The 115343-nt window shown below is 41.7% G+C and carries 113 protein-coding genes, 1 tRNA gene and 2 pseudogenes (1 of these 116 running past the window's edge); 88 read left to right on the top strand and 28 right to left on the bottom strand.

Annotation, left to right across the window (positions count from 1 at the left end):
• Positions 1 to 928, top strand: partial view of a competence protein CoiA gene (locus J2S25_RS08870; protein WP_052807106.1) — the 3' portion only. It extends 305 nt beyond the left edge of the window; only the last 928 of its 1233 coding nucleotides appear in the window; its start codon lies beyond the left edge, outside the window; it ends in the stop codon at positions 926 to 928.
• Positions 929 to 1051: 123 nt separating this feature from the next.
• Positions 1052 to 2869 (top strand): oligoendopeptidase F, encoded by a 1818-nt coding sequence (gene pepF, locus J2S25_RS08865; protein WP_307191719.1) that lies wholly within the window; start codon positions 1052 to 1054, stop codon positions 2867 to 2869.
• 346 nt (positions 2870 to 3215) lie between these two features.
• On the opposite strand, the gene J2S25_RS20150 is transcribed toward pepF, so the two are convergent.
• From J2S25_RS20150 to J2S25_RS08845, 5 genes are all read right to left on the bottom strand, one after another.
• Positions 3216 to 3365 (bottom strand): hypothetical protein, encoded by a 150-nt coding sequence (locus J2S25_RS20150; protein ID WP_500684434.1) that lies wholly within the window; start codon positions 3363 to 3365, stop codon positions 3216 to 3218.
• A gap of 352 nt (positions 3366 to 3717) precedes the next feature.
• Positions 3718 to 4599 (bottom strand): ClpXP adapter SpxH family protein, encoded by an 882-nt coding sequence (locus tag J2S25_RS08860; RefSeq protein WP_307191718.1) that lies wholly within the window; start codon positions 4597 to 4599, stop codon positions 3718 to 3720.
• Complete coding sequence (locus J2S25_RS08855; protein WP_307191717.1) at positions 4596 to 4997, bottom strand: globin domain-containing protein; 402 nt, start codon at positions 4995 to 4997, stop codon at positions 4596 to 4598. Before J2S25_RS08855 ends, J2S25_RS08860 begins: the two co-directional genes overlap by 4 nt.
• Before the next feature lie 213 nt (positions 4998 to 5210).
• Entirely contained in the window at positions 5211 to 5855 is a 645-nt protein-coding gene (locus J2S25_RS08850) for a lytic transglycosylase domain-containing protein (protein WP_307191716.1), read from the bottom strand.
• Between the two features lie 27 nt (positions 5856 to 5882).
• A complete protein-coding gene (locus tag J2S25_RS08845) occupies positions 5883 to 6464 on the bottom strand; it encodes a CYTH domain-containing protein (protein WP_307191715.1) in 582 nt (193 codons plus the stop codon).
• A gap of 119 nt (positions 6465 to 6583) precedes the next feature.
• Here J2S25_RS08845 and J2S25_RS08840 point away from each other — a divergent pair, with 119 nt between their 5' ends.
• The 8 genes from J2S25_RS08840 to J2S25_RS08805 all read left to right on the top strand — a co-directional run bounded on the left by J2S25_RS08840 (position 6584) and on the right by J2S25_RS08805 (position 14555).
• Positions 6584 to 6964 (top strand): UPF0738 family protein, encoded by a 381-nt coding sequence (locus tag J2S25_RS08840; protein WP_307191714.1) that lies wholly within the window; start codon positions 6584 to 6586, stop codon positions 6962 to 6964.
• A 27-nt stretch (positions 6965 to 6991) separates the two neighbouring features.
• Positions 6992 to 7636: a GTP diphosphokinase gene (yjbM, locus tag J2S25_RS08835; RefSeq protein ID WP_198528220.1), complete on the top strand. Its 645-nt coding sequence runs from the start codon at positions 6992 to 6994 to the stop codon at positions 7634 to 7636.
• A gap of 32 nt (positions 7637 to 7668) precedes the next feature.
• Positions 7669 to 8469: an NAD kinase gene (locus J2S25_RS08830; protein WP_044396509.1), complete on the top strand. Its 801-nt coding sequence runs from the start codon at positions 7669 to 7671 to the stop codon at positions 8467 to 8469.
• A gap of 68 nt (positions 8470 to 8537) precedes the next feature.
• Entirely contained in the window at positions 8538 to 9455 is a 918-nt protein-coding gene (locus J2S25_RS08825; RefSeq protein WP_307191713.1) for an RluA family pseudouridine synthase, read from the top strand.
• 5 nt (positions 9456 to 9460) lie between these two features.
• Entirely contained in the window at positions 9461 to 10840 is a 1380-nt protein-coding gene (gene mgtE / locus J2S25_RS08820; protein WP_044396513.1) for a magnesium transporter, read from the top strand.
• A 17-nt stretch (positions 10841 to 10857) separates the two neighbouring features.
• Positions 10858 to 12717 (top strand): monovalent cation:proton antiporter family protein, encoded by a 1860-nt coding sequence (locus J2S25_RS08815; RefSeq protein ID WP_044396514.1) that lies wholly within the window; start codon positions 10858 to 10860, stop codon positions 12715 to 12717.
• Between the two features lie 111 nt (positions 12718 to 12828).
• Positions 12829 to 13596 (top strand): enoyl-ACP reductase FabI, encoded by a 768-nt coding sequence (gene fabI / locus J2S25_RS08810; RefSeq protein ID WP_044396515.1) that lies wholly within the window; start codon positions 12829 to 12831, stop codon positions 13594 to 13596.
• Positions 13597 to 13757: 161 nt separating this feature from the next.
• A complete protein-coding gene (locus J2S25_RS08805; RefSeq protein WP_044396516.1) occupies positions 13758 to 14555 on the top strand; it encodes a hypothetical protein in 798 nt (265 codons plus the stop codon).
• Between the two features lie 108 nt (positions 14556 to 14663).
• Here J2S25_RS08805 and J2S25_RS08800 read toward each other — a convergent pair whose 3' ends face one another.
• A complete protein-coding gene (locus J2S25_RS08800) occupies positions 14664 to 15131 on the bottom strand; it encodes a CotY/CotZ family spore coat protein (protein ID WP_307191712.1) in 468 nt (155 codons plus the stop codon).
• 354 nt (positions 15132 to 15485) lie between these two features.
• Between J2S25_RS08800 and J2S25_RS08795 the strand changes: the two genes are divergently transcribed.
• The 14 genes from J2S25_RS08795 (at position 15486) to J2S25_RS08730 (ending at position 26083) form a co-directional block, all read left to right on the top strand.
• The gene (locus J2S25_RS08795) at positions 15486 to 15758 is read left to right on the top strand and encodes a hypothetical protein (RefSeq protein ID WP_044396519.1); all 273 of its coding nucleotides are present in this window, start codon (positions 15486 to 15488) and stop codon (positions 15756 to 15758) included.
• Between the two features lie 73 nt (positions 15759 to 15831).
• Positions 15832 to 16776, top strand: a complete 945-nt coding sequence (locus J2S25_RS08790; RefSeq protein WP_307191711.1) for a glycosyltransferase family protein — start codon at positions 15832 to 15834, stop codon at positions 16774 to 16776.
• Positions 16777 to 17092: 316 nt separating this feature from the next.
• Positions 17093 to 18184, top strand: coding sequence for a non-hydrolyzing UDP-N-acetylglucosamine 2-epimerase (gene wecB, locus J2S25_RS08785; RefSeq protein WP_307191710.1), 1092 nt, complete (start codon positions 17093 to 17095; stop codon positions 18182 to 18184).
• Complete coding sequence (locus tag J2S25_RS08780; protein ID WP_044390959.1) at positions 18177 to 19163, top strand: polysaccharide biosynthesis protein; 987 nt, start codon at positions 18177 to 18179, stop codon at positions 19161 to 19163. Before wecB ends, J2S25_RS08780 begins: the two co-directional genes overlap by 8 nt.
• Positions 19160 to 19981, top strand: a complete 822-nt coding sequence (locus J2S25_RS08775) for a dTDP-4-dehydrorhamnose reductase family protein (RefSeq protein ID WP_307191709.1) — start codon at positions 19160 to 19162, stop codon at positions 19979 to 19981. The genes J2S25_RS08780 and J2S25_RS08775 overlap by 4 nt, the downstream gene beginning before the upstream one ends.
• Positions 19974 to 20894, top strand: a complete 921-nt coding sequence (locus J2S25_RS08770) for an NAD-dependent epimerase/dehydratase family protein (protein WP_307191708.1) — start codon at positions 19974 to 19976, stop codon at positions 20892 to 20894. The genes J2S25_RS08775 and J2S25_RS08770 overlap by 8 nt, the downstream gene beginning before the upstream one ends.
• Positions 20887 to 21630: a glycosyltransferase gene (locus tag J2S25_RS08765; protein ID WP_307191707.1), complete on the top strand. Its 744-nt coding sequence runs from the start codon at positions 20887 to 20889 to the stop codon at positions 21628 to 21630. The genes J2S25_RS08770 and J2S25_RS08765 overlap by 8 nt, the downstream gene beginning before the upstream one ends.
• 185 nt (positions 21631 to 21815) lie before the next feature.
• On the top strand, positions 21816 to 22298 hold the full coding sequence (locus tag J2S25_RS08760) for a YhcN/YlaJ family sporulation lipoprotein (RefSeq protein WP_307191706.1): 483 nt from the start codon (positions 21816 to 21818) through the stop codon (positions 22296 to 22298).
• Positions 22299 to 22313: 15 nt separating this feature from the next.
• Positions 22314 to 22787 carry a stage V sporulation protein AC gene (spoVAC, locus tag J2S25_RS08755; protein ID WP_044390964.1) on the top strand — a complete coding sequence of 158 codons (474 nt, stop codon included), beginning with the start codon at positions 22314 to 22316 and terminating at the stop codon, positions 22785 to 22787.
• Positions 22788 to 23801: a stage V sporulation protein AD gene (spoVAD, locus tag J2S25_RS08750; protein WP_044390965.1), complete on the top strand. Its 1014-nt coding sequence runs from the start codon at positions 22788 to 22790 to the stop codon at positions 23799 to 23801.
• Positions 23802 to 23816: 15 nt separating this feature from the next.
• The gene (spoVAE, locus tag J2S25_RS08745; RefSeq protein ID WP_044390966.1) at positions 23817 to 24173 is read left to right on the top strand and encodes a stage V sporulation protein AE; all 357 of its coding nucleotides are present in this window, start codon (positions 23817 to 23819) and stop codon (positions 24171 to 24173) included.
• 105 nt (positions 24174 to 24278) lie between these two features.
• On the top strand, positions 24279 to 24428 hold the full coding sequence (locus J2S25_RS08740; RefSeq protein WP_307191743.1) for a YjcZ family sporulation protein: 150 nt from the start codon (positions 24279 to 24281) through the stop codon (positions 24426 to 24428).
• Positions 24429 to 24928: 500 nt separating this feature from the next.
• Positions 24929 to 25183 (top strand): sporulation-specific transcription regulator SpoVIF, encoded by a 255-nt coding sequence (spoVIF, locus tag J2S25_RS08735; RefSeq protein ID WP_044390968.1) that lies wholly within the window; start codon positions 24929 to 24931, stop codon positions 25181 to 25183.
• A gap of 300 nt (positions 25184 to 25483) precedes the next feature.
• Positions 25484 to 26083: a class I SAM-dependent methyltransferase gene (locus tag J2S25_RS08730; RefSeq protein ID WP_307191742.1), complete on the top strand. Its 600-nt coding sequence runs from the start codon at positions 25484 to 25486 to the stop codon at positions 26081 to 26083.
• Between the two features lie 32 nt (positions 26084 to 26115).
• Here J2S25_RS08730 and J2S25_RS08725 read toward each other — a convergent pair whose 3' ends face one another.
• The gene (locus J2S25_RS08725; protein ID WP_307191705.1) at positions 26116 to 27033 is read right to left on the bottom strand and encodes an aldo/keto reductase; all 918 of its coding nucleotides are present in this window, start codon (positions 27031 to 27033) and stop codon (positions 26116 to 26118) included.
• 197 nt (positions 27034 to 27230) lie between these two features.
• Here J2S25_RS08725 and J2S25_RS08720 point away from each other — a divergent pair, with 197 nt between their 5' ends.
• Positions 27231 to 27557 carry a hypothetical protein gene (locus J2S25_RS08720; RefSeq protein ID WP_307191704.1) on the top strand — a complete coding sequence of 109 codons (327 nt, stop codon included), beginning with the start codon at positions 27231 to 27233 and terminating at the stop codon, positions 27555 to 27557.
• A gap of 99 nt (positions 27558 to 27656) precedes the next feature.
• Here the strand turns inward: J2S25_RS08720 and J2S25_RS08715 are convergent, their stop codons facing one another.
• The 3 genes from J2S25_RS08715 to J2S25_RS08705 all read right to left on the bottom strand — a co-directional run bounded on the left by J2S25_RS08715 (position 27657) and on the right by J2S25_RS08705 (position 29419).
• Positions 27657 to 28082, bottom strand: coding sequence for a GNAT family N-acetyltransferase (locus J2S25_RS08715; RefSeq protein ID WP_044393589.1), 426 nt, complete (start codon positions 28080 to 28082; stop codon positions 27657 to 27659).
• Between the two features lie 6 nt (positions 28083 to 28088).
• Complete coding sequence (locus J2S25_RS08710; protein WP_044393590.1) at positions 28089 to 28598, bottom strand: YjcG family protein; 510 nt, start codon at positions 28596 to 28598, stop codon at positions 28089 to 28091.
• Between the two features lie 80 nt (positions 28599 to 28678).
• Positions 28679 to 29419 (bottom strand): alpha/beta hydrolase, encoded by a 741-nt coding sequence (locus tag J2S25_RS08705; RefSeq protein WP_307191703.1) that lies wholly within the window; start codon positions 29417 to 29419, stop codon positions 28679 to 28681.
• Between the two features lie 182 nt (positions 29420 to 29601).
• On the opposite strand from J2S25_RS08705, the gene J2S25_RS08700 reads away from it, so the two are divergent.
• From J2S25_RS08700 to J2S25_RS08685, 4 genes are all read left to right on the top strand, one after another.
• Positions 29602 to 30597 carry a TAXI family TRAP transporter solute-binding subunit gene (locus tag J2S25_RS08700; RefSeq protein WP_084221794.1) on the top strand — a complete coding sequence of 332 codons (996 nt, stop codon included), beginning with the start codon at positions 29602 to 29604 and terminating at the stop codon, positions 30595 to 30597.
• Between the two features lie 113 nt (positions 30598 to 30710).
• A complete protein-coding gene (locus J2S25_RS08695; protein ID WP_044393594.1) occupies positions 30711 to 31247 on the top strand; it encodes a DUF1850 domain-containing protein in 537 nt (178 codons plus the stop codon).
• 31 nt (positions 31248 to 31278) lie between these two features.
• Positions 31279 to 33189, top strand: coding sequence for a TRAP transporter permease (locus J2S25_RS08690; protein WP_307191741.1), 1911 nt, complete (start codon positions 31279 to 31281; stop codon positions 33187 to 33189).
• Positions 33190 to 33357: 168 nt separating this feature from the next.
• Positions 33358 to 33430, top strand: a tRNA-Val gene (locus J2S25_RS08685).
• Positions 33431 to 33485: 55 nt separating this feature from the next.
• Here the strand turns inward: J2S25_RS08685 and J2S25_RS08680 are convergent.
• Positions 33486 to 33965 carry a zinc metalloprotease gene (locus J2S25_RS08680; RefSeq protein WP_044394247.1) on the bottom strand — a complete coding sequence of 160 codons (480 nt, stop codon included), beginning with the start codon at positions 33963 to 33965 and terminating at the stop codon, positions 33486 to 33488.
• 195 nt (positions 33966 to 34160) lie between these two features.
• Between J2S25_RS08680 and J2S25_RS08675 the strand changes: the two genes are divergently transcribed.
• The 8 genes from J2S25_RS08675 to J2S25_RS08640 all read left to right on the top strand — a co-directional run bounded on the left by J2S25_RS08675 (position 34161) and on the right by J2S25_RS08640 (position 42567).
• Positions 34161 to 34406 (top strand): hypothetical protein, encoded by a 246-nt coding sequence (locus J2S25_RS08675; RefSeq protein WP_307191702.1) that lies wholly within the window; start codon positions 34161 to 34163, stop codon positions 34404 to 34406.
• Between the two features lie 492 nt (positions 34407 to 34898).
• The gene (locus J2S25_RS08670; protein ID WP_307191701.1) at positions 34899 to 35684 is read left to right on the top strand and encodes a transporter substrate-binding domain-containing protein; all 786 of its coding nucleotides are present in this window, start codon (positions 34899 to 34901) and stop codon (positions 35682 to 35684) included.
• 113 nt (positions 35685 to 35797) lie between these two features.
• Positions 35798 to 36457 carry an amino acid ABC transporter permease gene (locus tag J2S25_RS08665; RefSeq protein WP_044394242.1) on the top strand — a complete coding sequence of 220 codons (660 nt, stop codon included), beginning with the start codon at positions 35798 to 35800 and terminating at the stop codon, positions 36455 to 36457.
• Between the two features lie 28 nt (positions 36458 to 36485).
• The gene (locus J2S25_RS08660; protein WP_084221829.1) at positions 36486 to 37208 is read left to right on the top strand and encodes an amino acid ABC transporter ATP-binding protein; all 723 of its coding nucleotides are present in this window, start codon (positions 36486 to 36488) and stop codon (positions 37206 to 37208) included.
• Positions 37209 to 37469: 261 nt separating this feature from the next.
• Positions 37470 to 39032, top strand: coding sequence for a BCCT family transporter (locus J2S25_RS08655; RefSeq protein ID WP_307191740.1), 1563 nt, complete (start codon positions 37470 to 37472; stop codon positions 39030 to 39032).
• A gap of 239 nt (positions 39033 to 39271) precedes the next feature.
• Positions 39272 to 39793, top strand: a complete 522-nt coding sequence (locus tag J2S25_RS08650) for an NfeD family membrane protein (RefSeq protein ID WP_307191700.1) — start codon at positions 39272 to 39274, stop codon at positions 39791 to 39793.
• Positions 39794 to 39804: 11 nt separating this feature from the next.
• The gene (gene floT / locus J2S25_RS08645; RefSeq protein WP_307191699.1) at positions 39805 to 41352 is read left to right on the top strand and encodes a flotillin lipid rafts scaffold protein FloT; all 1548 of its coding nucleotides are present in this window, start codon (positions 39805 to 39807) and stop codon (positions 41350 to 41352) included.
• A 744-nt stretch (positions 41353 to 42096) separates the two neighbouring features.
• Positions 42097 to 42567, top strand: a complete 471-nt coding sequence (locus tag J2S25_RS08640) for a hypothetical protein (RefSeq protein ID WP_307191698.1) — start codon at positions 42097 to 42099, stop codon at positions 42565 to 42567.
• Positions 42568 to 42599: 32 nt separating this feature from the next.
• Here the strand turns inward: J2S25_RS08640 and J2S25_RS08635 are convergent, their stop codons facing one another.
• Positions 42600 to 44372 (bottom strand): methyl-accepting chemotaxis protein, encoded by a 1773-nt coding sequence (locus J2S25_RS08635; protein ID WP_307191739.1) that lies wholly within the window; start codon positions 44370 to 44372, stop codon positions 42600 to 42602.
• Between the two features lie 266 nt (positions 44373 to 44638).
• Here J2S25_RS08635 and J2S25_RS08630 point away from each other — a divergent pair, with 266 nt between their 5' ends.
• Both J2S25_RS08630 and J2S25_RS08625 read left to right on the top strand, forming a co-directional pair.
• The gene (locus J2S25_RS08630) at positions 44639 to 45943 is read left to right on the top strand and encodes a hemolysin family protein (RefSeq protein ID WP_307191697.1); all 1305 of its coding nucleotides are present in this window, start codon (positions 44639 to 44641) and stop codon (positions 45941 to 45943) included.
• A 308-nt stretch (positions 45944 to 46251) separates the two neighbouring features.
• A complete protein-coding gene (locus tag J2S25_RS08625; protein WP_307191696.1) occupies positions 46252 to 46767 on the top strand; it encodes a M15 family metallopeptidase in 516 nt (171 codons plus the stop codon).
• Positions 46768 to 46817: 50 nt separating this feature from the next.
• On the opposite strand, the gene J2S25_RS08620 is transcribed toward J2S25_RS08625, so the two are convergent.
• Both J2S25_RS08620 and J2S25_RS08615 read right to left on the bottom strand, forming a co-directional pair.
• The gene (locus J2S25_RS08620; protein ID WP_307191695.1) at positions 46818 to 48050 is read right to left on the bottom strand and encodes an NAD(P)/FAD-dependent oxidoreductase; all 1233 of its coding nucleotides are present in this window, start codon (positions 48048 to 48050) and stop codon (positions 46818 to 46820) included.
• A 243-nt stretch (positions 48051 to 48293) separates the two neighbouring features.
• A complete protein-coding gene (locus J2S25_RS08615) occupies positions 48294 to 48515 on the bottom strand; it encodes a YczO family protein (protein WP_307191694.1) in 222 nt (73 codons plus the stop codon).
• Positions 48516 to 48754: 239 nt separating this feature from the next.
• Between J2S25_RS08615 and tgl the strand changes: the two genes are divergently transcribed.
• The 16 genes from tgl (at position 48755) to J2S25_RS08535 (ending at position 65879) form a co-directional block, all read left to right on the top strand.
• A complete protein-coding gene (tgl, locus tag J2S25_RS08610) occupies positions 48755 to 49483 on the top strand; it encodes a spore coat transglutaminase TGL (protein WP_307191693.1) in 729 nt (242 codons plus the stop codon).
• Between the two features lie 247 nt (positions 49484 to 49730).
• Positions 49731 to 51203 (top strand): UDP-N-acetylmuramoyl-L-alanyl-D-glutamate--2,6-diaminopimelate ligase, encoded by a 1473-nt coding sequence (locus tag J2S25_RS08605; protein ID WP_307191692.1) that lies wholly within the window; start codon positions 49731 to 49733, stop codon positions 51201 to 51203.
• A 185-nt stretch (positions 51204 to 51388) separates the two neighbouring features.
• The gene (locus J2S25_RS08600; RefSeq protein ID WP_307191691.1) at positions 51389 to 51688 is read left to right on the top strand and encodes a metal-sulfur cluster assembly factor; all 300 of its coding nucleotides are present in this window, start codon (positions 51389 to 51391) and stop codon (positions 51686 to 51688) included.
• 160 nt (positions 51689 to 51848) lie between these two features.
• Positions 51849 to 51947 (top strand): YjcZ family sporulation protein, encoded by a 99-nt coding sequence (locus J2S25_RS08595; protein ID WP_023615168.1) that lies wholly within the window; start codon positions 51849 to 51851, stop codon positions 51945 to 51947.
• A gap of 27 nt (positions 51948 to 51974) precedes the next feature.
• Complete coding sequence (locus tag J2S25_RS08590) at positions 51975 to 52097, top strand: YjcZ family sporulation protein (RefSeq protein ID WP_084221826.1); 123 nt, start codon at positions 51975 to 51977, stop codon at positions 52095 to 52097.
• A gap of 145 nt (positions 52098 to 52242) precedes the next feature.
• The gene (locus tag J2S25_RS08585) at positions 52243 to 53535 is read left to right on the top strand and encodes an ABC transporter substrate-binding protein (protein ID WP_307191690.1); all 1293 of its coding nucleotides are present in this window, start codon (positions 52243 to 52245) and stop codon (positions 53533 to 53535) included.
• An 82-nt stretch (positions 53536 to 53617) separates the two neighbouring features.
• A complete protein-coding gene (locus J2S25_RS08580; RefSeq protein ID WP_307191689.1) occupies positions 53618 to 54613 on the top strand; it encodes a carbohydrate ABC transporter permease in 996 nt (331 codons plus the stop codon).
• Entirely contained in the window at positions 54610 to 55479 is an 870-nt protein-coding gene (locus tag J2S25_RS08575; RefSeq protein ID WP_044394225.1) for a carbohydrate ABC transporter permease, read from the top strand. Before J2S25_RS08580 ends, J2S25_RS08575 begins: the two co-directional genes overlap by 4 nt.
• 313 nt (positions 55480 to 55792) lie before the next feature.
• Entirely contained in the window at positions 55793 to 57211 is a 1419-nt protein-coding gene (gene treP, locus J2S25_RS08570) for a PTS system trehalose-specific EIIBC component (RefSeq protein WP_044394223.1), read from the top strand.
• A 33-nt stretch (positions 57212 to 57244) separates the two neighbouring features.
• Complete coding sequence (gene treC / locus J2S25_RS08565) at positions 57245 to 58930, top strand: alpha,alpha-phosphotrehalase (protein WP_307191688.1); 1686 nt, start codon at positions 57245 to 57247, stop codon at positions 58928 to 58930.
• Between the two features lie 844 nt (positions 58931 to 59774).
• Complete coding sequence (locus tag J2S25_RS08560) at positions 59775 to 60944, top strand: serine-tRNA(Ala) deacylase AlaX (RefSeq protein ID WP_044394220.1); 1170 nt, start codon at positions 59775 to 59777, stop codon at positions 60942 to 60944.
• A gap of 218 nt (positions 60945 to 61162) precedes the next feature.
• Positions 61163 to 61375, top strand: a complete 213-nt coding sequence (locus J2S25_RS08555; protein ID WP_044394218.1) for a hypothetical protein — start codon at positions 61163 to 61165, stop codon at positions 61373 to 61375.
• Between the two features lie 211 nt (positions 61376 to 61586).
• Entirely contained in the window at positions 61587 to 63164 is a 1578-nt protein-coding gene (locus J2S25_RS08550; protein ID WP_439117493.1) for a peptide chain release factor 3, read from the top strand.
• A gap of 151 nt (positions 63165 to 63315) precedes the next feature.
• On the top strand, positions 63316 to 63807 hold the full coding sequence (locus J2S25_RS08545) for a hypothetical protein (protein WP_044394216.1): 492 nt from the start codon (positions 63316 to 63318) through the stop codon (positions 63805 to 63807).
• Positions 63808 to 64062: 255 nt separating this feature from the next.
• Complete coding sequence (sigI, locus tag J2S25_RS08540; protein ID WP_307191687.1) at positions 64063 to 64809, top strand: RNA polymerase sigma factor SigI; 747 nt, start codon at positions 64063 to 64065, stop codon at positions 64807 to 64809.
• On the top strand, positions 64806 to 65879 hold the full coding sequence (locus J2S25_RS08535) for an anti-sigma factor domain-containing protein (protein WP_307191686.1): 1074 nt from the start codon (positions 64806 to 64808) through the stop codon (positions 65877 to 65879). Before sigI ends, J2S25_RS08535 begins: the two co-directional genes overlap by 4 nt.
• Positions 65880 to 65940: 61 nt before the next feature.
• On the opposite strand, the gene J2S25_RS08530 is transcribed toward J2S25_RS08535, so the two are convergent.
• Together J2S25_RS08530 and J2S25_RS08525 are read right to left on the bottom strand one after the other, a co-directional pair.
• The gene (locus tag J2S25_RS08530; protein WP_044394215.1) at positions 65941 to 66141 is read right to left on the bottom strand and encodes an alpha/beta-type small acid-soluble spore protein; all 201 of its coding nucleotides are present in this window, start codon (positions 66139 to 66141) and stop codon (positions 65941 to 65943) included.
• A 154-nt stretch (positions 66142 to 66295) separates the two neighbouring features.
• Positions 66296 to 66643, bottom strand: coding sequence for a DUF3905 domain-containing protein (locus J2S25_RS08525; protein ID WP_307191685.1), 348 nt, complete (start codon positions 66641 to 66643; stop codon positions 66296 to 66298).
• Between the two features lie 137 nt (positions 66644 to 66780).
• Here J2S25_RS08525 and ykzP point away from each other — a divergent pair, with 137 nt between their 5' ends.
• A complete protein-coding gene (ykzP, locus tag J2S25_RS08520) occupies positions 66781 to 66942 on the top strand; it encodes a protein YkzP (RefSeq protein WP_307191684.1) in 162 nt (53 codons plus the stop codon).
• Entirely contained in the window at positions 66942 to 67085 is a 144-nt protein-coding gene (ykzE, locus tag J2S25_RS08515; RefSeq protein WP_198528196.1) for a protein YkzE, read from the top strand. Before ykzP ends, ykzE begins: the two co-directional genes overlap by 1 nt.
• A gap of 39 nt (positions 67086 to 67124) precedes the next feature.
• On the opposite strand, the gene J2S25_RS08510 is transcribed toward ykzE, so the two are convergent.
• Entirely contained in the window at positions 67125 to 68897 is a 1773-nt protein-coding gene (locus J2S25_RS08510; RefSeq protein ID WP_307191683.1) for a B12-binding domain-containing radical SAM protein, read from the bottom strand.
• 143 nt (positions 68898 to 69040) lie between these two features.
• Entirely contained in the window at positions 69041 to 70084 is a 1044-nt protein-coding gene (locus tag J2S25_RS08505; protein ID WP_307191682.1) for an acyltransferase family protein, read from the bottom strand.
• Positions 70085 to 70433: 349 nt separating this feature from the next.
• On the opposite strand from J2S25_RS08505, the gene J2S25_RS08500 reads away from it, so the two are divergent.
• From J2S25_RS08500 to J2S25_RS08460, 9 genes and pseudogenes are all read left to right on the top strand, one after another.
• On the top strand, positions 70434 to 71459 hold the full coding sequence (locus J2S25_RS08500) for a 2-oxoacid:acceptor oxidoreductase family protein (protein ID WP_307191681.1): 1026 nt from the start codon (positions 70434 to 70436) through the stop codon (positions 71457 to 71459).
• Positions 71446 to 73740: a thiamine pyrophosphate-dependent enzyme gene (locus J2S25_RS08495; RefSeq protein ID WP_044394204.1), complete on the top strand. Its 2295-nt coding sequence runs from the start codon at positions 71446 to 71448 to the stop codon at positions 73738 to 73740. The genes J2S25_RS08500 and J2S25_RS08495 overlap by 14 nt, the downstream gene beginning before the upstream one ends.
• A gap of 196 nt (positions 73741 to 73936) precedes the next feature.
• Positions 73937 to 75202, top strand: coding sequence for a PAS domain-containing sensor histidine kinase (locus J2S25_RS08490; RefSeq protein ID WP_128721542.1), 1266 nt, complete (start codon positions 73937 to 73939; stop codon positions 75200 to 75202).
• A 113-nt stretch (positions 75203 to 75315) separates the two neighbouring features.
• Positions 75316 to 75579 (top strand): annotated as a pseudogene (locus tag J2S25_RS08485) (DUF2087 domain-containing protein); the annotation flags it as partial.
• A gap of 656 nt (positions 75580 to 76235) precedes the next feature.
• The gene (locus J2S25_RS08480; RefSeq protein WP_044394249.1) at positions 76236 to 76475 is read left to right on the top strand and encodes an aspartyl-phosphate phosphatase Spo0E family protein; all 240 of its coding nucleotides are present in this window, start codon (positions 76236 to 76238) and stop codon (positions 76473 to 76475) included.
• A 628-nt stretch (positions 76476 to 77103) separates the two neighbouring features.
• Entirely contained in the window at positions 77104 to 77931 is an 828-nt protein-coding gene (locus J2S25_RS08475) for an electron transfer flavoprotein subunit beta/FixA family protein (RefSeq protein ID WP_044394203.1), read from the top strand.
• 27 nt (positions 77932 to 77958) lie between these two features.
• Positions 77959 to 78987 carry an electron transfer flavoprotein subunit alpha/FixB family protein gene (locus J2S25_RS08470; protein WP_307191680.1) on the top strand — a complete coding sequence of 343 codons (1029 nt, stop codon included), beginning with the start codon at positions 77959 to 77961 and terminating at the stop codon, positions 78985 to 78987.
• The gene (locus J2S25_RS08465; RefSeq protein ID WP_044394201.1) at positions 78980 to 80275 is read left to right on the top strand and encodes an FAD-dependent oxidoreductase; all 1296 of its coding nucleotides are present in this window, start codon (positions 78980 to 78982) and stop codon (positions 80273 to 80275) included. Before J2S25_RS08470 ends, J2S25_RS08465 begins: the two co-directional genes overlap by 8 nt.
• Positions 80275 to 80559: a ferredoxin family protein gene (locus J2S25_RS08460; protein WP_044394200.1), complete on the top strand. Its 285-nt coding sequence runs from the start codon at positions 80275 to 80277 to the stop codon at positions 80557 to 80559. Before J2S25_RS08465 ends, J2S25_RS08460 begins: the two co-directional genes overlap by 1 nt.
• A gap of 1232 nt (positions 80560 to 81791) precedes the next feature.
• Here the strand turns inward: J2S25_RS08460 and J2S25_RS08455 are convergent.
• From J2S25_RS08455 to J2S25_RS08440, 4 genes are all read right to left on the bottom strand, one after another.
• On the bottom strand, positions 81792 to 82127 hold the full coding sequence (locus tag J2S25_RS08455; RefSeq protein WP_044395952.1) for a hypothetical protein: 336 nt from the start codon (positions 82125 to 82127) through the stop codon (positions 81792 to 81794).
• A gap of 491 nt (positions 82128 to 82618) precedes the next feature.
• A complete protein-coding gene (locus tag J2S25_RS08450) occupies positions 82619 to 83851 on the bottom strand; it encodes an MFS transporter (RefSeq protein ID WP_044395102.1) in 1233 nt (410 codons plus the stop codon).
• Between the two features lie 177 nt (positions 83852 to 84028).
• Positions 84029 to 84769 (bottom strand): TPM domain-containing protein, encoded by a 741-nt coding sequence (locus J2S25_RS08445; RefSeq protein ID WP_044395105.1) that lies wholly within the window; start codon positions 84767 to 84769, stop codon positions 84029 to 84031.
• Positions 84769 to 85338, bottom strand: coding sequence for a LemA family protein (locus J2S25_RS08440; RefSeq protein ID WP_044395108.1), 570 nt, complete (start codon positions 85336 to 85338; stop codon positions 84769 to 84771). Before J2S25_RS08440 ends, J2S25_RS08445 begins: the two co-directional genes overlap by 1 nt.
• A gap of 233 nt (positions 85339 to 85571) precedes the next feature.
• Between J2S25_RS08440 and J2S25_RS08435 the strand changes: the two genes are divergently transcribed.
• Entirely contained in the window at positions 85572 to 86009 is a 438-nt protein-coding gene (locus J2S25_RS08435) for a MarR family winged helix-turn-helix transcriptional regulator (protein WP_044395110.1), read from the top strand.
• A 98-nt stretch (positions 86010 to 86107) separates the two neighbouring features.
• Entirely contained in the window at positions 86108 to 87802 is a 1695-nt protein-coding gene (locus tag J2S25_RS08430; protein ID WP_307191679.1) for a M3 family oligoendopeptidase, read from the top strand.
• Between the two features lie 277 nt (positions 87803 to 88079).
• On the opposite strand, the gene J2S25_RS08425 is transcribed toward J2S25_RS08430, so the two are convergent.
• Entirely contained in the window at positions 88080 to 90230 is a 2151-nt protein-coding gene (locus J2S25_RS08425; protein WP_307191678.1) for an ATP-dependent Clp protease ATP-binding subunit, read from the bottom strand.
• Between the two features lie 276 nt (positions 90231 to 90506).
• Between J2S25_RS08425 and J2S25_RS08420 the strand changes: the two genes are divergently transcribed.
• Positions 90507 to 91556 carry a YkvI family membrane protein gene (locus tag J2S25_RS08420; RefSeq protein WP_044395117.1) on the top strand — a complete coding sequence of 350 codons (1050 nt, stop codon included), beginning with the start codon at positions 90507 to 90509 and terminating at the stop codon, positions 91554 to 91556.
• Positions 91557 to 91583: 27 nt separating this feature from the next.
• Here J2S25_RS08420 and J2S25_RS08415 read toward each other — a convergent pair whose 3' ends face one another.
• Together J2S25_RS08415 and J2S25_RS08410 are read right to left on the bottom strand one after the other, a co-directional pair.
• Positions 91584 to 92243 (bottom strand): DUF8580 domain-containing lipoprotein, encoded by a 660-nt coding sequence (locus J2S25_RS08415; RefSeq protein WP_307191677.1) that lies wholly within the window; start codon positions 92241 to 92243, stop codon positions 91584 to 91586.
• A gap of 207 nt (positions 92244 to 92450) precedes the next feature.
• A complete protein-coding gene (locus J2S25_RS08410) occupies positions 92451 to 92639 on the bottom strand; it encodes a YkvS family protein (RefSeq protein WP_044395125.1) in 189 nt (62 codons plus the stop codon).
• A 248-nt stretch (positions 92640 to 92887) separates the two neighbouring features.
• Here J2S25_RS08410 and ykzS point away from each other — a divergent pair, with 248 nt between their 5' ends.
• From ykzS to J2S25_RS08385, 5 genes are all read left to right on the top strand, one after another.
• Positions 92888 to 93082 (top strand): protein YkzS, encoded by a 195-nt coding sequence (gene ykzS / locus J2S25_RS08405; RefSeq protein ID WP_307191676.1) that lies wholly within the window; start codon positions 92888 to 92890, stop codon positions 93080 to 93082.
• A gap of 81 nt (positions 93083 to 93163) precedes the next feature.
• A complete protein-coding gene (locus tag J2S25_RS08400; protein ID WP_307191675.1) occupies positions 93164 to 93355 on the top strand; it encodes an aspartyl-phosphate phosphatase Spo0E family protein in 192 nt (63 codons plus the stop codon).
• Positions 93356 to 93648: 293 nt separating this feature from the next.
• Positions 93649 to 93915: a phosphocarrier protein HPr gene (locus J2S25_RS08395; protein ID WP_044395131.1), complete on the top strand. Its 267-nt coding sequence runs from the start codon at positions 93649 to 93651 to the stop codon at positions 93913 to 93915.
• A complete protein-coding gene (gene ptsP / locus J2S25_RS08390) occupies positions 93915 to 95630 on the top strand; it encodes a phosphoenolpyruvate--protein phosphotransferase (RefSeq protein WP_307191674.1) in 1716 nt (571 codons plus the stop codon). Before J2S25_RS08395 ends, ptsP begins: the two co-directional genes overlap by 1 nt.
• A 252-nt stretch (positions 95631 to 95882) precedes the next feature.
• Positions 95883 to 96764, top strand: coding sequence for an NAD(P)-dependent oxidoreductase (locus tag J2S25_RS08385; protein ID WP_336623592.1), 882 nt, complete (start codon positions 95883 to 95885; stop codon positions 96762 to 96764).
• A gap of 151 nt (positions 96765 to 96915) precedes the next feature.
• Here the strand turns inward: J2S25_RS08385 and J2S25_RS08380 are convergent, their stop codons facing one another.
• Complete coding sequence (locus J2S25_RS08380; RefSeq protein ID WP_307191673.1) at positions 96916 to 98067, bottom strand: aminotransferase A; 1152 nt, start codon at positions 98065 to 98067, stop codon at positions 96916 to 96918.
• 166 nt (positions 98068 to 98233) lie between these two features.
• Here J2S25_RS08380 and J2S25_RS08375 point away from each other — a divergent pair.
• Positions 98234 to 98686: pseudogene (locus J2S25_RS08375) on the top strand (chemotaxis protein CheW); the annotation flags it as partial.
• A gap of 141 nt (positions 98687 to 98827) precedes the next feature.
• Here J2S25_RS08375 and J2S25_RS08370 read toward each other — a convergent pair.
• Positions 98828 to 99298, bottom strand: coding sequence for a YkyB family protein (locus tag J2S25_RS08370; RefSeq protein ID WP_044395140.1), 471 nt, complete (start codon positions 99296 to 99298; stop codon positions 98828 to 98830).
• Positions 99299 to 99534: 236 nt separating this feature from the next.
• Here J2S25_RS08370 and J2S25_RS08365 point away from each other — a divergent pair, with 236 nt between their 5' ends.
• Entirely contained in the window at positions 99535 to 101652 is a 2118-nt protein-coding gene (locus tag J2S25_RS08365; protein WP_307191672.1) for a putative bifunctional diguanylate cyclase/phosphodiesterase, read from the top strand.
• On the opposite strand, the gene J2S25_RS08360 is transcribed toward J2S25_RS08365, so the two are convergent.
• Positions 101653 to 102537 carry a metallophosphoesterase gene (locus J2S25_RS08360; RefSeq protein WP_307191671.1) on the bottom strand — a complete coding sequence of 295 codons (885 nt, stop codon included), beginning with the start codon at positions 102535 to 102537 and terminating at the stop codon, positions 101653 to 101655.
• A 168-nt stretch (positions 102538 to 102705) separates the two neighbouring features.
• On the opposite strand from J2S25_RS08360, the gene J2S25_RS08355 reads away from it, so the two are divergent.
• From J2S25_RS08355 to J2S25_RS08300, 12 genes are all read left to right on the top strand, one after another.
• Positions 102706 to 102930, top strand: a complete 225-nt coding sequence (locus tag J2S25_RS08355) for a hypothetical protein (RefSeq protein WP_052807061.1) — start codon at positions 102706 to 102708, stop codon at positions 102928 to 102930.
• A 181-nt stretch (positions 102931 to 103111) separates the two neighbouring features.
• Positions 103112 to 104323: an EAL domain-containing protein gene (locus tag J2S25_RS08350; protein WP_044395145.1), complete on the top strand. Its 1212-nt coding sequence runs from the start codon at positions 103112 to 103114 to the stop codon at positions 104321 to 104323.
• Positions 104324 to 104395: 72 nt separating this feature from the next.
• Complete coding sequence (locus J2S25_RS08345; RefSeq protein WP_307191670.1) at positions 104396 to 104632, top strand: hypothetical protein; 237 nt, start codon at positions 104396 to 104398, stop codon at positions 104630 to 104632.
• A 211-nt stretch (positions 104633 to 104843) separates the two neighbouring features.
• Positions 104844 to 105500, top strand: coding sequence for a DUF3993 domain-containing protein (locus J2S25_RS08340; RefSeq protein WP_307191669.1), 657 nt, complete (start codon positions 104844 to 104846; stop codon positions 105498 to 105500).
• Positions 105501 to 105696: 196 nt separating this feature from the next.
• Positions 105697 to 105933 carry a YkuJ family protein gene (locus tag J2S25_RS08335; RefSeq protein WP_044395150.1) on the top strand — a complete coding sequence of 79 codons (237 nt, stop codon included), beginning with the start codon at positions 105697 to 105699 and terminating at the stop codon, positions 105931 to 105933.
• Between the two features lie 132 nt (positions 105934 to 106065).
• Positions 106066 to 106512, top strand: a complete 447-nt coding sequence (gene cbpB / locus J2S25_RS08330) for a cyclic-di-AMP-binding protein CbpB (protein ID WP_044395152.1) — start codon at positions 106066 to 106068, stop codon at positions 106510 to 106512.
• A 57-nt stretch (positions 106513 to 106569) separates the two neighbouring features.
• Positions 106570 to 108075, top strand: a complete 1506-nt coding sequence (locus J2S25_RS08325) for an MDR family MFS transporter (protein ID WP_307191668.1) — start codon at positions 106570 to 106572, stop codon at positions 108073 to 108075.
• A 72-nt stretch (positions 108076 to 108147) separates the two neighbouring features.
• A complete protein-coding gene (ccpC, locus tag J2S25_RS08320; protein ID WP_307191667.1) occupies positions 108148 to 109032 on the top strand; it encodes a transcriptional regulator CcpC in 885 nt (294 codons plus the stop codon).
• Positions 109033 to 109163: 131 nt separating this feature from the next.
• Positions 109164 to 109874, top strand: coding sequence for a 2,3,4,5-tetrahydropyridine-2,6-dicarboxylate N-acetyltransferase (gene dapD, locus J2S25_RS08315; RefSeq protein WP_307191666.1), 711 nt, complete (start codon positions 109164 to 109166; stop codon positions 109872 to 109874).
• A 60-nt stretch (positions 109875 to 109934) separates the two neighbouring features.
• Positions 109935 to 111059, top strand: coding sequence for an N-acetyldiaminopimelate deacetylase (locus tag J2S25_RS08310; protein WP_307191665.1), 1125 nt, complete (start codon positions 109935 to 109937; stop codon positions 111057 to 111059).
• 183 nt (positions 111060 to 111242) lie between these two features.
• Complete coding sequence (locus tag J2S25_RS08305; protein ID WP_307191664.1) at positions 111243 to 112991, top strand: ABC transporter ATP-binding protein; 1749 nt, start codon at positions 111243 to 111245, stop codon at positions 112989 to 112991.
• A 35-nt stretch (positions 112992 to 113026) separates the two neighbouring features.
• On the top strand, positions 113027 to 114844 hold the full coding sequence (locus J2S25_RS08300; protein WP_307191663.1) for an ABC transporter ATP-binding protein: 1818 nt from the start codon (positions 113027 to 113029) through the stop codon (positions 114842 to 114844).
• Positions 114845 to 115343: the final 499 nt, after the last annotated feature.

The raw sequence follows: 115343 nt of genomic DNA, 5'->3' as shown, positions 1-115343 counted from the left end.
ACCAGATATTGCATTTGATTGGAACGATCAAAAATATGCACTGGAGTTTCAATGTTCCGTTATTCAAGCGGATATTTTCGAAAAAAGAACAAAAACCTATCTGGAGCATAATGTGATTCCGATATGGATTGCAGCAGAAAATCTGATCAATCGTAAATCCCATATGATAGTATCTATGAATCATTTCCTCTATCTTTTTCTGCGAAGTCCCAATCTCGCATGGACCATCACTGCTTTTTGTCCTATCACAAATCAACTCATCACCCTTCATGACATCATTCCAATTTCCGCACGAAAGGCAATCGCCATTTTAGAAGGAAAAAATCTTAGTCAAGCGTCAATGGAGGATGTTCTTAGTCCAAATGGTAGGCAGTATTCTTTCATTAAACTTTGGCAAACAGAAAATCAAAAGTTGAAATCTAGCTATTTGATGAATCCCGGCGCCTGGCAAAATCGTTTTTTAAAAGAATTATACCGCAATCGTCTCAGTCTTTTCGCTCTCCCCGCTGTACTAGGATTGCCTGTTCGCTTCAGTCCATATATCGAAACACCATCCTTTATCTGGCAAACTTATTTATATCTCGATGTATTTCGTCATCATAAAGCAGGGGAATTCATTCATTATGCACGAATTCGTGCCGCCTTTGCTAACAGAGTCAAAAAAGGAGAGATCAAGCTCAGGACTCTGCCTGCTGCCGGGGAAAGAGATTCATGGTATGCTTTAGCGGATTACGTGTTTCTGTTAACAAAGGTTGGGTACCTGGAAAAAATTAATTCGGGGATGGTGAAAGTAACAAAAGAAATGAAGATTCCGGCTTCGCTTAGCTGCCAGTTGGAGGAGGAGGACAATTTTTTTGCGGAGTATGAAAATCATATTGTTCACTCTATATTCATTTCACATGAAAAAGGGAGTTCAAGAGTAAACTAAGAAAGTTAACGAAAAACTTTTCCAATCTCTTTCTTTTTTTTTGAAGGAAATAAAAGTCGATTATCGAATAGATAGGATAGAAGAATGTTTTTCGAATCCCGAAATTTTGTTAGGAGGATCCATATGGCGAATGAATCGAGCGTAACTAAATTGCCGTCAAGAGAGGAAGCAGCAACAGAGCATACGTGGAGACTGGAAGATATTTTCGCGAGTGATGATGCTTGGGAAAAAGAATTCAATGAAGTGAAGTTATTGCTTCCTTCTGTCCAGGAGTACCAGGGAAAGCTAGGGGAAAGCGCTGAACAGCTTTATGCCGTGCTCCAATTGCAGGATAAGCTGCTAGAGCGCCTTGGCAGACTATATACATATTCACACATGCGCTATGACCAGGATACAACGAATTCTTTTTATCAAGGACTAGATGATCGGATCAAGAATCTCTATTCCCAGGCAGGAAGTGCTCTGGCTTTTATAGTTCCGGAAATCCTGGCCATTGCAGAAGAAAAGATCAAAGGCTTTTTGCAGGAAAAAGAAGACCTGAAGCTATATGAGCAGGCTTTAGAAGAAATCAATCTTCAGCGTCCGCATGTCCTTTCTGCCGAAGCGGAAGCCCTGCTGGCACAAGCAGGAGAGGTAATGAGCTCGCCGTCCAATACTTTTGGCATGTTGAATAATGCGGATTTGGAGTTCCCTACCATTAAGGACGAGAACGGGGAAGAAGTGGAAATTACTCATGGCCGTTACATCCGTTTCCTTGAAAGTGAGGATCGCAGAGTACGCGAGGATGCCTTCAAAGCGGTTTTTAAAACATATGGCAGCTTCAAGAATACATTTTCTAGTACTTTGAATGGCAATATTAAAAAGGATAATTTCAATGCCCGAATCCGTAATTACCACTCTGCGAGGCATGCTGCCCTCGCTGCGAATAATATCCCTGAAAGTGTCTATGAAAACCTGGTGAACACTGTGAACGATCATCTGCATTTGCTTCACCGATATGTGAAACTTCGCAGGAAAGTTTTGGGGCTGGAAAAGCTTCATATGTATGATCTTTACACGCCGTTAGTGAAGGATGTGAAAATGGATATTCCTTATGGAGAGGCGAAAAATTATGTCTTGAAAGGCTTAGAGCCACTAGGGGAGGAATACAACAAAGTCCTTCAAGAAGGCTTTGAAAATCGCTGGGTCGATGTTTATGAGAATAAAGGGAAGCGAAGTGGTGCCTATTCGTCAGGTGCGTACGGCACAAATCCTTATATCCTGATGAACTGGCAGGACAATGTGAATAATTTGTTCACGCTTGCACATGAGTTCGGACATTCCGTCCATAGCTATTACACTAGAAAAACACAACCATATCCATATGGAAACTATTCGATTTTTGTGGCAGAAGTAGCTTCTACTTGCAATGAAGCGCTTTTGAATGATTATATGCTGAAAACGATCGATGATGAGCAGAAGCGAGTGTATCTATTGAATCACTATCTTGAAGGCTTCAGAGGAACAGTATTCAGACAGACGATGTTTGCTGAATTTGAACATATGATTCATCAGAAAGCCCAGAATAATGAAGCCTTGACAGCTGATTCTCTGACAAAGGATTATTATGAGCTCAACAAAAAATATTTCGGAGAAGAAGATATTATCATTGATGAAGAAATCGGATTAGAATGGTCGAGGATTCCGCATTTCTATTACAACTACTATGTTTACCAGTACGCGACAGGCTTCAGTGCAGCGACAGCGTTAAGCAAGCAGATTCTTACAGAAGGACAGCCGGCTGTCGAGCGCTATCTGGAATTCCTGAAATCGGGCAGCTCAGACTATCCAATTGAAGTATTAAAAAAGGCAGGAGTCGATATGACAAGCTCGAAGCCAATTGAAGAAGCTTTGAAGGTATTTGAAGAAAAGCTGAACGAAATGGAAGCTTTGCTTAATTAAAACAAAGAACCGGCTGCCCAGGTGCAGCCGGTTCTTTCTTACAGATGAGGATTTTAATGAGTTATCTGATAGAATGCCGCATAAGGATATCATTCTGCTTGAAAGATGCCCTTATAGAGGTGGAAATGCTTGCATAAGGGTATCATTCCGCCAGAGAGATGCCCTTATAGAGGTGGGAATCCTTGCATAAGGGTATCATTCCGCCAGAGAGATGCCCTTATAGAGATGGGAGTGCCTGCATAAGGGTAACATTCCGCTCGAAAGATGCCCTTTTGGCAGTTTTGTTTCCCAAATTGCTATATTATGCAACGTTTGTCGGAGCTGATCAAGGCGCCATGAGCTTTTCTTAGAATCCTCTAAACTTTTTTCGGTTATTTACATAGATCAGTAAAATAAAAATGGCGAAAAACAGAAGCGGGGAAGTCAGGTATAATGGGAGAAGATGCATCAATCCTCCGATTTGAAGACCAAAGGAAAAAAAGAGGAAGACTGCCATAAAAAAGAGAGCTATTTTGTCCAAAACCATCACTCCCTGATATGTTTTATACTTGATCTATATGCTTCTGTTCAGATGATGATGATGAGTATTTGACAATATTGTGAAATAACACACAAGTGCATTGTTATTCTTGTTTCATCTATGGTATATTTAGTGCGTGAAGTTGATCACAAGCAAACATTTACCCCTTTGTTTGACCGTGAAAAATTTCTCCCATCCCCTTTGTTCGTATAAAATAGAAAAAAGACTTTGTAGTTGGAGCTGCAAGGTCTTTTTTTTCCTGCCTAATAACCAATTGAATGTAATAAACGATAAAAAGCGACAAAAAAATGACCTAGCAATTGCAAGGTCATCCTTCTAAATATCGCCAGAACATCCCATACTTTGCTGGGATTTGTTCGACAATTTGCTTTAACATCAGTTTCTTTAGTTCCTTCTCAGCCTGGGGCACCGTCATGTCGTATACGACGGCCACTTCTTTGGAGGCAACCATTTTATACTGTTGCAGAAACTGTTCCAGGCTTGGCGGTTGGGCCGCGTCCGGTTTTTGCTGGAGCATTTCTTCAAGAATCTGGACGTATACCTCATATGGATAAAGTCCGGTAATCTTGATGCCTTCTTCTTCTACATTCGCATTGAAAAAGACAAGCGTAGGGATTTCCTGAACGCCCATTTCATTCGTGATTTTCAAATCACACTGAAATGTCTTGGCGGCTGTTTCAGAATGTATATCTGTTACGAATTCCTCTACGTCCAAACCAACGCTTCTAGCACATGATTTCAACACTTCAAAGTTCGAGACATTCTGTTTTTCAAGAAACAGTACTTCCTGGAGCTTGCGCAGGAATCGGATGCCTTTCTTTTTTCCCTGTAGTTCTGCCGATTTAATGGCGATCGACGCTAAATAAGGGGACGAAACAGGGTTTTCATACCAAAGCGAGCCATCACAGGACATGCCGGTTCTGCATGCTGTTTTTTCCCAAAGATCAGCAATTGTTTCATATCCTTTTTTCCGGTTCATATTCAAGGTGGCAAGACGGCCGCTTAATACATGCTTGATGGAAAAATACTTGCCGTATTCGATCTGCAACTTTTTGATGATTGGCTCTAAAGCCCAGCATTCCGGACAAAGCGGATCAATGAACATATAAATTTCGATAGGCTTCTTGTCTAAGCAATGGCAGTCTTCTGCCGGATCATAGCTTAAAAGATTTTCGCGGCTGAGTTTCATGTGTTCTCACCGGTTTCAGTATCTGGGGTATTGATCATATGCTGTGCGGTAAGATAGAGCCTGGCAAAAAAATCCTCCCTGACAGAACTTTCGAGACCCACTTCATCCATGGCTTCCGACATGCAACTAATCCATGCTTTCGCCCTGGTTGGTGTGATTTCGAAAGGTTGATGTCTGGCCCGAAGCATCGGATGGCCATGTTCGTTCGTATACAAAGGCGGGCCGCCTAAATATTGAGTCAAAAACTGCTTTTGTTTACGGGCAGTTTCCGTTAAGTCGTCCGGGAAGATAGGAGCAAGATCAGGATGCATTCCAACACGGCGGTAAAAAGCATCGACCAGCCGGTGAAGGGTTCCTTCGCCAATGGCTTCGAATGGTAAGGTCTTATTCTCAACCATATTGATAACTCCTTTAAAATAGATTTTAGAATCTGCATGGATATTATGCTATTAATTGTAGCAATGCTGTATTTATATCTCAAACAATCGGCTTGTGTTCAATGATAAAAGCCTTTTGTATTTCTTGAAAAGCTGTTCGCTATATTAATTTACACAAAAAAGCCGCCTGTTACCACTGACAGGCGGGCAAAAATTGATGGAAGTATTATCCTTTTAGCTGGAATAAATATCGGTTACTTGTCGTACATAGTTTTTTGTTTCCTTGAATGGTGGAATTCCACCATATTTATCAACATTGCCAGGGCCAGCATTATAGGCTGCAAGAGCGAGATCGACTTGATTTTCATACTTGTCGAGCAGCTGTTTTAGGTACTTAGCGCCTCCTTGGATATTTTCAGCAGGATCAAAAATATTTTTGACTCCAAGGTCTTTGGCGGTCGCAGGCATCAGCTGCATCAATCCGGACGCGCCAGCATGGCTTACAGCGTTTGGATTAAAATTAGATTCCTTTTGAATGACCGATTTGATCAGCTTGGCTGGTACAGAAAACATAGCAGCAGCCTGATCAATTAAACCATCAAAATTCGCATTACTATTGGTCGCGATTTTTGTAAGTTGAATAGGAGGGAGCGTTTGCGCAATGTTCTGCTTCGATAAATCAGAGGAGCCGACTGCTGCCAGAGCATCCTCGAATAGTTCATCCAGCTTTGTTGCCGTGGCACCAAGGGCAGTGCTCTGATCATTCAAAATGCTAGAAAGCATGTCCTGGAACAAACCGCTTGCCGATTGTCCTGGATTGGAATGGAAATTTTGAAGCGCCTGCAACTCAAGCATCGCTTTTAACTGATCAATATTCATTATGATTCTCCTACCTGATCTACTCTCTTATAAGAGGGGGTACTTTTTAGCATAAAAACGTTTGATCTTATTATCGGTATGTCGAACAGGTATGTTTAGATCAGTAAGTAAATTGGAAAAAATCTGCAATCCTTCTGAAGCATCTGTTACTTCATATTCTAGCTCAAAATCTTCTGTATTGAAATAAAAACTATGGTCTAGGACGAGTAATCCTTCTTTATACTTAAATTCTGCGCGCATCGTCGTCAGCGAGCCGAAATATTGTAGCTGCTCGCTATCGTGAATGAAGGAGGACACAGTGTCCTTCACCTCGCCCTCAGGCAATTTGCCTGTTATCAAGGCTTCCTTTTTCTGTGCATCCGTCAGAATTTGATTTGTTTCGAGCAATCCCTGTTGTGCAGGCTGCTTTAATGTCAGTTCAAACTCATGGTCTTTTTCCCTGATTCGCAATGCCGATCCACTATCCTTCAAGGTAAATGAAGGAGTATCAAAATAATGATTGACCTGCTTTTTAAAGTGACCAGCTTCCAGTTTGAAGTAGCTTAACAGAAAGTTGAATTCTGTCTCTGTCAGCAGGTTCTTAAATTCGATTTCAATGTTCTGGCTCATCTTTGTCCGCCTTTCCAAATAAACTATTCTTATTATCTCGCGAAATCCTGTTGGCTTCAATCTTTAGTAGAAAATGGTTCATTATGATAAAATAAAAAGGATTATGGAGGTTGAAAAAAATGAGCAAAAAGATTATTATCACCGAGGCAAAAGTAGAAAAGGATGAGCTCCTGCTCTTGACAGACATGGAGACACAAATAGCAAGCCTTCGAGCAACGGGGCAAATGCTGGTGGATTCCGATCAATTATCATTTATTTATATTGTTGAAAAGGAAGATGAATATCAATATATCACCATTCCTGAGGTGGTCTGGAGTTCAATTCAGCAAGGTCTTCAGTACGGGTTGGAAATAGTTCTTGCAAATCCAAGTGGCAAACTTAAATTGGATAGATTCCGGCTTGAACTGGAATATTTGATTGAAAACATAACGGGGAACAGCAACTATGGAGACGAAATGGTCGCGAAAGTGGAACAGCTTTTTGCTGCACCCTCAGCTTAAACTTCGTGAAAAGAACAGGATGAGGTGATGAATGTGAAACACTGGGAACAATTTTTAGAACCTTATAACCATGCAGTGGAAGAGTTGAAGGTAAAGCTTAAAGGAATTCGAAGCCAATATGAGCTTCATTCCGACCATTCGCCAATTGAATTTGTCACGGGAAGGGTAAAGCCAATCGCAAGCATACTAGATAAAGCCCATCAAAAAGGAATTTCGCTCGATAAACTTGATTCTGAAATGCAGGACATCGCCGGATTGAGAATCATGTGCCAGTTTGTTGATGATATTAAGACAGTTGTTGAACTATTAAGAATCAGAAATGATTTTGAAATAGTCGAGGAAAGAGATTATATTTCGCATAAAAAAGCAAGCGGTTATCGCTCTTACCATGTAGTCATACGCTATCCAGTTCAGACGATCAGGGGCGAACGAAAGATTCTCGCAGAAATCCAGATCAGAACGCTGGCAATGAATTTTTGGGCAACAGTGGAGCATTCATTGAATTATAAGTACAAAGGGCTGTTTCCGGAAGATATTAAAACCAGGCTGCAGCGGGCTGCCGAGGCCGCGTTCCGCCTGGATGAAGAGATGTCGACAATACGGGGAGAAATTCAAGATGCACAAGCTTTTTTTACCCGAAAAAAAGAAATGCAGCAGGATGGGAAGAAATAGTCTAAATTCGATTTGCAGGGGTGAGGGATGACATGAAATTTGCGATTACGACAAAGGGGGATACACGGTCCAATACATTGATGCAAAAAATGAGGACGTATCTTTTGGACTTTGATCTAATCTATGATGAAGACCAGCCTGATATTTGTCTTTCTGTCGGCGGCGATGGCACGCTTTTGTATGCCTTTCACCGATACAGCAGCAGGCTGGATAAAACTGCATTCATTGGAGTACATACAGGGCACCTCGGTTTTTACGCCGACTGGGTTCCTGAAGAAATTGAAAAGCTTGTCATTGCCGTAGCAAAAACGCCGTACCAGGTGATTGAGTACCCGCTGCTCGAGGTCATTATAAGGTATCAGCACGGCGGTCGGGAAACAAGGTATTTGGCACTGAATGAATCCACGGTTAAATCCGTGGAAGGTACCTTGGTCATGGATGTTGAAATTAGGGGCCAGCATTTCGAACGCTTCCGAGGGGATGGATTATGTGTATCGACGCCATCAGGAAGTACCGCTTATAATAAAGCATTAGGTGGGGCTATCCTGCACCCGTCTCTAAGGGCGATCCAGGTAGCAGAAATGGCTTCCATCAACAACCGGGTGTTCCGGACAGTTGGATCCCCGCTGATCCTTCCAGATCACCATACATGTACTTTGAAACCAGTCAACGGGCAGGATTTTCAAGTGACAGTTGACCATTTAACCCTATTGCATAAGGATGTAAAGTCCATTCAATTCAGAGTAGCAGATGAAAAAATTCGGTTCGCGCGTTTCCGCCCCTTCCCATTCTGGAAAAGGGTGCATGATTCCTTTATTTCTGATAGTGACTAGCAATCATAACTGTAAGTTACTTGTGGAACGATAAAAATAAAACAACTAAGACGACAGGAGCCGCTGACATGGCAAAAAACTTCACGTTGGATTTTGTTGCCGGGATTGCGGATGAGGGAAAAATGCTCAGAGAATTCCTTAAACAAATGGAAATCTCTAAAACGGCGCTGACTGATATTAAATATAACGGTGGCGCCATTTCCGTCAATGGCCAGGATGTAACTGTCAGGTACAGATTGAAGGCGGATGATCGAGTCAAAATTAAATTTCCTCCTGAAATTCTGTCGGAAGGGATGAAGGGAGAAAAAATCCCACTTGCTATTCTTTATGAGGATGAGTATGTATTGGTGGTTAACAAGCCTTCAGGGATGAATACCATCCCTTCTAGGGAGCATCCTGTTGGCAGCCTGGCAAATGGATTGATCGGGTATTATGAAAATAATGATATTTCTGCAACAACCCATATTGTTACACGGCTTGACAGAGATACGTCAGGGCTAGTTCTGATCGCAAAACATAGCCATGTCCATCATTTACTAGGAAAGCAGCAGCGCTCTGGCGGTGTACATCGCAGCTATGAGGCATTTGCTGAAGGCATTATTGAGCAGGATGAGGGAATGATTGAAGCTCCGATTGCAAGAAAACCTGACAGCATCATTGAACGGCAAGTCCATGCTGATGGGCAATACGCCTGTACGATTTTTAAAGTGGCTGGACGATATGGAACGTTCACTCATCTACACCTCCAACTGAAGACCGGCAGGACCCACCAAATTCGAGTACACATGAGCTTTATCGGTCATCCGCTGCTTGGGGATACTCTATATGGTGGCCAAAAAAAAATTGTAACAAGACAGGCATTGCACTGCCGCGAACTGTTTTTCATCCATCCTTTTTTCGATAAGGAAATGCACTTCACCGCAAGTCTTCCAAATGATATGCAGGAAGTGCTGGAAAAGAAACTATACCGAAAGGAAAGGAGGTAAGGCGAATGTCTGAAGACCGTCAAGAATCGGCGTCCAGGCAGCAAATTAATTCAGAGCTGTTGTTGGCAGCACTTTACTCAAATAAATTAGAAGAGTTCCGAGCGGAATTTTTAGATCTGCATCCATACGATCAGGCTGAATTTTTCAGTAAACTTGTGGACGAGGATCGTGCGAAAATATATAATTTCCTTTCACCTGAAGAGATGGCGGATCTTTTCGAGAACCTGGAAGCAGATGAAGAGAATTTTAAAGATGTATTGGCACAGATGAATCCGAACTATGCTGCTGACATGCTGTCAAATATGTATGCAGATGACGCGGTGGATGTCCTAAACGAGCTGGATAAAGACCAAGTTGCCAGTTATTTAACAATTATGAACGAGGAAGCAGCGAAGGAAATCAAAGACTTGCTGCATTATGAAGAATATACAGCAGGAAGTATTATGACGACAGAGTTTATTGCGATATCTGCCAATCAGACGGTCAGGTCAGCCATGTACATCCTGAAAAAAGAAGCACCAAGAGCAGAAACGATTTACTATATTTTTGTTGTCGATGAAGAGAAAAGGCTTGCTGGAGTCATCTCCCTGAGAGACTTGATCGTGGCTGATGATGAGACGATGATCGGTGAAGTGATGAATGACCGGGTTGTTTCCGTATCGGTAGGGGAGGATCAGGAAGAAGTAGCTCGGATGATGCGGGATTATAACTTTCTCGCCCTTCCTGTCGTTGATTTTCAAAATCATTTGCTTGGAATCATCACGGTTGATGACATCATGGACGTTATGGAGGAAGAGGCATCGGATGATTATTCAAAGCTGGCTGGTATTGCAGACTTAGACACGATTGACCGGAATCCATTTACAGCAGCTAAGAAACGACTGCCATGGCTGATCATTTTACTGTTTTTAGGGATGTTTTCAGCGAGCTTGATTGGAAGATTTGAAGAAACACTTGATAAGGTTGCAATTTTGGCAATCTTCATTCCCTTAATCGCCGGAATGGCAGGAAACACCGGTACTCAGGCACTCGCAGTGGCAGTCAGGGGAATTGCAACCGGCGATCTTGAAAAAGAAAACAAATGGAGCATTATCCTCAGGGAAGCTGGTACAGGATTGATTACCGGAGCGGTATGCGGGATTCTGGTTGCCGCTGTTGTTTATTTTTGGAAAGGCGAATTTTTTCTCGGGCTATTAGTTGGCATTTCGATCTTTATTACTCTGATCATCGCGACACTGGCTGGGTCGCTTGTTCCGCTGCTGATGCACAGATTGAAAGTGGACCCTGCAGTTGCATCAGGTCCATTTATCACTACGATCAATGATATTATCAGCATTTTGATTTACTTTGGAATGGCTAAAATATTCATGAGGTTTCTAATTTAAACAAGAGGAGGGAGCAAATGGAACAGCATGCCTCGATTACATCACTTGTAATTGTCATGGTCGTAGCATTCATCACACCTATTATTTTACATCGCTTAAAATTAACTATCATCCCTGTAGTAGTCGCTGAAATCATCATGGGTTTGCTGATCGGTAAAAGTGGCTTCAATATTGTCCATGAGGATGCATGGCTAAGCACACTGTCAACTTTAGGATTTCTGTTCCTGATGTTCTTGAGTGGGTTGGAAATTGATTTTACTGCTTTTTCAGGCAATAAAAAGCAAACGAGCAGAAGGGCCAATGAAAAAAAAGAACCAAATACATTCGTGGTCGCTTTGATCATCTTCATAGGTATTTTCATTGTCTCATTGGGTTTATCGTACTTATTCGTACTTGCTGGTTTTATCGAAAATATGTTTTTAATGACATTGATCATTTCCACGATCTCGCTCGGAGTTGTGGTGCCAACCTTAAAGGATGCCCATTTAATGAAAACGAATATTGGCCAGATAATTTTACTGGTGGCGGTAATTGCTGACTTGGCAACGATGATATTGCTCGCTGTCTTTGTTTCGATTTATGGTGGAGGAGAAGGAAACACTTGGCTGTTGCTTGTTCTGTTCGCTGCGGGAGTCTTGCTGTACTTTGTCGGCAGAACTTTCAAGAACCGAAGCTTTATCAATGCACTTTCAACAGGAACAACACAGATTGGCACGCGTGCTGTCTTTGCCTTGATCATTTTGCTGGTTGCCATCTCTGAAACAGTTGGCGCCGAAAATATTCTGGGAGCATTCCTCGCAGGTGTTCTTGTGTCCCTGCTTGCTCCGGATCAGGAAATGGTCCATAAGCTTGATTCATTTGGCTACGGATTTCTGATTCCGATTTTTTTCGTAATGGTCGGTGTGGATCTGGATGTTTGGTCCTTATTTAGTGACAAAAAGCTGTTGGTGCTAATTCCGTTATTGCTTTTGGCATTATTTTTATCAAAATTGATCCCAGTCTTTCTGCTCAAGAAATGGTACGGTACAAAGACGGTTTTGGCAGCGGGCTTCTTGCTGACTTCTACTCTGTCGCTAGTCATTGCAGCTGCAACTATTGGTGAAAGAATGGAAATGATCACTGCAGGGATGAGCGGAACACTGATTCTGGTCGCAGTTATTTCCAGTGTTTTGACACCAATTTTATTCAAAAAGTTATTTCCAGAAGAAAAGGCTGAGAATATGAAAGTCAAGGTGGCATTTATTGGTGCCAACCAGATGACACTCCCGGTTTCTAGAGCCCTTCACTCTTCATTATATGAACCGGTCATCTATCATACAAAACAAGATAAAGCGGAGAAACTAGCTGACACTGTGTTCGAAATAATGGAAATGGAGAATTATGAACTTGAAACACTTGTTAAGGTGGAAGTGTTTGATGCGGATATTATGGTGATTTCTACGGGGGACTATCATCTCAATGCGACCATCGCTGTAAGCGCGAAGGAACATGGGGTGGAACGAGTTATTGCGAGAATAGAAAGTCTGGACCTTGCCGAGCAAGCCCAGGAAGAGGGAATTGAAGTTTTCTCTGTTCTTCGTTCAACGGAGATGCTGTTGCGTGCGATGATTGAATCACCGGGTGTCCTGACAATCCTGACCCAACAGGAAAATTCGCTGCATGAAATAAGGATGCTTAATGATCATTTTGACGGCATGACATTAAGACGGTTTCCATTCACCGGGGATGTCATCTTTGTCCGCATCCTGCGGGAGAATGAATCGATCGTGCCTCATGGAGATACTGAAATGCGCCTAAAGGACCGTTTGATCGTTACAGGTTCAAAAGAATATGTTGATGAACTAAAAAGGGAACTCGAATTTTGTTTTTGGTGCTGAGTTTGTAACGATCTCCGCCTATCCGGCGGGTTATTCTTTCCAAAAAAATGAATATAGTGTAGAATTAGCACTAGGTACTAATAACTTATATTAATAAGGGGATAGGGAAAAATGACTTTTTCATTAAGTGGTAAAACGTATGTAGTAATGGGTGTAGCCAATAAACGGAGCATCGCCTGGGGGATTGCTCAATCGCTCCACAATGCCGGTGCAAATTTAATTTTCACCTATGCAGGTGAGCGTCTGGAGAAAAATGTCCGGGAACTTGCGGAATCACTGAATCAAAATTATTCCGTTTTCCCATGCGATGTGACAAGTGACGAAGATGTCGCGAAATGCTTTACAGAAATAAAAGAAGCAGCAGGCTCGATTGATGGTGTTGCCCACTGCATCGCATTCGCAAACAAAGAAGAGCTACAAGGGGACTATATGAATGTAACCCGTGATGGCTTTCTGCTTGCCCAAAATATCAGCGCATATTCCTTGACAGCTGTAGCCAAAGAAGCGAAAGAGCTAATGACAGATGGCGGAAGTATCGTGACTATGACTTATATAGGCGGGGAGCGCGCGATTCCAAATTATAATGTGATGGGAGTGGCAAAAGCCGCGCTTGATGCCAGTGTCCGTTATCTTGCTGCGGATTTAGGTAAGCATAATATTCGGGTAAACTCGATTTCAGCCGGTCCAATCCGCACCCTATCTGCTAAAGGCGTAAGTGATTTTAATTTGATTTTGAAGGAAATTGAAGAGAAAGCCCCGCTTCGACGCCATACTACTCCGGAAGAAGTTGGCGATACAGCAGTTTTCCTATTTAGCGATATGTCCAGAGGAATTACAGGAGAAAATATTCATGTAGATTCTGGATTTCATATTCTTTAATCGATTCCCTCGCTTCTATTTGAAGCGAGGGTTTTTTAACAAAGACTGTCTTTTTGTTTCTACTGGTAAAACTTTATGATGTCCATTCAACACCTGCACTCTAGCCGCATACAAATACATAGGACGGATTTAGATAATAGGTGAAAAGGAGAAGGATGGACATGTCAAAAAACACAAATACATCAAAGCCTTTGTTGTTTATCAGCCAGCCGGAATGGCAGACAGCAGAGTCTAATATGCAATCAATATTCTATATTAAATTAAAAGAAAAACAGCAAGAGCTGGCAACCATAGTTGAACTAGAAAAGGGCAGTGAACAGCCTGCAATCGTTCAAATGCAAGAGGATCAACTGGATTCCAATTCCGAAAAGGCTGCGCAACTGATGGCAGAAGGGAACGCGAGCAAGGAAAGCGAGTTGCCGGTTGAGCTGGTTCCTGAAGCGCTTGATTCTGATGAACCAGCAGATGAAGAAAATAAACAGCAAATCATTTTACCGATCGACCAAATGAGAGCGGAAATGAAGCAGATGCTGGATGGCGATCCTGCTTCAACAGGGAATCAGGAAGCCGAGACAGAAACGCAAGCAAAACCGAAAGCAGATCCTCAATTAGTTCAAATGTTCCTGAAAGATCTGATCCCGAAAGCCGATGAGGATCTGATCAAAAATATTCAAGAAGGAAACCTCGATTCACTTGAGAAAAGACTGGTCACTGTTGACAATGACAGCCAGGAAAAATTGGCAACAGACGAGGTAGATTATAAAGAACTAAAGCAAACGATTTCAAGATTGGCGCGGTATCCAAATGTAATTAAAAAGCCGTTTTGCGAAGCGAGTGTGAACGGAAAAAAAATCAAATTTCAAGTTGAGAGCAAACGCGGCGACATCGTAAGGCTCCGAATCGGTAAAAAGATCCAGGAATGCAATATTGTCGACCTCGTTGACTTTAAAATGATATAAGAAAAAGGGCGCCGATCAGGCGCCCTTTTTGCGTTCCTTTTAAGAATGATTCATGCTGTAATGATAAACAAAAAGGCTGTTTCTTCTTACGGAAACAGCCTTTTCGTTTTATAGCAAATCTTGTGGGAAAAGGCATGATACGCCGCAGAAGCAGTTGAGATCGACTGTGATGCACACTTCAGTGCGAACCAATGCAGTAGCGGTAGCTAGCCCTGATAAAGGGGTACCGCCTAATGGTGTTCCATCCTCAAGGATTTCCAGTACAGCGCAGCATGTTTCAGGATCCACTTCGACTACCCTGAAAATATAGCCGGATACGGGTGCGAATGGTGTTCCAACAACCCCAGTCCTTGCTACCCCTAGCCCTTCAAATGGAGCACATGTACCTTTACAATACAGGATGACTGGAATCGTGTCAGCAGTCCCGTTCACCACTCCGTTTAATAACTCCTGGATCGCTGTTGCACAGCTATCCGTGCAGCCTGAGCTTGGACTTACCTTTTCTTGGGCTTCAACAATCGCTAACAATGTATCACACACGCAGTTGCTTGTGTAGTATTCAGAACCACAACTCATGGTTTCTCCTCCTTATATTAATTAATATTTTCTTTAACAGAGTATGTTTTTACGGGTAAGGTGGAATAAGTAAAACGCCCAATTTGGATGAATTCATCAAATTAGCCAAGCTTGAAAGGAAAAAGTAGAGACAGCGTAATCCCGCGTTCTTAGAGTCCGACCATATCAACATTCATCCATTCCTTTTTAAGTAAAAAAAACTGTTCTTTTTTCATAACACATCAGAACGATTGTCAGAAACTGGGACACACGTATATTTTTTGTCCACTCTGGACAATTAACCACTCCAACATATTCCTTTTACATATATAAGTATAGATAGCAAAAAAGTTAAATTTGAAAGGAGAATGAATCATGCATATTGATAATTTCCCTCCGGTAGCTTTTCCTAGTGGAGTTTCCTCAACGGGTTTATGGACGGTCCTCCTCTATTACTATCAGAATGGAGCGATCATCCCAGAAGTGTATGTAAGAAATACCCAGCAGACAACGACTCTTGATTTAGTTGCTGTCAGGATCGTGACATTAGGAACAGATTTTGTCATCTTTGAACAAGTTACCTCACCTGGCGTTGGTCTTATCCTCGTCATGATCGAGGATATCATTGCAATAGACCTTCCTTCTTAAGAAACAAGCAGGGCCTTCTAACAGAGGCCCCGTTTTAATGAAATGAAAAATTTCTTATTGAGGGGGCGCGCATATGATCGAAACCCTGGAGACAAATGGGAAACTAAACATCTTGTTCTTGACGAAAAACTTTGAAAATCGGATGGAGAAAAGCAGCAAATATTTAGCGGATGAATTAAGCGAGTATGCTTTTCTTGTCCAATATGGCGAGGATGGAAACATCCATGAAATCCTTGCAAAACTTGGTTTTACCCCTGATTTTATTTTGTTAAATGATTTTAAATACGATTATTGCCCGTTTGTCTGGGGATTCGCCGATTTAGGTATTCCAGTCGGGGCGATCGTGCATGATATAAAATACAAACTAAAACACAGAAAAAATTTTTATGAAAAAGAAAATATTCGCTACTTATTCACACATTATCGTAATGCTTCGTACAACTATCTTCCTGAATTCCGAGAAAGGTTCATTTGGACTCCCCACCATGTGCCAACGGATATTTTTTATGATTATCAATTAGAAAAAGAGATCGATTTTTTAATGATCGGTGCAATCTTCCCGAAGCTTTATCCAGAAAGAGTAAAAATGCTCGAAATCATGCAAAGAGAAAAAGGTTTTGTGTACTTTGGCCATCCAGGATATAAGGATTTATCTGGGAAAGAGGCTGTACTGATTGGTGAAGCTTACGCCAAGCAATTGAATAAGGCTAAAATTTTCCTTACTTGCGATTCGGTTGAGCACTTTCCATTGATGAAATACTTTGAAGCTCTGGCTTCTAATACGCTGCTTCTTGCTAGCGCTTCTGATGAGTTAACCGAGCTTGGCTTCGTTGACGGTGAGACTTTTGTTTCGGTGACTTCAGACAACGTCAGAGAAAAGGCACTATATTTTTTGGAGAATGAACAGGAGCGGAGAGCAATTGCACAGGCTGGATTTGAAATGGTGAACAGCAGGCACACCACAGAAAAACGGGCAAAAGAGCTGTTGAAAAAAATCGAAGAGATTGTAACAAAATAATGGTCAAAATACTCCTGGAAAAAGGGAGTCTTTTATTTATAGATAAGATGAAAACGGGAAAAGAGGTCACCAATGAGCCGTATTGGTGCTAAAAAGACCTTTTCACATAAATACACCTGGCATATGATCTCCGTTCTGAATAAGTTCCGTCTCAAGCAGGAGAAGGAAACGGCGAGTAGAAAGGTGCTTGCGCTTTTTTTGTTAGGAAATGCGCACATTTATTCGTCAATGGGCATGTACTCCATGCATCATTTCTTACCGTGCATAAATTATAGTGAATTGCGCTATTTACTATACGCCATGAGAGGTGAAAGCGATGAAGATTTTAACAATTCTGGGAACACGGCCAGAAATCATTAGGCTAAGCCTGATTATCGATAAACTAGACCAATTTGCAGACAAACATTTAATAGTCCATACCGGTCAGAATTTCACTGCCTCGCTAAGCGATATTTTTTTTCGAGAGCTGCAGGTCAGGGAGCCTGACTATCATCTTTCGCTAAAAAAGACCTCACTTGGAGGTCAGCTTGGGTCGATGTTTTCAGAATTGGAAAAAATAATTGAGATAGAAAAGCCTGACAAAGTCTTGCTGCTGGGTGATACGAACAGTGCCTTAAGCGCCATTCTCGCTGAACGGATGAATATCCCGGTTTATCATATGGAAGCTGGCAACCGATGCTTTGACCTTCGTGTCCCCGAGGAAAAGAACCGGAAGATTATCGACGCGGTGTCAAGCTACAATCTTCCATACACCGAAAAGAGCAGAGAGAACCTCATCAAAGAGGGGATTCCCGTTAATCGGATCTTTGTTACTGGCAATCCTATATTAGAAGTTTTGAAGTTTTATGAGCCCTCCATTGAAAATAGCAAAATTCTTGAAACCCTTGAGTTAAAAGAAAAAGACTATTTTTTAGCAACCATTCACCGAGCGGAAAACGTCGATGATGACAAAATTTTGACAGGAATTATGGAAGGCTTGAACACGGTGGCTGGAACGTTTAAAAAAAGGATTATTTGCAGCCTTCATCCCCGCACTGCTTCTAAAATGCAGTCAGCATTCACAATCGGCTTAAGTGAATTAATAGAATTTCATGAGCCATTTGGATTATTTGACTTTATTAAACTTCAGAAAAATGCCTTCTGTGTGCTTACAGATAGCGGAACGGTTCAGGAGGAGAGTTGTCTCTTGCACGTACCGGCAGTTACTGTAAGGAACTCAACTGAAAGGCCAGAAACGGTAGAATGCGGCAGCAATATCGTAAGCGGAGTGAAGGCTGAGCAAATTCTGCAAGCGGTAAAAGTGATGGTCAGCCAAAATGCTGATTGGCCATTTCCAGCTGGATATGAAGACCTGCATGTTTCTTCAAAGGTAGTTAAATTCATATTGGGAGGGAAAGGAATTGTTTGAAAATAAAACCATTCTTGTAACCGGAGGTACTGGCTCCTGGGGACATGAACTTGTAAGGCAACTGCTGGAAAAGACTCCAAGAGAAATCAGGATCTTTTCCAGAAATGAATCAAGTCAAGTGGCGATGAAGAGACAATTTTCGGATCCGCGGCTGACGTTTATCATTGGCGATATCAAAGAGAAAGACGTCTTAATGAGAGCAACAGAAGGAACCGACTATATTTATCATCTTGCCGCTCTTAAGCATGTGCCAGTATGTGAAGATCAACCTTTGGAGGCATTGAAGACGAATGTGCTCGGAACGCAGAATGTCATTGATGTAGCAATAAAAAACAAAGTCGATAAAGTGATCTATATTTCAACGGACAAGGCGGCCAATCCATCTAATTTTTATGGCCTGACAAAGGCAATGGGAGAGCGTTTGATCATTCACGCCAATCTGTTGAAAACTACCACGAGATTTGTATGTGTTCGCGGTGGAAATGTACTGGGAACAAATGGAAGTGTCATCCATGTATTCAAAGACCAAATTTCCAAGAACAACCAGATAAGTATTACCGACATGGAAATGACTAGATTTTTCCTGACGATTGAGGATGCCATCAAACTTCTTTTCAAGGCATCCGCCGAGAGCATTGGCGGAGAAATTTTCGTCATGAAGATGCCTACATGTAAAATAACAGACCTTGCGAAGGTATTAATCGCCGCATCAGGCAAGAAAAATGTCGGGATGGCACAACTTGGAATCCGGCCAGGGGAGAAGCTGCACGAAATTTTATTCTCGGAATATGAAAGTCAAAATACCATTGCCTATGATGAAAATTACTATGTCATCCTTCCAACCATTGAAATTCCTAACCTGAAAACCCATTATCAACATTATCCTAAAGTAAAGCTGGCAAATTATAATTCAAGTGAAAAGCTGATGTCTTTAGAAGAAATCAGGACAATGCTTGTTAAAGGAAGATTTCTGCCATGAAAATTTTGATATTGGGCGGAAAAGGAATGGCTGGCCATATGGTTACTGACTATTTGAGCAGAATCGATCGCTACGAGGTCTCTTTTACCAGCAGGACAGGGGAGGGGATTCCACTCGACGCAGCTAATTTTGATGAGGTTAAGGGGCTGATATCTGATAAGCAGCCAGATGTCATCATCAACTGTATTGGTCTATTGAATGATCAAGCAGCCGCAAACCTTGTTGAAGCCATAAAGGTGAACAGCCTTCTTCCGCATGTACTGGCGGAGACCGCTAGTCTGTACGAAGGCAAGGTGATCCATATCAGTACTGACTGTGTTTTCTCAGGCGAAAAGGGATCGTATGCGGAAACCGATTTACTCGATGGAACTTCCATTTATGCAAAAACAAAAGCGCTTGGTGAAATAACACATGCGCCACACTTAACCATTCGTACTTCGATCATTGGCCCGGAACTCAAAGAATCAGGCATCGGGCTGTTCCACTGGTTTCAGCAACAAACAGGCATGGTAAACGGCTTCACAAATGTATGGTGGAATGGAGTCACGACATTGGAGCTGGCAAAAGGGATCGACCACGTTATACAGAAGAATATTACTGGACTACTTCACTTAACAGCTCCACAACCAATTTCAAAGCATGATTTGTTGATGCTTTTACAGCAATCCTTTCAAAAAAATGATGTAAAAATTATCGAAGATGGACGTCTCTCGATCGATCGGACTTTGGTTAGTACAAGAAAGGATTTTGATTACCAAGTGCCAGATTATCCGGAAATGATTTCCGCTCTGGCTAATTGGATGAAGCAGAATGGATAGAAACAGAAAAGTACTCATTACCGGGGCAAACGGATTCATAGGCAGGCATGCTTGCCAATTTTTTGCGGATTGTGGCTACGATGTGACAGGGATGGTAAGGAGCCTTCCTTCCAAGCGTTCAGACGTAAAGCTGATATACGGGGATCTAGGCTGCCAGCAAAGAATAGGGGAAGTAATAAAAGAAATCAAGCCCGAACTTATTCTCCATTTGGCAGGCTTAAATAATGTCGGGGAATCATGGGTGGTTCCAGATGAATGTATTTCCATGAATGTCATGGGGACAGTCCACTTATTGGAGGCTGTCAGAAACAGTTGTCCGAAAGCCAATATGATTGTCGTTGGCTCCATGCTCCAGGAACAGCCGGAAGAAATACCAGCCAACCCATATTCCTTATCGAAAACAATCCAATTTCAGGTGAGTAAGGCGTGGGAGCATTTATTTGAAATGAATATTCTGTTTGTCAAGCCGACCAACTTGATTGGACCAGGACCTGCAAATGGAATTTGTTCGATCCTTGCACAGAAAATTGTCCAGATGGAGAGTGGAAAACAAAGCGGGACCATCTCCCTTGATTCCTTGGATGCCTCAAGGGATTTTCTGGATGTGAGGGATGCGGTAAAGGCATTCGCCATTCTGGCAGAGCTCGGACAAAAAGGCCATGTGTATGAGCTGGGAACAGGTGTTAAGAGACCCTTGAGGGAAGTGATTGAAGAACTCAGGCAGTTATCTGTCATAGAATTTGAAGTAAACGAGCAAAAGCCGCAAAAACGAACAATAAAACAAGTAAGTGGATATTCAACATTACAAGATCTTAACAATTTGGGATGGGAACCGTCGATCAGTTTGCAAACATCCTTACGGGATATTTTAGAATATCACCGCCGAAGAATAGGGGAGAATATGGATGAATAAAAAAGTATCCATTATTATTCCATTTTATAATTGTGCGTATGTGGAAGAGGCAGTTGAGAGTGCACTGAACCAGACATATCCCCATATCGAGGTCATCGTTGTCGATGACGGATCGACTCAGCATGTGGAAAAGCTGGAAAAATACATTGACACTGGCCGGATCAAGTATTGTAAAAAAGAAAATGGCGGAACCGCGAGTGCGCTCAATCAAGGAATTAGAGCTGCTGACGGAGATTATTTTTGCTGGCTAAGTTCAGATGATATTTTTCTTCCGGATAAAGTGTTGCGGCAGGTAGAATTTATGGAGCAAACAGGGAGCATGGCTTCCTTCATGTCCTTCTATTTTATAAATGAAAATAGCCAGGTCGTCAGCGAAGCGATGGAGTATCCATTCACAAACAAGCTCCTCTTTTATAAAATGTTACGCGTCAACTGCCCGATTAATGGCTGTACTGTCATGCTGGATAGCAGAGTTTTTGACGAAATTGGTTATTTTGACGAGTCCTTGCCATATACACATGACTATGATTTCTGGCTCAGGCTGATACAAGTTTATGACTTCTTGTATATCCCGCTTGCCTTGTTATATTACAGGGTTCATGGGGAAATGGGAACAAAAAAGCATGCAACTACCATTAAACTAGAGATTGAGAAGGTGAAAAATAAACATAGTGCAGCGATGAAGAGCCTGATTAAACAGGAAATTGCTGCTATCGTGAATAAAAATTCAAATTAGCTAAAGGTCCGCTACCAATTTGCGGATCTTTTTTTGATCAAAATGTTCCTAAATAGGCAAGCAAAGTTTAGCGATGGGAATAAATGGACTCCTTGGTGAAGATAGAAAAATAAATAATTTACTGTGAACAAGTGAAAAATAGAATCAACTTAGTGTCAAAATTTCAGAATGGGATGGGTAACGAGATGAATCAGAGAAGATGGCAGTACTTTTTTATCGTGCTAATTGTTACTTTGACAGCAGCAGGTTGTTCATTCGGCAAGACTTCCCCAGACAGCAGGAAATCGATGATCCAATCGGTCAATCCAGAACCCGATACCGTGGCTCCTTATGAACAAAAGAATAAAGAGCTGGCAGAAAAAGTAGAAAAAGATATACAGACTCTTGACGCCATTTACGATGTTGCGGTAATTAAAGGAAAGGAAGAAACGTTGGTTGCCTATAAGGTAAAGCATTTAAAGCGATTTGGCATGAAGAAAATTGAAAAGGATATCAACAAGCTACTGGAAGACCATTATCCAAATGAAGATTTCGTTGTGTCGAGTGATTATAAAATTTTTATAGAGACGATCGAATTGCTGGAGAGGATGAAGGATCCATCCTTTTCAGAAAAAAAGGCGGAACAGCAATTGCAACGTGTAATCTCTTTAAAAAAAGAAATGACATAAGAAGGAGTGAACGAAATGGGGAAGAAGAAAAATTTAACGCCAGTACAACAGCAGTATCAACAGCTTGAACAAAAACATGAGATCAAACGGCCGGTATGGAAGAATTGCCTGAACGCTTTTTGGGTTGGCGGACTGATCTGCGCAGTTGGACAAGCGATCACTTATTTTTATATTTACTTCTTTGATTTTACCGAACAAACAGCAGGGAATCCGACTGTTGCAACGATGATTTTCATTTCGATGCTTTTGACTGGGTTCGGAGTGTATGACCATATCGGCCAATTTGGCGGAGCTGGCAGTGCAGTTCCAGTAACAGGGTTCGGAAACTCAGTCATTGCAGCAGCGATTGAACATCGGACGGAGGGCTTTGTCCTTGGTGTTGGGGGAAATATGTTTAAGCTTGCCGGAAGCGTCATATTATTCGGAGTCTTTGCAGCCTTTATCGTTGCGCTGATCAAAACTTTATGGACAATGATGGGGGTGCTGTAAATGTTGACTGGAAAGCAGACGTGGCAATTCAGCAATAGTCCGGTCATTGAATCCTGGGGTACATCTGGAGGACCCTTTGAGGCAGAAGGAAAACTTGCAGCAGATTTTGATGTCCTTCATGATGATCTTTGGATGGGGCAGGATTCCTATGAAAAAGCGCACCGAGTCTTGCTGGAAGAGGCAATCCATTCAGCCTTACAAAAAGGAGAATTCCAAAAAGAAGAAATCCAATTCATGCTAGCTGGGGATCTGATTAATCAAATTACCCCTACCAGCTTTGCTGCAAGGACAATGGCAATCCCTTATTTTGGATTATTTGGCGCATGCTCCACCTCAATGGAGGGTCTCGCACTTGCATCCTTTATCATTAATTATCAGGGTGCAAAAAAGGTGGTAACGGGAGCATCCAGCCACAACGCTGCAACGGAAAAACAGTTCCGATACCCGACAGAATATGGCGGTCAAAAGCCCCCCACTGCACAATGGACCGTTACAGGTGCTGGGGCGGTAGTTTTGACAGATAACCAGGATAAACAAGGGAAAATTGTCACAACATCGGCTACGATTGGGAAGGTAGTTGATTTAGGGATTTCTGATCCGTTTAATATGGGAGGAGCTATGGCCCCTGCTGCCGCTGATACGATCATTTCTCATTTACAGGATTTACATCGGCACCCGTCTTATTATGACTTAATTGTTACGGGAGATCTTGGAAGGATCGGCCAGGCTACTACATATGAACTTCTTCAGCAGGCTGGACTAGAAATTACAAGAGAACAATTTCAGGATTGCGGACTGTTAATCTATAACGAAGATCAGCCTGTCCAATCAGGAGGCAGTGGTGCAGGATGCTCGGCGTCGGTTGTATATGGCCACCTATTGAATCATATGAAAAAGGGTGTTTATAGAAAGATACTGGTAGTTGCAACCGGAGCATTGCTTTCGCCGCTTTCATTCCAACAGAAAGAAACCATCCCTTGCATCGCACATGCAGTTGCGATTGAAAGGAATTAGAAAGGAGGAATCATCATGCTGCCAATGTTTTTCTGGGCTTTTGTCATTGGAGGTTTGATTAGTGTATTCGGTCAGTTGATGTTTGATGTTGTAAAACTAACTCCGGCTCATACGATGAGCTTGCTAGTGGTGATTGGAGCAATCCTCGATGGCTTTGGACTGTACGAGCCTTTAATTGACTTTGCAGGAGCCGGCGCAACCATTCCAATCACCAGCTTCGGAAATTCCCTGGTTCACGGTGCATTACAGGAAGCCGAGCAGCATGGACTCGTAGGCGTCCTAACGGGAATGTTCGAAATTACAAGTTCCGGTATGTCGGCTGCTGTCATTTTTGGTTTTATCGGTGCACTAATTTTTAAACCTAAAGGCTAAACTAAATAGGTAAAACTCTACATTCCTCAAAAAATGATAGGAACTCGCCCATACAATTCGGAAGCACCTCTCATATATTGTTAATGAGCAATCAAAAGTGAGGTGATAAGAATGGGCTACGGTTATGGTGGCTTTTGTGGCGGCGGTTGTGGCGGCGGCTACGGCGGTGGCGGCGGCTATTACGGCTCCACATTTGTATTGATCGTCGTGTTATTCATTTTGTTGATTATTGTAGGAGCCAGCTTCTACAACTAATTGAAAACAATGGCAAAGGCTGTTCCGTGTCGGAACAGCTTTTGCTGTTTTAGGCGCCACGCGCTGTTTATAATATGCCTTCTTGACAACTTTGCGCCATTTCCTCTCAAACCTGTCAAAAAAACATGGGTATCTTGACAACTTCGCGCCATTTCCCCTCAAACCTGTCATAAAACATGGTTATCATGACAACTTTGCGCCATTTCCTCTCAAACCTGTCAAAAAAACATGGGTATCTTGACAACTTTGCGCCTTTTCCTCTCAAAGCCTGTTAGACCCCGCCAGCCAAAGTGGCGTTATTATGTAGGCAACGTTTTTCGGATTTGAACAAGGAGTCTTTCCGACGGAGTGAAATTCACGTATTTTTTTCAAAATAAATCTTTTAATACAATAAATTGGATGACAGACTTCAAAGAGTTTGCGCCTTTTCATCACTGCCTTTCACCATTTTTGTATCTCTTCATACAATAGAGTAGGGAAAGAAGGAGGCGTGATTTTATATGGATAATCATTTCTTTAAGAATATAGAAAAAAAGACGGGCGTAAATATGAAAGATGTGTTTGAGCTGGCAAATTCATTACAAAATGCAAACTTTAAAGATGAGCAAACGGTAAGAGGGGTAATTCGCCGTGTTTCACAATTGGCCAACAAGCCGGTGAACAAAGAAATGGAAGACAAGATTGTTGAATCGATTGTAAAGGATGGAAAGCAGCTTGATTTCGGCCAGATTTCCAAAATGATCAACAAGAAGTAGCTAAAATCAGGAACAACAAATCAGGACTCGAAGTTGGTCCTGATTTTGGTATTTATGTTTATCTTGGTTAACAAAAAATTCCGAAAATTTTCGTGGTGCGTCCTTTCCTATGATTCTCCGCAAATACTAGTTATGTTGAATTGTATAAGGTAAAATCATCTTATATATGAAAAAGCACTTTACCTAAATAGACGGGCTGACTAATGAATTCCGCTATGCCAAGAGCAGAAAACATTCTGGAATAATTGAAAAAGAAGGCCCAAACATCTTTGAAGTGTTAAAGAATGGAGTAGGATCATCATCATTGAAAATCAATTTGATAAATTGCTGAATATCAAAACAACTGGTGAACAAAAAGGATTCATGACTTCCATACATTACCATCGATATGAGCCCACTCCATATAGTGCGCTTGAGACATTTTTCAATGAATACAATATGAGCAGTCATGATCAAATTGTCGACTTTGGATGTGGAAAAGGGAGATTGAATTTTTATCTACACCACCATTTCAAGGCAAGTGTAGTCGGAGTTGAAATGAATGAAACATTCTACCTGGAAGCTCTAAAAAATAAACAAAGTTACTTAAACAACTATCGAAACAGAGGAGATAGGATCACTTTTTATTGCCTGCTGGCAGAGGAATACGATATTTCACCTAATGAAAACAAGTTCTATTTTTTTAACCCTTTTACGGTTCAAATCTTCATGACTGTAATAAAGAACATCATGATTTCTTTTGAAAAACATCCAAGGGAGATTGACTTGATTCTATATTATCCATCTGAAGATTATCTATTTTTTTTGGAGAATCAGACAACGTTTGAACTGGTAAAGGAAGTGAATCTGCTGGAAAATAACCCGAATGAAAGGTTTTTAGTTTATAGATTGAAAAATTAAATGCCCCGGTATATTACCGGGGCAAAAATGAACTATTTTATACTCTGAGGATGGTTATCATCGGCCAGCTGTGCTGCTTTTGCGTTCAGTTCCACTTGTTCAGGTGTCTTGCAGCCTGGGATGACGGCAGTTACTGCAGGATGTTTCAAGACCCAGGATAGTGCCCAAGTGGCCATTGGAACACCATCAGGCACTTCGTTTTGTTGAATCTCTTCTACCTGTTTGAGTAGCAGGGAAGTTTCTTCCGTGTCATGTTTTGAGCGAACATCATCCGCGCTGAAAGTCACACCTGGTTTATACTTACCGCTTAAGTAACCACTTGCCAGCGGAACTCGGGCAAGTACCCCTAGGTTTTGGTATCGGCTGGTAGGGAGGATTTTTTCTTCTGGCTTCCGGTCAAGCCGGTTGTAGACGACCTGGATGGCACCAGCGTTAACGTCAGAAGCGTGATCTGTTTGATAACTTTCTTCATTCGATCGCAGAGAGATCCCGAGGCTGCGGATTTTCCCTTTTTCCATTTGCTTATCGAGCATTGTCCATAATTCGTCGTTGTTGAATTCTTCATCCGTACATGAGTGGGCCTGATATAAATCTATGTACTCTGTACGTAGCGCTTTTAGTGAGGCATCGAGCTGTTTCAATACTTCATTTGCACTCCAGTGACGTGTTCTTTCAAAATTACCATGGAAATGATGCCCGAATTTTGTTGCCACAATCCAGTCTTCGCGTTTATTCCGGCTCAGGTAATCTCCAATTAGGCTTTCAGACAAATGGTCCCCATAGCATTCGGCTGTATCAAGGAAGTTGATGCCTTTTTCGTTTGCTTTATCTAGAATGGCATCAACCTCATTTTGTTTAAAATCCTTTCCCCATTCACCGCCGTATTGCCAGGTTCCGATTCCTATTACGGATATATTAAGGTTTGTATTACCTAATCGTCTGTACTTCATTCCATCACCCCTTAAATAATTTATACCAATCTTATCATTTCAACCTCTTGAACAAAACTATTTCGAACTACAATCCCTAAAAGGACATTTGGCATTTGTCAAGGTACTGTTATTTGAAAAAGTTTACTACGGTCATAAACAGGGAAAAGAAAGAGTAGTATATAGTGAGTATTCGTAAATTGGGGGGATATCAAACAATGGGATACATTCTTCCGGTCATAAATTATCAATATAGCCAATATGCTGAACGAGAAATAGGTTTGGATTATGACCCGTATATGATTCAGGGCATGAATCGGATTCAAAAAGAAGCTCCATTGCTGAAAGGACAAGACCAACAAGAGCAAACAGCTGCCCTTTTTCAGAAGGAGCAACAGCCCGTGTTGGATATTAAGCCAGGAGCTTTCGATATACGTATCAAAGGCAAGGAACCAATAAGTAAGAAAAAGGTACATCCATTCGTTGTCAATAAGGCTTATGCTGAAATTACAGGTAAGGGAAGATACTACAGCGAGACAATTTGACCTAGCTGCCGTGCTGTTTTCTTTATTGTAGCTGCTAGTTGGTCATATACTTTTAGAGCAAACAAACCCCCGTTCAATTTAGAATGGGGGTTTTGAGTCTTATATCGATTTTTTCATTGTTTTATGCGGGATACCGGCATCCATAAATTCCTCTGAAACTGTTTCATACCCAAGCCTGCTGTAAAAGGGAAGGGCGTGTGTTTGTGCATTTAATTTCAAGGTTGACAGGCTCTGAGACTTCGCATATTCCTCGATTTTATTCATGAGGGCGATACCTGCTCCAGATTTGCGATTTTCTTTTCGAACACAAATTCGCTCGACCTTTCCGATTCCATCAAGGATACGGAATCTTCCTGCACCCGCTGCTTTTTGGTGATCGTCATATAAGACGAAATGAACAGAGTCGGATTCGTATTGATCAATTTCTTCTTCTTCCGGAACATTCTGCTCATGAATGAAAACGGTCCTGCGCACTTCAAATGCATCTGCTAATTCTTGTTCATTCGTAACTATTTTTACTTCCACGATTTTTTATTCCTTTCTAAGCCTGAATGTTTCATAAACTGTCCACGAACCATTGTCCAATTGATACAGCAAATGGAGGCGATCAGCAGTATCTTCGAATTGGACTTTTGTCATCCTCAAAGAACCATACACGTCCGAATGCTCATCATCTGACATATTCTGTCCGATGGTGATATGCGGCACAAAATTATACTCCTGGTCTCCTTCGAATGCTGAATTTAGCTCAGAATGGAGGGAGACTAAATCTTCAGGTGATTCCACCTTCAGGTATATTACATTATTTACCGGTTTAAAAGAACCAATCTTTGTAATATTTAGAGAGACTGGATTAAAATTCCTGGCAATCGCATCGATTTTTTGGACGACATTTTTAATTTCTTCTTCAGTTGCTTCAAATGGCGATTTTAATGTAAGATGCGGCGGGATTAATGCATAATGTGGATCATACCGTCTTCTTAATGAATTTGCATAATCTTGGATTTTCTTTGATGGAAAAATGACAATACCGAATTTCATCTAAAAACCCCCGTTTCATGATAGTGTTAAGCAACCCGAAAATATGATTGTCCTTCATTATAACAAATTTTCGAAATATATTATATAGAGAAGCATTCATCAAGAAAACATGTTTTCATGGCTCGTTTGAGGTTGGGTTGCCAATAGGTCCAAGTATGGTCGCCGCTGAATTCTTCGTAAAAATAGCCAAAGCCTTTCTCCTTAAATATCCTGGAAAGCTCTCTGTTGGGAGTTAGGAAATCTTTATCCGGGGAGGATGTTCGAACCACTGTCTCCCGTTCGCCGACCGTGTGGTATATATTTAGCAACTCAGGTGTATGGAAGTTTTTAACTGCCAAAAGTACTTCCTCATTCACATAAGGAGATTGAAGCAGAACCTTACCAAAAGTATGTGGATACTGGATAGCCGCTAGCAAGGAAGCGGTTGCAGCAAGTGAGTCTCCGACTAAGGCGCGCCCCATGCCCATTTGGTAAGTTGGATATCGTTCATCCAAATATGGGATAAGCTCATGAGCCAGAAAACGAATATAGGCGTGGTGCTTTTCCCCTTGTGGATGGTATTTTTGTCGCCTGTCTTCTACTGAATGATAGGGGACTCCAATGATAAGGACTTTTTCGATTTCATTTTTGCCCAGGAGTTCATCGGCAATCCTGCCAATTCGGCCTAGTTGGAAGTAATCTCGGCCGTCCTGTGCGATCAGTAAGGAATATTTATATAATGGGGAATAATTGGCAGGCAGATATGCAAGCAAACTCAGTTCTTCCCCAAGCTCTTTGCTTTGAAAAGGTATTTCTTCCATTTTACCAATAGGAAACTCCATTTACTTACCTCCCGGTTCATCAAATTGCACTAATTGTCAGTTCGATTTTAACATAGGTAGTAGAAAAAAGCTTTTCAGGCCATAAAAGGTAGAGTTAATTTCAAATATTTTTTCTTTGACAAAAGCATGAATAATTATGTTAAGATTATATTGAATATTCTATATAATAAGGGGGAAATAATGTGGTAAAAAAGAAATTTCTTTTGTACATGGTGCTAACGTTTGTTCTTTCCATGACGCTTGCAGCATGTGGGGGCGGTTCTACCCAAACGAGCGGCGGCGAGGGACAAACACAAGAAAAACCTAAATTTATGAGCATCCTAACGGGCGGGACAGGTGGTACATACTTCCCATTGGGCGGCGCGTTTGCCAACATTGTCTCTGATGCAACTGGAATTGATACAAATGCTGAAACAACTGGAGCTTCTGCAGAAAACATGCAGAGTATTAAAGACGATAAAGGAGAAATCGCATTCACCCAAACGGACATTGCATCCTATGCTACAGAAGGGAAATTAATGTTTGAAGGAAATGCGATAGACAATATCAAAGCAATTGGCACCCTTTATCCTGAAACGATCCAGATTGTAACGACAGAAAAAACAGGAATTAAGACCGTTGAAGACCTAAAAGGTAAGAAAATCTCCATCGGTGCTCCCGGATCTGGTACAGCAGCAAATGCTGAGCAAATCCTTGAGGTGTATGGTATGTCTCTTGACGACATTCAAAAGCAAGATTTAAGCTTCGATGAATCAGTTAATGGCATCAAAGATGGAAATATTGATGCAGCGTTCGTAACTGCGGGTCATCCTACTGCGGCGGTAGAAGAATTGTCTGCTACAGACAAAGTTGTGATTGTACCAGTGGATGCTGACAAAGCAGATAAACTCATCGAGAAATATCCATATTACACTAAAGAAGAAATTGGTAGCGGAACGTATAAAATTAGTGCAGCGGTTCCGACTGTTGCAGTTCAGGCAATGCTTGTTGTAAAAGCAGGACTTTCTGATGAAGTTGTCTATGACATCACGAAAGCGATCTTTGAAAATTTGGATAAGGTTCAACATGCAAAAGCAAAACAAATTAACCCAGAAAACGCTCTGAATGGTGTAGGAATCGATGTTCATCCAGGAGCTCAGAAATATTTTGACGAAAAGGGAATCAAGGCTGCTAATTAATAAATAGACTTTGACCGGACAATAACTTTCAAGGTTCCTCTGTCCGGTCCCTTTTTTTGATTGATGTTCGTACAGTTTCGTAAATGGATAGCAGACGGGCGAGGCGGAAGAAAATGAAATTACTTAGGAAGAGATTTCTCTTCATTCTAGTGTTCCTCTTTCTCTTATTGGCGTTCAGTTTCTTTTACATACCATATAAAACAGCTCTTGTTTTTATTCAACCGGAGCGAGAGGAAATCCTGTGTTTTATCCCAATCTCAGAGGGCGATCGTTTCAAGATAAAATATACGCATTCCATCCACCTTTCAGATGTGATAGAAAGCTATCAAATTACGGAGCAAAGGGAAATTCGCCAATATGAATTAGAATACGAAGACTTTGCAATCGGAATGCCATCCCAACCAGCAGAAGGGGAAAGCTTTGAAATGAAGGATGGCAAATATTATATAAAAAATATGAACAGAAGGTTTGATAATTTCATCCTGCGTGTCGGAAAAGTTCGCGCGAATCATACTTTTGTTCAAGATAATTTATCTTTTCCGTTGTCAAAAGCAATTGAACCTGGGACAAGCGTCAAAATACAAGTGGAAAAAATAAACTTACTACAGCAATTAAGAGGAGTGAATATCCTTGAGCACAACGAACCATGATACATTAACGCTAGAACAGCAGCAAGAACTGATGGAGAAATACGATCCAGAAGCTGCTTCAAGGAAATTAAAAGGGATAATCGGGACAATTGTATTTATCTTGTTGTTAACCTTCTCGCTATTTCAGCTGTACACTTCTATATTCGGTGTATTAACAGCACAGCTTCAGCGATCGATCCATTTGGGATTTGCGCTTGCACTAATCTTTCTGTTGTTTCCTGCCCGTAAAAAAAACCTTTCGAAAAATAAAGTTACCTGGTTTGACATCCTATTAGCTTTGCTTGCAGTGGTGGTCGGTGCATATTGGCCTGTAATGATAGACGAGCTGGTAAATCGGGTTGGGAGACTTACACCAGTTGATTTTTCTATTGGGCTTGCTGCAATCGTGCTCGTTCTTGAAGCTACCAGAAGAACAGTGGGGCTGCCAATCATGGTAATCGCCGCTCTTTTCATGGCATACGCAGTATATGGACCTTATATGCCTGGATTCCTGGCACATCGTGGATTGGATTTTGACAGCTTGATTCAAACGATGTTCTTTACAACCGAGGGGATTCTTGGGACCCCGTTAGGTGTTTCGTCCACATTCATCTTTTTATTCTTATTGTTTGGATCCTTTCTAGAAAAAACAGGTGTCGGCCAATATTTTAATGATCTTGCCGTGTTTATTGCCGGAAAGAGAATTGGCGGACCAGCGAAGGTTGCGATTTTTTCTAGTGCTTTACAAGGAACAATTAGCGGAAGTTCGGTTGCAAACGTTGTTCAGTCTGGAGCTTTCACTATTCCAATGATGAAAAAATTGGGGTACGGAAAGGAATTCTCTGGTGCTGTAGAAGCTTCTGCTTCAACAGGTGGTCAGCTAATGCCTCCAATAATGGGCGCAGCTGCGTTCTTAATGGTTGAATTTATTGGCGGCGGGATCACTTATTGGGACATTGCAAAAGCGGCAACTATCCCTGCTGTTCTCTATTTTACCGGAATTTGGATCATGACCCATTTTGAAGCAAAAAGAGTAGGGCTTAGAGGCTTAACGGATGATGAAATTCCTGGACGGAGAGAAATTTTCTCCAAGCTTTATTTGCTCTTTCCGATTGTGGCTATCATGGTTTTGATGTTAACTGGCATGAGCGTTATGAGATCAGCTATTTGGAGTATTTTGATTACCGTAGTGGTAAGTGCGATTAGAAAAGAAACACGGATAGGATTCAAAGGAATAATAGCGGCTCTTGTAGATGGAGCGCGTTCGGCACTTGGTGTTGTAGCTGCAACGGCTTCAGCAGGTATTATTGTAGGTGTTGTAACGAAAACAGGTCTTGGGTTGAAGCTTGCAAATGGTCTATTGGATCTTGCTGGAGGAGCATTGATCCCAACATTGTTCTTTACTATGATTGCCTCCCTAATTCTGGGGATGGGTTCACCAACAACTGCAAATTATGTTATCACTTCTACCATTGCAGCACCGGCAATCATCTTGCTTGGAGTACCGGATTTATCAGCACATTTATTTGTTTTCTATTTTGGAATTATCGCGGATATTACGCCCCCTGTAGCACTCGCAGCATTTGCAGCAGCTGGTGTATCGGGCGGAGAACCTCTAAAAACAGGGGTAATGTCATCAAAACTGGCAATTGCTGCCTTTATCATTCCTTACATTTTTGTTTTGTCACCTCAAATGCTGATGATAGATACAACGTGGTATGAGTTGATTTGGGTAGTTTTTACTGCGTTATCAGGAATGATATTAATTGGAGCAGGCATTATCGGGCATTGGTTAAGGAGTCTATTCTGGTATGAAAGAGTTATCGCAATGATTGGCGGATTGCTGCTAATTTATCCAGAGAAAATTTCCGATATTATTGGTCTAGGTTCATTTATATTAATCATTGCCTTGCAATTACTGAGCAAGAGAAAAAATACCCCTAAGGCAAGTATAGCAAGTTAATTTTGAGAAGAAGTCCGCTTTATATGGGGCTTCTTTCTTCTCATTCTTCCGTTCTTGCATAATCGAAAAGATATTTTCAAGAACCATTCACACTATAATATTGTTGACACGATGCTGAATTCAGTTTATAGTAATAAATGTCCTCATCAAGCAGGACAAAATTATAACGATTCCTTAGCTCAGCTGGGAGAGCGCTACCTTGACAGGGTAGAGGTCGCTGGTTCGAACCCAGTAGGAATCATATTGGAATTGACGCCTGAATCCTTTGATTAACAAGGGATTCAGGCTTTTCTTCTTTACCCGGTTAATTTTGGCCATTTATGGTTTCTAAGGACGTGGTAAATGGAAAGGCCGTCACTGTAATTTTCATTTCCATAATCGACTGGTATCAACGAAAAAGCTGCCAACCAGACTGAAAAATAGGAATATTGGACAAAAAATGTTTGAGGTTCTATGATATTTTTGGAAATCAGAATGTTTAGGACCACTACGGAGCCAAGATTAAAAATTACTCCTCCGGCATGGACTAGAAAGTGGGTAAGCCTATTATTCCATTTTAACTGGCCGTATTCGCAAAAGGCATCCAAAAAATACATGCTATTCAAGATAAAGGGTCCTTTTTTAAAAACTGTTCTCCCTCGTCCAAGTGAAAAACTGAATTTGCCGCCGAACAGCCATGCAAAGAAGGAATGTCCTAATTCATGGACGAGTGAAACAATCGGATAAATGAAAAATAGGGCAAGGAGAAAACTTAAAAAATCTGAAAAACCGAACATGAAGTCAGAACCTCCTTCATAGGATTAAAAAATAGTCTGTTGAATTTTTCCCCAGGTGAATGATTATAAACGAACTCAGGAACTTAAAAATCAAGATATAACTTCCTCATTATGGAAAAAAGAGAAAAGTTATTGCCTATACCCTTTCTATGGAGAAAGAATAGAATAGTACTGAACAAAAATACTGGAGGTGAAATGATGTCAAAGGAAAAACCGGGCAAGGAAATTCATGTGGATCATCTGACAATCTACGCTAAGGAAGTAGAAATTATTCACGACGGGGAAAGAGAGCAGCAAGGAGAAAGAAGGCACCCCTTCGCTTTTTTTGGTCCGCGAAGAAGTCAGGCACTTGATACCGATGAAGAGCATGAAAGAAAAGAAGAAAGCAACTCTGATGTGGGAGAAGAAGGAGAAGAACGAAAAGGTTTTAGGTGGTTGTAAGGATCGTTATTGACTTCACCGGAGTTTGATCGCGTCCATTTTTATTGTCTACCCCTGTGAAAACTTCATAACATCTTTAGAGTAATGCCAGGCCATGCATTTAGTGGTTCTGGCTTTTTTTATATAGTGTGTTTTTTCCGCATATCTTGTCGTACAATGAAGAATCGAGCGCATCGATGAGTATAGGACGGGAATAGGGAGGCTCGCCAAGCAGAGTGAAGGAGAAGAAGTATTAGCCCCTATTTTCGTTAATTATCAGACAATTAGGATTTTGTATGAATATTACACGATTGTTACAATTATATTTATAAATATATTCTTGTCCATGAAACTCCTGTGTAAGAGGTCAAAAGAACTGTTTTGCAGAAAAAGTTTCGTTCGGAAGAAAAGAGGGTAGATGATTGCAAGGTTGAATGTTGCGGTTTTCATATAATTTTATGATGCCGATTAACAGATAAAAAGTTTATAGATTATGAGGGGGAGTTTTAAACAGTGAAGAAAATAGTTTCGTTAATTATTTCTATGGTGGCAATTTCAGGTCTACTGGCTGCTTGTGGCAGCGAGGAAACGACATCCGGTGCAGGCGGAATGAAGCTGGCTGAGAACGGAAAGTTCACTTTTGCGTCCTCGGGTGAATTCAAGCCATTCAGCGTAACGAATGGAGAGGGACAGATGACTGGTTTTGACATCGATGTCGCCGAAGCAGTCGCTAAGGAGCTCGGTCTAGAACCGAACCAACAAAAATTCAAGTTTGCAAGCATTGTGGAAGGTGTGAAAACAGGACGCTTTGATGCTGCTGTGGCAAGTCATACCATCAATGAAGAACGGTCGCAGCATGTTGATTTTTCTACTCCATACTACTATTCGGGACCGCAGATTTTTGTCAGACCTGACAGTAAGGTTGAGAAGCTTTCAGATTTAGAAGGATTGGAAATAGCTGTTGCAAAAGGGTCCACTTATGCAACATCAGCTGAAGAAGTGACAGATAATATTGTGCTTTATGACAGTGACGTAACTGCTTTAGAAGCGTTAGCCAACAACAGGCACGACGCTGTTATAACGGACTTTATTACAGGTAAGGAAGCAATTGGCGCCGGCCTTGAGATTGAAGGCAAAGAGCTTCTTGGCCGAAGCGAACAGGCAATTGCAATAGCCAAAGACAACGATGAACTGCTGAAAAAAGTCAACGAAGCCTTGGATACTTTGAGAGAAAATGGAACGTTGAAAAAAATCAGTGAAAACTATTTTGGTGAAGACATCACGGTCAAACCGGAATAATAGGTTGTTAACTTTGGCGAATGTGCGGTTATCCCGCACATTCGTTTCTGCTTAAATATCCTGTTTGATAACATGAATGAATGAATATGAGCCAATAGGGAGTTGAATGTATTTTGCCAAGCCTAACGCATGTTATAGATGTTTTTTTTGCCACGTATGATGTCTTTCTCAAAGGCATGATGCTCACGTTGCAAGTTACAGCAATTTCGATTTTAATCGCAATTTTTATTGGGCTATTTTTCGCCTTTTTAAAAATTTCAGGAGTCAAAGTATTGCAATGGATTGCGGATGCCTATATTTATCTGGTTAGAGGAACTCCATTAATTGTCCAGATTTTTATCTTCTATTTTGGAATGACGAGTTTTAATATATCGGCCTTCTGGTCAGTAGCACTTGGTCTTGCTTTCCATAACGGGGCGTATATTGCGGAAATCTTCCGAGGAACTATCCAATCCATTGACAAAGGCCAGATGGAAGCAGGTCGGTCTCTAGGAATGAGCAGATCCCTTAGCATGAGACGAATTATCCTGCCACAAGCTTTTCGCCGTGCCCTGCCTCCGCTTGGGAATCAATTCATCATCGGCCTCAAGGATTCATCACTAGCAGCCTTCATTGGAATGTATGAATTATTCAATGTCGCAACAACAATGGGATCAAACGATTTTGACAATATGACCTATTTGCTCATAGTTGCCGTTTACTATCTATTCCTTGTTTATTTGATATCTATTGTAGTTAGATTGCTTGAGAAAAAACTATCCGTAAGTGACTAAGGAGGAAATAAATTTGGACGGACGGGATATGATTGAAGTTAAGAAATTGAATAAATCATTTGGCGATCTTCATGTATTGAAGGATGTCGATATAAATGTCAAAGAAAGTGACGTGGTCTGCCTGATTGGCGCCAGCGGCTCGGGAAAAAGCACCTTGCTACGCTGCCTGAACTTTTTGGAAATCAAAGATAATGGGCAAATTATCATTGAAGGGGAGGAAATTAATGCTGATAGCCATGATTTGAATAAAGTACGCCAGAAAATCGGCATGGTTTTCCAGCACTTTAACCTATTTCCTCATAAAAACGTGATTGAGAACATTATGGAGGCACCAGTCCATGTGAAGGGTGTCAGCAAGGAACAGGCGATCAAAGAGGCAAAAGAACTGCTTGCAAAGGTTGGACTTGCTGATAAAGAAAAAGTATATCCATCCAAGCTGTCAGGTGGACAAAAGCAAAGGGTAGCTATTGCAAGAGCCCTAGCGATGAAACCTGACATCATGTTGTTTGATGAGCCAACTTCAGCTCTCGATCCTGAATTAGTTGGAGAAGTTTTAACAACGATGAAGGAGCTTGCAGAAGAAGGCATGACGATGGTCGTCGTCACACATGAAATGGGATTTGCCCGCGAGGTGGCTGATTGGGTTGTATACATGCATGGAGGCAGAATCGTCGAAGTCGGACGGCCAGAAGAGTTTTTTGAAAATCCAACAGAAGAACGCACACGTGAGTTTTTAAGCAATATTTTTTAATGTTTGAACGCTTAGGCTTCTAAGCGTTTGTTTATTGGACGGGAACAAGCGGGAAAAGTTCGTTGCGTTGAGGATATTTAAGGGAAAAAGAATGCAGAATACAAATTAACTAAAAAGAATAAGAAAGAACGACTTCTCTGGTCGGCCATCCGAGGCACAGGACGTGGCATTCTAGGCGGGCAGCGTTTGTCGGGGCTGACCAAGGCGCTTGCGCTTTTCTTTTTGCATTACGGAAAAATCATCGATCTTATGGAGGCTGACATGCTCAAAAATATTTTATCGAACTTTGTTTTTACAGTTTCAGCTGCGGTGATCTTATTGTTCGTCGTAGTTGGTGCTGCCATGCCTAAGAGATTTGGCGCGGTAGCTGGTGATTTGTTTCGATTTACGACGGTGAATTTTGGCTGGTTCTATTTGCTTGCCGTGTTCATTATTGTTTTATTCCTGATTGGACTGGCTGTTAGTAAATATGGATCCATCCGGCTTGGCGGTGAAGGAGAAAAACCTGAATTCTCCTTTTTCACCTGGATTGGCATGCTTTTTTCAGCTGGATTCGGAGCAGGGCTTGTTTTCTGGGGAATCGCAGAACCAATGAGTCATTTCTTCGCTACTCCGTTTTCAAATATAGAAGGGGAATCCCGCAGTGCAGCAAGAGTTGCGATGGGATATTCCTTTTTTCACTGGGGTGTAAGTCAGTGGTCCGTGTTTGCGATTGTTGGATTGGTAATTGGTTTCCTTCAGTTCAGGAAACAAAAAGACGGCTTGGTTTCTACAGCTCTTGAGCCGATTACAGGTACAAAGCCTGTAGTGAAAAATACGATTGACACACTCGCAGTTATTGCAACGGTGATGGGAATCGCCACATCTGTGGGGCTTGGTGTTCTGCAAATGAATGGCGGATTGAATGCTGTTTTTGATACGGAGAATTCAATCATGATTCAATTGGGGATTATTTTAGTCATTTTCATTGCCTATATGATCTCTTCTTCCACTGGGCTTAATAAAGGAATTGCGATGTTGAGCAATCTAAATCTAGGACTTGCCCTGGTTCTCTTATTGTTCGTTCTGATTGCCGGGCCTACTGTTTTTATTTTGGAAAGCTTCACACTTGCAATCGGGGATTATTTTGCCAACTTCATTCAGTACAGTCTCAGGCTGCAGCCTTACCAGGAAGGAACCTGGACAAGGGACTGGACAATCTTCTACTGGGCATGGGCTATTGCCTGGTCGCCATTTGTTGGGGCATTCGTGGCCCGGGTTTCAAAGGGCAGAACAATACGCGAATATATTTTTGGTGTCATGGTGATTCCTCCTGTGATCGCTTGTCTATGGATTGCCGCATTCGGCGGGACGGCATTATGGAATGATCTGCAGAATGACACGGGTATTGCTGCAGCAGTCGATGCTGATTTAACATCTGCTTTATTCAAGACATTTGAAGTTTTGCCAATGTCAACCATCCTATCGATTCTATCGATTATTTTGATTTTCACATTTCTGGTCACTTCAGCAGATTCAGCAACCTATATCCTTGCAAGTATGACCACATCTGGAAGCTTAAATCCTCCCATTTTTGCTAAAATTGTCTGGGGTACACTAATGGCTGCTATTTCTGCAGTCCTTCTATACGCCGGTGGACTGGAAGCTTTACAGACTGCTTCCTTAATTGCCGCACTTCCATTTACAGTCTTGCTTCTGCTGTTGATATTTTCGATCCTTAAGCTCCTGAAAAAAGAACCATTGCCAATTAGACCGGCAGATTTAAGGAGATTCAGGAGACTGGAGAAAGCGGCAAGCAATGAACAGGAGAAAAATAAAAAATAATGCCAGGAAGCCTGCAAACAGATTTAGACTGCAGAGAGGGTCGATTTCCATCGAATCTCTTTGCGGTCTTTTTTCGCTAAGCTTATTTTCGGTCAAGGACTAATTTGCATCCAGTGAAGGAGAAATGAATTATTTTAATAAAGCTTGAAACTTTTTTCCGGTCCAATCGTATTACATATCAAGAAATATATGGAATAAGGGAGGGTAGGAATTTCGATTTTAGCGAGGGGTGATTGGGCATGCCGATAGAAACAATTTACTTATACGGATTGGTGATTTCGGGTGTTATCACGATTCTTTATCTTTTTTTCGGTGACGCCCTTGAAGGACTGACAGAAGCAATTCCTTTTGTGAATCCGACATTGATTTTTTCATTTGTGACAATTTTTTCTGCAGGGGGATATTTAAGCGAAATTTTCACTAGGCTGAACAGCTTGTTGATTGCTGGAGCAGCAGCCATTATTGCTCTTATTCTTGTCACTTTAATGAATGTGTTTGTGTTACTTCCTTTATCGAAAGCTGAGGAGTCACTTGTCTACAAAGAGAGTGACTTGCGGGGAAGAATTGGTACCGTCATCACTGGGATTCCGTCAGATGGATATGGGGAAGTCTTGCTTGAGAATATAAGTGGCCGCATCTCCAAACCGGCAGTCAGCTTCACAAACACCAATATTCCTTATGGCAAAAAAGTACTCGTGATCGACATTGAAAAAGGAGTGCTGCAAGTAAAATTATATGAAGAATTAGAGACCGATTTTTAGGAGGAGAAGGTATGGATCTAATGTTTATCGTAATTGGTTTTGTGTTTTTTTTACTCATCGCATTGGTCGCCGTTTTCATCACAAAATACAAAACGGCTGGACCGGATGAAGCCTTGATTGTGACAGGAAGTTTCCTTGGCAGCCGCAATGTGCATACAGATGAATCGAATAATAAGATCAAGATCATCAGGGGCGGGGGTACATTCATCCTTCCGGTGTTTCAACAATCTCGCCCGCTCAGCCTGCTGTCCAGTAAGCTTGAAGTAACAACTCCGGAGGTCTACACAGAACAGGGAGTACCCGTGATGGCAGACGGTACTGCGATAATCAAAATTGGCGGATCCATTAGTGAAATCGCCACTGCTGCTGAACAGTTCCTTGGCAAGTCAAAAGAAGATCGGGAAAATGAAGCGAAAGAAGTATTAGAAGGGCATCTACGATCGATTTTAGGATCGATGACTGTCGAAGAAATCTATAAAAATCGTGATAAATTCTCCCAGGAAGTCCAGCGCGTTGCTTCCCAGGATCTTGCAAAAATGGGGTTAGTGATTGTTTCGTTTACGATTAAAGATGTCCGAGACAAAAATGGGTACCTTGATTCTCTAGGGAAACCTCGAATTGCCCAAGTAAAACGTGATGCAGATATCGCAACTGCCGATGCAGAAAAAGAAACACGCATCAAAAAAGCGGAAGCAGATAAAGAAGCGAAGAAAGCCGAATTTGAACGTGCGACTGAAATCGCCGAAGCTGAAAAAATCAATGGGTTGAAAAGGGCTGAGTTCCGCCGTGAACAAGACATTGCCAAGGCTCGTGCCGACCAAGCATATGACCTCGAAAATGCCCGTGCCCAGCAAGAGGTAACAGAACAGGAAATGCAGGTCAAGATCATCGAGCGCCAAAAGCAAATCGAGCTCGAGGAAAAAGAAATTCTCCGCCGTGAACGGCAATATGATTCCGAGGTCAAGAAAAAAGCCGATGCAGACCGCTACTCAGTTGAGCAATCTGCAGCCGCAGACAAAGCAAGACAAATCGCCGAAGCAGATGCAAATAAATACCGCATTGAAGCAATGGCGCGTGCCGAAGCAGAAAGAATCCGCATGGATGGACTCGCAAAGGCTGATGCCGAGCGAGCACAGGGGGAAACAGAAGCTGAAATCATCCGCCTGAAAGGAATCGCGGAAGCAGAGGCAAAAGAAAAGATTGCCGAGGCATTTGAACAGTTTGGCCAGGCAGCTATTCTCGATATGATCGTAAAAATGCTTCCTGAATACGCGAAGCAGATAGCAGCTCCTCTTGGCAACATAGATAAAATTACCGTTGTCGATACTGGTAGCAGTGGGCCCAATGGCGGAGCAAACAAAGTAACCAGCTATGCGACGAATTTAATGTCAACACTCCAGGAATCACTAAAAGCATCATCAGGTATTGATGTTAAAGAACTGATCGAGAACTTCTCAGGAAAAGCCAATGTCAAAAACAGCATCGAAGCATCTACAGATGAAATTCGGGAAAATAAGCCTAAAAATGGAATTCAAGCAGCTGTCAAGCAGGAAGAATAGAAGGAAAACCCGTCTGAAGTAACAAATTCAGGCGGGTTTTGTATGCGGGGAAAATGTTAACGAAATATTCATAAAGATGGACGACCCAGATAAATCGTTTTTTAAAAGAACTAAATGATACACCTTCTAAGTTAGGTCAGAATCATAAACTACTCGCCCAAAAATTACTTGAATTGCATCATGAGAAAAATCCGTATACCACTCTGCTAGACTATAATTATGAAAAATTGAAAAAAGGGATGTACTGCCATATTTGTGGTTCATTTAAAACGGAGATTAAAAATTTTGATTTGGTTTGCGGTAAATGTGGTGAACAGGAAAGGATTGAACAAGCTGTTCTGCGATCTATTCAAGATTTAAAAATTCTCTTTCCGGAAATTAAAATAACGACGCAGATTATCAATGAATGGTGCGATGGAAAAATCAGTAAGAAATCAATTACGAAAGTTGTGAAGAAGAACTACGTATCAACTGGTAGGACTTCTGATACTTATTATGAATAACTCTCATAGATTAATGGAATAAGTTCGGACAGGTTACGGGAAAAACAGGCAAAAGTAGTCCGAAGTAGGCCGGAGTTCGGACAGGTTTCAGGGAAAACCGGAAAAAGTAGTCCAATGGGTTCGGACTGCTTTGGTTCTGTCTGAATAAGGCTTTGACAATAATAAAGTAATTTTTTGTTATGTGTTTGCCAAATGTTATAATGAACAGAATCATAAAATCTTTCTGAATCTGGAGGCAATTATGCTGACTTTTGATCAAAAACTTTCCATTATTGAATCTTTCCAAGAGCTTGAACGAAAAAATGTTTCTATGAACCGTGTGAACTTTCATTATCCAGATAGCAGCTATGATAAGAAAATTGTTGTCTATCACTTACATCCAAACGGAAATGGGTATGTCTATGGAGAATTTTTAGATGGATATGAGTCTGATGGGAAGGGTATGGTGAATATTCGCGATTTTACTGGGGACGAGCTAAAAACGATCATTGAACTCTCCATTGAGTCACTTACAGCTAGCAATACGATTGAATCAGCTATTATCGAAGACTATAAAGACGAGCGCTGGGTCAATACAGACAATCACACGCTAATCTTAGTTCATGAAGAAGACAGTTGGAATGTATATGCCGGCCTAAATTTGGATGGCACATTTCTATCTTATAATGAAGCAAAACAGTATTTAGAAGAAGAAGGATTCAGGAAAAGATAAAAAGGATGCCACAGGCATCCTTTTTATCTTTTCTATAATTTAAACTGGGCGGTCAGTTTTTCTAACTCTAAAGCTGTTTGTTGCAGGGTTTTCGTTGTTTCATTCACATTTTCAGCGATTCGCAATTGTTCCTGAGTAGATTGATCTGTTCGGTTAGTTCCTGCTGCAATCTGCTGGGAAGCCTGTGAGACGGTGTCGAGTGAGTTTGTGATTTGTTCGATCGCAATCACCTGCTGTTCAATCGCCGAAGCAATATTGTTTGAGTTATCCTCAATCTCTAAAGTGGTTTCATATATATCCTTCAGTGTTTCTTTGGCGTGAGTGGACAGGTTTTTATTGTATTGTACTGCTTCTCTTGTCTTAAAGATGTAATCTACTGCATTGCGTGTATTTTGGACATTTTCATTTACAATGGTAATAATGGTTGCAGCTGACTTCGCACTCTCTTCAGCAAGCTTTCTGACTTCACTTGCGACCACTGCAAACCCTTTTCCGTGTTCACCAGCCCTTGCCGCTTCTATGGCTGCGTTCAATGCCAACAGGTTTGTTTGGTCCGAAATGGTGTTAATGATCTTAACGAATTGGGTGATTTTGTCTGATTGCTTTTCCAGCTCTGTAATAATATTAGCCAGATGATTTGTGTTTTCGTCAACTAATTCCAGTCCCTCCAGCATTTCATCAATCCTTTTCGTGCCTTCTTTGGAAGTGGCAGTTGAATTTTTGGCAATGAAGCTAGCCTGCTGTGCGGAAGCGTTAATTTCTTCAATTCCTGCATTGATTTCTTCCAATGTTGCTTGCATTTCCTCAATATTGGCATTCTGTTCCTGTGTACTTGCTGCCGCCTGTTGGTTCGCGGCCGTTAATTCCCTGATGGCTTCAACAGAGCTGGAAGCAACACTTGATAACCCTGTTGTTTCATTGGAAACTTCCTTCGTGCTTGCTTGCACCTGTGAAACCAAGGTGCGGAGCGATGAAGTCATTACATTGATGCTTTCTGCTAAGGCACCGATCTCATCTTTTGAACGCACCTTGATGTCATCTTGCGATAAATCACCATTTGCAATATTCGACGTCAAATTTTTAATCTTATTTAAAGGTTTAATCAGCCTTGAAACCAAGATATACATAGCTGCGCTTGAAAGGAGCAGGATAATGATCGACATGACCCAAATCCCTGCAACTTCACGATTGATTTTCTTATTGATTTGGGAAACGTCAAACTCGACCCCATATAAGGCAATTGCCTTTCCGCCCATGTCGGTAATGGGAGCAAACCCGGTCATTTTTGCCCCAGTATCTGACTTAAATATATCCGTAGTCGTTCTTTTGTTTTCCTTAAAAGCCTCCATTGCAGCTTGATCAAACGCTTTTCCGCTGGAATATTGTGAACCATAGGTGAGGTCATCCTTCATCATTGCTGAACTCATCGTCGGAACGATGAATTTATTTCCATCCTGAGTGATCAAATAGAGATTATGTATTAAGGGGTTTTCCTTAAGAATTAGATCCATTTGTTTTTGCATTGAAGTGACACCGGGATTGTTCTTAGATGGATTGCCGATGATGGTATTAGCTTTTCCAACGGATACCTGATCCGCCAATAAGCTTGAAATGGTCATGAGTTCAGCTTCCATTGACTCGAAATTACTGGACTTTATCGTATACTGGGCATATAAAGTCGTTGCCATTGCAAGGATAAGGATGGAAATGATACTCAAGGAGACGATCTTCAGCTTTAAACTCATATTCCCTTTGAGCAGGGGTCCGACTGCTTTTTTCTTTTTAACAGCGATCTTTCTTTTCATAAAACGCAATTTGTCCACTCCTTTTGATTCTGCCTAGCGAAAATATCGTTATTGTTATTTTCGGTAAAATTTAAAAATAGTTAAGCGGAAAATTCTAAATAAAGATCATGCATTCCTACTTTTAAAAGTTTCGAATACTTGGACTAAGTGAATAAAAGGTGTTAGCTGTTAAACATACGGGTATAATGTAAAGAATGATTTCAATGAAATTTTGAAGGAAATGCTCTGTAGGAGGTGAATGCCTTACAATATGTAAGGCTTGCCCGTTGATTATTACGAATTTATTGTTAGTGATTTTGTTAATTGCATTGACTGGTTTTTTCGTTGCAACTGAATTTGCAATTGTGAAAGTTAGGAGTTCACGGATTGATCAACTGATTGCAGAAGGAAGGAAAGGGGCGCAATCAGCTAAACACGTCATCACGCATCTCGATGAATATTTGTCTGCCTGTCAGCTTGGGATTACCATCACGGCTCTTGGCTTAGGCTGGTTAGGGGAACCGACAGTGGAAGCGATGCTCCATCCCGTTTTTGAAAGCTTGCATCTAAATGAGTCATTATCTGGTCTCTTATCGTTTGCTATCGCGTTTGCTTCGATTACTTTTTTGCATGTTGTAGTGGGAGAACTTGCCCCTAAGACGGTTGCTATCCAAAAAGCAGAAGCAATCAGCATGGCATTTTCAAAGCCAATTATTTTGTTTTATAAAATAATGTATCCCTTTATTTGGGCGCTGAATGGATCAGCCCGGCTTTTGGTCGGTTTATTTGGCATAAAGCCGGCCTCCGAACATGATATAGCTCATTCAGAGGAGGAGCTGCGGATTCTGTTATCGGAGAGCTTTGAAAGTGGAGAAATTAACCAGAATGAATTGAACTTTGTTAATAATATTTTTGAATTTGATGAGCGGATCGCTAAAGAAATTATGGTTCCTAGAACGGAAATTGTTACGTTTGACATTTCGGACGATGTGGAAAAAATTATTGATGTGATTCAAGAGGAGAAATACACCCGATACCCTGTAGTCGATGGGGAGAAGGATAATGTTGTTGGAATGATTAATATCAAAGAAATACTGACTGCGAAATTGACACAAAGGGAGCTCCAAAAAGAATCGATTTTGTCATCATTTATTAAGCCAGTCATTAAGGTGATTGAGAACATTCCCATACATGATTTGCTCGTGAAGATGCAGAAAGAACGCATCCATATGGCAATCTTGATCGATGAGTATGGGGGCACCTCTGGCCTCGTAACTGTGGAGGATATTTTGGAGGAAATCGTTGGGGACATCCGTGACGAATTTGATGTAGATGAAATAGCCGAAATTAGAAAGATAAAAGAAGGCCATTACCTTTTCAGCTCAAGAGTATTGATTGATGAAGTGAATGATCTGCTAGGCATCCATATTTCCGAAGAAGATGTGGACACTATTGGCGGGTGGTTCATGACCAAGAATATGGATGCGGAAATTGGTGACGAGATTGAGGAAGAAGGGTTTCTTTTCAAAATCATTGAGATCGATGAATACCACATTGCCTACTTAGAGGTTACCAAGATAAAAGAGGAGTAAAAAATAAAAAAGAAAGACGCCTAGAAGGCGTCTTTCTGCGTATTGAGGCGATTGACTGCACGCCACATCGTGCATTTCCGCGAAGGAGTGTCAATCGGCTTACACAATTCAGCTCATCGCTTGATTAATATATCATGAGCAAGATGTGTTAGCAAGAGGGAATTTTCGGAAGCATTCCTTTATTTTTCTATGAAACCCTTAATGGCTCCAATTCGTATTATAATAGACTGAAAGATTTACGGAAAGGATTTTTATCGTGAATAAAAAGCTGTTTGGGAATGCATCCTTCACTTTCTTGTTGATTTTTGATGGTGATTCTGCTATATTCCCAGTTTCTTAATAGATCGGAAGTACAGGAAGATGCTACTCTGCCAAAGGACCTCCATCCGCTTGTCTTGGAGAAAAAGGAAACGTTGGTCAAGACGGCTGCTGATTCAGGGATCAGCATCATTGTGACGGATGAATTCAGAAGTTTCCAGGAACAAGATTCTTTGTATCAAAAGGGCAGGACGACAGATGGTCAAATTGTCACCCACGCAAAAGCTGGGGATTCTTATCATAATTTTGGCCTAGCAATAGATTTTGCCTTATTGGATAAACAAGGGAAAGCATTGTGGGATACAGCCTATGACGGAAATGGGAACGGAAAATCGGATTGGATGGAGGTAGTTGCCATAGCTAAGGAACTTGGATTTCAATGGGGAGGAGATTGGGAGCACTTTAAAGATTTTCCTCATTTTGAAATGCGTTTCGGACTGACGATTGATGATTTGCAACGTGGGAAACGGCCTCCGCAAAACTCGCTGACTGCCTCAAAAAATTAATCAAAGCATCGGGCAGGATTCCTTATGGACTGCACCGATGCTTTGGTTTGTTATTTTTGATTAGAGACAGTGGAAACATCTGTATAAGGCTTTTTGATTTTAAGCAGCTGCTTAATGATGAGGCTAGGCCCACCAAGCATTAAGAGGTAGCGCGCCTCGATCACTTGCTTCATTAAAGCAGCAAATGAACCGGAGATTTTCAAACCGAACACTTTTCCTACGGCCACCTTATTTCCAATGGAAGCGACCGTGCCTTTATGATGATACATGAAAGGTTTAAGCGGTTCCCCCCTCAGGCTGGCAATCATATTGGGACCACATAGAACTGCCTGTTGTAAGGCCACTTGTGCGGTCGGAGGAAGGGCATTTTTCTCATCCTTCATGCATAATGCAGCATCCCCGATACAAAAGACATTTTCTACACCTTTTACCCGTAAAAATTCATCAACCGGAATACGGCCTCTTGAAATAGGCAAATTTAGTTTTTCTAGGAGGAAATTACCGCGAACACCAGCAGCCCAAATCAATGTTTTGGACGGAAGTACCTCTCCATTGTCCAAGTCAATTGAAGTTGGAGAACATTTTCGTATTTTAGTAGAAGTCATTAATTCAACATTGTTCTTTTTTAAATAAGTGGTTGTAAAATCAATTGCTTCTTGATCAAATCCTGGCAGAACGGTGGGACAAGCTTCAATAGTAATGATTCTTGTTTTGGAAAACGGAATATCATAGGCGCGGCAAAGATTTGGCAATGCTTCAAGGAGTTCGCCCACCATTTCAATACCGGTAAAACCTGCTCCGGCTACCGCAAAGGTAAGTCTAGATGGATCAGCATCAATTTTGTAAGCAGAGAACTGTCTGAGAATATGGTTATAAATAGCTTTTGTGCTCTGAAAGCTTTTGATTTTAAAGGCATTTTCTTCTACTCCTGGAATATCAAAGGTAGCGACATCAAAACCTAGAGAGATCAGCAAGTAGTCATACTCTATTTTATCGCCAGAATCAAGATAGACTTTCTTTTTACCGAAATCAACATTCTGAACGGTTCCTTTTTTAAAGTGAATCTTATTTGTCTTGAGCAAATTTGGAATGTGCAGCGCGATTTTATCGTCTGATGCCGTTCCGGCGCCAGTTTTATGAAGCTGGGTTGAAATATAATGGTAATCATGTTTATTGATCAACGTTACTTCTGCTTCGCCGTCACTCAGTGATTTCTCCAGTTGCCGGCTTGTAATCAAGCCGCCATACCCTGCACCGAGTATCACTATTTTGGGAGTTTTCATTGGATCTCCTTCTTTCCGATTTATCATTGTGATATATTTCACAATACCGATGAAAAAAATAAAACCTAGAATTGGTTTTTATAATCATTTTTGTGAAATAATTCACATTCTTTATACCAATAGATTACTATAATCTTCTTTTGGAATCAAGTCATCTTCTGCTGTTAATTTTAACAAAAGTTTGAACAATAATTGTTTTTTCTGTCTTTAAACTGCTTAGCCCTGGATTCCCAGGGCTAATTTTTATTGATCACTATCCATATATTTCTTTGCGCTTGAAGATGAATCCTTTGTATGATGACCGTCCTTTTCTTCTTGCTTTTCCTGATTAAGGTCTTCGATTGGAATGGGATCAACAGTTAACTCACTTTTGAATGTATCATGGAGACTTTTTTTTCGGGTACTATACTGTTCTGGATTGTCCATGTTTTGCGTGTTATCTACAGGAGTTGACTTTTTAACCATCCTTTTCACCTCTCTTTTTCATCTGGCTCCCTTTCTGTTCTAATGGAACCATGCTTTCGAGTTTTTTGTGATTATCAAACCTTTTAACAAAGAAATACCCCTTTTAAGTCTATTTAAAACATTATCGTTTCTAATGATTTCACAATTCTAATTTACCCGATGTCCAATGTCTTTTGTGCCTTAATCCTTCATACAGTTAGAATGTATGTTTAATTATTGGAATATGGAGGGGAAGCATCATGATAATTATCCGGTTTCCAGATGCGGATGGTAAGCAAAAGCTGCAAAATCTGTCTGGAAAACAGAAGGAAATATTCGAAGCTCTGGATCATAGCCTGACATTGTTTGAGTTTGATACAAACTTTCAACTCTTATTTGAAATTAGGTTAAGGGGAAATATCATTGAAGCGGCGCTGGGCCTGAAAAATGCTTCGGTAGCCTTTACCTCATTTAAATACTCTAAATTCAATCCAGTCTATTGGACAAAAGGTCCAAGCGGCTATTTACTGAATCCTAATGTGAGACCGTCAGATGCCATTTCTGACATTTTTACGAACGGGCAGGAATATGGGTTTGAATGCTCTACCGCAATGGTGATTATTTTCTACAAAGCGGTCCTCGATTCCATCAGAGTGACGGATTTTGACTACTTATTCAGGGGATTGCTTGTCTGGAACTGGAATTATGACCATGATTTGGCGATCATTACCTTAGAAGGGAGTGAATTCATTCCCGGGGATGTCGTCTATTTCATGAATCCGGATTATGAAATGCCGATTTGGAGAGGAGAAAACGCGGTTTTTCTAAGAAAGGGATTATACTATGGTCATGGAATTGGAATTGGAACAGCAGAGGAAATGATCGAGGCGCTTAACACACTCAGAAAAAAGGGATCGACCACATCAGCCTTTATGCTACAGCAACATAGCAGGCTAAACTCTAAGTATTTGGCTCAATATTCCAATTAATGAACCCAAAAAACTGGAAAAGGCTGGCAGTATTGTCGGCCTTTTATAGTGGGGCCTGGCCCCAATGTTCGATATGCTACGCTTTTCTCCTTCTGCTCCTTTCAGCTCATTTTTTTTAAAAGGGATTTCTTATACGATAGACGAGGAATAGTTTAAAAAATTAGGGGAATATAAAAGGAGATAAATTCTATCCGATTCTACGTTACGGATGGGTAATTTACAGGCGGAAAAAAGGGAGTTTTTGAAGATGCGGTTATCAGAAGTACTGGATGCCCTCGGCAACAGTTTAAAAAAATACATAAATGGTGCAGACCTTGAGTTGACAGGCATTCAAATGGATTCGCGCAAAGTGAAGCCAGGAGATTTGTTTGTTGCGATTTCTGGATTTCAAATTGATGGTCATCAGTTTATTCAAGAAGCAATGGAAAAAGGGGCTGCTGCCGTGATGGGAGAAAATGAGCATCATTTGGCTGTGCCATATATCCAGGTGTTTGACAGCAGAATGGCTCTAGGGAGAGTCGCCAGTGCTTATTTTCAACATCCATCGAGGAAGCATACGGTGATAGGCGTTACCGGTACAAACGGGAAAACGACTGTTTCCTATATGATAAAACATATTCTAGAGTATGCGGGCAAAAGCTGTTCCTTGCTTGGTACGGTGTCTTATCTGATAAACAATGAGGTGTACAAGCCCTCGAATACAACCCCAGATGCTTTGCAAATTCAGGAATTGCTGGCCAAAAGCAACGATGAGTTTGTTGTTTTAGAGGTATCATCACATGCCTTAAAGCAATATCGAATTGAAGGACTGGAACTGGATTATGGGCTGTTCACGAATCTTTCCCATGACCATCTGGATTACCATCCAACGATTGAGGATTATTTCGAAGCGAAAACACTTATGTACAATTACATGAAACCAGCAGGATCGGCAATTGTCAGCCGATTGTGCAAGTGGGGAAAAACATTAACTGATCGATTGAACGCTAAAGAGATTCCTACTTATACAATGGGCAATCTTCAAACCGATGATGTAAAAATAGAAGATATTCAGCTAAACGGGGAAACCAAATTTAAAATAAAAATGGGCGGCATCGTTTATCCATTGACTCTGCCGTCCCCTGGTCTCCATAATGCCTATAACGCCGCAATGGCCTTTCTGACAACTGTCAAAATTGGCATTCATCCTAATGCAATCACGGAGGCTTTAAAGACTTTCCCAGGTGTTCCTGGAAGATTTGAAATGATTTCACATCCAGAGGGTGCAACCTTCATTATTGATTATGCCCACACAAAGGATGCGATCGAATACTGTCTGCAGGCAGCACAAGAACATAATGCTGTTAAAATAAAGCATATATTCGGATTTCGCGGAGAGCGAGATACGACAAAGAGAGAATATATGATCAAAGCGTCTGCAGAAATGAGTGATGAATTTATTTTGACATTCGATGACTTGAATGGTGTTTCAGAAGAGGAAATGAAGAATCAGCTGCAGGAACTAAATAAACAGTATGGGATGAATAAAGGGACGGTTATCACCGATAGAACGATAGCGATCCGCGATGCATGGGAAAACGCAAGCTTAGGGGAATGGATTTTAATCACCGGTAAAGGTCCTGAGGATTATCAAACGAGATATGAACTCCCTACATCATCCGATAAAGACACACTGTTATACTTACAAAAACAGCAGGAAAAAGAAAAAATAACCGGTTGAATCTTCCGCAGGCTATCAGTACGATAGTCTGCGATTTTATGCGTTCCCTAATCGTAAAATCAGGAAAGGACACAAATTAGCCTTTTAATTTTGACAATAATATGAAAACTCGTTATGTCACTCCAAAATCGATCCGCCATCTTTTATCATATAAATAGAAAAGGGAAGGCAGGGAGGTTCGCAATATGGATAAGGAAGATATTTATAAAATGCTCGAGGAAGTAAAAGAACCAATGCTAGGAGTCGATATTGTGAACCTGGGCCTCGTCTATGAAGTCAGTGTCAAAAACGATCATGATGTGGAAATCGTAATGACCACCAGGAATGAGAATTGTATGCTTGCAGATTATATCGCCCTCTCTGCCCGGGAACATTTAACAGACCAGATGAAAGACCTTGAGCATATCGACATCAAAATGGTTTCTGCCCCTAAATGGACGAAGGATCGCATGACGAGATATGCAAAATTTTTACTGGACCTATAAATTAATTCTAAAAAAAGATTGCAACTTAAATGGCAATCTTTTTTTATTTTCCATCCGCTATCCCATACTTCGAATTGGGCTAGTATTTTTTTGTTGTTTAATTGCACAAATATCCTTGGTTGAATAGGATATAGGGACACAAAAAAAGGAGGTTGTTACGATGTCAGAAGGATGCGGCTACGGCGGAGGCTTCGCCTTGCTTGTTGTTTTGTTCATTCTTTTAATTATTATCGGAGCGTCTTGGGGTTTTGGTTACTAAGTTGAACTTCGGGTAGGAGGTTTTAGAATGTACGGATACGGTGGATATGGCGGCTGTAGTGTAGGAGGAGTTGGAAACGGCAACGGATTTGTCTTGATCGTTGTGCTGTTTATCCTGTTGATTATCGTCGGCTGCTCATGTTATCTCTAAGGATTGGAATAAGAAGATAAAAAGTGCTTGCGCCATTGGTGCAAGCACTTTTTTCATTCCATCATAAAAAGTTTAGAAAGTCAGTGAGAGTGGTAATAGTGAGGTTGTATTTATGAATTAACTTTACTTTACAGGAGGATCAGTGATGAAGAGGGGTCTAGCTTTCTTTCTAGCAGTAACAATGATTATCGGCTTGCTGGCTGGGTGCTCAGGTGAGCAAAGTGCAGAAGCTGAAAAAGCGAAAGATGGGAAGGTAGTAATTGATTTCTGGACATTCTGGGGATCAGAAACACGCAGGCCAATTATTGAAAAAATAGTGAATGATTACAATCTGTCACAGGACAAAGTCTTTGTAAAGCACACTTTTTTGCCTTGGGGCGATATTTGGACCAAGAATCTTGCGTCCGTTGCAGCCAGCAATCCAGCTGATGTAATTGTCAATGATATTAATACCGTAGCTCAGCGTGCTGAAAACAAACAGGTAGAGGATATTAGTGAGTATGTGGATGATTCATTCAAACAGCAGTTTTATCCATATTTGTGGGATACAGTCGAACAGGATGGAAAAACATACGCAGTTCCATTCAATACAGATACACGTCTCCTATTTTATAACAAAAAAGCTTTCAAAGAAGTGGGACTTGATCCAAATAAACCACCAGCAACTTGGTCTGAACTGGAGGAATATGCTCGAAAATTGGATGTGAAAAATGGCGATAAATATGATCGGATTGGGTTCTATCCTCTTTGGGGAAGTGTTGGTGCTTCCAGTTGGATGATAAATGCAGATGGTGGAAAAGGTTTTATTGCAGATGGAGAACTCGCCATTAACACCCCGAAAAAAGTGGAGGCGCTAAATTGGATTCTTGATTGGAAGGAACGGCTTGGTGAAAGGACAGTCCAAGCTTTCCAGGCTGAATTTGGCAGCGAACAGTCCAATCCGTTCATTGCAGGGAAGGTTTCCATGTGGATCGATGTAGGTACATTCTATACTCAATTACGGGATTATGGTCAGGATGTTGAGTTTGGCGTTGCGCCCATACCAGCCAAAGAAAAAGGTGCAGGAAATTGGGCTGAAGGAGGCGGTTTCGTTGTAGAAGTGCCCAAAGGCTCTAACCATCCAAAAGAAGCGATGGACTTTATCCGCTATTTGACAGATGTGAAAGCTCAGAAATACTGGGCCGTCAAAAATTATGATAATGTGGCGAATAGTGAAGCTGCGGAGGCAGCTCTAAATGAACTAAAAGGGCCGGATAAAATGGTTTATGAAGCGACAGTCAAAAATTTGAAGCAGACAAAAATGTTCCCGGTACCGATAGATTACCCAGATTATATGAGCAGATTGAATCCGCATATTGACAATGCTTTATTAGGAAAAACTGCACCTGAAAAAGCACTTAAGCAAGCGGAAGAAGATATTAAAAAAATGAAGAAATAATGCAAAAAAGAGAGAAGGCGCAACTGCCCTTCTCTTTTTGATAAGAACTAGTGTTAATGAACTTGCAAGAGGAGGTTTAGGAATGATGAAAATATCTGAAAGTACATTAGTGCACACAGAAGCTGGGCCAAAAGTGCCAACGGAAAGTAAAGATACAGAAGCAACTGTGAAAAAAGGTCTAAGTAAAAAAGCAAAAGATAATCTAGCAGGGTACTTATTCATTTCCCCATGGATCATTGGGTTCCTTGGATTGACAATGGGACCTTTACTGTTCAGTCTGGCTGCAAGTTTTACTGATTACAATATTACCTCAAAAATGAATTTCGTCGGGTTAGAAAACTATAAAAGTATGTTTACGATGGACGATTTATTTCGTACTTCCCTGTTTAATACCGTTTATTATGTTGTATTTTCAGTTCCATTGACGACTGCCGGTGCGATCATTCTGGCTGTTCTCCTGAACCAGAAAATCAAAGGCATGAAGTTTTTCCGAACCATCTATTATCTGCCGGCGGTGTTATCAGGTGTGGCAGTCTATCTTCTCTGGATGCAGCTATTGAGTCCATCAACTGGTCTCGTGAACACGATGCTAGGTTGGATCGGAATTACAGGGCCAGCGTGGCTGTTTGATCCTGATTGGACCAAGCCTGCATTGCTATTGATGAAAATGTGGAGTGTTGGCGGAGGAATGCTTTTGTATCTGGCTATTATGCAGGGGGTATCGCCGCAAATGTATGAAGCAGCTGACATGGAGGGGGCCTCGCCGTGGCAAAAGTTTTATTATATTACCTTGCCAATGATTTCTCCCATTATCTTTTTTGATGTTATCACCAGTACGATTGGAGCATTTCAAATTTTTCAAGAAGCATATGTCATGACGGAAAATGGCAGCGGAGGACCCGGGAATTCGCTATTGTTCTATAATTTGCATATGTGGAATAACGCCTTTGAAGTCTTTAACATGGGATATGCTTCGGCAATGGCATGGCTGTTATTTCTCATCGTGATGATTTTGACCTCAGTGAATATGAAGCTCGGTAAGAGATGGGTGCATTATGAAGGAGGAAATGATAAGTGAGTTCCGTGTCTGCTCCAAAATTTTACGAGACGAAAAAGTTTAAGGATAAGGTTAAATACACATTTGTTACATTTGTGTTAATTGCTGGCAGTATGCTGATTTTGCTGCCATTATGGTGGATGATTTCGACTTCACTTAAGTCCCCTGCTGAGATTGCCCAATATCCACCGACATTTTTCCCAAAGGAGTTCCATTTCAACAATTACATTGAGGCCTGGCAGACTGCGCCTTTCACTCGCTGGGCATTGAATACTCTCTTTCTAGCTTCTGTTGGAACGATCGGTAGTGTGCTAGTGAACTCGTTGGTTGCTTACGGTTTTGCTAAAATCCACTTTAAAGGCAGAAATCCACTTTTTATTCTCGTTCTCTCCACCATGCTGATTCCCGGATTTGTTACAATGGTGCCGCAATATATCCTGTTTTCCAAACTTGGATGGGTAAACACATACTTGCCTTTGCTAGTGCCTGCATTCCTCGGCAGTGCCTTTTTCATTTTTTTGCTTCGCCAGTTTATGTTAGGGATACCGAATGAACTGATGGAGGCAGCTGTACTAGATGGAGCGGGACATTTGCAAATCTGGTGGCATATCATGCTTCCATTGACAAAACCGGCTTTAATCACGGTGGCGATTTTCTCTTTCAATGGGGCATGGAATGATCTATTAGGACCATTGCTGTATATTAATGATGAAAGCATGTACACTTTGCAGATAGGCTTGCAAACCTTTAAAGGTACGGTCCAAACACAGTGGCATTATTTAATGGCAATGTCTGTTACAGTATTGCTTCCAGTCATTTTCTTGTTTTTCTTTTTCCAAAAGTACTTTATCGAAGGCTCGAATCTCTCATCTGGAACAAAAGGATAAACACAGAAACTAAAGAGATTGCCCGCAGAAGCAAAATGAATTTCTGTTGGCAGTTTCTTTAGTTTTTCGTTCCTAGCCAGTTTGCTAACCTGTTTCTGTCCTCCTTGTTCATTCGGTTTTGTTCGAATAGCCATCTGCTGAGAATGTCGTTTTTAATCAGTTGTTTTGGGGAATATAAAAAGAATGAGTAAAGCAGTTGACTTATCTTGTATATACAAGTAAAATAAAATCGCAACATGATGTATATACAAGTGTTCAGATGTAAAGCGATTTTTTTATATTAAATGAAAACGGTAACAGGAGGAGATCGACTATGGATCGCAAAGCTGTTGAACAAATAGTTGAGGCAGTGGGCGGCAAAGAGAATATCGCCGCAGCTACTCATTGTGTGACAAGGCTTCGTTTTGCTTTAAAGGATGAAGGAAAAGTAGACAAGGAGAAATTAGAGAACAATGATCTCGTAAAAGGATCATTTTCGGCGAACGGTCAATTCCAAGTAGTCATTGGCCAGGGACTCGTCGATAAGGTATATGCAGAAATGGTAGCGATTACCGGGATTGGGGAAGCATCAAAACAAGACATCAAAGATGCAGCTGCCCAGAACCTGAATCCGCTGCAAAGGGCGATCAAGACACTGGCAGATATCTTCATTCCCATCTTGCCGGCAATTGTGACTGCTGGTTTATTAATGGGAATCAATAACATTCTAACCGGGAAAGATATTTTCTTTGAAGGAAAAGCGCTAATCGAAGTTTATACAGGCTGGGCTGATTTTGCAAGTATCATCAATTTAATTGCCAATACTGCGTTCGTATTTCTGCCTGGTCTGATTGGCTGGAGTGCGGTCAATAAGTTCGGCGGAAACCCGCTGCTTGGTATTGTACTTGGACTCATGCTAGTACATCCTGATTTACTGAATGCTTGGGGATATGGAGCAGCACAACAGAAAGGCGAAATCCCAACCTGGAATTTGTTTGGATTGACCGTTGAGAAAGTCGGTTACCAAGGACAAGTATTGCCAGTCCTGCTTGCTTCTTATGTATTGGCGAAAATGGAAATCTTTTTGCGCAAGCGAATACCTGATGCTTTCCAGCTACTTACAGTTGCACCAATTGCCTTGCTTGTAACTGGATTTTTATCATTTATCGTGATCGGACCAATTACTTTTGCAATTGGCAATCTGATTACGGACGGGGTTGTTGGTTTGTTTGATGCTGCCCCTATCATTGGTGGATTAATTTACGGTGCACTTTATGCGCCGCTTGTTATCACCGGTATGCACCATACTTTCCTTGCGGTGGATTTGCAGTTGATCGGATCGATTGGCGGCACCTTCCTCTGGCCGATGGTGGCACTTTCCAATATCGCTCAAGGATCAGCGGCGTTTGCGATGATGTTTGCTGACAAAGATAATGAGAAATTAAAAGGTCTTTCGATGACTTCGGCTATTTCAGCCTGGCTTGGAATTACCGAGCCTGCGATGTTTGGTGTGAATTTGCGCTACAGATACCCTTTCATTGCCGCTATTATTGGTTCAGCCATTGCCGGAGTAGTCATTACACTGAGTGGTGTCATGGCGCCTTCGATTGGAGTCGGTGGCCTGCCTGCATTCCTATCCATCTATACGGAGTATTGGGGAGTGTTCTTCATTGGAATGGCCATTGCGCTTGTTGTACCGTTTGTACTGACCTTCATTATGTCCAAGACTAGGAAAAAGAAAGAAGTAGAATGAACTGAATGATCCAGATGGAGGAGGAAGTATTTCATGACTGAACCATGGTGGAAGAAGTCGGTTGTGTATCAGATCTATCCAAAAAGTTTTTACGATACGACTGGCAATGGAACAGGCGATCTTCCGGGAATTATCGCCAAACTGGAATACTTGAGCCAACTTGGGGTGGATATCATCTGGCTTACGCCAATCTATGATTCACCTCAGAGAGACAATGGGTATGATATTAAAGATTATTTTAAGATTTATAAGCAATATGGGACGATGGAAGACTTCGACCGTCTTCTTCAAGAAACCCATAAACGCGGAATGAAACTAATCATGGATATCGTTGTCAATCACTCATCAACTGAGCATGAGTGGTTCCAAGAGGCAAAGAAATCAAAGGACAGCCGCTATCGCGACTATTATATTTGGAAGGATCCAAAAGACGATGGAAGCGCCCCGACTAATTGGGAGTCCAAATTTGGCGGCAATGCCTGGGAGTATGATGAGGCGACGGGACAATACTATCTGCATTTATTCGATGTGACTCAGGCCGATTTGAACTGGGAAAATGAAAAGCTGCGCAATGATGTATATGAGATGATGCACTTTTGGTTTAAAAAAGGGGTAGATGGCTTCCGACTAGATGTGATCAATCTGATCTCAAAGGATCCAACTTTTCCGGATGATGACGGTTCTGTTCCTCCTGGAGATGGTCGGAAATTTTATACAGATGGCCCGCGAATTCATGAGTTTTTGCAGGAAATGAACCAAGAAGTATTCTCGAAATATAACAGCATGACGGTCGGTGAGATGTCATCGACCACAATAGACAACTGTATCAAATACTCGAATCCAGAGCGTAAAGAATTGAGCATGACATTTAATTTTCATCATTTAAAAGTTGATTATCAAAATGGCGATAAATGGACACTCGCTGATTTCGACTTCCTCGCACTTAAACGGATTTTATCTTTATGGCAGGAAGAAATGCATAAAGGCGGAGGATGGAATGCTTTGTTCTGGTGCAATCATGACCAGCCTCGTATTGTCTCTCGTTATGGTAATGACGGGAAATATCACCGGGAATCAGCAAAAATGCTTGGAACGGCAATTCATATGATGCAAGGAACACCATATATTTACCAGGGGGAAGAAATAGGGATGACCAATCCTTATTTTGAAAAAATCAAGGATTATCGCGATGTAGAATCCTTGAATATGTATCAAATGAAATTGGAAGAAGGCATGCCTGAGGAGGAAATCCTGAAAATTCTTCAGAGCAAGTCGCGTGACAATTCACGAACTCCTGTTCAGTGGAATGCCGAAAAGAATGCCGGTTTTACAAAAGGGACCCCATGGATTGGCACCGCTAAAAATTATCAGACTGTCAACGCGGAAAAGGCGCTTGCAGATATAAATTCCGTTTTCTATCATTATAAAAAGCTGATCCAGCTTCGGAAGCAATATGACATCATCACATCTGGGGATTACCAGCTGATCCTTGAAGAAAACCCTGAGATATTTGCTTATGTCAGAAACGGTAAGAATGAAAAGTTGCTTGTCGTAAACAATTTTTATGGAAAAGATACGGTCTTTGAATTGCCAGATACTGTGAGAATAGATGGCTTTCATGTACAAGTTCTGCTCTCAAATTATGCTGATACGAACAATGATCTGTCTCGGGTTACTCTTCGTCCATATGAGTCCATAGTATTTCATTTAACAAAATAACAGATTAGAGGAGGCCTTCCATTTCATTTAGGTCTCCTTTTTTTCGAAAGATTAAGAAAGTATAAAATTCACTTCGAGAATTGTCTAGATCCTACGAAAGCCCCTCAAGTCGCTTGTCAAGCTGCGGCACGCTTCGGTCCTGCCAATAAAGGTAAAGCTAAGTAGTCTCATCCAATTTGCTGGCAGTCTGATAAATTTCCAGCATTTTCTTAATGGAAAATCTTTTTTGAACCCAATAAGCCGTATTGGCGTCCGATAAAACCAGAAATAGGGAAATAAGGACACAAATAAGCCGTATTGGCGTCCGAAAAAACCAGAAATAGGGAAATAAGGACACAAATAAGCCGTATTGGTGCCCGAAAAAACCAGAAATTAGGAAAAAGAGATCACCAATGAGCTGTATTGGTGCTCAAAAAAACCAGAAATTAGGAAAAAGGGGTCACCAATAAGCCGTATTGGTGCACGAAAAAACCAGAAATTAGGGAAATGAGGTCACCAATGAGCTGTATTGGTGCACGAAAAAACCAGAAATTAGGTAAATAAGGTTACCAATGAGCCGTATTGGTGCACGAAAAAACCAGAAATTAGGAAAAAGAGGTCACCAATAAGCCGTATTGGCGTCCGAAAAAACCAGAAATTAGGGAAAAGAGGTCACCAATGAGCTGTATTGGTGCACGGAAAAACCAGAAGTTGGAAAAAGAGGTCACCAATAAGCTGTATTGGTGCTAAAAAGACCTTTTCACGTAAATACACCTAGCATTCGATCTCCGTTCTGATTAAGTTCCTGCTCTAGAAAATGGTATACTGGGATTTATAAGTTGTCATCGGGAGCGTGAAGAGGAACATGGAGAATAAGTTATATTATCAAAATGCTTACACCAAAACCTTTACAGCCGAGCTAGTCAGGCAAGGTGCGGATGAATCAGGCAGGAACTATGCAGTTTTGACGCAAACAGCTTTTTACCCGACAGGTGGTGGACAGCCATTTGATACTGGTGTTCTGAACGGCATAAAGGTAGTCGGTGTAGAGGAAATCGACGGTGAGATACGCCATTACATACAAGAACCGCTGGAAGAAGGAATGCCAATAAAGGGGGAAATAGATTGGGACCGCCGGTTTGATCATATGCAGCAGCATGCTGGACAGCATATTCTTTCGGCAGCGTTTGAAGAGCTGTATGGCTATAAAACAGTTAGTTTCCATTTAGGGAAAAAGACGCTTACAATCGACCTCGAAACAGAGAAACTGTCAACGGAGGAAGCTGATAGGGTGGAGAAACTGGCAAACCGGGTAATCCTAGAGAATCGGCCAATCTTTAGTAAATGGATCGATGGGGAGGAAGTAAAGCAATACAAGCTCAGAAAACCGCTGTCAGTAGCAAACAATATCAGGCTCGTGATCATACCAGAATTCGATTATAATGGCTGCGGTGGAACCCATCCAAACAGTACAGGCGAAGCAGGCAATCTGAAAATCCTCGGATGGGAAAGACAGAAGAAACTAATCCGCGTGGAGTTTGTATGTGGGCAAAGGGTGTTGAGCATACTGTGGGAAAAGCAGGCAATCCTTAAGGAACTCTCGATTCTGCTGAATGCACCTGAACAGGATTTGGTGTCGTCTGTCAATCGACTGCTAGGGCAGAAAAAGACCATCGAGGAAATGGGCAGCCAATTGCTTCAATATGAAGCTGCAGAATTGATTGCAGCCAATTCGGGGAATATTGTCAGCCATGTTTATCAAAACAGGAGTATCCAGGAACTTCAAAAGCTTGCAAGATTGCTCACTGGACAAGCAGAGGAAAAGGTATTCCTATTAGTTGCCGAAAACGAGGATAACCTCCAATTTGTTTTTGCCCGCGGTAAGAACGCTCAGGGAAACTTGAAAGAATGGTCAAAACATGCCCTTTTAATAATAGACGGCAAAGGCGGAGGCAGCGATCAGCTTGTTCAAGGAGGAGGAAAATGGATGCCTGGGGATGAATTTATCAAAGCGATTGCTACTATCATCCAATAAAAAAACTTAAATTTCAGGAAATAAGACGTAGTTCTTTAGGGGTAATTTATTACTATAAAAAAGCTGTTTCCTTTTGTGTTTTGCTGGTATCTCTAAAATCATAAGATAAAAGACCTATTCCCATTGAATAATTGAGCGATAAATGAAAAAATTACCATTTAAAAAAAGGTTTCACTCCTTCATAATGAAATTCAACCAGAGAAATAGGGGGAATCACAATGTATGAAGTGGAGAAAGGATCTATAGAAGAGGCAATTATGATCCTGCAAAATCTCGGTCTTAAAATGAATGAATACGAGAAGACGAATTCAATGATTCCAGTAGATAAATATAAAGAGTTACTGGAATTCACGATTGCAGTAGCCAGGAAAACGAATGACATCACTGTCACTATAGATGAGCTTATGAACGATATCGAAGCGAGAATGTAATAAGGGAAGAGCAGCCAATCGGCTGCTCTTTTACGTAAAAAGGTTGATTCCACTGGGCAAAATTCGACCTGTTTATGCAGGCAAGCAATACCTGAACAGAATTAACTGAAAATTATGATATGTGTTTCCAGGATTGCAAACTTCCCTCCAGAAAGATAAGATTGATTTTATAGCATTGAAGGAATTGCTTGAAACAGAAAGGAAACATCAAATGATGAAAAAATTACAAGATCAAGTTTTATCACGCAGAACATTTGCGATTATATCTCACCCGGATGCCGGGAAAACGACGCTGACCGAGAAGCTGCTGTTATTCGGCGGCGCCATTCGTGACGCAGGTACGATTAAAGCAAAGAAGACAGGGAAGTTTGCGACAAGTGACTGGATGGAAATCGAGAAGCAGCGTGGAATTTCAGTTACCTCCAGTGTTATGCAGTTTGATTATGATGGCTTTAAGGTGAATATTCTCGATACACCAGGACACCAGGACTTTTCAGAAGACACCTACAGAACATTGACAGCGGTTGACAGCGCGGTGATGATCATCGATTCAGCAAAGGGGATTGAGGACCAGACGCTCAAATTGTTCAAGGTTTGCCGTATGAGAGGGATTCCGATTTTCACCTTTATCAACAAGCTTGATCGCCAGGGGAAAGCGCCACTGGAATTGCTAGCTGAACTCGAAGAAGTACTTGGCATCGAATCTTATCCGATGAACTGGCCGATTGGCATGGGAAAAGAGTTCCTTGGAATTTATGACCGATTCAACAATCGAATTGAACAATTTCGAGTAGATGAGGACAAACGCTTTGTGAAGTTGAACGAAGACGGGGAAATTGAAGGGGAGCATTCTCTGAAAGAGTCTTCCCTATACGATCAGACTTTAGAAGAAATCATGCTGTTGGATGAAGCGGGAAATGATTTTTCGCAGGAACGGATCATCGATGGAACATTAACGCCAGTATTCTTTGGCAGTGCCTTGACAACATTCGGTGTCCAGACATTTCTTGATTCCTATCTTCAATTCGCACCCGCTCCACAGCCAAGAAACTCCACAGTTGGCGAAGTAGATCCAAACTCAGAGGTATTCTCAGGGTTTATTTTTAAAATCCAGGCAAACATGAACCCGGCCCACCGCGACAGGATCGCCTTCCTTCGCATTTGTTCCGGAAAGTTCGAGCGTGGGATGACCGTACTGCTAAGTAGGACAGGAAAGACGTTAAAGCTAGCGCAGTCCACCCAGTTCATGGCGGATGACCGCAGCACTGTTGAGGAAGCAGTTGCCGGCGATATAATTGGGCTTTACGATTCAGGCACCTATCAGATTGGCGATACGATTGTATCTGGCAAGGAAGGGTTTCAGTATGAAAAGCTTCCCCAATTTACACCAGAGCTTTTTGTCAGGGTTTCAGCTAAGAACGTCATGAAGCAAAAGCATTTCCATAAAGGAATCCAGCAGCTAGTCCAAGAAGGAGCCATCCAATTGTTTAAGACATTAAAAACGGAAGAGTACCTTCTTGGTGCAGTCGGTCAGCTTCAATTCGAAGTTTTTGAAGCCAGGATGCGCAATGAATACAATGTGGAAGTTATGATGGAACGACAAGGCTCTAAAATTGCCCGCTGGATTGAAGGCGACAATGTGAACGAGAACTTGTCTAGCACTCGAAGCCTGTTAGTGAGTGACCGCTTTGGTAAAAAAGTATTCCTGTTTGAAAACGAATTTGCCTTAAGATGGTTCCAGGATAAGAATCCTGAAGTAAAACTTTATAACCCTATGGATGTATCTTAAGGATCAAGAGTCGGCCAAATGGCCGGCTCTTTTCTTAACAATTATCTGGAAAAGTGATAATTCAAAGCCTAATTTGGACAATCTAAAATAAGTAGAAGCAGGAAGAAATTTCGCACTCATACAATGAAAGTCCAATAAATATTCTAAAGGGATGAATCTTGTCGTGACGATAAAAAAGAAAATAACCAAACTAGAAGCGGTAATGTGGAGCATCGCACTGCCGGGATTCACCCAACTGCTAACGGGCAATCTTGTGAAGGGCATATTATTCGTTTCCCTCGAGTTCCTTGTTAACGTAAAAAGTAATTTTAACAAAGGAATAATGTATAGTTTCCTTGGTGAAACAGGAATGGCCATGCAGGTAATGGATTATCAGTGGCTGATGTTTTACCCATGTCTATATATGTTTGCGATGTGGGATTCCTATCGGAGTGTCATGCCGGAGGAGGAAAAAATCACCTTTTTGCCTTTCGTTTTTTCCGCCTATTTTGTCACTGTCGGTTTGATGATTTCGCCTAAAATCAAGATATTTGGAATGTTTCCCGGCCCTGTGTTTTTACCGATGATGTTTGTAATTCCAGGTGTATTGATCGGGTTATTGATCAGGAAGCTAATTTTAAGATTTTATCGTAATGGACAATAACTTCAGAGTTTGTTTAAAAGAAGAAACATGAATTCCGATTGATCGCAGACTGGAATTTTTATTTTTTTAGGAAACCCCCATAACCATTCAGGTACAATCGTACCCATTTAGTGATAAAGCGATCGCTCAAAAAAAGAAAGGATTTAGACTATTTCAAGTACTACAGGAACGCCTTATGCTGTTTTTCTCCCTACCTGACCACATATGATATATGGACAGTTATGGTATAATGTGTGGAGAAATGGGGTGAGGCTATTGCTAAGTTTATTGTTTATGGCAAAGAAAAAACGCAGACCGCTGGAGGAAACCGTTGAGAAAATCCACCAGGGGGATGCTGATCTTCGAGAAGATTTAATTGATTCCTACAAACCGTTTATTGCCAAGACTGTTTCGTCTGTCTGCAAGAGGTACATATATGAGTCTGACGATGAATTTAGCATTGGTCTCATCGCTTTTAATGAAGCAATTCAGAAATATTCATCTGAAAAAGGGAGTTCTTTGTTGAGTTTTGCCGAAGTCATGATTAAGCGAAGGGTCATTGATTATATCCGCCAGCAGAGCCGGAGTCAATACTTGAGCTTTGACAGCTTTCAGGATCCAAATGAAGAAGAGCAGCGCCGGTCTACACTAGAAGACAATTTATCACTTGATGAGTTTCAGAAAAAGAAAGAACAGGACTTGAGAAGAGAAGAAATCCTCCAATTCCAAACGATATTATCTGAATTTGATTTGTCCTTCCAGGATTTGCTGGAGCAGTCGCCAAAACATGCGGATGCCCGAAAAAACGCCATGCTCGTTGCAAAGGCAATGGTAGAAAATGAAGAATTGAAGAACTTTCTGCTCGAAAAAAGGCGGATGCCAATCAAACAACTTGAAGAATTGGTCAATGTCAGCAGAAAGACGATAGAGAGAAACAGAAAATATATCATTGCCATCGCACTTATTTTAATTGGGGACTATGTATTTTTAAAGGATTATATTAAAGGGGTGTTGGAGACATGAGAAAAGGAGTAATCCTTGCCATCAATGATCTTTACCTAACATTGTTGACCCCCGAAGGCGAGTTTTTGCGCGCCCGAAAGTTTCGGCAAGATTATCAAATCGGGGAGGAAATCGATTTTTTTCCAGAATCAGAAATGGACAAAAGGAAAAAATTTCGCGCTCCTTTTTTCACTAGCCTGAAAGCAAGGTCGCTTATACTGGTTGCAGCGCTCCTGCTTATGATGGCCGCAGTCCTGCCAATTTACCAGGAGGGGCAAGTATATGCATATATGTCCATCGATGTTAACCCGAGCATAGAAATGGCGGTCAATGATGAGTTAAAGGTTCTGGAGATAAATGGATACAATCCTGAAGGGAAACAAATTATCACAGAAATAGAAGATTGGTGGAAGAAAGATGCTGCCATTGTTGCAAAGATGATTCTTGATAAAATAGAAGACCATGGCTATTTCACTAATCAAAATGCAGTGATCATCGCAACAGTTCATAAGTCGAAGGCGAGAAAATCAGCGGACCAAAAATTAGAACAAAAAGTGGCGGAAATTAAACAGACAACAGCAGAAGAGAATTTGAACCTTAAGGTTGTGGAAGCAACAAATGAAGATAGGGAGAAGGCTGTTAAGCAGGGGATTACGGCTGGTGTGTATAAAGAGAAGAATATCACTCCGGCAAAAGAGCCTGCTGCTGCACCGCCTGTAAAGGAACAGAAAGCCCAGCCAAAGGCCGCACAAAAGAGTCAAGTCCAGCAGCCGATAAGGAAGGAACCGGAACGAGAGCTGAAAAAGCAAGAAGCTCCAGGAAAGGAAAAGAAAGTCAAACCAGTGCTTCCAAAGGGCAGTTCGGATGTAAAACAGCAAGGAAATCCAGTTGTGGAAAAAATAAACGAAAAAAAGAATTCAGAGTCGAACGGCAATAGCAACCAAAAAAGCCATCCCGTTCATAACGGGGGAATAAAGCCAGATCTTCACCTTGAAAAATACAAACCAGAAATAAAACGAAACGTGATCGAAAACAAGAATAGCGCTCAAAGAGAAACAGGGAAAAGGATAGGCAATCTCATTAAAAAATAAGAAAAGTCCGGAATGCGATTCCGGACTTTTTTCCATGTCAATATTCTTTTTTCGGGTTACATTATTCTTGTTTTTGTCCAGAAAGCTGTGCTTGAGCCTGCTGAACTAAACGTTTGGTGATTTCTCCTCCTACTGAACCATTTGCTCTGGAAACAGTGTCGGATCCAAGTGTAACGCCAAATTCCTGTGCAATCTCATATTTTACCTGATCCATGAATTGCTCCACTCCAGGAACAAGCAATTTATTTGAATTTCGAGCCATATAATCATCTCCTTTTTGTGATTTCAGAGAGAGAGCTCTCTGTAGGAATAGTTTGGACATTGCCGGCAAGTTCATGAATGGTAACTTTTTATAGAAAGCAATATCCGCTGCATTCATCCCGCCTGTAGGAGAAAGCTTTGTCCTTCTTGAACCTTTAGTCTTGTCCCTTGCTGACATCTTTTGTTGGATGCATGAATGGATAGCCCTGTGGTTTTCTCATTTTCTCGAGAAGCTCTCTGTTTTCTGCTGTGTTCCAGCCAATGTCATTGGTGGGATGAATCCATTCATCACCGGCCATGATGGCAGGGTCTGTCTCTTCCGACCAATTTTCCAGCGGTGAATTTTCAGAAGCGTAAAGGCTGTCTCCAATGATCACACCATGCTTATTCGTAAATGGTGCTTTCCTTTTCATCCCAGTTTCCTTAAAGCTCGGAGCATTGATTTGATGGGGGAATGTTTCATCGATATCTAATGGTTCTAGTTCATGATCCTTCTTTGCCATTTTTGCTCCTCCTTTTTTACGTTTATCATTTGTTTTATCTGGCCTTTTTAAAAGACCGTTCATTTTGTAAAATAAGGAAATTGAAACGTACATAGCAAAGGACCGATTGAGAAACAATGAAAGATGGAGGTGTTAACATGGCTAAACGAAAGGCAGAAAGAAATGCAGTCGCTAAATATACAAATACTCCTAAGAAAAATCTTCAAGAAAGTGAATTTTCTGCTGAATTTTCTCATGGAGAAGAGCCAGGGGAATTTGCTAACCGGAATTCAAAGCAGGGCAGGAAAGGGAGATCATAATGAAAAAACAGGATGGCCGTCATCAAAAACCTGTGAATGTTGAATTCGGCATGGAATTTGGGGATATAAATGCGGGGAAGTTTTATGAACAGCCTTTTGCTAATAAAAAGGGGAAGCAAAAAACCGAAAAGGATTGCAAATAACAAAAAGCGCAAGCGTCTTGAAACGCTTGCGCTGGCATTTTATGCTTTCTTTTCTGCCATCATAAAATTTTCTTTGTCAACAGAGAAAAAATGAGGTGTTTCTGATTTAGAATCAAAATAGACAAGGAGATGGGAACGTTCCTTCTCTACTTTTCCATCTTCGATCAGTTTAGCAAAATGGATGGCGATATCGACAAGCATGGTATGTTTGTATAGCTCCTTTTCATTAAGCTTTAAATTCACGAACTGCTGGCCAAGAGCCTCGGGGTTCTTGACGATTTCCCTGTATAAGGCGGAGCGTTGTCTCTTATCTGAGGACAACTCCCACCATGGTTTACGCGGCTTGTATTTCATGCTGGCAAGATAGTCATATTTCATTAAACTGACAATCTGCTCTAGGTGATCTACCTCTTTTTGTTGCAGGAACTCGTAAAGCCGTTTAAATAAATCCTCCAGCTGATGTCCAATCCTAGACCACCCTTTTGTTTCCCAAAAAGAGCCAAATTCCTGGAAGAAATCGAATGGGGAAGGGAAAATCCTCGTGACCAGGAATTCAACTGTATGATCCATCCTGTGATCATTCCAATATTTTTCCAGCACATCCTCGACCTGCTTGATCTTAATGATATCATAGAAATCCAGTACGTTATTTCCGAGTATTTCATAAGGGGAATGGTCCATATAGACATAGTCATGGTCAGCGGCTCTTAGTCTCAATCCAGTCCCTCTCAGCATTTTCAAGAAACCTAGCTGCAGTTCCTCTGGTCTCATCGCAAAGACATCATTGAAGGTTTTTTTGAAGGAATGATAGTCTTCTTCAGGTAATCCAGCAATCAAGTCAAGGTGCTGGTCAATTTTGCCGCCTTCCTTGACCATTGTCACTGTTCGTTTTAGTTTTTCAAAGTTTTGTTTTCTCATGACTAATTCGTTTGTATAATCATTTGTCGACTGAACTCCAATCTCAAAGCGAAATAATCCCGCAGGAGCTTCCTCATTCAGGAAGGAAATGACCTCAGGTCTCATGATGTCAGCAGTGATTTCGAATTGGAACACAGTTCCCGGAAGATGCTCATCAATAAGGAAACGGAACATTTCCATTGCGTAACTTCGGCTAATATTGAAGGTTCTGTCCACGAACTTGATGGTCTTCGCGCCATTTTTCATTAAATAGCGGATATCCTCTTTGATCTTTTCCCTGTCAAAGTAACGGACACCTACTTCAATCGAAGAGAGGCAGAATTGACAACTGAATGGACAGCCACGGCTCGTTTCAACATAGGTAATTCTTTTGGAGAGATGTGCAGCATCCTCTTCAAAGCGATAAGGTGTAGGGAGGTCTTTTAAATCAAGCTTGTTGCGCTGAGGGTTCAGCTGGATTCCGCTTTCACTCCGGTAGGCAATCCCAGGCACTGTTGAAAAGTCCTGTCCGGTTGAGTACCCTTCAAGAAGCTGCTTAAATGTCTGTTCTCCCTCCCCTAAAACAATCACGTCAAAATTTGGAACGTTCTCCATCCATTCTTGGACATCATAGGTTACCTCAGGGCCACCAGCGACAATCAAAATGTCAGGATTAATTTTCTTTATCATGTTTATGACTTTAATCGTTTCTTCAATATTCCAAATATAGCAACTGAATCCAATCACATCCGGTTTCTTTTGGATCAGGTCTGACACAATGTTGATGACAGGGTCTTTTATTGTATATTCAACAATGCTCGCATCAAATTTTGGTTGAGCATACGCCTTCAGATACCTGATGGCAAGATTTGTATGAATATATTTCGCGTTTAGCGTGGTTAAGACGATATTCATGAATAAAACTCCTTTATATAATCCTCCGTAAGTCAACTTCCAATTATATCTCAGTATTGGCAAAAAGGACAGGCTAAAATCCTACTTTTAAAAAAGAAAGAGCCATTCTCACAGAATGGCTCTCAACATTCAATTCAATGTCATTACTGGCTCAAACGCTTTCGGCGATAGAGGCGTACGATTGCAGCAATTCTGGTCTTGAGCCGGTTGATCCTTGATGTCTTAAATTCAATTAACGGCTGGGCGAGGGCAGCTGTGTACTTGCTTGACAGGATGAAAGTAAGCACCAAGGCGATAAATACCAGGAGGATAAACCGTTCGGGACTATGGAAAAAATTCTGGACCTCGCTTTCGCGGAAAGTCCGGATGAAAAATCCATGCAGTAAATACACATAGAGTGTATTTTTCCCAAGTTCAGTAAAGAAATATTGTTTCTTAGGCACAATCGACAGGAAGCTGAAAACCATCAGCAAACTCAATAAATAAAAGCCTAAGCGCGTAAACATGCTTGAAATCGTTGCAGCTTCCATCATGGAATAGGGCTTTGACCCAAGAAGCCACTTATAGTCAATCTCGGGATGGAAGTAAAAGCCTAAAAATACAACTGTAAAGGAAAGGAGCGCGCCAATTTTAAACGAAGGTCTCGTCAGAGCCTGGATATGATTCTTCGTTAAATGGTATCCAAGCAGGAACAACGGAAAGAAGACGAAGGTCCTAGAAAGACTCAAATAATTGGATATCCAGTCGACATATCCAACGCCAAGGCCGACTCCAAAAGCAATCAAAAGGCCTGTGGTTGCGCTAAGCCGAGCAAAGCCAATCAACATCAGATTCCAGAAAAACAAACTGATTAAAAACCATAAGGACCAATGAGGATTCAGCAGATCGATTGTAAAGGTCGATTTACTGTAAAGAAAATAGTAAAAAATTGAATAGATCAGCTGGAAAATGAAATAAGGTAGAATTAATTTTTGGGCGATCTTCTTAACGTATCCCTTTTTATTGAAGCCTCGTGCAAAAAAGCCAGAAACCAAGATGAAGGCCGGCATATGGAAAGTATAAATGACTTTATAAATATTGTAGATCATTTCATTGTCCTCGATAAAGGATCGCAGCAGATGGCCAAAGACGACGAAAAAAATCAAGATGAACTTTGCATTGTCATAATAGTAATCTCGCTGTTTCATAGTTCCCCCTTAATTAGAGACCCCCGAAAAAGACTCCCCTTGTTTTACCCGATTAAGAATGATGCTAAACCAAAGCAGTTTATATATGAAAAAATAAGGAAATGAATTTTGATTCAGCAGACTGTAACTGATTAAGGACTTAATACTGTATTGATACATTTTTCGTTCTGTTATATATCATGAAATCATTATACCATATGGATTAGGCGAGTTGTTTTTAAGTGTGTTGCAATAAAAAAATTCAAATGTTTGATATATGTCACAGCTTTCTTTTCTTGCTTTCGATAAAATGAAAGATGGGGAATGGTAACATTCAATTACCTTAACATGAAAATTGGGGAGGGAGATTATGTCTATCTTATCAAAGAAAAATGAACTTGGGTTTTATGAGATCAGACTTGAATCGATTGGAGGACTTGGCGCAAACCTTGCCGGAAAAATGCTAGCTGAGGCAGGAGTGCTCGGTCTTGGGCTGAACGGTTCCAACTTTTCTTCGTATGGTTCGGAGAAGAAAGGTTCACCGGTGAAAAGCTTTGTCCGGTTTTGTGATCCGGAAACAGAAATTAGGGTTCATAGTCCGATAGAAGAGCCTCATGTTGTTGGTGTCTTCCATGAAGCATTGTACAAAACAATAGATGTTGTCAGTGGCTTGCGCCCGGATGGAATTCTGCTTGTTAATTCAACACGTGATTTTGATGAAATCAAACAAGACCTCCATTTGCAATATGGAACACTGGCAATTGTCGATGCACTGTCCATCGCAGTCGAGGAAAAGACAAAAGTGAATACAGCAATGCTTGGAGCTTTATACCGGATTATTGACTTCCTAGATCCTGAAGCAATGAAGCATGTAATCCGGAAAACTTTCGAAAAGAAATACCCGCATTTTGTGGAATCAAACATCAGGACATTCGAAAGAGGCTATAACGAGGTCCACTTTAAAACATACGAGTCTGAACAAGGAGCGCAAGGCAAGGATTTCAAGCGTCCGATACCGCTGCTTGGATATGAAACACAGGAACTCGGCGGAGTCATTACTGCACAGGCAAACAGCATTCTCAAAGATTTAAGCGGTTCCAGACAAGGATTCCTGCCACAATTCAACCAGGCAGCCTGCATCAACTGCGCGGCATGTGACACTGCATGCCCTGATTACTGCTTTGTCTGGGAAGCAGGTGAGGACAAACGAGGCCGTAAGCAAATGTTTTTAAAGGGAATCGACTATCAATATTGCAAAGGTTGCTTGAAATGTGTCGAAGCATGTCCGACAACGGCATTAAGCGAATTGAGGGAAATGATTGGCTATGCTGAGGAAAACCAAGTAAAACAAAATTATCCTTATGTGATGGAGGGGTATCTTAATGTCCATTCTTGAAGAGAACGCAAAAGCAATGAGCACAGCAGAACAGGTGACCACTTTTGAATCGGGAAATGAAATGGCGGCAATGGCCGCGGCACAGATTAACTACCATATAATGGGTTATTTTCCGATTACTCCGTCTACCGAAGTTGCCCAGTTTCTCGATTTGATGAAAGCAAGGGGCGAGCATGATATCAAGTTGATCCCAGCAGATGGCGAGCATGGTTCAGCTGGTATTTGTTATGGAGCGGCAGCAACAGGAGCGCGTGTATTCAACGCAACAAGCGCGAACGGTTTGATGTATATGCTAGAGCAGCTTCCAGTCCAATCGGGCACACGGTATCCAATGGTACTGAATCTTGTTACACGGTCCATCAGCGGTCCGTTAGATATTCGTGGTGATCATTCGGATCTGTATTTTGCCCTTAATACTGGATGGGTAATTCTTACAGCAAGAACGCCACAGGCAGTTTATGATATGAATATCATGGCGCTGAAAATAGCGGAGCATTCTGATGTCCGCCTGCCGGTGATGATTGCTTACGATGGCTTCTTTACGTCGCATCAAAAGCGGAAGGTGAAATATTTCAAAGACCGTGCAGTCGTCCAAAAATTCGTTGGAGAGGTACCGACTGAATACAATTTTGCCCGAGATCCAAAGAAGCCGTTAACGATCGGAGCGCATATGAATGGCGATGACCTGATCAACAACCACTTCCAGCAATCAGAAGCGATATACAGGGCGAAAGATGTTTTTAAAGAAGTGACTGCAGAATATGCAAAATTGTCAGGACGCAGTTATGATATTCTCGATCTCTATAAAATGGAAGATGCGGAGGTAGCGTTATTTCTGTTAAACTCAGCTGCAGAGTCTTCCAAGGATGTTGTCGACAGGCTTAGGGAGAAAGGAATCAAAGCTGGGGTCGTCAGCCCTAACATCATCCGTCCTTTCCCTGCTCAGGAAATCAGGGAAGCTTTAAAGAATGTGAAATCTCTTCTCGTTGGGGAAAGAGCTGATTCTTATGGCGGTCATGGTCCAAACCTGACACATGAAATCAAGTCCGCACTTCAGGAAGACAAGAGTAATGAAACGATCGTCCTAAGCAGAGTGTTCGGCTTGGGCGGGAAGGACTTTTATGCAGATGATGCCGAAGCATTTTTCGCAATGGCAATGGAAGCTATGGAAAAAGGCTACGCCGAAAAACCGTTTGACTACTACGGTCATATTTCGGGCGAACCTGAAAAAATTCTAAAGCCTGTCATTGAGCCGCAGCATGGTGATGTGTATAAGTCTGGATTGATCCAGGTAACAAGGGATGAAGAGAAAAACAAATTGAATGTTAAAATTCCACCATTAAGGGCGCTGACTTCAAAGCCAAAACGGATCGCATCCGGTCATGGCGCTTGCCCTGGTTGCGGAATTTTCGGCGGCCTTGAAATGTTCTTCAAAGGCATAGAAGGAGATCTTGTCATCCTATTCCAAACAGGCTGTGCGTATGTTGTTACAACTGCGTATCCTCACACCTCCCATAAACAGACGACGATCCATAATCTGTTCCAAAACGGGGCGGCAACTTTGTCGGGAACGCTCGAAGCTTTCCTAGAATTAAAGCGCCGCGGTGAAATCGAAGTGTCAGCAGATGCCACATTCGTAATGGTAACCGGTGATGGCGGCATGGACATCGGCATGGGATCGGCAATCGGAACAGCGCTTCGCGGCCACAAGCTGATCATGCTGGAATATGATAATGAGGGATATATGAACACGGGTTCTCAGCTTTCTTATTCTACGCCGTTTGGACATATGACTAGCACTTCGAATGTAGGGAAGGCCCAAAAAGGCAAAGCGTTCCATCATAAGGATACTGCCCAAATCATGGCTTCCACCAATATACCTTACGTTTTCACAGGTACAGAGGCGTTCCCGCAGGATCTTTTGAAAAAGGCGGCAAAGGCACAATGGTATGCCCAAAATGTTGGAACGGTGTATGGCAAGCTTTTGATCACATGCCCGCTTAACTGGAAGTCAGAAGATCGCTATGGACAGACAATCGTCGAAGCAGCTGTCAATTCCAACTTCTTCCCGCTGTATGAAGTTGAGCAGGGGGTTACGAACATAACATATGACCCTGAAGCGAAAAACAAGAAAATTCCTTTGTCAGACTGGCTAAAATACATGGGAAAAACAAAGCACTTGTTAACAGAAGAAAACAAAGACATGCTGATCGAATTCGAAACAGAAGTGGAAAAAAGATGGCAGCGTCTAAAGGCCAAACACGAAAATGAATATCTATAAAAAAAGGAAAAGCCGAGATTCTCGGCTTTTTTTTTAAGAAAGAATAAATATAGTATTCAGTTTCTTTATTTTGGATAGTCTGCTAGGTTTTACGCAAAAAGTGTCGTTAATACCGGGAAAAAACCACGAAATAAAGGGATTTTTAACCTCAATGTAGAAATCACTAGTAATAGGAAACCGACAAGGAGGCTTTCTGGTGGATAGTGCTAACAAACCGGATGAAATTAAGGCACTGAAGGAAAAAATAGCCGCATTAAAACAAGAAAATTCCTTATTAAAAGAAATCGTAAAAGATCAGAATGAACTCGATGTGGCTGCAAATTCTACTCCAACTGCTTTTAATGAAAAGATTCTCAGCAAAGAGGTTTTAGTAAAAAGCTTATTCCGTGATCGATACCGGATGGAACAGGAAATACGAAAAAACGAAGCAAAGTTCAGGAAAATTTTTGAGAGTTCATATGATGGGATGATTCTCTGGGATGAAAATTGCCAGCAATATGAGATCAATTCCTCTGGTATATCGAAGCTGGGATTGAAGCCCGAAGACCTGGAAGAAAAAAATTTTCGAAGGCTTTTGGTAAGGCTAGGCTTAACCGAGACATTTCTTGATGAAAAAATGGAAGAACTACTGCGAAAAGGAAGGCTGGATGGAAGGATTACGATTCCTTATGATGATGACAGGCTGAGGCATTTAGAATACACAGCCAATCGGCATCTGGAAAACAGTATGAATTTGATAAACTTCAGGAATATTACGGAAAAACTCGAAATGGAAGCACAGCTGCAAAACTCCGACACTTTGAATATACTAGGAGAATTGGCAGCCGGAATCGCCCATGAAATTCGCAATCCAATGACAGCACTCAAAGGATTCATCCAGCTGCTAGAAAATAGTTCTGGTGACCAATATTCTCTTTATTTCCAGGTGATCAAGTCTGAATTGCAGAGGATTGACTCGATCATTAATGAGTTTCTCATTCTTGCCAAGCCTCAGGCTATTAAGTATGTTAGAGAAGATATAGCGAAAATCATGAAGGAAACGGTTGATCTACTGACAGCGCAGGCTGTTCTCCATGACGTTCAATTCAAGACATTTTATGACGACAGTTTACCGAAGCTTTTTTGCGAACCAAATCAAATAAAAAAAGTGTTTATCAATATCATAAAAAACGCGATTGAAGTCATGCCAAAAGGTGGATTCGTATACATTGAAGTCAGTAACGCACCAGGTAATAAAATACATATTTCCATTAAGGATGAAGGAGAGGGAATCTCCGCTGCTAACATGGAAAAGATTGGGGAACCATTCTTCACAACAAAAGAAACCGGAACAGGTCTCGGACTAATGGTTAGTTTCAAAATTATGGAAGAACATAGGGGCACGATCGAAGTGGAAAGCGAACTGGGACAAGGGACTACTTTTCATTTGTATTTGCCAATCACTGAAGGAACATCTGATTAAAGGATCATTAGATTCCGATTTAACGAGTTGCATATAAAACTGACGGAGTCAACCATTTGAAAAAAGAAGAGAAGGTGGAAACATTGACCGATCAGAACATCGAAAGGCAGAAAGTCATTGATAATTTCATGACAAAAGACGGCAAATTAAAAAATATACCCGCCCAACGGAAGAAGAAGCTGATGGTTTTTGAATACATGGTCCGTGGTTTGGAAGCAGATAAGAAATACCCAGAAAAAGAGCTGAACGAGTACATTAAAAAGTTTCATGACGATTATGCTACCATCAGGCGGGAATTCATCATCCATTCCTTTATGAATCGCGAAAATGGGATTTATCAATTGAACTCGGAAGAAATGTGGGAAAAACCGGAGTGATGGATCTATCTTCGCCAATAAAACTGCTACAGATTTAGGGAAGCGAGAATTGTCTAGCTCCAGCGCCTAACTCCCCGAGACGTTTCAGTCCTACAAATGAAGTCAAAGAATGACTTCACCGGTCGGCCGTCCGATGATTACAAGAAGCTATCTGATCGGTTTCGTTCGAGTGGCTTTTATCAGCAGGAAGCTGACAGATAAAAGATTGTTCGTCTAACAAAAAAAAGACCACAGTTCATGCTATGGTCGAATCAGTACAGCTTTTGGTTTAGAACAAATTTGGAAATAGCCACAGCAGACCATGCGTATGCTATTTTTTTTGTGAAAATATAGAAATCAACTTGACGATGGCGAATACGATGGTGAATATAACCAAAGCCATAATTCCTAGCATAATCAAAATGACGGGCCAATTAATATTGGACAACATTAAGCAAAACCTCCTCGCCTTCAGCCATTACATTAAATGTATGGTTAGGATCCACACCAGAACGGTTACTAACCAAAAATTTTGTCGAATAAAAAAATATTTGAAATGAAAATTGTCTAATTTTGCGATTCTATTTACATTTTCACAAGCATTTGCAATACTTCTTCAAGTAATCTATTTTTTTGTAAGGCAAAAAGTAGTAGAGGAGAAAATAGAAGTGTACCAAATGCTAGATGCTTTAATGGACGAAATTAATCGCGTCCGGGAAATGATGATAACTGTTGCCCTCGAAAATGGATTCACAAGTGATGAAGCAGTACGTTACAGTCAGGAACTTGATACTTTGATTTATGAATATCAAATATTATGCAGGAAGATAGGTTTGCAGCGAAAAAAAACAAATATTCTGTACAGACAGGCGCTCCTGCTTACCAAAAAACGATCTATCCTGTCACAGGCATACTAGTTCAATGGATATTAGGCCACCGCTTATCAGGCGGTGGTTCCATCTTAGGCTAATTCTACCATACCACCAATGAGATCTCCGTTCTAATAAAACATTTATAGAACAAAAACCTGCAATAATTTGCTCAAAATTTCACGATAATTTGGTTTTGTGTGATTTTTATCATATTTTTATTCGCTTCTTTTCTATATTTTTAACATAGAAAGGTTTCTATCATCACGATACAACACTCCCCAACAACTTATTGATCAATTTTGCTCCATGACAAGCCAATGCTGCCCGAAAAGGAGCGGTCCATTACGGTCGCAGAAAGCCTAAAACTGTGAATGATGCTTATCAAAGCTGACATCCTCACATCTTTGTTTTTCACTTTTTTTCTTGTTGGTACTATGCTTGTAATGTGATACATATATCGTATTACATGCATTTTATTTTTAATAGGCTGTAATGGCTGAATAATTCTTCACAGAAGAAGAAACAGTCAATATTGCCGTTCATAAATCGTTGTTTTCTGATGTACTCGTTCCTTCCATTTTTGATCGACGAGACTAACCTTATAAAGAAGAACGATCTATACAGAAAACAGCCAAAAGTAATCGCTTACAATTAAAGGAGGGAAAAGGAGAATATGCACATTGTTGTATGTGTCAAACAAGTGCCCGACACAAAGATTATTAAAATCAATCCGAAGACGAACACTCTGGACAGGAGGAGTGCACCTGCGATATTGAATCCTTATGACGCCCATGCTGTTCAGGAAGCTGTAAAAATCAGAGAGAAAACAGGTGGTACCATTTCCGTTTTGTCCATGGGGCCGCCACAGGCAGTCGCTGTCATCAAGAAGAGCGTTGAAATTGGCGCAGATCAAGGTTATTTGATCTCCGACAGAGCGTTCGCGGGTGCCGATACACTGGCTACAAGCTATGCTCTGGCAAAAGCGCTCGAGAAAATTTCACGGCAGCAGCCAATCGACCTTGTCCTATGCGGAAAGCATGCAATAGATGGGGATACAGGTCAAGTAGGTCCAGGAATTGCCCGGCGTCTTGATATACCGCCAATCACAAATGTTATCGAAGTTTCCGAGGTTAATAAGGAAGACAAAAAAGTGCTTCTTAAGCGGAAGCAAATCGACGGTTATGAGGTCCTTCAATCACAGCTTCCTTGCTTATTGACAGTGGAAAAAGAAATTAATGCCATAGAGTATGCACCGATGCCAAACATGATCAAGGCAGCCAGGTATGAACCAGTAATATGGTCCGTGAACGATCTTGCGGATGTTGATAAAACACAGCTTGGACTAAAAGGGTCTCCAACGATTGTCGGAAAAATGTTCAGTCCTCCTAAGCTCGAAGGTGGAAAAAGATTGGAAGGAAATCCGGATTCTCAAGTAGAGCAGCTGATGGAAATCTTGCTTGAACGAAAAGATTTATTGAAAGTAAATACAGCCAACTCTTGATTGCGATTTTTAAGGGGGAATAAAAGGATGCAAGAAGAAAACCAGGGAGTCTGGGTATTCATTGAAGTAAATGACGGAAAGATCGAAGGAGTGTCGCTGGAATTATTGGGTGCGGGCAGAAGGCTTGCAGACAAGCTGGAAGTTCCGCTTTCAGGGGTGATGCTCGGCGAAGGTGTTTTGCCTTTAGCCAACGACGTAATATATGCCGGAGCAGACCAAGTTTATGTTGTAGACCATCCAGTCTTGAAAGATTATCGGACTGAATCGTTCATGAAGGGAGTTTGTATACTAGCAGAAAAATACAAACCCGAAATATTCCTTTATGGTGCGACACCAAATGGAAAGGATCTCGCCAGTGCGGTTGCAACCGATTTAAGCACAGGGTTGACAGCAGATACGACGATGCTGGACGTAGATGCGGAGAAAAGGTTGTTGGAAGCAAGCCGTCCGGCATTTGGCGGAAACATCATGGCTACGATTCTCTGCAAACAACACCGGCCGCAAATGGCTACCGTACGCCCAAAAGTTATGAAGGCTATCGAGCCTGATCGAGACCGTAAAGGAATCATCATCGAAGAAGAACTGGAACTTAAGGAAGAAGATATGCGCACAAAAGTGCTTCAAATTGTGAAGGACGTAACAAAAAAAGCGAACCTTGCTGAAGCACATGTCATCGTCGCTGGCGGAAAAGGAATGGGCGATATCCAAGGCTTTCAGTTGATTCACGAACTAGCAGAAGTCATTGGCGCGAGTGTTGGCGGGACAAGGGATGTCGTAGAAGCAGGCTGGCTGAAGCATGAGCAACAAGTTGGCCAGACAGGTGAAACGGTAACTCCAAAAATTTATTTTGCCATCGGCATATCCGGGGCAATTCAGCACGTGGAAGGGATGAAAAACTCCGAGTTGATCATTGCCATTAACAAAGATCCGAATGCACCAATTTTCGATGTCGCTACTTATGGCATAGTCGGTGATGCATTGGAAATTGTTCCAAAGCTGATCAAGCAGTTCCAGGAGCTCAGCATAGAGAAAGGCGGGGAAATGAGCTATGTCTGAAAAATTTGATGTCATCGTCGTAGGAGCTGGCCCTGCTGGCACATCATGTGCCTTCAACTGCGCCAAAAACGGTTTGAAAACATTATTGATAGAACGAGGGGAATATCCAGGATCAAAGAACGTTATGGGCGGGGTCCTCTATCGAAAACAGATGGAAGACATCATTCCTGAATTCTGGAAGGAAGCGCCATTGGAAAGGCCAGTTGTAGAACAGCGTTTCTGGATGATGGATAAGGAATCGGTTGTCCAGTTTGGTTACAAAGGTCTCGAATGGGCAGAGGAACCTTATAATAATTTTACCGTCCTGCGGGCACAGTTTGACCAGTGGTTTGCAAAGAAAGCAGTCGATCAAGGCGCTTTATTGATAAATGAAACAGTTGTTACCGAATGTATCGTTGAAAATGGCAAGGTCGTAGGTGTCAGGACCGACCGCCCAGATGGAGAAGTATTTGCAGATGTTGTTGTGCTGGCAGACGGAGTTAACTCCCTGCTTTCCAAACAACTCGGCTTTCATCGGGAATTTCGGCCAGATGAGGTTGCCCTGACCGTCATGGAAGTCATCAATCTTCCAAAGGAAAAAATAAATGATCGCTTCAATCTAGAAGGAAACCACGGTACGACGATTGAGATTTTTGGTGATTCCACACAAGGAAATTTAGGCACTGCCTTCCTTTATACAAACAAAGAAAGTTTGAATATCGGAGTAGGAACTACGCTTTCTAGCATGATCAAAGCAAAGCTAAAGCCATATGAGCTGCTCGACTATTTGAAAAAGCATCCAATGGTGCGTCCCTATCTGGAAGGGGGAGAGTCTGCTGAGTATCTTGCCCACTTGATTCCCGAGGGAGGCTTTCATTCCGTGCCGAGAGTTGCCGGCAACGGAGTGCTTGTCGTAGGAGATGCTGCCCAGCTGGTCAATGCCATTCATCGTGAAGGATCAAACATGGCGATGGCATCTGGACAAATGGCTGCGGAAGCGATTGTTGAAGCCCAAAAAGATGGCGACTTCAGTGAGCGTAGCCTGAATCGTTATAAAGAAGCATTATTCGGAAGCTTTATCATCAAGGATCTTGAAAAGTATAAGGATGCTGCACATACCTTTGAAACATACCCACAATACTTCAAGGAATACCTGCCAATGATGAACAAAGCAATGAGCAAATTCTTCACAGTAGATGGGACATCTAAGAGAGAAAAACAAAAGGAAATCATGCGTAGTGTGACGGCTGAAAAAGGATCCTTTAAGGTCATGCAAGATATCTATCGTGCCTGGAAGGCGGTGAAATAATGTCAACAACAAACATCGAGGAAAAACAATTTCTTTTAAGGTTTAAGTGTGACACGAAATCGCATCTGACCATTCTAGACCATGACGTCTGCATGACACAGTGCCCTGATAAGCTTTGCACCGTATTTTGCCCTGCAGAGGTTTACAAATGGGAAGGAATACGAATGCAGGTAGGCTATGAAGGTTGCCATGAATGTGGAAGCTGCCGGATTGGCTGTCCGTACCAGAACATCAAATGGGAGTATCCAAAAGGCGGCCACGGAATTGTGTTTAGGCTCGCATGATTAAGAAACCAACAAAAGCTGGCGACTAACTTAAAGGTCGCCAGCTTTTTTATAGTATCAGAATTTATATGTTTACCCTTTTTTGTAATTGCGGGAAAATTGAGGCATGTAGCCAAATATTCTTAAACGAATCTTTTTTGTTGATAGGTACGAAGGAGAAAAACGTCTCGAGGAGTCAGCGGCAAACGGCTTGCCTAAGCGTTGAGCTATGTGCTAATGCTAGACAAATTTATTTTGACAGGTTTGAGGGTGTAGAGCAAAAAGTTGTCAAGAAAGCCCCGTTATTTTGACAGGTTTGAGGGTGTAGAGCGAAAAGTTGTCAAGAAAGCCCCGTTATTTTGACAGGTTTGAGGGTGTAGAGCAAAAAGTTGTCAAGAAAGCCCCGTTATTTTGACAGGTTTGAGGGTGTAGAACGAAAAGTTGTCAAGAAAGCTCCTTTATTTTGACAGGTTTGAGGGTGTAGAGCGAAAAGTTGTCAAGAAAGCCCCGTTATTTTGACAGGTTTGGGTGTTGCGAGCGAAAAGTTGTCAAAAAAGCCCCTTTATTTTGACAGGTTTGAAGGTGTAGAGCGAAAAGTTGTCAAGAAACCCCCGTTATTTTGACAAGTTTGGGGGTGTAGAGCGAAAAGTTGTCAAGAAACCCCCGTTATTTTGACAGGTTTGGGGGTGTAAAGCGAAAAGTTGTCAAGAAAGCCCCGCTATTTTGACAGGTTTGAGGGTGTAGAGCGAAAAGTTGTCAAGAAAGCTCCGTTATTTTGACAGGTTTGAGGGTGTAGAGCAAAAAGTTGTCGTCAAGAAAGCCCCAAAAAAACCGGTCCTGTGAGGGTTTGGGGTGAAATTATTTATTTGGATAGTTAGGCGCGGTTGCTATCGGAATAGGTTTGAGCGAAGCGAGGAGGAGGCTCACCTGTCACCCCGCGGAAAGCGAGTGTCTGGAGTGGAAATCGATTATCAGCCAAACCAAAAAGGACCGGGCGGTTTTTGCCCGGTTTTTCTTAATTTTTTTTCTTGAAAGATAAGCAACCATAAAAACCCCTTCGAGAATGGTCCAGCTCCAGCGCTTGTCGGGGCTCACCAAGGCGCTTGCGCTTTTCGTATCGTGAAATAAGAACTTAATAGGGGATAGAGCATTAGTTAGTTTACGAAGAAATATTCTATTTTCATCATATGTATGTTCATTCACAAGTGGGTTCAAAAAAGAGTGAAGCTAAAGCGGTGGGGTTCAAGGGGGGATTAACCGATTTTTTCTTGATGGCTCATCGAGTGCAGTTCCTCATTGCGGATTTCTTTTTCTAATTTCCGGGCTTCATCGAGGGCATCATCAAACCGGTCCAATTTTTCCGATACATACACGGGTTTGCGGGCATCATAGATTCCCGAAGAATCCGATTGATAAATGATAACATTCCATTGGTAAAAATTTTTGCCTTCTTCCTGATGACCCTGCAGTCCAATCATTAAATGGGTAGTGAACAGGTCTGGCTGGATGCCAAGAAAAGATTCCTGGTCACTAAGCTCCGCGGGGACAAGTGATTTCTGATAAAAATCGCGATAGAAAGAGGTCTGCAATCTACAATCACTCCTTTTTTAAAAGATAAGAGAGTATAAAATTCACTTCGAGAATGGTCCAGCTCCAGCGCCTAGCCCCTCGAGTCGCTAGTCTAGTGTCGCCTCCTAGAAACTGCGAAACTTCAACTCCACCGGCTGAAGCAAAAAGCGCTTCTTCCGTTGGAGTCTCCAGTTTCTGCGTTTCTGGGCGGTCGGCTATACTTTTCGGTTTCGGTCCGCACAATGAAGTCAAGGAACGACTTCACTGGTCGGCCCTCCGAGGCACAGGATGTGCTAGATCCGCCAGCCACAGGACGTGGCGTTATCGGTGGGCAGCGCTTGTCGGGGCTGATCAAGGCGCTTGCGCTTTTCCTTTCAGCTATAACTTCATTATATGTAATGTTTATCGAAATTTGAAGGCTAAATATCAAAATTTTAGAAAATTTAATATTTAGCCATGCTGCTTTTCATTTATGGTTAAAGAAACGGTGGTGGAGAGGAACAGAAAATTCTCAGCTGTTCCACTCTGCCAATTCCCGATCTGATGGAAGGAACACCGTTAGAATTCCTAGCAGTGGCAGGAAGCCGACAAAGATTATCATCATTGGAAGCCCAATCATGTCAGCGAGATAGCCAAGCCCGACAGAACCAACTGCTCCCATACCAAAAGCCAATCCGACAGTCAGCCCGGCCATTGTTCCGATTTTTCCGGGAACAAGTTCCTGGGCATATACAACCGTAACAGAAAAGCTCGACATCAGAATGAAACCACTAATGGTCAAAAGGAATATAGCAACTGGGAGCGGCATAAATGGGATGATTACCGACAATGGTGCAGTCGCAATCATGGAAAGGAAAATGATTTTCTTCTTTCCAAATCGATCAGCGAGCGGTCCGCCAAAGAATGTTCCGAACGCGCCTGCAACAAGAAAAGCAAACAGGAACAATTGTGCTTCTTTAATCGAAAGACCATATTTGTCAATCGCATAAAAAGCATAGAAATTTGTCATGCCAGAAATATACCAAGACCTTGCAAAAATTAAAAATAAAATCAGGATAAGAGCCATCTTGACATTTTTCGAAATGCCTTTATTGATCTTTGTGGTGGCTTGTCTAGTTCTGGCGGCAATTTTTTCAAAGTTCAATTTACGAGTATACCATGTTGCTATATAGACAAGCAGAGCTACAGCAATGGCAGCTACAAATGTAAACCAAATAGCACCGAATTGCCCAAGCGGTACCAATATTAACGCCGTGATCAGCGGTGCAAGTGCCTGTCCGGAATTCCCGCCAACCTGATAGATGGACTGTGCCAATCCTCTGCGCGAGCCTGCTGCCATATAGGCAACACGTGACCCTTCTGGATGGAAGACAGCTGATCCAAGGCCGATAAATAAAACAGAAAGAATCACTAGCTCAAAACTCGATGCAAAAGCAAGGCCTAACACCCCGAACATCGTGGAGGTTAGGCCAAGCGGAAGCGCAAACGGCCTCGGCTTTTTGTCTGTTGCCATCCCAATTACTGGCTGAAGGATGGAAGAAACAATATTCAAGGAAAAGGCGATCATTCCCAGCTGAGTAAAGGAAAGGCCCATCGATTTCTCAAGTATAGGGAACATCGCCGGAATGACGGCCTGAATCGAGTCATTCAATAAATGGACCAATCCGATGATAAAAAGTATTTTATATGCTGTTGTATTTGGGTTTGGCGCTTTAGCGCTGATAGCAGCTGCTGTTTGACTCATGTTTGTCTCCTTTGAAATTTATTTCGGTTTCCTACATATCATTCTATAAAAAAATCTCGAAAAAGAAAAGAATAGCTTCTTAATATAGGTCTACTATTTTTTACAAAAAAAACACCAGAGCAATTGCTGCTGGTGTTTCCTGTTTTAGATTTAACCTTTTGCAATAGGTTGTGATTTTTACCAGCCACGACTTGCGCCGCCGCCGCCGGACGATCCGCCACCACCGCCGCGCGGACCGCCACCACCGCCTCCGCCTCTTGAAATGATCGACAATAGCAAATAGGTAAGGGTACCACCAAAGAACATAAAATCGAGGATGACCACACCGACTACGATAATGATCAGCAGCCAGGAAGGGATGGGGAAATCCTGTTGCTTTTGGGTGGTGGGTGCGGCACTCCCGTATTCATTCGTACTTGACAGCTCATTTGCGAGTGCCTGATACGTATTTATTACTGACAGATTAGGTTGACCGTTTTTTAAATAGGGAATTGCATATTCGTCAATGATTCTCCCTGCTTTTCCATCGGGAAGAACCCCCTCAAGTCCATAACCAACTTCAATTCTGATTTTCTTCTCCTGCATGGCGATAACAAGCAATACGCCATTATCGTTTTCTTTCGTCCCAAGGCCAAATTTACGGTATGCCTCAACCGAGTATTCCTCGATGCTGCTCTCACCGATCGAATCAATGGTTAGGACAGCAATCTGTGAAGTTGTCTCATCATCTACCGCACGGCCAATGGTGCGTAACTGAGTTTTTTCCTCTTCACTTAATACATTTGCGAAATCCTGAACATATATATCTCCAACAGGTGCCGGTATCTCATTTGGTGCCGCGATTGCACCGGATGGAAGCAACATGAGCAGGATGCCGAATAGCGCTGCTAATCCGGAGAATCTTTTCGGGATCATCATCAGCCTCCGAAGTTAACCTCGGGAGCATCCTGTGCCCGAGGGTCTGCTTTAAAATATTCCTTTTCGTTAAATCCAGTAATGTTTGCGATTAGGGCACCTGGGAATTGTTTAACCAATTTGTTATAAATGGATACCTGGTCGTTGTAATCCTTTCTTGCTACAGCTAGTCTGTTTTCTGTTCCGGCAAGCTCATCCATCAATTGGGTGAATTGTTGATCTGCTTTCAAGTTTGGATAATTTTCGACGACCACTAGCAATCTACTCAGAGCTCCTGATAATTCATCATTTGCAGTCGCCTGTTCTTGAGGTGTATTTGCGCCGGCAAGGTTTGCACGGGCATCGGAAATGGATTGAATTACCTCTTTTTCGTGTGCGGCATACCCTTGGACGGAATTCACAAGATTAGGAACCAAATCAAGTCTTCTTTGCAGCTGGTTCTCTATTTGGGCATATGATTGATTGACATTTTCTTCTTCCGTGACAAAGTTGTTGTAACTGCCAACTCCCATCATGATAAAAATTCCAAGTACCACCAATAAACCGATAACAATTGCTAAACCTTTTTTCATTTGAGACACTCCCAATTCTCTATTCTAGGCTTGTGTTGCAACAGAATGCATGAAATTTCCCTGCAATTTGCACTGATGCCAGTATTTTTCCCTTATTATACAGGATTTTAACCTTTTTGTAATTGTTTTAGCGTTTTGTTCAGAGAATGAACAGGAATAGTTTTTCTAATTCGTGAATTCAGATATACTCTAATTAGGGAATAGTCGTTTAAGGAAAAGGAATGAATTTGCGTATGAACATGGAGATAGAAAAATCTTTAAAATTATTTATTGTTTTGTCCCGGGCTTATCGGGCAGTTAATGAAAAAGTGAATAAGGTTATTCAAAAGAATGGCCTGAATCCAACAGAGTTTGCCGTGCTGGAGCTTCTTTACCACAAAGGGGAGCAGCCGCTTCAGCAAATTGGCGGAAAGATTTTACTTGCAAGCGGCAGTATCACCTATGTAGTGGATAAGCTTGAAGAAAAGGGCTACTTAAATCGAGTAGCATGCCCAAAAGACCGAAGGGTGACCTACGCCCAAATTTCTGAAGATGGCAAAAAATTAATTGAGGATATCTTTCCGGAACACAGCGCCTTGATTCATGAATTGATGGACAGCCTGTCAGATGAGGAAAAAGGTACTGCAATCGAGCTGTTAAAAAAATTAGGGCTTTCTGTAAGCAAGTATTAACATATTTTTTCGGAAAGTCACAGGAAAAACAGCGGTGTCCATAGAATAGATGTCAACGGGGTGAATTTTCACCCTAAAAAGATAAAGGGGGATATAAGATGAGGTTTGAGGAATATACATATACACGGCCGAATCTGGACGAAGTCACTGCTAAATTCGATCGGCTGCTGGAACAATTCAAACAGGCAGAATCAGTTGAGGAACAAAGTGTAGCAATGGACGGAATCAACGGGCTGCGAAACGATGTGGGGACCATGTTTAACCTATGTTATATTCGTCATTCGATTGATACTGAGGATGAATTTTATAAGCAAGAACAGGATTTTCTCGATGAACTGGCTCCAGAGGTAGAAGGTCTTGTGACAAAATATTATGAAGCACTTGTGTCATCTCCATTCCGTGCCGAGCTTGAAGCAAAATGGGGCAAGCAGCTGTTTGCGCTTGCTGAGGCACAATTGAAGCAATTTTCTCCGGAAATTGTTCCTTTGATGCAAAAGGAAAACAAACTTTCGACGCAATATACAAAGCTTGTTGCATCAGCAAAAATCATGTTCGAGGGAGAAGAAAGGACGCTCGCTCAGCTTGATCCTTTTACAGAGTCAAAAGATCGTGAAACGAGAAAAAAAGCCAGTGAAGCGAAATTCGCCTTTTTCTCTGAGCACGGGGAAGAGTTTGATCGTATTTATGACGAATTGGTAAAAGTAAGGACAGAAATGGCCCATAAGCTTGGCTACCAAAACTTTGTCGAGCTTGCTTATTATCGGATGTTTCGAACAGATTATGACAGCAGCATGGTTGCGGCTTTCCGTGACCAAGTATATAAATACATCGTACCGGTAGCGTCGAAGCTAAAAAAACGCCAGAAAGATCGAATTGGTGTCGATGAGTTGAAATATTATGATGAGCCATTCGATTTCAAGACGGGGAATGCAGCACCGAAGGGAAGCCCTGAGTGGATCATTGAAAACGGGCAGAAGATGTATGATGAACTTTCGGCTGAAACGGGTGAGTTTTTCCAATATATGAACGATAACAATCTGATGGATCTCGTTGCCAAGAAAGGGAAAGCCGGCGGCGGTTATTGCACATATATTGAAAACTATAAGTCACCGTTTATTTTCTCGAATTTTAATGGCACATCCGGAGATATTGATGTTCTGACACATGAAGCAGGACATGCCTTCCAAGTATTCTCAAGCCGTCATTTTGAGATTCCGGAGTATAACTGGCCCACCTATGAGGCATGTGAAATTCACTCCATGAGTATGGAATTTTTCACATGGCCGTGGATGGAGTTATTTTTCAAAGAAGATACCGATAAATACAAATTCTCTCACCTGAGCAGCGGTCTGTTGTTCTTGCCATACGGAGTATCGGTTGACGAATTCCAGCACTGGGTTTATGAAAATCCTCAGGCAACACCTGCGGAGAGAAAACAGCAATGGCGCAAAATCGAGAAAAAATATCTGCCGCACAAAGATTATGATGGCAACACATATCTTGAAGAAGGTGGATTCTGGCAGCGTCAGGGCCATATTTACAACTCGCCATTTTATTATATTGATTACACGCTTGCCCAAATTTGTGCATTCCAATTCTGGAAGCGTTCAAGGGAAAACAAGGAAGAAGCCTGGAAAGACTACGCGCATCTATGCATGCTAGGCGGAAGCATGGCTTTTACTGAATTGGTGAAGGAAGCGAACTTGATTTCCCCATTCGAAGAAGGCTGTGTCGAGTCAGTAATTGACGAAATCGACAGCTGGCTAGATTCAGTCGACGACAGCGCACTGTAAAAACAAAGAAACAAAGAGAGTCCAAACTGCGCCAAACTTGATGGAAATCCAGTTTGGCGCAGTTTTTTTTGTTTAGGTCCTATCCCTTATTGGTGCCCGCTTTTTGATAATCAGAGGAAAAAAGGTCATCAATAAACATCGTTGGTGCCATTCCAAAACAAAAGCCCGCATTTTAGTGCGGGTTTCAAATTTTTACATGCTTCGTTCTTTGTTCATTTGTCTATTCCAGGTTTTAAAAAAACCCGAAGTTACAAAACCTCGGGCATACGATAAATACTTATTTTTGCTTGATGATAATCTCGTCCTTTTCCATGACTGCTTCCAACTGGTTTGCTTCTGGTGCTTCGAGGATGAAGTCTGCGATGGAATCCTCTAGTTGTTCCTGGATGGAACGACGCAGTGGACGGGCACCGAATGCTGGGTGGTATCCAAGCTCCGCAAGCTTTGCCTTCACTTCCATTGTCACTTCGAGGGTGATGTTCTGCTCTGCAAGTGTTTCTTTCAGTTCTGCTAGCATCAAGTCGACGATCTGGAGCAGATGTTGCTTCTCAAGAGACTTGAACTCAATGATACTGTCGAAGCGGTTCAGGAATTCTGGCTTGAAGAATCCTCCTAGTGAATCGAGAATGCTTGATTCATTGACAGCAGTATTTTGACCAAAGCCTACCTTGATGGTTTTGTGTCCGACACCTGCGTTGCTTGTCATAATGATGACGGTGTCTTTAAAGCTTACTGTTCGGCCTTGGCTGTCAGTTAGGCGGCCATCTTCGAGGATTTGCAGGAACATATGCTGTACATCTGGATGAGCTTTTTCAATCTCGTCCAGCAAAATGATGCTGTATGGGTTGCGGCGTACTTTTTCCGTCAGCTGGCCAGCTTCATCATGGCCTACATAGCCTGGAGGTGAACCAATCAGCTTGGAAACACTGTGTTTCTCCATATACTCACTCATGTCGAGACGCACCATTGCATCTTTTGAACCAAAGAGTTCCTCTGCCAAAGTCTTGGATAGTTCAGTCTTACCGACACCGGTAGGACCGACGAACAGGAATGAGCCGATTGGACGGTTCTTTGATTTCAGACCTGCCCGGCTACGGCGAATTGCTTTGGCCACTTTTTGCACAGCATCTTCCTGCCCGATGACTTTTCCATTCAGGTTGGCAACAAGATTTTTCATTTTTTCCTGCTCGTCTTCCTGAAGCCTGCCGACAGGAATGCCAGTTTTCTTCTCGATGATTTCCTGGATGTGCGTTACCTTGACTACAGGTCGCTCAGCATTGCCATTTTCACTGAGTGCTTTCTCAAGCTTCGCTTCCTCATCCCGGAGCTTGGCAGCAGTTTCATAGTCTTCCTGCTTTAAAGCTGCTTCCTTTTCCTTCGCAAGTTCAGCAAGGCGGCTTTCAGCATCATTAATATTTGGATAATCAGAAATCAAATTTAGCTTGGATCCTGCTTCATCCATCAGATCAATCGCTTTGTCTGGAAGGAAACGATCCTGGATGTATCGGTGAGAAAGCTGGACACATGCCTTGATGGCTTCATCGGCAAAAACTACCTGATGGAAATCCTCGTACTTGGTCTGGATTCCCTTTAAGATTTCGATTGCCTCATCGACAGTTGGTTCTAATACATGGACAGGCTGGAATCGTCTTTCTAAAGCTGCATCTTTTTCAATTTTGCGGTATTCCTTCAGGGTTGTTGCACCGATTACTTGAAGTTCGCCGCGGGCAAGCGCTGGCTTCAGGATATTGCCTGCATCCATAGAACCTTCCGCAGAGCCTGCACCTACAAGCTGGTGAATTTCATCAATGAAAAGAATGATGTTTTTGCGTGCCTGCAATTCAGAAATCAATTGCTTCATTCGTTCCTCGAATTGACCACGGATTCCGGTGTTCGATACGAGGGAAGCGACATCCAATAGATAAACTTCTTTATTCTTCAGTTTTTCTGGCACATCAGCCTCGACAATCTTCAAGGCAAGGCCTTCAGCAATTGCAGTTTTTCCTACACCGGGTTCACCGATGAGCACAGGGTTGTTTTTATTTCTTCTATTTAAAATTTCAATCACACGTTTTACTTCTTCATCCCGACCAATAACGGGATCAATCAAGCCAGTCTTGGCGATTTGAGTCAGGTTTCTGCCAAATTGGTCAATCAAGCCGTTCCCGCCGCTGGCTGTCTTGGGGGCAGCAGCAGATGGATTGAAAGGTGCCTGATTCATATTCCCAGAGAACTGTTTGAACATATCATTAAACGGTGAACCGCCAAGTCCGGTAAATCCGGACATCGGGCTGCCAAATGTGGCACCTAATTTTTCTTTCTCTTTTTGGTAGCAGTCTTCACAGAGCATTAAATGCTTCTGGTTCCCATTAACATTTACCTTTAATTGAATATTTGCATGTTTTTCCTGGCAAATTTGGCAAAGCATTTAAATTCCTCCTTCAAATTTTTCATTTAAAAAACCAAAGATGAAGTTGACTTTGACTATCTTTGATCAATTTATTTATAGTATACTTTGACCTTCTTTGACTTTCAAGAGTTTTGCCTGGGGAATTTCTTAGTAATTTTTGGTCATAAATGGTTTTTCTTTATTTGAATGCTTCCTATTACTGTCGATTCCAAATAGCCATAATTTGCCCATTAAAAAAGCTCGTCATGGTTTGTCTTTTCCAACATATATTGAAAAAGAGAGAGGGGGAACGCTTTGAAAACGAATTGGGGTGCTGCCTTTCAAATCGCTGCAGTTTATGTCGGCACAGTGGTGGGAGCTGGCTTTGCGACCGGGAGGGAAATCGTTGAATTTTTTTCCCGTTTTGGCATTTTTGGACTGCTTGGAGTCTTCATCGCTGGTTCCATTCTTACTTATATGGGGTCTAAATTGATGCGCATGGCAGCATCGATCGGGGCTCATTCGTATGAAGAAATGAATGTGCATTTATTCGGGCGATTTTTTGGAAGAATCATTAATGTATTGATGCTGTTCATGCTTCTTGGTGTGTGTGCCGTTATGCTTTCTGGGGCTGGAGCGGTATTTGAGGAACAGCTTGGTTTAACGAAATCGCTAGGAATTCTTGTAACGATTGCCTTGTCACTTGGTGTGATGATCGTAGGCCTAAAGGGTGTTTTTGCCGTTAACACCTTTGTCGTTCCAATGATGATTTTGTTTAGTTTGATTTTATTTTCCCTTTCCGTTCGATTGCCTGGATTTTTCGAACAGATTGTTTATATTCCTTATGCAGAGGATGGATGGAAAGCGGTGATTGGTCCATTTTCCTATACCGCTCTAAACCTGTCACTTGCCCAGGCAGTGCTGGTGCCAGTTGCAGCCGAGATAAAGGACGATCAGACAGTTAAGTGGGGAGGGATTATTGGAGGCATTGCTTTGACAGTGATTTTGCTTTCAAGTCACTTGACTTTGATAATGCTTCCAGGATTTGATACATTCGCAATCCCGATGGCGGTAATCATGAAACAGCTGGCAGCCGGCCTTTATTGGATTTTTGTCTTAATTGTATATGGTGAGATTTTCACTTCTGTAATCGGCAATATTTATGGTCTCGAAAGACAGATTCAAAAGCATCTTAAACTTCCTAGCATGCTAATCGTCTCTTTTCTCTTCCTGATCTGTTATTTCATCAGCTTGATTGATTATGGAACACTGCTTTCGTTCCTGTATCCGGTATTCGGCTACATTAGCCTAGTATTTATGGTTTTACTGTGGATGAAACCTGTCCATTTACAAAAGCGACCATAAAAAAAGAAGGGGATTCCCCTTCTTTTTTTAATTTTGTTGTTTCATGATTGTCTTCGCCATTTGGATAAAGGCATCCCGATGGTCGGCACCTTCTTTTGTGAAGAGAGTTAGTTTTAGAGGCTGTTCTTCATTTTTAATAAGGTAGGTGGTAATATTGTCTGCTCCGTTTTTTGTTTCCATACCCCAAGCGTTGCTGAAAAATGCGTCGTCCGGCATTGCCGTTTCTTTTACCTCAGCTCCGGCAGCAGAAAGCTGTGCCTTGGCATTTTCTTCGGCCCTGGCCCATTCTGTATCTGCTGGAAGCAATTCGATCCTCATAAAGATACTGTCATCCTCAGTCAGCATTAGAACATCCTTGTTAGGTTCTTCTGCAGTCCATTCATATTCAGGCAAGACGTACATGGAGTAGTTTTGGTTATCGCTATTCTTAAGAAAGCCGGTTTGCTGTTTCTGTTCGCCGTTCAAAGTATAATCAAGGTTCTGTTCGAGGACCCGAATCGAACCTTCTTCCTTTTTCTTATCCTGTTCCGCTGCGGGCTGCTCTTCCTTTGAAGCTTCTGGCGCAGATGCCTGCTGTGATTCCGGTGTCTGGTTCGCCGTTTTATCAGACTCCGTAGCGGATCCACAGCCAGTGAGCAAAAGTGTTGATAAGCCGACGAATATGAATGGTTTTCTCCATTTGTTCATGCCGAATGTCCTCCTGTCATTTCATTTGCTGTTTTCTACCATACTAGACGAAAATAAAGAATCAATGTTACAATCCTTTATCAAAATAACATGGACAAGTATTTTCGGCAATAATGAAAAGTACCTACTAAACCAATTGCTGAAGAAATTCTTACAGGCTGGAAGGGCTTCCAAAAAAAGCAGCCAAGATTACTTTTCATTCGTATATTAATAGGCTGTTTCTTTTACAATTTTATAGTGTTTATGATTGATTACGGTCCGCTGGTCTAATTCCAAGTCTCTGAAATTGCTCATATAGGTTAAATCAACAATTACAGAATTTTCATTGACTTTTTCTACAACTCCCTGTAATCCTTGTTTGAATTCGACAACATTTCCAACTTCAGCTTTTATCATATAACTCGCTCCTTCGTCATAGTTCGAATTACTAACATTTTGCCTTAAAAATTTCGAGGCGTAAAGGAAAATCTGTTGTAAATTGTAAATGTTCACGAAATTTACAAATGTAAAAGTTAGAAAATTCAATTTTATAATTTATTATATAGAATAATAACCTTTTGAGCCAGGTTTGAATCAACCAAATTTGCAAAAGAAAAAATAGGAGATAAAATAGTTTTATCGATTTGTTGTAAGGAGTGTGAAATATGGACAAGGAACAGGCGGAGAGAATGCTTGAAAACTTGAAAAGCAGAGAGGTGGAAGAAATCTTTGTTGCTAAGCAAGACTTTATGGTTTTTCGTGAAGCAATTGTGAAGCGGGATGATTTTAAGCATTTCAGAGGAATAGCCCAAAGAGGCGGAGATGTTATTTATCGATATATGGATAAACCAAGGAGCTGAACTCAAGAGTCAGGAAGTTTTTCCTACCACTTTTAGGACAATGATAGTAAAATGGTAACATATACTGTGGGGTGAACGCAGATGGAAACTGTATGTTGCATTAATATAAAAGAAGAAATCGAACAAAAACGAAAAGAAATGATTTCTTTGGCAAAAGAAACCGGTTTTCACAGCGTTCAGACCATATCAGTAAGCCAGGAACTAGATCGGCTGTTAAATATGTTGCAGGAGGATGTGAATGCATTTTCAAAGCGCCGTATACGCGGCATATAACGAATATTCTTTTGTCAATATCGTTACAATGAAAACGTTTTATGCAAAAAAATGAAGAAAACCTTAAAAAAATAACGTTTTTTCGTTGTCTAATGATAGGGTGAAATGCTATTCTTTTGTGTGGGATGCCAATCCATGTTTACGAGGAAATGATTGGAAATTGTATATGGTGTGAATGAACAGCATAAATGGGTAGAATAGAAATATCATTTTGACCAGGAAGCATTTAGTTCGGAAGGCATCATGTATATCATCTAAACCATCTATTTTAATTTAAAGGAGATTGATCTAATATGTTACAAAAACAATTTAAGGTTGTTGCTGAAACAGGAATCCACGCTCGCCCTGCTACAGTACTTGTGCAGGCTGCAAGTAAGTTTGATTCAGAAATTCACTTAGAATATAAAGAAAAAAAGGTTAACCTTAAGTCTATCATGGGTGTAATGTCATTAGGAATCGGGCAAGGCGCTGAAATCGCGATCACTGCTGAAGGAAGCGACGAGCAAGATGCGTTAAATACACTTGAAGAAACACTTAAAAGAGAAGGTTTAGCAGAATAATGGGCTTTCTCCGAGGAATTGCTGCTTCAAATGGCATTGCCATCGCCAAAGCCTATAAGCTTGTCGAGCCAGATTTTTCGTTTGAAAAAAAATCGGTAGATGCACCTGCTGAAGAGATTGCACGATTTCAAACAGCGCTTCAGACGGCAAAAGCTGAGCTTGAAAAAATCCGCGACCATGCTGGAAAGGCTTTAGGTGCAGATAAAGCAGCAATTTTTGATGCACATCTTCTCGTATTATCTGATCCAGAACTGATTTCACCCATTGAAGATAAAATCACCACTGAAAATGTCAATGCAGAACAAGCATTAAAAGAAATTGGGGACATGTTTATTAGCATGTTCGAGTCCATGGACAATGAATACATGAAAGAACGCGCCGCTGATATTCGCGATGTAACGAAACGTGTGCTTGCCCATCTGTTGGGAATTCAGATCCCGAATCCAAGCATGATTGCCGAAGAAGTAGTGATTGTTGCGGAGGATTTGACTCCATCTGATACTGCTCAGCTAAATCGCCAGTTTGTAAAGGGTTTCACAACCAATATTGGCGGGCGCACTTCTCATTCCGCAATTATGGCTCGTTCTATGGAAATTCCTGCGGTTGTTGGTACGAAGGTAGCTACGGAAGAAATCAATAATGGCGATCTCATCATTGTGGATGGATTAAAAGGCGAAGTTCATTTTAATCCTACACCTGAGATGCTGGATGCGTATAAACAGATACAGGAAGACTTTGAGAAGCAAAAAGCAGAGTGGTCCAAGCTTGTTAATGAAAAATCAGTAACAGCAGATGGCCATCATGTTGAGCTTGCTGCCAACATCGGGACACCGAAAGATTTAAAAGGGGTAGTCGAAAATGGCGGGGAGGGAGTCGGACTATACCGTACAGAATTCCTTTATATGGACAGGGACCAGCTTCCTACCGAAGAGGAACAGTTTACAGCATACAAGGCTGTTCTTGAAGGAATGGAAGGCAAACCAGTCGTGGTCCGTACTTTGGATATTGGCGGAGACAAAGAGCTCCCATATCTTAACTTACCAAAAGAAATGAATCCTTTCCTTGGTTTCAGGGCGATCCGTCTTTGTCTCGAGGAAGTAGAAATTTTCCGTACGCAATTACGCGCGCTGTTGCGTGCCAGCGTTTATGGCAATCTAAAGATTATGTTCCCAATGATTGCTACTATAAATGAGTTTCGGGAAGCAAAAGCGATGCTCGAAGAACAGAAAGCTAAGCTTGAAGAGGAAGGCATCGAGGTTGCCGCTCACATCGAACTAGGAATCATGGTTGAAATCCCTTCCACTGCAGTTTTAGCGGACCAGTTCGCCAAGGAAGTGGACTTCTTCAGTATCGGAACAAATGACCTAATTCAATATACGATGGCTGCCGACAGGATGAACCAGCAGGTCTCTTACTTATATCAACCGTATAATCCATCGATCCTTCGACTGGTGAAAATGGTTATCGAGGCAGCACATAAAGAAGGAAAATGGGCAGGCATGTGCGGCGAAATGGCTGGAGACGAGACTGCGATTCCAATCCTGATTGGACTTGGACTCGACGAATTCTCCATGAGTGCTTCTTCTATTCTGAAGGCACGCTCTTTGATCAGAAATCTGAACAAAGCCGAGATGGAAAAGCTTGCTTCTGAAGTAGTGAACATGAGCACGACAGAAGAAGTAGTCGAAGCAGTAAACAAATTCGTCGCTTTGTAATAAAAATGTAACAAAAAAAATGTTTTAATCAGTGGAAGACGGGAATAAAACAGTAAGCACTTTGGTTAGACTACTGAAAGTAAGCTAATCATTCTCATTTTCCCCCAGACCTTTGTCGGCTGTTCATCAGCCGGCATTTTTTTTTTGAAACTCGTTAAGTGATGGCCGAGATTAATTTCTCGGCCTATTAAAATTCTAATGGTAGAATAGAATTACTATTTAGTTAAAAATAAAACGAAAGAAGGAGTACATATGCTTTCCAAAGAAAATACAGTTATTGGCTTCATTGGAACGGGTGTGATGGGGAAAAGCATGGCCAGCCATCTGCTAGAAGCAGGCTACCAGCTTACGATTTTTACCAGAACAAAAGAAAAGGCAGCTGAATTACTAGAAAAAGGTGCGATCTGGTCACAGTCAACAAGGGAGCTTGCTCAAAGAGCAGACGTTGTTTTTACAATTGTCGGTTATCCATCAGACGTGGAGGAAGTATACCTAGGAGAGGATGGGCTGATCGCAAATGCAAAACCAGGCAGTTATCTCATTGATATGACAACATCTACTCCATCCTTGGCAAAGAAAATTCATGAAAAAGCAAAAGAAAAAGGAATCCATGCGATTGATGCTCCAGTTTCTGGGGGGGATGTCGGTGCTCGTGAAGCCAGACTTGCAATTATGGTCGGCAGCGATGAGCAGGATTTTCAGGAAGTGGAACCACTGCTTTCGGTACTCGGCACGAATATAGTTCATCAAGGAGAGCCAGGTGCTGGCCAGCACACAAAAATGGCCAACCAGATTGCAATCGCTTCGAATATGATTGGTGTTTGTGAGGCAATCATCTACGCTGAAAAGGCGGGGCTTGATCCGGAGACCGTTTTGAAAAGCATTTCTACCGGTGCTGCTGGCAGCTGGTCATTGTCTAATTTGGCTCCAAGAATGATCGCAGGCAATTTTGAACCTGGTTTCTTCATCAAGCACTTTATCAAGGATATGAAAATCGCCCTAGATGAAGCGAAACGAATGGACATGGAAGTGCCTGGCCTCTCGATGGCGCTTTCGATGTATGAGCACCTAGCGGAGAAAGGCGAAGAAAACAGCGGCACACAGGCGCTTTATAAATACTGGAAACAATCATAGTAAATTGAAAAACATAAGGGTATCTTTCGGCAAGAAAGATGCCCTTATGGAGGTGGGAATGCCTGCGATGATCAGCAAAACCAAAAAAGGACCGGGCGCCGTTTGCCCGGTTTTTCTTACAAAATGAGAATGATTCAGCTCCGTCCGCTTTTCATTTGATGGAAAGTAGATATCCTTCCAAGCGGTCAAGCCCTTCTTTTAGCGTGTCCATTGAATATGCATAGGAAAGACGGAAATACCCCTCTCCAAATTCAGAAAAAGCACTCCCAGGAACAACTGCCAGCTTTGCTTCGTTGACTAAATCCATGCAAAAATCAAATGAAGTGATATTGATTGCCGGAATTTTAATGAAGAAGTAGAATGCTCCTTCAGGCTTGATGACTTCAAGGCCCATGGATTGGAGTCTTTTGAATACATAATCGCGCCTGATGGCATACTCCTCTTTCATTGGCAATGCGTCATCAACCCCGTTCGTCAAAGCCTCTAACGCAGCCATTTGTGAAATTGAAGTTGCACAAGTCACATTGTATTGATGGACTTTCAGAATATGCATTGTCAAATATTCAGGAGCGAAAAGCATTCCTATCCGCCAGCCTGTCATCGAGTGGGATTTGGAAAGTCCGTTAATGACAATTGTCTTTTCCTTCAAAAATTGCGCAATCGATACATGCTGCTGTTCGTAAACCAGCTCACTATATATTTCATCAGCCAGGACAAAAATATCCTTGTCAATCAGCAGGTTTGCAATTTCCTGAAGTTCTGGCTCCGTCAAGCTGACCCCGGTAGGATTTGATGGGTATGGAAGAACGATGCACCTTGTTTTTTCGGTAATCAGGCTCTCGATTAGTTCGGCAGTCATCCGGAAGTCCGTGTTCCTGATATCCGCATAGATTGGAGTGGCCCCGCAAAGCTTGATGATCGGTTCGTACCCTGGATAAACTGGTCCGGGAAGAATCACTTCACAGCCTTCATCCAGGATCGTCCTGAAGGTGATATCAATCGCCTCACTTGCTCCTACTGTGATGATTGTTTCATGTTCGGCTGAATATTCAATATGGTATTTCTTTTTATAAAAATCCGCTGCAGCTTGTCTAAGCTCTATTAGACCGGCATTATGAGTATATGTAGTGAAATTTAAGTCTATTGCCTGCTTGCCTGCTTCTTTCACATGTTCAGGCGTTTGGAAGTCAGGCTGTCCGATCGTCAAAGAAATCATATCCTCCACATGGGCAACCATGTTGAAAAATTTCCTAATCCCTGATATCTCGATATTTTTAACCCGATTATTAATTAAATGCTCCACGTATGACATCCCTCCAATGATCCTTTCTATTTTACCATATGCTGCAAATAGTATGTCGCTAAAATATCCACTTTCTATTTTACCAAAGCCTTTTGCTTAAACGATTAGTGGATCTGCCGATAATAGGTATATAGTACATATATTCTAAAAAAGAAGGAAGAGCATAATGAATGATACCCATATTTTATTAGAATCGGATATGAAGGAACTGGAAATTGTCGAGTTTGGCATCGGACAGAATAAATTTGCCATTAATGTCATGAAAGTAAAAGAAATTCTTCAACCGGTACCGGTAGTCGAGATTCCGCAGTCACATCCATATGTGGAGGGTATCATGGAGCTGAGGGGAGAGGTGCTTCCCATCATCAATGTGGCCGCTGCTTTGGGCTTAACGCAGTCTGCCGATCCACAAATGGATAAGTTTATCGTGACTGAATTCAATGGACAGAAGACGGTATTTCACGTGCATACTGTTTCACAAATCCATCGTATTTCATCAACTCAAATCGAAAAACGATCCGATCTGTATCAGGGACAGGAGAGCCACGTGATTGGTGTGATCAAGTTAGGAGGAGAAATGGTTCTTTTCCTAGACCTTGAAAAGATGATTCTCTCATTGTTGATTGCGATCGAGTAGCACCATAAGGGAAGTGTTGTGGGTGCCGATGCCAGCCGGAGATCGCACAAGCTGGTTCAGAAAAGGGATAAACTGCTTTAATAAGCTTCTATAAAAAAAGAAAGCTGGGCTTCCAGCTTTCGTTTACGGGTATCTTTCGCCAAGCTTTTTGAATACGGGTTTTACATATTTTCCTGTCCTGGAAGTACTGGAAACTTCCTGGGCTTCTTTTAAGCCTGTATAGGAGGACAATAAATTTTTCGCGCTGGTCAGCGATATCGCTGATCTTGGGTTTCTGACAGTTTGATCAAGCTTTCCTAAATGGGGGAGCTGCTCAAAATCCTGTTTAGTCGGCGGGATATGGAAGGTATAATCCCCGCAAACGACCAGTACATCTGATTGCTGCTGACTGTTCCTGGGATTGTTTGAGAAATGGAGACCGGTCTTAATGGCCTTTCCTTCGCTGAGCATTTTTTTGAGTGCATCCTGTTTTAATTGATACAAAAACTTCGGATTTGGAGCAGTCTTGGCATGACGATTCACGGTGAAGATAGCTTGCGAGAGGTTCTCAATCGTTGGACTGAGTTGGGGAATCTGGTTCCTTTCCTTATTCAATGGGTCAGGGCTCCTTTCTTCATTTAAAATTGTACAGGTTGGGTACCCATATTTTTATTATACCTTTTCTTTAGCTTTTTGAAAAATAAAAGTATTTCATTCAAATAAGATTTGATTAATACTGAAAATTTGTAATCTTTTTATCGTTTTTCCTTATTGGAAAAGGTAAAATAGGAAGAAAACGATATCGGATCATGGACCAGGTACGAATGTACTATTGGAATGAGGATGGTTAGATGAATCAGAAGAAGCATACACGAACTACTAAAAGAAGGAGCTTCCTAGCTTCCAATAAAATAAGCCAGATGATTTCAAATATTATCTTTAAACATGTGAAGGATTTAGTTTTTATCATGAAGGTTGAACCAGGCTATCAATTTCGTTACTTATTTGCGAATGAAAACGGACTCCTTCATGCCGGAATGGACTCGCTTGATATTGGCAAGACGATGGAGGAAGTATTGCCGCCTGATCGACTGCTGCCGTTGCAGCAACAGTATATAAAAGCGGTGAAAAATCAAGAGGAGGTTGTTTTCCAGGTCGAGGTCGATTTGGAGAATGACAGACAGGTTCTTGGTGAGACGCTGCTGACTCCAGTCAAGGATGAGTCAGGAGAGATCCAATATGTTGTAGCGGTCACCCGGGATATTACCGAAGCATTGAAAGAAAAAAATAGATTGATTGATAGTGAGCAGCGCTATCGTTCCCTTATTGACCATAATCTTGATGCTGTTTTTTCCATCGATCTGAAAGGAAAAATCGTCGATGTGAATCCCGCGGCGCAACAATTAGCTGGATATACGGACAGACAGCTAAGATTGCAGTCGATTACCAGCTTGATATGCGGGAGAGATCTGCCGTTATTTAACGAGCTCTTGACTGAAACGAAGTTAGGAAATGCCAAGGAATCTTTGGACTGCCGCTTTGTACACCACAAAGGCAATTTCCTGACCGTCCAATTGAAGACGATACCAATCGTGATCCATTCTGAAATAACAGGAATGTATATCATCATACGGGATCTTTCCGAACAGGCGAAAAGTAACGAGTTGATAAGATACATGGCGTTCCATGACCAGCTGACAGGGCTGTTCAACAGAAGGGCGCTTCTCGACCACCTTGATCGTCATGTGAAAAATCGCGGGAAGCAAAATTCTCCTTTTGCGCTTCTCTTTCTCGATATCGATCGGTTTAAGTATTTGAACGATACACTCGGGCATATTGTTGGTGACCAGATCCTCAAACAGGTGGCCGATCGCCTAGTTGAAATCAAAAAAGAAAACGGCACTGTCTATCGGCAGGGTGGGGACGAGTTCATCTTTGTTCTAGAAGAAACAGGCAGAGCTGCTGCAGGAAAATTCGCACAAAAAATATTATCCAAATTTAATGAATCCTTTTATTTCAATTCCCAGGAGTATTACATAACACCGAGCATTGGAATCAGCCTGTATCCTAATGACGGCAGAGACGCTGAATCATTGATCAAATATGCGGATGAAGCATTATATAGCGTTAAGGAAAAAGGAAAGGCACATTACCAATTTTATCGTTCAGACATGCAATCAACTGGTATTAATGTCATTACGCTTGAGTCGCATTTACGCAAAGCCATTGAACGGGAGGAACTGGAACTGTATTTTCAGCCGCAAGTGAACTTACTTACCAATGAGATACCCAGCTTTGAAGCTTTGCTGCGATGGAATAGTGCTGACCTAGGCTTTATTTCGCCAGCTGACTTTATTCCGCTGGCAGAGGATACAGGATTGATCATCCCAATTGGCAACTGGGTCATTGACAGGGCGTGCTGGCAAATCAGGGAATGGTCAAAGAAGGCAAAGAAGGAGGTCAGAATTGCCGTCAATATTTCTCCAAAGCAATTTTTGCAGTTGGATTTAGTTAAGACAATCCATCATGCGGTCGAGAAGCACGGTATCGATCCTTCCCTTTTGGAAATTGAGATCACAGAGGGTGTTATGCAGGATACGAAAGAAGCGATTCCCATTTTAAATCGGTTAAAAAACCTGGGGATCAAAATTGCTGTTGATGATTTTGGAACGGGCTATTCTTCGCTAAGTTATTTAAAGCAGTTCCCGATTGATGTATTGAAAATTGACCAGAGTTTCATAGGAGATATTAAGTATAACGGAAAGGACGCTGCGATCATTACTACGATTATCCACCTCGGAAAAAGCCTGGGCATGGAAGTGATTGCTGAAGGGGTTGAAGAGCAGAATCAAGTGGAGTTCCTGAAAGATGCCGATTGTGAGAAAGCACAGGGGTTCTTTTTTGGCAAACCCTTAAAGGTGGAAGAGGCAGAGGAGAGGTTCATCATGAGATCGAAAACAAGCAGCTGATCAGCTGCTTGTTTTGTTGAGGCGTAACGTAAACAATGTAAGCTCAGGCTGGGACAAAAACCGGAAAGGAAGCCTGGTAGTGCCCAGTCCGCGATTTACATATAGTTTAAACTCCTTGTTGTGTGCTGCACCATAGAAACCTTCTGCGTATTTTTCCGCAAAAGGAGGAGTAATGAGCGGGCCATAAAAGGGGATCTGGATTTGACCTCCGTGGCTGTGTCCGCTCAGCTGCAATTGAATCGAATATTGTGCTGCTTCATCGGCTTTATCAGGAGCATGAGACAAGAGGATCGTGTAAGAGCCTTCTGGAATTTTTGTCATTGCTTCTGCAAAATTCGGTTTGCCAAGCATGGCATCGTCTATGCCGGAAATCCAAATAGAACTGCCATCAAGAAGCTTGACAGCAACAGAATCGTTCAGCAACAAGGTAAAACCTGATTGTTCCATCATTTGTTTATATAAGTCGGAGCCATATCCTCCATGATCGTGATTTCCATAGACAGCAAATTTTCCAAGAGGTCCGTCTAACTGACTTAACAGCGTAATAATTTTGTTTTTTTCCTCTGTTAATCGCCGGGGATCATCGAGTAAATCACCTGTAAATACGATCAAATCAGGATTCAGTTCATTGATCTGCGCCACAAGCTTTCCAAGCTGTTCAACTGTATATTGAAAACCAAGATGAGTATCGCTGAATTGAATGATCTTCACCCCATCAAACCCAGCCGGCAGCATAGTGCTCTCGATAGTGTGACTAGTGATATCAAGCATTCGGGGCTCGATTTCTCTTGCATAGAAATAACCGGAAGTGGTTAGTCCGCCAGCAGTCAATAGTGTCCCAATTATTTTTTTTATAAACTGCCTCCGAGTAATTTGATCAGTCATAAAAGTACCAGCCTATCTCCGAATTTTCTATCCTATCCTAGCAAACATCCATGAAAAAAAGAAGTACCATTTTCAGGGCAGAGACGATATTATTGTGTTTCTTGATCATAACTCCGGGGAAGAGATAGGAAAACATAACTTGTCCTATCCGCAAATGAGGTGTTGCTGATGAAATATTATGAAATGAGAATGGAAATAATGTTAATCCCGTTGAAAAATGGTTATTTAAAAGTTTTTGTTTCCGGTTTTGATCGGTTAGGAACGTGGGGACATTCGGTTGCTGTCTTTAATGGGATATCGGCAACAGCAAAGGGATTTAATAAAAAAAGGACAATTGTTCAATCTATAGCCAAACTTCATAAATCGCTTGAGGAGAAAAGCGGAGAAAAGTAAGAAAAGCCAAGGGTAGAAGGAAACCCAGCTTTTCTCCTTGCCAATTCTCTCCCCAGTTGCTGATCCCTTTGTTTTTTGCAACTCATTAAAAAGCTTCATGGAGCATATTGTGGTAAAATCGGTGATAACAAAGTAGTGGATTGAAGTATGCGCCGATTTTTGAAGGGGGGATTGAGTTTTTTTGGATGCTCTTGATATTTTGACGGACCTTGAGCATGTTGTTCCATACTATCAACCGATTTTTAACGCCGAAGAACATAAAATCATTGGTTATCAAATAGTAGGAAGATATGTTGGCAATAAGGGTGATTTTAGGCTTGATTCTTTTTTTGCAGATGAAATGATACCGGAAGAATACCGGATCGAAGTGGAGAATGTGTTACTGGGCAAAGCTCTAGAAACAGTATCCGGTGAAAGCGGGAACGAAGAACTGCTTTGGTTCATTAACAGGAATGCAAATTTATTAATGATGGATGCTGGAGAAGGTTTTTTGCAATTGCTTCTCAGTTTTGAAGAAAAAGGCATGCGTCCAGAACAAATTGTCCTAGGTATTACCGATCGGCAATACGAGAGCCAGATCGAGCACCTAATCAAGTACTATAAATCCTACGGAATAAAAATCGCCTTGGATAAAGTAGGCAGTGAAAGCAGCTATTTACACAGGATTGCAGGTATTGAACCAGAAATACTAAAGATTGATATGTCCTCGCTTCGCTCTCATAACACCGGTCCGGCACACTTAGATGTTCTTCATTCTTTATCTATCCTTGCGCGTAAAATCGGTGCAGCAATATTATTTGAAAACATCGAAACCACGTACCAGCTACAATTCGCTTGGAAAAACGGCGGGAGATTTTATCAGGGATTTTACTTAAAAGAACCTGATATTGGATTAGTTGACAAAGAAATACTCAAGCATAAGTTAAAGGACGAAATCCATGGATTTATTTTATCTGAGAAAAAACGGCTTCAGGTATTCTATGATTTAAGGATCGAATTGAACAGCAAGTTACAGGAATGGATCAGCAAATACAAAAAAGAACAAAAATCAAGTGAGTTGCTGCTGGCTCTCGGGGATCGTTTGGACGGGGTAGCGTTCCGGATTTATGTATGTGATGAAGACGGATTTCAGCTGTCACCGAATCTTTATAAAGTTGGCCGAGAATGGGTGTTGCAGCCGGAATATGAAAATAAGAACTGGAGTTGGCGCCCTTACTTTCTGGAGAATATCATTCGAATGAGAGGCGGCAAAAAAGGGATTTTGTCCGATCGCTACAGTGATATCGAAACTGGAGAAGTCATTCGAACCTTTTCGCTGCAATTAAATGAAATGGAGTTTCTGTTCGTTGACCTTTGTGCATCTTTTTTGCATGATAGAGAAGGTTTATTTTGACAGGATCAAGGATGAATAGGAAAACGGATCTTGGATAAGTTATCAATACAGCCTTTTATAAAGGGGATTCAGATGAGTATTTATATGACATTGCTGTTAGTAGCAGGTATGGGTGTGCTGGTCGGCGGTCTTTTCTATACATGGTCATTAGGCAAGGGGCAGAAGAGAGCTCAGGGAAATCTTGATTCCCAAGTTCCAGGCGTTGTCCAGGAGCACGCATATATTCGCAATCCAATCTTTTTAACCTATATCATTTTCGGCTTCATCGCCCTGTTGTTTGTCATCTATTTTGCGGTGATTGCTAGGTAGTAACCCCCTAATAGGGGGTTATTTTTTTCCCTGAAAAACCAACATTTTTTTTAGCTTTCCCGTTAATTCGTGCCTGTTTAGGGTAATTGGAGAATAATAAGCCGTGGATTATGTCAGATGATGAGGTTATTTTACGAAAGAATATCATCATCTTCTTGGGTAAATATTGGTAAAATGGTACGTATCAATGATCAAGAAAGAGGGGAGAAAAATGGACAAGCTATTATCGCTATTATTTGGCATTTTTATTTTGTACACCCCGGCGCATGCACTTGCACAGTCCGATCTGCATGACAGGGAGGAAGTTTTTGAATTCCTCGAGAAAGCTTTTGAATCACAAGTCTCTCTAAGTGAAAAGGGGAGAACAATGGCGGAGATTGACAGCATCCTTGACCCTTATTTTACAGAAGCGTATAAGTCGGGATTCATTAAAGAAAACGTAGTCGGTCAGGAAAATAATTTCCAGACATATGGTACCGACTTTGCTCTTTACTATATTCCGTTTTACGCTTTTTCCGAAAAGACACGCGTAGTGCAATCCGCAAATATAGTATATGTTGTTGAATTTTTTCCTGCGAATAAGGAGGGACCTGTAGGCTATGAAGACCATTATGTAGGACTGCAGCTTGTTCGGGAAAAGAATGGATGGAAGGTTGCTGACTATTGGTATGATCAGGTACCTCAAGAAGTAATTCAACAGGCATATCCGGAAAAAATCAAGAGTCGTGACAGCGCTATATCCGAAAGGGAAAAACCGTTCTTAAGTGACATTGTTTATGGGCCGAATTTCTCCGCATTGAAGATGTTCTTGGAGCTAGGGGTGGTATTCCGGAACGAAACAAGGACCATTTTATTTGGGATACTATAAAGGTTTTTTCAAAAAAAACTCCTTTTCGCAAAGCTTTTACTTGTACATCGTCTGACAATATTTTATTCTGTTAATATTGACATGTAAAGAATTGCGTATAGAAAATTCTGAAATTATTTTACATGGATATAAATTCGCCAATTGCAAAATCTATTGATAAGTTATTGGTTTTTGTTTTGAAAGGAGAGGGAGCACAATGTCACAGCTTCAAGGAATTATCACCCGTTTAAAGAATCTGCAAGAGCAGTCTAATGGAGGGGAGCCTTCCCAACGCTTTTTTGAGGTGGAAGGGGAACGGAAATGCCAGGTTACATATCATCCGAAAACGGAAACATATGAACTGGAAGTATACAACGATAAGGAAAAGCCAAAGAAATACCAGTTCGATAATATCGATATGATTACGATTGAGATCTTTGACCTAATTCAGTAATCAAAAATTATACCAAAAGGGCCATGTTTTGCGGTCCTTTTTTGTTGTTTTTTAAAAAACTAAATAAAAGCAGCTTCATTTATTTTATGATAAAATGAAATGGAAAGAAATCCAGTTTAGGGAGTTTTCGCCATGATAAGTCTTTATAGCGGTGAATTTTTGGGATTATCGGTTAAGGAGCTGATGATTCCTTCTGAACGTGTAGCTCACGTCCAAGTCGGCAACAGTCTTGAGCACGCCCTGCTTGTCCTGACAAAGAGCGGATATACAGCAATTCCTGTACTTGATTCCCGATATCGATTAATGGGCTTGATCAGCACGCCAATCATAATGGATTCCATCCTTGGCCTTGAAAGAATTGAATTTGAGCAGCTGGATACGAAAAAAGTTGAATCCGCAATGAACACAGAAATTCCCAGAATCAATGTCCAATCGAATCTGCAATCTTCCCTCAATTTGCTGGTTGACAATCCGTTTCTATGCATAGAAGATCAGTCAGGGATTTTTGAAGGAATTCTGACAAGACGTTCTGTTTTGCTGAGATTGTCAAACGAGGTAAAAAGAAATTATAGAAAATAATGCTTGAGCCAGCTCCCGGATTCGGGAGCTAAATTTTTTACATTTTGAGGTGGATGTATGGGAGCAGCTGGGCAAAGCACTGCAAAAAAAGTAACAAAAAGACCTTATGTTCTCGCGGCAGTTATGCTCGCGATGTTCACGGGAGCAGTCGAAGGAACGATCGTGTCAACCGCAATGCCGGCAATTGTCGGAGAACTTGGCGGTTTTGCTTTATATAGCTGGGTTTTCTCAGCTTACTTGTTAATGAATGCTGTGACGGTCCTCATTTATGGAAAACTTTCTGATCTATTTGGTCGGAAGCCAATCCTTACTTTTGGAATTGTAGTATTCCTGATCGGATCCATTCTGTCCGGGACGGCAGAAACGATGGAGATGTTAATTTTATACAGATTCATCCAGGGTTTTGGCGCAGGCGCTGTGATGCCGATTGCTACAACGATTGTCGGCGATATCTATTCCAAGGAGGAAAGAGCCAAGGTACAAGGGTATCTGTCTAGTGTGTGGGGAATATCAGCCGTAACTGGTCCGGCACTTGGAGGTCTCCTCGTGGAATATGCAAGCTGGCGATACGTGTTTTGGATCAATGTTCCGCTTGGTATTCTGGCAATCGCGGGTTTATGGTTATTTCTTCATGAAAATATCGAGAAAAAGAAGCATAAGGTTGATTATCTGGGAGCTGCGCTGCTGACCATCTCGATTAGTTCCTTGATGATTGTCCTTGTAGAAGCCGGGGGGAATTGGGCCTGGATGTCAGCGAAAACAATCGGTCTCATCGGCTTGAGCATTCTCGGATTGATTTTCTTTATTTTTCAAGAGAAGAGAGCAGAAGAACCGATAATGCCATTTACGATTTGGCGCGAACAGTCGATCTTTATTGCCAATATAACTTCCTTAACTACCGGCGTCATGCTGATCGGCGTTTCGAGTTTTTTGCCCGCATTCGTCCAAGGTGTTATGGAAAAGTCGCCGATCGTCGCCGGTTTCACCCTGACTGCGATGTCGATTGGCTGGCCTATTGCATCGGCAGCTAGTGGACGGCTGTTAGTAGGCATTGGGTACCGCAATACTTCCCTTTTTGGCGGCGCGTTGCTAATCATAGGCAGTATTCTATTTGTCACTCTGACACCGGAGGCAGGTCCATTATGGGCTGCAGCAGGGTCGTTTTTCGTTGGAGCAGGGATGGGGCTGACTAGTACAGCGTTCATCGTATCGATTCAAAGTACGGTCGCCTGGCAGCAAAGAGGGATCGCTACCGCTGCCAATATGTTCATGCGAAATCTTGGCAATACGGTTGGTGCAGCCTTGCTTGGCGGTGTACTGAACAGCAGCATTCTCAGCTATATGAAAAAGCATGGGGCAGAAGATCAAGGAATTTCGATCGATGCAGCAAATGTGCTGCTCAATGAGGGAGAACGCCAAAAACTATCGGCTAGTATGAAAACGCTCCTGCAGGATGGACTGACTAATGCCTTGCATTCTGTCTATATTGTCGTATTTCTATTTGCCATCATCAGCTTGCTGTTCATCTTCTTTCTGCCAAAAAAAGAAGCTTCAGCAGATTGACTCAGCTGTAGTTTATCCTTTTTTTAAGGAAATGTTACGATATAGAAAAAAACAGGCAAAAGAGGGTAAGCAATGTCATCGATTTCTGAATTCCATTTGTTGTCCGTTCTTGCGCAGGAAATGAATATGAGAAAGGCTGCGGAGAGACTGTTTGTGTCACAACCAGCTTTATCGCAGCGACTTCAATCGATTGAGAAGGATTGGAGCACAAAATTGTTCCTTCGCTCCCAGAAGGGGCTGACCTTAACACCGGCGGGAGAGATCGTCCTTCAATTTGTTAATGAGACCATCGCCAGAGAAGAAAAAGCACGCGAGACCATCTTCGCATTAAACGCTGAAGTGTATGGAACCCTTAAAATAGCTGTCGCATCGATTGTTGGGCAAAATTGGCTGCCACAGGTGTTGAAGAAATATGTAAGCCGTTATCCACAGGCGAAAATCTCGCTGATGACTGGCTGGAGCAGTGAAATAGCAAAAGCGCTCTATGAGGATCATGTCCATATTGGCATTATCAGGGGTACACCAGATTGGAAGGGTGTCAAAATTCACCTATTCAAAGACAATCTCTACTTGGTTGATACAGAAATCTCGAGCCCGGAGCAAGCCTTGGATGCAGACAGGCCGTTTATCCAGTTTAAGAGTGATTCGAATTACTACCAGGAAATCCAGGATTGGTGGCTGCGAAAATTTCAGACAGCACCGAAAAGAACGATCATTGTGGACCAAATTGAAACCTGTAAACAAATGACGTTCAACGGAATTGGCTATGCTATTCTCCCGGCAATTACGCTAAATGGAGCCGAACAAGATATCTTTAAGGTACCACTTCATGACGAAAACAATGAACCTTTAGGAAGAGACACATGGCTTCTTGGCTATGAATCTGCCTTTCAGTTGAAGCAGGTCCAGGCCTTCATTGAGATTGTCAAGGAACATATTGAAGAATCTAATAATTAGTTTTCCTTGTTTTAAAAACCTATGTTTGGTAAAGTAATTTTTAGAAAATGCTGTTTCGGTGCTTGTGTGGATGCTAATTCCCAATATGCTCACAAAAAAAGACCAATACATACATATATGGAGGTAAGAAAATGAAAATGATGGATGCAAATGAAATTATCTCGTTTATTCAAAATAGCAAAAAAGCAACTCCTGTAAAGGTATATTTGAAAGGGGACTTAGATCAGATCGATTTTGGCGAGAATGCCAAGACATTCATTACAGGCAAAACAGGAGTTGTTTTTGGTGAGTGGGCAGAAATCAATCAGGCAATTGCGGCAAACCAAGCTAAAATAGAGGATTATGTCGTTGAAAACGACCGTAGAAATTCGGCGATTCCATTGTTGGATATGAAGAATATCAAGGCTCGAATTGAACCAGGGGCAATCATCAGAGACCAGGTTGAAATTGGCGACAATGCTGTTATCATGATGGGCGCATCAATTAATATCGGTGCTGTTGTCGGCGAAGGAACGATGATTGATATGAACGTGGTCCTAGGAGGACGTGCGACAGTCGGTAAGAACTGCCATATCGGTGCAGGCTCTGTGCTTGCAGGTGTCATTGAGCCACCTTCAGCAAAGCCGGTCGTGGTCGAGGACGATGTCGTCATTGGTGCAAATGCAGTTGTCCTTGAAGGGGTAACAGTAGGAAAGGGAGCCGTTGTGGCTGCAGGTGCTATTGTCATCGAAGATGTGCCACCGTATACAGTGGTTGCGGGTACACCAGCCCGCGTCATTAAGGAAATCGATGAAAAAACGAAATCAAAAACAGAAATCAAGCAGGAGCTTCGCCAGCTTTAATAGCAAGATAGAAAGCGTGGATATTGGTCCGCGCTTTCTTTTATAAGAGGAGAGATCAATATGAATTGGGATCTATTTAAAAAAATGAGACGAGATTTGCACCAGATTCCGGAACTCGGTTTCAAGGAGTTCAAGACTCAGGCATATCTTCTTGAATACCTGAAAAGTCTTTCCTTAGACCGGCTAGAGATAAAAACTTGGAAAACCGGGATTTTTGTGAAGATCCAAGGGATGAATCCTAAAAAGACGATCGGTTACAGGGCAGACATCGACGGGCTGCCGATTACCGAAGCAACAGGCTTGGAATTCGAATCCCTCCATCCAGGTCAAATGCACGCGTGCGGACATGATTTCCATATGACAATCGCTCTAGGGTTGATCACCTACTTCGTGGAAAACCCAATGGAGGATCATTTGCTGTTTATTTTTCAGCCGGCAGAAGAAGGCCCGGGTGGTGCTGAACCAATGCTCAAGACAAATATCATGCAGGAATGGAAGCCCGATTTGATCATAGCCCTGCATATTGCTCCTGAATATCCAGTCGGAACCATTGCAACAAAGGAAGGGCTGTTGTTTGCCAATACTTCTGAGTTGTTCATTGACCTGGAGGGGAAAGGCGGACATGCCGCATATCCACATCAAACGAATGATATGGTTGTCGCGGCCTGTGCTCTTGTAACCCAGCTTCAGTCAATAGTCTCTAGAAACGTCGATCCGCTTGATAGTGCGGTCATCACCATCGGAAAAATCTCTGGAGGCACGGTCCAAAACATCATCGCGGAAACAGCAAGGCTAGAAGGCACAATCCGAACGCTGTCTGTGGAATCAATGGCAAGAGTGAAGGAAAGAATCGAGGCACTTGTCAAAGGCATGGAAGTTGGTTACCAATGCCAAACGACCATTGACTATGGAGCGATGTACCATCAAGTTTATAATCAAGAAGAAATAGCGCGTGACTTCCTTGCTTTTGCTGAAAAAAAAGAGGATGTGGAAGTGGTCATTTGCAAGGAAGCGATGACAGGAGAAGATTTTGGCTACATGCTGAAAGAAATTCCTGGAATCATGTTCTGGCTTGGTGTGAACTCTGAAAATGGCCTGCATCACTCTAAACTTAATCCAGATGAAGCAGCAATCAGGATTGCCATAAATTTATTGACGGAATATATCGAATATAAAAGTTTATAACAAACAAGAATGGACTGACCGATAGAGCAATCTATCGGTCATTTGTATTGGTTCAGATAATTCCCATTTACAAAAAAATATAAAAATTCAATAAAAAAGCTGGAAAAATAATTCGAAACTCGATATATTAATGTATACGCGCCTTTTCTTTTTTTGCTATACATTTCCAAAGGGGGAAAATGAATGGAGACATTCAAGAAACTAAAGGATTATTATTGGCCTTACAAAAATTACTTTATTTGGTCCATTTTATTTATGTTAATCGTGACGGCAATTACGGTAGTGTATCCGATGATTCTTCAGCTTACGATTGATGAAGCCGTTATTGGCGGCAGGTATGAGATGATTCCGATGCTGGCAGCTAGTTTTGTCGGATTCATGATTGTCAAAGGAATTTGTACGTATATTTATCAATATACAGGGGAGCTATTTGGAATCCATTCTGTATATAAACTTAGGAATTCGCTTTATGAAAAGCTTCAATATCTTTCTTTCCGATACTATGACAATGCGAAGACAGGGGACTTGATGTCACGGCTTACTGCTGATGTGGAAGGATTCCGCTTTTTTCTGAGCTTTGGATTCTCTGAATTGATTCATTTTGTACTTTTAATTGCAATAAGTTTCTCCGTAATGGTCTATTACTCGGTCCCGTTGACATTGGTGACGCTTGCAACTCTGCCCTTTCTTGCAGTGGTTGTTTATAAGTTTGATAAGGCAGTCCACCCAGCCTTTAGGGGAATCCGAAAATCATTTGGGAAGTTGAATACGAAGGTCCAGGAAAATATCAGCGGAATTAATACGGTGAAATCCTTATCACGTGAAGATTATGAGATTGGCAGATTCAATGATTCAAACGGAAACTACAAGGATCAATATTTGTTCACATCTGAAATTTGGGCGAAGTATTTCCCGCTCATGGAGTTTCTCGGCAATTTGAGTGTCGTCTTATTATTAGGGTACGGTGGATACCTCGTCATGAACGAATCGTTGTTGCCAGGCGAACTGGTCGCATTTTACAGTCTAGTTTGGTACATTATGTGGCCGATTATGAATCTTGGATTCGTCGTGAATCTTTTTTCGCAATCAAAGGCATCTGGTGAAAGATTATTGGAAATTCTCGAGGATGAAGATGAAGTGGAAGAGAAGAAGGAAGCTTTGCAGGTGGAAAAGCTGTCTGGAAAAGTAGAATTTGATCATGTCACGCTCCGATATGGGAATGATGAGAATGCCGCTTTAAACAATATTTCCTTCAAGGCCAGGCCAGGACAGACAATCGGCCTTATTGGTACGACTGGTTCTGGGAAAACAAGCATTACCCAGCTGATGACCAGATTCTATGAGCCTGTTTCTGGCAAGGTGCTGATTGATGGCCGGGATAGTAAAGATTATTCTGTTCGCTCACTCAGAAGCAATATCGGCATTGTTCTTCAGGAATCATTCCTGTTTTCTTCCTCGATCAAAGCCAATATTTCCTACGGAAACCCAGAAGCAACAATGGACGAAATCATTGCAGCCGCCAAAAGAGCCCAGGCGCATCGGTTCATCATGGAGCTTCCTGATCAATATGATACGATTCTAGGCGAAAGGGGCATGGGACTTTCCGGGGGCCAAAAGCAAAGAATTGCGATCGCGAGGGCTATCTGCATCGATCCGAGTATTTTAATCCTTGATGACGCCACAAGCGCGGTTGATATGGAAACAGAGTTCAAGATTCAGCAAGCTTTGCTCGAGGTCATGAAGGGACGAACAACTTTTATCATTGCCCACCGTATTTCTTCTCTCAAACATGCAGACGAGATTCTTGTACTCGAAAACGGATCGATTGCCGAGCGAGGAACACATGAGCAATTGATTCAGAATGGCGGAACGTATCAAAAGATTTATGAGATCCAGTTTCAAGATCGTCACAAGGTGGAACAGACTGGCTGAAATGTATGATCAGCTAACTCAAGGGGGAAGGTTTTTTGAGCACGAAAAACAATTTTCAAGTTCTAAAAAGATTTCATTATTCTACTGACCAGATAATCGATAAGCCTTTTAACTGGAAGCAGATGTTGAGGCTTTTCGGCTATATGGTACCTTATAAAAAGAAGCTTGTACCGATGTCTATTGCAATGGTATTGATCACCACTGCGGTTAGGCTGGTAATCCCAATCCTAATTGGGATTTACACCTTAGATAAGGCCGTGAAAAACAAGGATGCCGCAATGCTGTTTTGGCTGGTCATGATCATCGCAGGATTATATACTGCCGCTTATATAGCAAATATTTTCCGAATTCGCTGGATGAATGAATTGGGCCAAAATGTCATATATGATTTGCGGAAGCATTTGTTCACTCATGTGCAGAATCTTTCCCATCGGTTTTTTGACCAACGTTCGGCTGGTTCCATACTGGTAAGAATCATGAATGACATCAACTCCCTTCAGGAGCTGTTCACAAATGGTGTTATCAACCTGTTAATGGATGTGGTCCTCCTGATTGGGATCTTCTTTATTCTGTTCTCGCTAAGTCCACAGCTTACGATGGCGGTCATGATTATATTGCCAATCATGTTCTTTATATCAACTAAATTGCGAAAAAATATTAGACGTTCCTGGCAGGATGTCCGGATGAAGCAATCAAAGTTGAATTCTCATTTAAATGAAAGCATACAAGGGATAAGGGTTACACAAGCATTTACCCAGGAAAAGGAGAATATGGCTTTTTTTGATGGAGTAAATGATGAAACCTTCCAAAGCTGGAAGTCTGCTTCACAGAAAAACGCCATGTTTCGTCCATTGGTAGAATTGACCAATGCACTGGGGACCGCTGTCCTGATCTGGTATGGAGCAAGCCTGATTCAAAATGACACCGTTTCACTCGGGGTATTTGTCTCTTTTGCCTTTTACCTAGGCATGTTTTGGGAGCCAATTTCCAGATTAGGACAGGTGTATAATCAACTGTTGATGGGGATGGCCTCGTCAGAAAGAATCTTTGAATTTCTTGATGAAAAGCCGATCGTCTCAGAAACAGATCATCCCATTGAAATGGATACCATTCGCGGGGAAATAAAATTTGATAACGTTGTATTTTCGTATGATGAAAATCGGACTGCATTAAAAGGGATCAGTCTTGAAATGGAAGCTGGCCAGACGGTGGCATTGGTCGGCCATACGGGCTCTGGAAAGACGACGATAGCCAATCTGATCAGCCGGTTTTATGATCCGACATCAGGGACTGTATTAATCGATGGATATGATCTCAAAGACATCTCGATAGCCAGCTTAAGGAAACATATCAGCATTGTCCTGCAGGATACCTTTATTTTTTCAGGAACGATCTATGAAAATATCCTCTTTGGCAGACCAGATGCCTCTGAGAAAGAAGTCGTGGCTGCTGCTGAAGCAGTTGGGGCAGCGGATTTCATTGCCAAGCTGCCAAACGGCTATCAAACAGAGGTGGAAGAACGCGGGAATATTCTCTCAGTTGGCGAACGGCAGCTTTTATCCTTTGCCAGAGCATTGCTTGCAAATCCCCGTATTTTGATCTTGGATGAAGCGACTGCAAGCATCGATACAGAAACAGAGGTGAAAATCCAGAAAGCTCTCAAGACATTGCTGAAGGGCAGAACAGCGATCATTATTGCTCACCGCTTGTCCACGATCAGGGAATCAGACAATATATTCGTATTGGAAAACGGGGTGATCAAGGAGCGGGGAAATCATCATCAACTGATGGAGTATCAAGGCGAATACCATGATCTTGTAAAAGCACAATTCAATATGCTGGATGTAGGATAGAAAGTTTTCGTTCCGTGATTTTTTGATACCATTAGAAAGTCCAGCTCCAGCATCTAGCCTCTCGAGCCGCATGTCTAGCTTCGGCTTCTAACTCTTCGAGACGCTTAGGGCCTGCCAATGAAGAAAAGAAGTATTAGGAAAAAACGGAAACAGTTTTAATTATTTAGATGATCTAAATACCAAAATTATATTAAAAAGGGAATTAACGGGTATCTTACTGCTTGTAAGGTGCCATTTGCTCGCATAAGGGTATCATTCCGCCCGAGAGATGCCCTTATAGCAGCAAAGCGATGAGGCTCACCTGTCGCCCCGCGGAAAGCGAGTGTCTGGAGTGAAAATCGATTATCCACCAAAACCAAAAAAGGACCGGGCGGTTTTCGCCCGGTTTTTCTTAAGAATAAGAAACTTGACTCTTGCAAAAAAGTTGTCGCCTTGAGTTTTGTAGAGAACACTCAGATGCTAAGAACTTTTGTCGATTAAGAAAAATAAAAAAGGACAT

This window comes from Mesobacillus stamsii (genome assembly GCF_030814065.1).
Classification (GTDB): Bacteria; Bacillota; Bacilli; order Bacillales; family Cytobacillaceae; genus Mesobacillus; species Mesobacillus stamsii.
Note: the sequence above shows the minus strand (reverse complement) of the source record. Positions and strands in the feature narration are given on the sequence as shown.

Excerpts from the sequence above, each read along its gene's own strand:
- pepF (WP_307191719.1), top strand. The coding sequence starts at position 1,052 with ATGGCGAATGAATCGAGCGTAACTAAATTGCCGTCAAGAGAGGAAGCA.
- J2S25_RS20150 (WP_500684434.1), bottom strand. The coding sequence starts at position 3,365 with ATGGCAGTCTTCCTCTTTTTTTCCTTTGGTCTTCAAATCGGAGGATTG.
- J2S25_RS08860 (WP_307191718.1), bottom strand. The coding sequence starts at position 4,599 with ATGAAACTCAGCCGCGAAAATCTTTTAAGCTATGATCCGGCAGAAGAC.
- J2S25_RS08855 (WP_307191717.1), bottom strand. The coding sequence starts at position 4,997 with ATGGTTGAGAATAAGACCTTACCATTCGAAGCCATTGGCGAAGGAACC.
- J2S25_RS08850 (WP_307191716.1), bottom strand. The coding sequence starts at position 5,855 with ATGAATATTGATCAGTTAAAAGCGATGCTTGAGTTGCAGGCGCTTCAA.
- J2S25_RS08845 (WP_307191715.1), bottom strand. The coding sequence starts at position 6,464 with ATGAGCCAGAACATTGAAATCGAATTTAAGAACCTGCTGACAGAGACA.
- J2S25_RS08840 (WP_307191714.1), top strand. The coding sequence starts at position 6,584 with ATGAGCAAAAAGATTATTATCACCGAGGCAAAAGTAGAAAAGGATGAG.
- yjbM (WP_198528220.1), top strand. The coding sequence starts at position 6,992 with ATGAATGTGAAACACTGGGAACAATTTTTAGAACCTTATAACCATGCA.
- J2S25_RS08830 (WP_044396509.1), top strand. The coding sequence starts at position 7,669 with ATGAAATTTGCGATTACGACAAAGGGGGATACACGGTCCAATACATTG.
- J2S25_RS08825 (WP_307191713.1), top strand. The coding sequence starts at position 8,538 with ATGGCAAAAAACTTCACGTTGGATTTTGTTGCCGGGATTGCGGATGAG.
- mgtE (WP_044396513.1), top strand. The coding sequence starts at position 9,461 with ATGTCTGAAGACCGTCAAGAATCGGCGTCCAGGCAGCAAATTAATTCA.
- J2S25_RS08815 (WP_044396514.1), top strand. The coding sequence starts at position 10,858 with ATGGAACAGCATGCCTCGATTACATCACTTGTAATTGTCATGGTCGTA.
- fabI (WP_044396515.1), top strand. The coding sequence starts at position 12,829 with ATGACTTTTTCATTAAGTGGTAAAACGTATGTAGTAATGGGTGTAGCC.
- J2S25_RS08805 (WP_044396516.1), top strand. The coding sequence starts at position 13,758 with ATGTCAAAAAACACAAATACATCAAAGCCTTTGTTGTTTATCAGCCAG.
- J2S25_RS08800 (WP_307191712.1), bottom strand. The coding sequence starts at position 15,131 with ATGAGTTGTGGTTCTGAATACTACACAAGCAACTGCGTGTGTGATACA.
- J2S25_RS08795 (WP_044396519.1), top strand. The coding sequence starts at position 15,486 with ATGCATATTGATAATTTCCCTCCGGTAGCTTTTCCTAGTGGAGTTTCC.
- J2S25_RS08790 (WP_307191711.1), top strand. The coding sequence starts at position 15,832 with ATGATCGAAACCCTGGAGACAAATGGGAAACTAAACATCTTGTTCTTG.
- wecB (WP_307191710.1), top strand. The coding sequence starts at position 17,093 with ATGAAGATTTTAACAATTCTGGGAACACGGCCAGAAATCATTAGGCTA.
- J2S25_RS08775 (WP_307191709.1), top strand. The coding sequence starts at position 19,160 with ATGAAAATTTTGATATTGGGCGGAAAAGGAATGGCTGGCCATATGGTT.
- J2S25_RS08770 (WP_307191708.1), top strand. The coding sequence starts at position 19,974 with ATGGATAGAAACAGAAAAGTACTCATTACCGGGGCAAACGGATTCATA.
- J2S25_RS08765 (WP_307191707.1), top strand. The coding sequence starts at position 20,887 with ATGAATAAAAAAGTATCCATTATTATTCCATTTTATAATTGTGCGTAT.
- J2S25_RS08760 (WP_307191706.1), top strand. The coding sequence starts at position 21,816 with ATGAATCAGAGAAGATGGCAGTACTTTTTTATCGTGCTAATTGTTACT.
- spoVAC (WP_044390964.1), top strand. The coding sequence starts at position 22,314 with ATGGGGAAGAAGAAAAATTTAACGCCAGTACAACAGCAGTATCAACAG.
- spoVAD (WP_044390965.1), top strand. The coding sequence starts at position 22,788 with ATGTTGACTGGAAAGCAGACGTGGCAATTCAGCAATAGTCCGGTCATT.
- spoVAE (WP_044390966.1), top strand. The coding sequence starts at position 23,817 with ATGCTGCCAATGTTTTTCTGGGCTTTTGTCATTGGAGGTTTGATTAGT.
- spoVIF (WP_044390968.1), top strand. The coding sequence starts at position 24,929 with ATGGATAATCATTTCTTTAAGAATATAGAAAAAAAGACGGGCGTAAAT.
- J2S25_RS08725 (WP_307191705.1), bottom strand. The coding sequence starts at position 27,033 with ATGAAGTACAGACGATTAGGTAATACAAACCTTAATATATCCGTAATA.
- J2S25_RS08720 (WP_307191704.1), top strand. The coding sequence starts at position 27,231 with ATGGGATACATTCTTCCGGTCATAAATTATCAATATAGCCAATATGCT.
- J2S25_RS08710 (WP_044393590.1), bottom strand. The coding sequence starts at position 28,598 with ATGAAATTCGGTATTGTCATTTTTCCATCAAAGAAAATCCAAGATTAT.
- J2S25_RS08705 (WP_307191703.1), bottom strand. The coding sequence starts at position 29,419 with ATGGAGTTTCCTATTGGTAAAATGGAAGAAATACCTTTTCAAAGCAAA.
- J2S25_RS08695 (WP_044393594.1), top strand. The coding sequence starts at position 30,711 with ATGAAATTACTTAGGAAGAGATTTCTCTTCATTCTAGTGTTCCTCTTT.
- J2S25_RS08690 (WP_307191741.1), top strand. The coding sequence starts at position 31,279 with ATGGAGAAATACGATCCAGAAGCTGCTTCAAGGAAATTAAAAGGGATA.
- J2S25_RS08680 (WP_044394247.1), bottom strand. The coding sequence starts at position 33,965 with ATGTTCGGTTTTTCAGATTTTTTAAGTTTTCTCCTTGCCCTATTTTTC.
- J2S25_RS08675 (WP_307191702.1), top strand. The coding sequence starts at position 34,161 with ATGATGTCAAAGGAAAAACCGGGCAAGGAAATTCATGTGGATCATCTG.
- J2S25_RS08660 (WP_084221829.1), top strand. The coding sequence starts at position 36,486 with ATGATTGAAGTTAAGAAATTGAATAAATCATTTGGCGATCTTCATGTA.
- J2S25_RS08655 (WP_307191740.1), top strand. The coding sequence starts at position 37,470 with ATGCTCAAAAATATTTTATCGAACTTTGTTTTTACAGTTTCAGCTGCG.
- J2S25_RS08650 (WP_307191700.1), top strand. The coding sequence starts at position 39,272 with ATGCCGATAGAAACAATTTACTTATACGGATTGGTGATTTCGGGTGTT.
- floT (WP_307191699.1), top strand. The coding sequence starts at position 39,805 with ATGGATCTAATGTTTATCGTAATTGGTTTTGTGTTTTTTTTACTCATC.
- J2S25_RS08640 (WP_307191698.1), top strand. The coding sequence starts at position 42,097 with ATGCTGACTTTTGATCAAAAACTTTCCATTATTGAATCTTTCCAAGAG.
- J2S25_RS08635 (WP_307191739.1), bottom strand. The coding sequence starts at position 44,372 with ATGAAAAGAAAGATCGCTGTTAAAAAGAAAAAAGCAGTCGGACCCCTG.
- J2S25_RS08625 (WP_307191696.1), top strand. The coding sequence starts at position 46,252 with ATGGTGATTCTGCTATATTCCCAGTTTCTTAATAGATCGGAAGTACAG.
- J2S25_RS08620 (WP_307191695.1), bottom strand. The coding sequence starts at position 48,050 with ATGAAAACTCCCAAAATAGTGATACTCGGTGCAGGGTATGGCGGCTTG.
- J2S25_RS08615 (WP_307191694.1), bottom strand. The coding sequence starts at position 48,515 with ATGGTTAAAAAGTCAACTCCTGTAGATAACACGCAAAACATGGACAAT.
- tgl (WP_307191693.1), top strand. The coding sequence starts at position 48,755 with ATGATAATTATCCGGTTTCCAGATGCGGATGGTAAGCAAAAGCTGCAA.
- J2S25_RS08605 (WP_307191692.1), top strand. The coding sequence starts at position 49,731 with ATGCGGTTATCAGAAGTACTGGATGCCCTCGGCAACAGTTTAAAAAAA.
- J2S25_RS08600 (WP_307191691.1), top strand. The coding sequence starts at position 51,389 with ATGGATAAGGAAGATATTTATAAAATGCTCGAGGAAGTAAAAGAACCA.
- J2S25_RS08595 (WP_023615168.1), top strand. The coding sequence starts at position 51,849 with ATGTCAGAAGGATGCGGCTACGGCGGAGGCTTCGCCTTGCTTGTTGTT.
- J2S25_RS08590 (WP_084221826.1), top strand. The coding sequence starts at position 51,975 with ATGTACGGATACGGTGGATATGGCGGCTGTAGTGTAGGAGGAGTTGGA.
- J2S25_RS08585 (WP_307191690.1), top strand. The coding sequence starts at position 52,243 with ATGAAGAGGGGTCTAGCTTTCTTTCTAGCAGTAACAATGATTATCGGC.
- J2S25_RS08580 (WP_307191689.1), top strand. The coding sequence starts at position 53,618 with ATGATGAAAATATCTGAAAGTACATTAGTGCACACAGAAGCTGGGCCA.
- treP (WP_044394223.1), top strand. The coding sequence starts at position 55,793 with ATGGATCGCAAAGCTGTTGAACAAATAGTTGAGGCAGTGGGCGGCAAA.
- treC (WP_307191688.1), top strand. The coding sequence starts at position 57,245 with ATGACTGAACCATGGTGGAAGAAGTCGGTTGTGTATCAGATCTATCCA.
- J2S25_RS08560 (WP_044394220.1), top strand. The coding sequence starts at position 59,775 with ATGGAGAATAAGTTATATTATCAAAATGCTTACACCAAAACCTTTACA.
- J2S25_RS08555 (WP_044394218.1), top strand. The coding sequence starts at position 61,163 with ATGTATGAAGTGGAGAAAGGATCTATAGAAGAGGCAATTATGATCCTG.
- J2S25_RS08550 (WP_439117493.1), top strand. The coding sequence starts at position 61,587 with ATGATGAAAAAATTACAAGATCAAGTTTTATCACGCAGAACATTTGCG.
- J2S25_RS08545 (WP_044394216.1), top strand. The coding sequence starts at position 63,316 with ATGAATCTTGTCGTGACGATAAAAAAGAAAATAACCAAACTAGAAGCG.
- J2S25_RS08535 (WP_307191686.1), top strand. The coding sequence starts at position 64,806 with ATGAGAAAAGGAGTAATCCTTGCCATCAATGATCTTTACCTAACATTG.
- J2S25_RS08530 (WP_044394215.1), bottom strand. The coding sequence starts at position 66,141 with ATGGCTCGAAATTCAAATAAATTGCTTGTTCCTGGAGTGGAGCAATTC.
- J2S25_RS08525 (WP_307191685.1), bottom strand. The coding sequence starts at position 66,643 with ATGGCAAAGAAGGATCATGAACTAGAACCATTAGATATCGATGAAACA.
- ykzP (WP_307191684.1), top strand. The coding sequence starts at position 66,781 with ATGGCTAAACGAAAGGCAGAAAGAAATGCAGTCGCTAAATATACAAAT.
- ykzE (WP_198528196.1), top strand. The coding sequence starts at position 66,942 with ATGAAAAAACAGGATGGCCGTCATCAAAAACCTGTGAATGTTGAATTC.
- J2S25_RS08510 (WP_307191683.1), bottom strand. The coding sequence starts at position 68,897 with ATGAATATCGTCTTAACCACGCTAAACGCGAAATATATTCATACAAAT.
- J2S25_RS08505 (WP_307191682.1), bottom strand. The coding sequence starts at position 70,084 with ATGAAACAGCGAGATTACTATTATGACAATGCAAAGTTCATCTTGATT.
- J2S25_RS08500 (WP_307191681.1), top strand. The coding sequence starts at position 70,434 with ATGTCTATCTTATCAAAGAAAAATGAACTTGGGTTTTATGAGATCAGA.
- J2S25_RS08495 (WP_044394204.1), top strand. The coding sequence starts at position 71,446 with ATGTCCATTCTTGAAGAGAACGCAAAAGCAATGAGCACAGCAGAACAG.
- J2S25_RS08480 (WP_044394249.1), top strand. The coding sequence starts at position 76,236 with ATGCTAGATGCTTTAATGGACGAAATTAATCGCGTCCGGGAAATGATG.
- J2S25_RS08475 (WP_044394203.1), top strand. The coding sequence starts at position 77,104 with ATGCACATTGTTGTATGTGTCAAACAAGTGCCCGACACAAAGATTATT.
- J2S25_RS08470 (WP_307191680.1), top strand. The coding sequence starts at position 77,959 with ATGCAAGAAGAAAACCAGGGAGTCTGGGTATTCATTGAAGTAAATGAC.
- J2S25_RS08465 (WP_044394201.1), top strand. The coding sequence starts at position 78,980 with ATGTCTGAAAAATTTGATGTCATCGTCGTAGGAGCTGGCCCTGCTGGC.
- J2S25_RS08460 (WP_044394200.1), top strand. The coding sequence starts at position 80,275 with ATGTCAACAACAAACATCGAGGAAAAACAATTTCTTTTAAGGTTTAAG.
- J2S25_RS08450 (WP_044395102.1), bottom strand. The coding sequence starts at position 83,851 with ATGAGTCAAACAGCAGCTGCTATCAGCGCTAAAGCGCCAAACCCAAAT.
- J2S25_RS08445 (WP_044395105.1), bottom strand. The coding sequence starts at position 84,769 with ATGATGATCCCGAAAAGATTCTCCGGATTAGCAGCGCTATTCGGCATC.
- J2S25_RS08440 (WP_044395108.1), bottom strand. The coding sequence starts at position 85,338 with ATGAAAAAAGGTTTAGCAATTGTTATCGGTTTATTGGTGGTACTTGGA.
- J2S25_RS08435 (WP_044395110.1), top strand. The coding sequence starts at position 85,572 with ATGAACATGGAGATAGAAAAATCTTTAAAATTATTTATTGTTTTGTCC.
- J2S25_RS08430 (WP_307191679.1), top strand. The coding sequence starts at position 86,108 with ATGAGGTTTGAGGAATATACATATACACGGCCGAATCTGGACGAAGTC.
- J2S25_RS08425 (WP_307191678.1), bottom strand. The coding sequence starts at position 90,230 with ATGCTTTGCCAAATTTGCCAGGAAAAACATGCAAATATTCAATTAAAG.
- J2S25_RS08415 (WP_307191677.1), bottom strand. The coding sequence starts at position 92,243 with ATGAACAAATGGAGAAAACCATTCATATTCGTCGGCTTATCAACACTT.
- J2S25_RS08410 (WP_044395125.1), bottom strand. The coding sequence starts at position 92,639 with ATGATAAAAGCTGAAGTTGGAAATGTTGTCGAATTCAAACAAGGATTA.
- ykzS (WP_307191676.1), top strand. The coding sequence starts at position 92,888 with ATGGACAAGGAACAGGCGGAGAGAATGCTTGAAAACTTGAAAAGCAGA.
- J2S25_RS08400 (WP_307191675.1), top strand. The coding sequence starts at position 93,164 with ATGGAAACTGTATGTTGCATTAATATAAAAGAAGAAATCGAACAAAAA.
- J2S25_RS08395 (WP_044395131.1), top strand. The coding sequence starts at position 93,649 with ATGTTACAAAAACAATTTAAGGTTGTTGCTGAAACAGGAATCCACGCT.
- ptsP (WP_307191674.1), top strand. The coding sequence starts at position 93,915 with ATGGGCTTTCTCCGAGGAATTGCTGCTTCAAATGGCATTGCCATCGCC.
- J2S25_RS08385 (WP_336623592.1), top strand. The coding sequence starts at position 95,883 with ATGCTTTCCAAAGAAAATACAGTTATTGGCTTCATTGGAACGGGTGTG.
- J2S25_RS08365 (WP_307191672.1), top strand. The coding sequence starts at position 99,535 with ATGAATCAGAAGAAGCATACACGAACTACTAAAAGAAGGAGCTTCCTA.
- J2S25_RS08360 (WP_307191671.1), bottom strand. The coding sequence starts at position 102,537 with ATGACTGATCAAATTACTCGGAGGCAGTTTATAAAAAAAATAATTGGG.
- J2S25_RS08355 (WP_052807061.1), top strand. The coding sequence starts at position 102,706 with ATGAAATATTATGAAATGAGAATGGAAATAATGTTAATCCCGTTGAAA.
- J2S25_RS08345 (WP_307191670.1), top strand. The coding sequence starts at position 104,396 with ATGAGTATTTATATGACATTGCTGTTAGTAGCAGGTATGGGTGTGCTG.
- J2S25_RS08340 (WP_307191669.1), top strand. The coding sequence starts at position 104,844 with ATGGACAAGCTATTATCGCTATTATTTGGCATTTTTATTTTGTACACC.
- J2S25_RS08335 (WP_044395150.1), top strand. The coding sequence starts at position 105,697 with ATGTCACAGCTTCAAGGAATTATCACCCGTTTAAAGAATCTGCAAGAG.
- cbpB (WP_044395152.1), top strand. The coding sequence starts at position 106,066 with ATGATAAGTCTTTATAGCGGTGAATTTTTGGGATTATCGGTTAAGGAG.
- J2S25_RS08325 (WP_307191668.1), top strand. The coding sequence starts at position 106,570 with ATGGGAGCAGCTGGGCAAAGCACTGCAAAAAAAGTAACAAAAAGACCT.
- ccpC (WP_307191667.1), top strand. The coding sequence starts at position 108,148 with ATGTCATCGATTTCTGAATTCCATTTGTTGTCCGTTCTTGCGCAGGAA.
- dapD (WP_307191666.1), top strand. The coding sequence starts at position 109,164 with ATGAAAATGATGGATGCAAATGAAATTATCTCGTTTATTCAAAATAGC.
- J2S25_RS08310 (WP_307191665.1), top strand. The coding sequence starts at position 109,935 with ATGAATTGGGATCTATTTAAAAAAATGAGACGAGATTTGCACCAGATT.
- J2S25_RS08305 (WP_307191664.1), top strand. The coding sequence starts at position 111,243 with ATGGAGACATTCAAGAAACTAAAGGATTATTATTGGCCTTACAAAAAT.